The following is a 103,362-nucleotide window of genomic DNA, read 5'->3' on the forward strand; positions in this document are numbered from 1 at the left end:
TCCATCCCGCAAAATTTCAAACTCAATAATATCTCCCTTGATAACACGCAGCTTGAATATAAATTGCGCGGTATTCAGATTTCGTCAGGGAATGCCACATCCTTCGTCGCATTGACTAACATCGAGATGAAGCGAGCGACGCTGGAGTTGCACAACCAGCCCCAGCATCTCTTTCTGCGCAATATCAAGGTGATGCAGGAGTCGGCAACCGGCCCGGCGCTGAAGATGCACTTTGACCTGCGTAAAGATGTGCGCGGTAAGTTCATGGCGAAAGACGACACGCTGCTGTCGCTGGCAAATGTACACGCGGTGAATGAGAAAGGGCAAAGTTCAGTGGATATCGACCGGATTAACCATCATGTGGTGAATGTGGATGCGATCAACTTCCGGTTACCGGAGGGGAGGGGGTGAATTTGCGACCATTCCTGGCGAAACTGGCCCATACTTAAGATTATGGCTACTGCAATTTATCAGTGACCGGCGTAGCATCAATGACAAAGCAGCGATGATTTCCTCTGACTAATTCATGCTGGCTAAAACGAGTCAAAAGGCTATAATTCAGCAACCATTTTACAGGTGGATGAAATAATGAGTAATTTGAAAGCAGTTATACCGGTAGCGGGCCTGGGTATGCACATGTTGCCTGCCACTAAGGCCATTCCCAAAGAGATGCTGCCGATCGTCGACAAACCAATGATTCAATATATCGTTGACGAAATCGTAGCTGCAGGGATCAAAGAAATCCTCCTGGTCACTCACGCCTCTAAAAACGCCGTTGAGAACCATTTCGACACCTCTTATGAACTAGAGTCACTCCTTGAGCAGCGCGTGAAGCGTCAACTGCTGGCGGAAGTGCAGTCCATTTGTCCTCCGGGCGTGACCATTATGAACGTGCGCCAGGCGCAGCCGCTGGGGCTGGGTCACTCCATTCTTTGCGCGCGCCCGGCGATTGGCGATAACCCTTTTGTGGTGGTATTGCCTGATATCGTTATTGATACCGCCAGTGCCGATCCGCTGCGTTATAACCTTGCCGCGATGGTTGCACGTTTTGAAGAAACCGGCCGTAGCCAGGTGCTGGCGAAACGTATGCCGGGCGACCTTTCCGAGTACTCCGTCATCCAGACGAAAGATCCACTGGATAATGAAGGCAAGGTGAGCCGCATCGTCGAGTTTATTGAGAAACCGGATCAGCCGCAGACGCTAGATTCTGATCTCATGGCGGTAGGGCGTTATGTCCTCTCAGCGGATATCTGGGCCGAACTGGAAAGAACCGAACCGGGTGCCTGGGGCCGTATCCAGTTGACCGATGCGATTGCAGAACTGGCGAAAAAACAATCTGTTGACGCCATGCTGATGACCGGTGAAAGCTACGATTGCGGTAAGAAATTGGGCTACATGCAGGCGTTTGTGAAGTACGGATTGCGCAACCTGAAAGAGGGGGCAAAGTTCCGTAAAGGCATTGAGAAGTTGCTTAGCGAGTAAGTTTAAAAAATATACGTCCTGACTGACGTAAAAAATAACGGTAGTTAACATTCTGCGCGGCGACGCAAGTATGCCTGGAATGTTGCTACCGTTTTTTCATTTTCGAAAAAGATTTGTGATTTCATTGGGTTAACTACAAAATTTTGGACCGCTTTTTATAAGATTTCTTCTTGTTTCTGACATCAATTGGTAAGACAATTAGTGTTCGAGTTTAGGAGCTTTGCTGCAGAGAAAGCAGAGCTTAACACATCTGTGAGAGTACGCAGTGCACTGGTAGCTGTAAAGCCAGGGGCGGTAGCGTGTCTAAAACCTTGTTATTAGTTGAACCCTACATCAGCATAATGAATGTTGATATTATCTAATATTCGGATTAATTAAGTGAAAATACTCGTTACTGGTGGCGCTGGGTTTATTGGATCTGCTGTCGTTCGCCATATAATAAATAATACCCAAGACAACGTAATTAATGTCGATAAATTAACGTACGCAGGTAACCTCGAGTCACTGACTGAAATAGCGAACAGCGAGCGCTATTCATTCGAACATGCAGATATTTGTGATTCAAACGCAATGATGCGTATTTTTGAAGCTCATCAACCCGATGTCGTTATGCATCTCGCTGCTGAGAGCCATGTGGATCGTTCTATCACGGGACCTGCTGCCTTTATTGAAACGAATATCGTGGGGACTTATGTTCTTTTAGAAACAGCCCGTCAGTACTGGTCTTCACTGGATAGTGTTAAAAAAAGGACATTCCGTTTTCATCATATCTCTACTGATGAAGTTTATGGAGACTTGCCACATCCGGATGAGGTTGAGCAGGGGGATATTCTTCCTCTCTTTACTGAACAAACCGCCTATGCGCCGAGTAGTCCTTATTCGGCTTCAAAAGCCTCCAGCGACCATCTTGTTCGTGCCTGGTTGCGCACATACGGTCTACCGACCATTGTGACCAACTGCTCGAATAACTATGGTCCATACCACTTCCCTGAAAAGTTGATTCCCTTGGTTATCCTCAATGCTCTCGAAGGGAAATCGTTGCCCATTTATGGTAAAGGCGATCAGATTCGTGACTGGCTCTATGTTGAAGATCATGCCCGTGCGTTATATACCGTCGTGACGAAAGGAACTCCTGGTGAGACCTACAACATCGGTGGGCATAATGAGAAGAAAAATCTCGATGTTGTGCATACCATTTGCGATCTGTTGGATGAGATCGTTCCCAAAGAAACGTCATATCGTGAACAAATTACTTATGTGACAGACCGACCGGGTCACGATCGTCGGTATGCCATCGATGCGGACAAAATCAGTCGTGAGCTGGGGTGGAAACCGCAAGAGACATTCGAAAGTGGAATTCGCAAAACCGTGGAATGGTATCTGGCAAACACCTTGTGGGTTGAAAATATCAAAAGTGGGGCGTACCAAACCTGGATTGAACAGAACTATGGGGAACGCCAATAATGAACATTCTTCTGTTTGGTAAAACAGGGCAGGTAGGGTGGGAATTACAACGCTCGCTTGCACCGCTTGGCAATGTGATAGCGCTGGATGTCCATTCAACAGATTACTGTGGAGATTTCAGCAATCCTCAGGGGGTTGCTGAAACTGTCCGTCGCATTCGTCCGGACGTTATCGTAAACGCGGCAGCCCATACGGCAGTGGACAAAGCTGAAACTGAAATTGAATTCGCGCAATTACTCAATGCGACCAGCGTCGAAGCGATCGCCAAAGCAGCCTCTGAAGTAGAGGCATGGGTTGTTCATTATTCAACAGATTACGTTTTCCCTGGGACAGGGACGACTGCCTGGCGAGAAACGGATGAGACTGCACCATTGAATGTCTACGGCGAGACTAAACTTGCTGGTGAAAAGGCACTACAGCAAAATTGTTCAAAACATCTGATATTCCGAACCAGCTGGGTTTATGCGGGTAAAGGAAATAACTTTGCGAAGACCATGCTGCGCATGGCAAAAGAGCGTGCAGAAATGTCCGTTATCAACGATCAGTATGGTGCGCCGACGGGCGCTGAGTTGCTTGCTGATTGTACGGCACATGCTATTCGTGTCGCGCTGAACAAACCTGATGTCGCTGGGCTCTATCACTTAGTCGCTGGCGGCACGACGACCTGGTATGACTACGCCTCTCTGGTTTTTGCTGAAGCCCAAAATGCAGGAATTGATTTAGCACTGACTGATCTTAAGGCTGTTCCTACCAGCGCTTACCCTACACCCGCGCGCCGTCCAGGCAACTCACGATTAAATACTGAAAAATTTCAGCGTAGCTTTGGTCTTGTCTTGCCGCAGTGGGAAAATGGCATCAAACGTATGTTAAATGAGTTGTTTACAACTACAGCTATCTGATTCTGGTTTTAATGCCCACAACAGGGCATTTTGTATTTAAGAGATAATGATATGAAAACGCGTAAAGGGATTATTCTGGCTGGCGGTTCCGGCACCCGTTTGTACCCTGTGACGATGGCGGTAAGTAAACAGTTACTGCCTATTTATGACAAGCCGATGATTTATTATCCGCTGTCGACACTGATGCTGGCGGGTATCCGGGATATTCTTATTATCAGCACTCCGCAGGATACACCGCGCTTTGAGCAGTTACTTGGTGACGGAGGCCAGTGGGGGCTTAATCTTCAATATAAAGTTCAACCAAGTCCGGATGGGTTAGCCCAGGCCTTTATTATTGGTGAAGACTTTATTGGTAAGGATGATTGTGCCTTAGTATTGGGTGACAATATCTTCTACGGTCATGATTTGCCAAAACTGATGGATTCCGCAGTTAATAAAGAAAGTGGCGCAACTGTTTTTGCATATCACGTTAATGATCCCGAACGTTATGGTGTTGTTGAATTTGACCAAGGGGGTACAGCGATATCTCTAGAAGAAAAGCCAGTTGAGCCTAAAAGCAATTATGCCGTAACGGGACTTTATTTCTATGACAACAGCGTTGTTGAAATGGCTAAGAATCTCAAGCCCTCTGCGCGTGGAGAACTTGAAATAACCGATATCAACCGTATGTATATGGAACAGGGAAGGCTTTCTGTCGCCATGATGGGCCGCGGATACGCATGGCTGGATACCGGTACACATCAGAGCTTGATTGAAGCCAGCAACTTTATCGCCACCATCGAAGAGCGACAGGGACTGAAGGTTTCTTGCCCAGAGGAAATTGCTTACCGTAAGGGATTTATTGATGCTGAGCAGGTCAAAAAACTCGCGGCACCGTTATCAAAAAATGCTTATGGGCAGTATTTGCTGAAGATGGTTAAAGGTTATTGATAAAATGAATGTAATCAAAACAGAAATCCCTGATGTACTCATTTTCGAACCAAAAGTTTTTGGCGATGATCGCGGTTTTTTCTTTGAGAGTTTCAGCCAAAAAGTTTTTGAGAATGCAATAGGTTATCGTGTGAATTTTGTACAGGATAATCATTCAAAGTCAAAACAAGGTGTTTTAAGAGGACTTCACTTCCAGATGCCTCCTCATGAGCAAGGCAAACTTGTTCGTTGCATTGCAGGAGAGGTATTTGATGTTGCGGTGGATATCAGGAAAAATTCTACAACTTTTGGCAAGTGGGTTAGTGCCCATCTTTCGGCGGAAAATAAGAGACAACTCTGGATTCCGGAAGGTTTTGCTCATGGTTTTCTGGTGTTGAGTGAAAATGCAGAGTTTCTTTATAAAACAACGAATTATTATGCACCGCAGTCGGAAGGTAGTATCATCTGGAATGACCCGGACTTGAATATTAAGTGGCCATTTGCAGGTCAACCAGATTTATCTCTAAAGGACAAAACTGCACCAACCTTGAACTTTGTTACATATTTTGAGTAAAACCATGTCTCATTTAATTCAAATATTTCCTTCCAATATCTCTTTCGAAGGTGATCAGGAAAATACTTTACTGGATTCTGCCCTGAATTCAGGAATTCATCTTGAACATAGTTGCAGGAATGGTAGTTGTGGAATATGTGAAGCTGAACTTATTGTTGGTGAAGTGGCTAATGAACAGGGAGACATCATCTCTGCAGGAAATAAAATTTTAACATGTAGTTGCCGACCTTGCGGCGATGTTACGTTAAACGCTACATATTATCCTGAGTTGGCTGGGCAGGTTAAAAAGATAATGCCCGCTAAAATCTCTTCTGCTGAGTTGGTTTCTTCTGATGTAATAAAACTTACGTTTCGCCTGCCACCATCTACTAGTTTTTCTTATTTGCCGGGACAGTATATTAATCTTCACTTTCAAGGTATTGTAAGAAGTTATTCAATTGCTAACGCCAATGAAAATGAAGGTATAGAATTGCATATACGTAATGTACCTGATGGTGCGATGAGTAAGCTTATTTTTAGAGATGAAATAATCCCTGTTAATACGCTAATGCGCATTGAAGGTCCTTGTGGAACGTTTTTTATCAGAAAAAGTTCAAGGCCAGTGATTTTCATTGCTGGTGGAACTGGGTTTGCACCAGTGAAATCAATGGTTGAACAATTAATTCAGCAACAATCAAAACGTGATATCTATGTATATTGGGGGGGGGCTAATAGCGATAGCTTTTACTCTCAGTTACCTGCCCGGTGGGCAGAAATATACTCCAATATTCATTTTGTCCCGGTTGTATCCGGGAACGAAGAAGCATGGAGTGGTCGTAAAGGCTTAGTACATAATGCAGTCATTGATGACTTTGCTAACTTAGAAGAATTTGATGTTTATGCTTGTGGTTCACCTCTGATGATAGACGCATGCAGAAAAGATTTTTCTTCATTAAACTTATCGGCTAAGAATTTTTATTCGGATGCCTTTACTGTATCAAAATAAATAGAGGATGATGTTATGAAGGCGGTAATCTTAGCCGGAGGTTTAGGCACTCGTTTAAGTGAAGAAACCGTTCTGAAACCGAAGCCCATGGTTGAAATTGGTGGGAAGCCAATTTTATGGCACATCATGAAGATGTATTCGGCCCATGGCATCCGTGACTTCATTATTTGTTGTGGTTATAAGGGCTATGTAATCAAAGAGTATTTTGCAAATTATTTTTTACATATGTCGGATGTAACGTTTCATATGGCTGAAAACCTTATGGAGGTACATCAGAAACGTGTTGAACCTTGGAATGTTACGCTTGTTGATACCGGTGAAGCATCGATGACCGGGGGACGCCTTAAACGCGTCTATGACTATGTGAAAGATGATGAAGCATTCTTGTTTACCTATGGAGATGGTGTCTCGGATGTGAACATTCAGGATACAATTGACTTCCATCGTGCACATGGGAAGAAGGCCACTTTGACTGCTACATTCCCACCAGGCCGCTTTGGTGCACTTGATATCCAGAATAAACAGGTTTGCTCTTTCAAAGAAAAACCAAAAGGTGATGGCGCTATGATTAATGGCGGGTTCTTTGTCCTTCACCCGTCGGTTATTCAATTAATTGAAAATGATGCAACAACCTGGGAACAGGAGCCTCTAATGCAGCTTGCAGAGCAGGGAGAGTTGATGGCTTTTGAGCATGCTGGTTTCTGGCAACCGATGGATACATTGCGTGATAAAATTTATCTGGAAGGACTTTGGGAGAAAGGAAAAGCCCCATGGAAAACATGGGAGTGATGACGATGATTGATGCTTCATTCTGGAAAAATAAGCGCGTATTTATCACCGGACATACAGGTTTTAAAGGTTCATGGTTGACATTATGGCTTGAATCAATGGGCGCTGTGTTAAAGGGGTATTCTTTGAATCCTCCAACCGAGCCATCTTTGTTTGATATTGCACATATTGATGACATTATTCAGTCTACGATTGGTGATATCAGAGATTTTGATAAGTTATACAACGCAATCTACGAGTTTAAACCCGAGATTGTTTTCCATATGGCTGCTCAACCTTTAGTTCGACTCTCTTACGATGAACCCATCGAAACGTATTCTACAAACGTCATGGGAACAGTTCATTTGCTTGAGGCTGTCAAGCGTGTAGGTGGGGTTAAGGCAGTTGTAAACATCACCAGCGATAAATGCTATGAGAACCGCGAATGGGTTTGGGGATATAGAGAAGACGAGGCAATGGGAGGGTATGATCCTTACTCTAACAGTAAAGGCTGTGCCGAGTTAGTTGCTTCCGCGTATCGAAATTCTTTTTTTAACAAAAATAACTATATTTCGCACGGTGTTGGGCTCGCATCTGTACGGGCCGGTAACGTAATCGGTGGAGGGGACTGGGCGAAAGATCGCTTGATTCCAGACATCTTAAGCTCGTTTGAAAAGCAACAAACTGTTATCATCCGGAACCCTCATGCTATTCGCCCATGGCAGCATGTACTTGAGCCGCTCTCAGGATACATATTGATTGCGCAACAGCTCTATAATAAAGGACCTGAGTTTGCAGAAGGCTGGAATTTTGGCCCTGGAGAAGATGATGCCAAGCCGGTCCAGTTTATTGTTGAAACAATGGTAAAAATTTGGGGGGAAGGCGCAGCATGGCAACTTGATGGGGATGAGCATCCTCACGAGGCACATTATCTGAAGCTCGATTGCTCAAAAGCCAGAATGCGTTTGAACTGGCAGCCGCGCTGGAATCTCGTTGAAACATTGAACAGAATTGTTAAATGGCATAAATCATGGACCGCTGGAGCGAATATGTTTGAGTTAACTCGCTCAGAAATCAGCGATTATATGAAAACCCCTTTAAAATAAAATAATCACAGGAAAGAAAGCAATGAGCGCACAAAATCTGCGTGAGCAAATCTCTCAACTAGTTGCCCAATATGCAAACGAAGCGCTGTCTCCAAAGCCGTTCGTTGCTGGCAACAGCGTAGTACCTCCCTCAGGCAAGGTCATTGGAGCTAAAGAGCTCCAGTTAATGGTTGAGGCGTCTCTTGATGGCTGGTTAACTACTGGTCGCTTCAATGAGGCATTTGAGAAGAAACTGGGTGAGTACATCGGCGTTCCATATGTACTGACGACCACCTCTGGTTCTTCAGCAAACTTACTGGCATTAACAGCATTAACATCCCCAAAATTAGGTAATCGTGCATTAAAGCCTGGTGATGAAGTAATTACTGTCGCTGCTGGTTTCCCTACAACCGTTAACCCAAGCATTCAAAATGGATTGGTTCCGGTATTTGTAGATGTCGATATTCCTACCTATAACGTTGATGCCTCATTAATCGAAGCTGCTGTTTCCGAAAAATCGAAAGCCATTATGATTGCTCATACGCTAGGGAATGCGTTCAATTTGGCAGAAGTCCGTCGGATTGCAGATAAATATAATCTCTGGCTCATTGAAGATTGCTGCGACGCACTGGGGACAACCTACGACGGTAAAATGGTCGGTACATTTGGTGACATCGGTACCGTCAGTTTTTATCCTGCTCACCATATCACGATGGGAGAAGGCGGTGCGGTATTTACTAAATCTGCTGAACTTAAAAAGCTCATTGAATCGTTCCGTGACTGGGGGCGTGATTGTTACTGTGCTCCTGGCTGTGATAACACATGTGGCAAGCGTTTTGGCCAACAACTTGGCTCACTTCCGTTTGGTTATGATCACAAATATACGTACTCACATTTGGGTTACAATCTCAAAATCACGGATATGCAGGCTGCATGTGGGCTAGCCCAATTGGAGCGTATTGAAACTTTTGTTGAGTATCGTAAGAATAACTTCGCCTATCTGAAACAAGGGCTGCAATCCTGTGCTGAATATCTGGAGTTGCCAGAGGCAACGGAGAATTGTGAACCATCATGGTTCGGATTCCCTATAACTCTTAAAGAAACAAGCGGTACCACTCGTATTGATCTTATCAAATTTTTGGATGAGGCAAAAATCGGTACTCGACTTCTTTTTGCCGGGAATTTAACTCGCCAGCCTTACTTTGCAAATGTTAAATATCGTGTCGTAGGTGAGTTAACAAATACAGATCGAATCATGAACCAGACTTTCTGGATTGGCATTTATCCAGGATTGACTGAAGAACACCTGGATTATGTTATTTCTAAATTTGAAGAGTTCTTTGGCCTGAACTTCTAACTTTATTTTACTAGGACTAAGAGAGCAAACGCTCTCTTAGCATTCTTATGAATATTACTGAACTTCATTTACCCGGTTGCTATTTAATTGAGTCTCCAACATTCAACGATGTCAGAGGGCAATTTGTAAAGACATTTCACAAAGACATTTTCAGCAAGAATGGCATTAACTTAGAATTTGCAGAAGAGTTTTATTCTTCTTCAAAAAAAAATGTGCTACGCGGAATGCATTTTCAGTTACCGCCTTCTGAACATGATAAATTAGTATATTGCATCAATGGTCGTGTTCTTGATGTTTTTCTGGATATTCGTAAAAATTCACCAACATTTGGGGAAGCAGTTGGTATTGAGTTAAGTGGTGAGAATGCCAGAAGCCTTTTCCTTCCAAAAGGTATAGCCCACGGATTTTTGGCACTAGAAGACGATAGTGTAATGATTTATAAAACAAGTACCGTCCATAATCCGATTAAAGATTGTGGGGTAGTATGGAATAGCTTTGGATTCAAATGGCCAGTCGAAAATCCGATTATTTCTGATCGTGATACCAAACATGTATCATTCGAAAATTTCAATAGTCCGTTTTGAGTAAGTTATGAAAATATTATTGACAGGCGTTACTGGATATATTGGACAGGCAGTGATGAACCATTTGTATAATTGTGGTCATGTGGTTCACGGGATAGTACGGAAAACTGTTAATAGTTCTAATACCGCGCTTCATTATCATATGCTGGAGAAGAACAATAGCAATTTGGTTGAGATTCTCCGTGATGTTAAACCCGATATTGTTATTCATATAGCTTCTTTATTTCTTGCTTCTCATACCTATGAAAAAATTGAAGAACTGGTTAAAAGTAATATCACTTTCCCAACTCAGTTGTTAGAAGCAATGGCTAGCACACATGTTAATTGCATGATTAATACGGGAACCTCTTGGCAGCATTATGAGTCCGAAGAGTATAATCCAGTAAATTTGTATGCCGCGACTAAACAAGCGTTTGATGATATAGTCAAATATTATACCGAAGCTAAATCGTTCAGATGTCTGACACTAAAAATTTATGATTCATATGGACCAAATGATCCAAGAGGCAAATTGATCTCGTTTCTTGATTCTTTAGCCAGCACCCAAGAAATATTGGATATGTCTCCAGGTGAGCAGGAAATTAATTTAGTACATATTTATGATATTTGCCGTGCTTTCGAAATTGCAATTCAACAAATCAAAGATGCCGAGCCAGGTTTTAATCAATCCTATGGCTTAATGTCAGAAAAATCGTTGAGTTTAAGGCAGTTGGTAAAATTTTACGAGGAAGCTAACGACTGTCACCTGAATATTAATTGGGGGGGGAGAGAATATCGTGAAAGAGAGGTCATGAAGCCAGCCAATAATCTGGTTAAATTACCTGGCTGGATAGCTGAATATCCTCTACATATTGGACTTGATAAGAAGAAGAGAAATATACAACAGTAGTATGAAGGTATAAATGATTAAAAGAGAAAGTCAGTTAATTGTTGGTTTATGCAACCAAGTAATAAATATTCTTTGCCCATTTCTAATCACTATTATTGGCTTGAAAAATACTAATGCAGAAATTGGAAGTATTTGGCTAATCTTTCTATCTATGGTTGTATTAGTCAATCTTTTTGACTTTGGCATGTCTCCAACAATAATAAGAAATGTAAGCTATGTTGTTGGAGGAGCAAGAGAGCTGGCTAAAGATGGGCTTGACGATGTAAAATTTAGTAATGGAACAGACTATAGCTTACTTAAACGTCTACTGTGTGATATCAAAAAGATATACAGAACGCTTACGGTTGTCGCTTTTTTTATTATACTAGTCGGCGGTGGTTTATATTTTTACCATATTTCACCTCCTGAAGAATACCAGGAGGTGATTCTGTCATGGGGGGCCTTTGCATTCGGTCTCTTAATGAGTCTCTATTATTTATATTATACGCCAATATTGTGCGGATTGGGCATTATTCAGAAGGCTTATCTGGCAAACATTATCGGTCGGTTGGCATGGTTAGTTTTAACATTAGTAGCAATGAAGTATTTCCCTGGATTAATATCATTATCCTTAGCATTTCTGATATCCGTTTTTATTAATAGATTAGTTATAAATATTTTTTACAAGAAAAATATTTATATTAAGGAATTAAGGAATGTTATTGCCAGCAAAGTATCGACGATTCCGGTGATTGCCCATAATGCAACAAAGCTTGGTGTGGTGAGTTTGGGCAGTTTTTTAATCAGCCGTGCTACAATTTTGATTGCGGGAGCTTCATTACCCCTTGCTGTTGCAGGCGAGTATACATTTTCGCTCCAGATTTTTATGGCTTTACTTGCTGTCGGTAATGTTTTTGTAACTGTCAAAGTGCCAGAACTTTCTCGGTTAGTCATGGTGAAAGAGACTGCAAAATTACGAATGCTCATAATTAAAATAATTACTGTTTCTTTATTTCTCTATATGGCCGGGTTTGTCTGTTTTTATTTTTTACAAGGTTTTATTATTGCTATATTCGGAGCAAAAGTCGGATTTTTGCAGAATGAGTATCTTATTTTATTGGCGGTTGTTTATTTGCTGGAGCTTAACCATACTATATGTGCAACTATATTAACAACAGCTAATAAGATACCATTTGTCAAACCTTCTCTTATTTCTGGTTTACTAATAGTCATATTTTCTATGCTAGTGGTGAAATATTCTTCATTGGCCATTTTGGGTTTAATTGGCGTTCAGTTAATTATTCAATTATTCTATAATAACTGGAAGTGGCCTGTCTGCGTATATAAAGGTTACATTAAATGATTACGGAACTTCAGGCTAAATGTATCTATAATACTTATGATGCCGAGAGGGATTTTATCTTAACTGTTGCTATTCCGACCTATAAACGCTATGACATGCTTCGTGAATCGCTTCAAAGCGTACTTCAATGCTCATTCGATTTTTCTATAGAGATCATTATCGTTGATAACGATCCGGATTTTTCAATCGCTACTGAAAAATTCATATCCGATTTTTCAGAACATAAATTTCGGTATTATAAAAATAGTGAAAATTATGGTATGGCAGGCAACTGGAACCAATGTCTAAGCCTGGCAAAAGGTGAATACGTAACGATACTTCATGATGATGATCTTCTTTTACCGCAATATGCAACAGTATTAAATAAAATTTATAATCAAAATGAATTTATTGAAAACGATTTACTAGGATTTAACATTGATATTCTTGATCAGCGTAAAGATGAGCTAAAGGTTAATCATTTAGGGATTCTTGAAAAAATAAAAAAAATATCAATAAGCAATAAAACCAAAAAAATCAGGGGCGTTGATATAAAGGATATATTTTACTCAAATCTATTTAGCGTCACATTCAGTGTTGTTATGCGCAGGAATATGGCAATTAAACTTGGTGGTTTTGATGGTGAAATGTATCCCATTTCTGATTACCATTTTTGGGCCAGATGGATTTTTAAATATGGAGAGGCTCAGATAAGACCTGAAGTAGTTGGTCTTTATAGAAAGCAAGAAAATGAAAGTCTTCGACCGGATGTTATGGCTGCATTCATAACAAAAAATAGACAAATGCGTGAGGAATTAGCCGGAGAATTCTTATGTTCACCGCTTTTTGAAATGAGCATTAAGCTCCGTAGTGAATTAGATAAATTAGATTGTGATTTCTTATGGGCGGGCAATCAAAGAAAATTTGGAGTGATTAAGTCGGCCTATTATATGATGCTCAAAGTAACGTTCGCAATTATTGTAAGAACGATTAAGCTTAAAAGAAAAAACAGCAAATGAAAAAAATATTTCAATTTATTTATCTCTTTCTATTGGTGATTTCAGCTTCGTCATATCTGGTTGGGTGGATTTCTTATCTATCAATAATTCTATTAGTAATAATAAATCTTACAATTTTTAAATTAGATACTATTCGCTATGGCATTATTGTTATCTTTATATTATTTGTTGTTTTTAACGTAATAAGCACTATGATAAAAGGATTGGACATTGATCTAGTAGTGATAAATTTTACGCTTCAACTAATTTTCCTTGTAACATTAAAATTTGACAGTAATATTCAGAGAAAATTAATCTTACGCTCATTAGTTTGGGTTGTAATCATTTCTTCAATATTATCTGTAGGCGGTTATGTAGTCGGTGACTATAGTACGTTCGTCGACGCTGGACATGCTAAAGGATTTGATGGTGTACTTGCAATGCGGGGAGTATTTGCGACGCCACAACTGATGGCATCGGTATGCCTTGCAATATTATTTCTCTCATCAAGGGACGAATTTAAAACAAGAGTTCAGTCGTTCTTAATTTATGTTTTGGCATTCGTTGTGCTACTGTTTACAGTCAATCGGGTAAACATTGCTGGTTTCTTCGTGTTAGGGCTGATTTGTTTCAATGACTCATTTAGAAATAATAAGCTATGGGTTACGCTAAAATTATTGTCTCCTTTAGTAATAATCAGCATTGTGGTTACAATCTTACATTTTATTTCTCTTAGTGATATTAATTTGCAGACCTTAGAAAGTAGAGCTTTGCTCGTTGATGGCGTTTTATCTAAGGTAGACATGAATTCGTTGTCTTCATTACTTTTTGGTGATTTTTCAGCAATTAATTTCTATATACCACAATATCAGGTTGATATAAATTATGTTGAAAATGGATTTTTATTTATAATAAAATACTTTGGCTTTTTAAGCTTAATGATTTATATTGTAGTTGCCGCTTATTGTTCTTTGTGTATGATAAATAAATCATTAATAAAAGCAGTTTATATTTTTTATTATTTCTTTATTGTTCAAAACTTTACAAATGAGTTTGTAAGTATTGTATTCCCACTAGTTGTCTTTATGTTATTCTCTTGTTTTAATCGCCAGAGTGTTAATGATACACGCCATGGACATTTTTCATAAAAGTTCGACAATTAATTTTAAATCTCCGGAGTTGTAAATGAAAAGGGTTGCTATTTTTCATCCTGTTGATGATAGATATGGCGCGAGTAACATTCTTGCTTATGTTTTAACCTTTCTTAATGAAAAGTATGTTTGTGATATCTATATTCCTATACTAACTGGTGAAATTAAAAAAACTTTTTCAGATAATGCAGTTAATATGGAACAAGTTAATTTCATTGAATTTAAAAAATTGCCAGTGGCCCACAGGAAAATGTATTCATTTAGAGGGTTATTAGCTTGGGTTTCACAAAACATTAATACCTTTGAGTTGATTCGCAAAAATAAAATAAAATATGATTTGTTTTATATCAATACTGTTGCCTTATTTAGTGTTAGTTTATTGTGTAAACTCTTGAGAGTGAAGAATATTGTTCATTGCCACGAATATCTTAAAGGCAGTTTTTATGGCAACGTTATCAGAAATGTTGTGTTGGCATGTGCAAATAAAGTGATTTGTGTCTCAAAGTGTGTTGCTAATTATATTGGCGAATCTGATAAGATTGAAGTTGTACATAATGGTATTCCCGATTTGAATCAGAATTTCGAGGTATCATCTGACCATCGTGACGTTCAATTGTTGCACATAGCGATGATTGGTAGAATAATGCCGGAAAAAGGACAGTGGTTTCTATGCGATGCAGTTAAGACAATACCAAGCAGATATCAGAAAAAAATTAAAATACATGTGTTTGGCGATGCACCGCCAACGAGAAAGTACTTATTTGATGAATTAAACTCATACATATTAGATAATTCTCTTGATCATGTTTTTGTTATGCATGGTTTTGACCCTATGGCTTCAAAAAAAGCGATGGAAATGGATGTGTTTATGATTCCTTCTATTATGGTTGATCCTTTCCCTACTACTGTTCTTGAAGGCCTGTCGGCAGGTAAGATCTTAGTGACTACGAACAATGGCGGTTCAACGGAAATTATTGATGATGGCATAAATGGATTTAAGGTAACACCTGGAGATACTTCAATGTTATCGGAAAAGATAATAAAAATAATCGACATGACATCAACCGAAAGACAGGTAATTCAAAAGGAAGCTCGGGCATCATATTTGAAATCTTTTACCTTGTCTAAGTTTAAAGATCGGTTTATGTCTGTATTAAGTAATACTTGATATTCTATTTATAACTCTGGGTTTATAATCATGATCCTGAAAGTCTTTAACACATTGTCTTATGATGGTGAGAAAATCAATCTTAGAATTATTTTTCGTGTAGCTGTAATGATGATGCGTGGATTATTGAAAACATGCTTTAGTAAAGGCTCATTTCATTACCCTATTTTTATTTCTAACAATGTGAAATTCATTGGTTCAAAGTCTAAATTAAAAATTGGACGAATGGTTAAGTTTGAATCTAACTCTGTTATTCAAACGGACAGTGAAAATGGTATCATCATCAATGATGGCTGCACTATCGGGAGCGGAACTAGTATTAGACCTTCTGGTTATTATGGGGGGCAAAAAGGTGCTGGTTTTGTATTAGGTCGAAATTCAGCTATTGGTGTAAATTCATATATAGGTTGCTCTGGATACATCTGCATAGGTGAAAATGTAATCATTGGTCCACACATCACATTGATCGCTGAAAACCATAATTTTTCGGATCCGACTATTCCGATCAAAGACCAGGGTGTGAAAATTGGTAATATCACCATCGAAGATAACGTATGGATTGGTTGTAATGTTACGATATTAAGTAATGTGACAATTGGATCGGGCTCGGTGATTGCCGCAGGTGCTGTCGTTAATAAATCATTTCCACCTAAGTCGCTTATAGCTGGAGTACCTGCAAAATTAATACGTGAGTTATAATTTTGCTAACCCCAGTTTTGTATATTTGAGGTCACTTTTAAAAAAATGAAAAAAATCGCTATAGTTGGAACAGCAGGCATTCCTGCCTGTTATGGTGGGTTTGAAACACTTGCGGAAAATTTAACGAGTTATTCATCTGTTGAGTGCGCTTATACTGTTTATTGTTCGGGTAAACTATATTCTGATAGGAAGACGCATCATAATGGTGCTTCTCTTGAGTATATTAACCTCAATGCGAATGGTAGTCAAAGTATTCCATATGACATTATTGCACTCTTCAAATCCCGTAAATTCGATGTCATCCTTGTTCTTGGTGTCTCAGGATGTATTTTTCTGCCATTCTTAAGGATGATAACTAAAGCGAAAATTGTTACCAATATCGATGGGCTGGAATGGAAAAGAGATAAATGGTCAAGTTTTATTCGTTCCTTCCTTAAATTTTCAGAAAAAATGGCAGTAAAATATTCTGATATTGTTATAGCAGATAATGAGCAAATAACAAAGTATGTTTATGAACAGTATAATATCGAAGCAAAAACTATTGCTTATGGTGGTGATCATGTACTACTGTCCAATGAAATAAATGGGAATGGTAATTATTTTCTAACTATTTGTCGTATTGAACCTGAAAATAACATTGAGATGATACTTGATGCATTTTCTCGGACAACATTGCCACTCAAATTTGTTGGTAATTGGCAGGCAAATAATTATGGGAAAGAGCTTTACGAAAAATACTCAACGTTTGAGAATGTTGAATTAATTAATCCCGTCTATAATCTAGAGACTCTTTTTGAATTACGTGCAAACTGTTGTGGCTATGTTCATGGTCATTCAGCTGGCGGCACGAATCCTTCACTTGTAGAAATCATGCATTTCTCTAAACCTATTTTTGCCTTCGATTGTTCCTTCAATCGTTATTCTACGGACAATAGTGGCTTTTATTTTAAAGATGCAAATGATCTACAAAATATACTTCTCCAAGTTAGTAACATGGCTACTGAATTAGAGCAATGTGCTTCTGCTATGCACTATTTAGCAAAGAAAAAATATTGTTGGAAGGACATTTCTTCTGCCTATGAACGCATTTTTTTGAATAAATAAACTTTATATAAGTTTTTATCTATTTGAATTTATATATTTTTTGATAATGAATATCATTTTTTTCAATTTTAACTGTCTTGAGTTAACATCTAAGGCACATTTCAAGCCGCGCATACGTCGCGTGGTGACCACACCTGACAGGAGTATGTAATGTCTAAGCAACAGATCGGCGTCGTCGGTATGGCAGTGATGGGGCGCAACCTGGCGCTCAATATTGAGAGCCGTGGTTATACCGTCTCCGTGTTCAACCGCTCCCGTGAAAAGACTGAAGAAGTGATTGCCGAGAACCCGGGCAAGAAACTGGTGCCTTACTACACGGTGAAAGAGTTTGTTGAATCCCTCGAAACGCCTCGTCGTATCCTGTTAATGGTGAAAGCAGGCGCGGGTACCGATGCTGCCATTGATTCTCTGAAACCGTATCTGGATAAAGGCGACATCATCATTGATGGCGGTAATACTTTCTTCCTGGATACCATTCGTCGTAACCGCGAACTGTCTGCTGAAGGTTTCAACTTCATCGGTACCGGTGTTTCCGGTGGTGAGGAAGGCGCGCTGAAAGGGCCGTCTATCATGCCTGGTGGGCAGAAAGAAGCCTATGAACTGGTAGCGCCGATTCTGACCAAGATCGCTGCAGTTGCTGAAGATGGCGAACCTTGTGTGACATATATCGGTGCTGATGGCGCAGGCCATTACGTGAAAATGGTTCACAACGGTATCGAATATGGCGATATGCAACTTATCGCTGAAGCCTATTCTCTACTGAAAGGCGGCCTGAATCTTTCTAATGAAGAGCTGGCCAGCACCTTTACTGAGTGGAACAATGGTGAGCTGAGCAGCTACCTGATTGATATCACCAAAGACATCTTCACTAAAAAAGATGAAGAGGGTAAATACCTCGTTGATGTCATTCTGGATGAAGCGGCTAACAAAGGTACCGGTAAGTGGACCAGCCAGAGCTCTCTGGATCTCGGCGAACCGCTGTCGCTGATTACTGAATCGGTCTTCGCGCGTTATATCTCCTCACTGAAAGATCAGCGCGTTGCGGCCTCTAAGGTTCTGACAGGTCCGAAAGCGCAACCTGCGGGTGATAAAGTTGAGTTTATTGAGAAAGTACGCCGTGCGCTGTACCTTGGTAAAATCGTTTCCTATGCACAGGGCTTCTCTCAGCTACGTGCGGCGTCTGACGAGTACAACTGGGATCTGAACTACGGTGAAATCGCGAAGATTTTCCGTGCAGGCTGCATTATTCGTGCGCAGTTCCTGCAGAAGATCACGGACGCCTACGCGAAGAATGCAGGCATTGCCAATCTACTGTTAGATCCGTACTTCAAGAACATCGCTGATGAATACCAGCAGGCGCTGCGTGATGTTGTTGCCTACGCTGTTCAGAATGGTATCCCGGTTCCGACCTTCTCTGCGGCTGTTGCCTATTACGACAGCTACCGTGCTGAAGTACTTCCAGCTAACCTGATCCAGGCACAACGTGATTACTTCGGTGCGCATACCTATAAGCGTACTGATAAAGAAGGCGTTTTCCATACCGAATGGATGGATTAATTACATTGTTTGTCAGAAGCCCGGTCTAAAGACCGGGCTTTTTTTTATCCTGATTCTTATTGCATAATTTTCATTGCTTAATATTAACTTAATATTGTCCATTTAGGATGATAAAGATAATCCTAATTGTATTAGGCTTCGTTGACACATTATTCGCTCAGACGCTAAAACAATAATAACGTGTCAGGATGTGAATACATCATGATGTCTAATTAAGTTAATTCTGAGAGCATGCAATGAAAATCACCATCTCCGGTACCGGGTATGTTGGGCTGTCCAACGGTCTGCTAATCGCACAGCATCATGATGTTGTTGCGCTAGACATCATCCCCTCTCGTGTTGAAATGTTGAATGATCGGATATCTCCGATTGTCGATAAAGAAATTCAGCAGTTCTTAACGTCGGAGAATATTAATTTCAAAGCCACGCTGGATAAGCATGACGCCTATCAAAACGCAGATTATGTTATTATTGCGACGCCGACCGATTATGATCCGAAGACCAATTACTTCAATACTTCAAGCGTAGAGTCCGTTATTCAGGATGTGATAGCGATTAATCCAAATGCGGTGATGATAATTAAATCTACCGTCCCGGTCGGGTTTACCGCCGCAATGGGTAAGAAATTTAAAACGCAAAATATTATTTTTTCCCCTGAATTTTTGCGTGAAGGTAAAGCGCTTTATGACAATTTGTATCCGTCGCGTATTGTCATCGGCGAGCGCTCTGAACGAGCCGAGCGGTTTGCCGCTTTGCTTCAGGAAGGGGCAGTGAAGCAAGATATCCCAACGCTGTTTACGGATTCTACCGAAGCAGAAGCGATCAAGCTTTTTGCCAACACCTATCTGGCGATGCGCGTGGCCTATTTTAACGAACTCGATAGCTACGCTGAAAGTCTAGGTTTAAATACCCGACAGATCATCGAGGGGGTTTGTCTGGATCCGCGAATTGGCAATCACTATAACAATCCCTCGTTTGGTTACGGCGGTTATTGTCTGCCAAAAGATACCAAGCAGCTTCTGGCTAATTATCACTCAGTCCCCAATAATATTATTTCCGCAATCGTTGATGCCAACCGCACTCGTAAAGACTTTATCGCTGATGCCATCCTCGCCAGAAAACCAAAAGTGGTGGGAATTTATCGTCTGATCATGAAAAGCGGCTCGGATAACTTTCGCGCATCCTCAATTCAGGGGATCATGAAACGCATTAAGGCCAAAGGGGTGGAAGTGGTGATTTATGAACCCGTAATGCAGGACGAGACGTTTTTCAACTCGCGAATCGAACGTGACCTGACGCAGTTTAAACAACAGGCTGACGTCATTATCTCAAACCGCATGGCTGAAGAGCTCAAAGATGTCGCTGAAAAAGTCTATACCCGCGATCTTTTTGGCAGTGATTGATTAGTCAACGGAGGGGAAGGGAGTCCCTGATAATGGGTTAAAGACCTACCAGAATTTTCGCAATCCTGCCAAATTTCCTATGGCATAAATTACGTTTCCCGATAAACTGTGGCGAGTTTAGAGCTTTCTTGTTTAGGGCAATGATGACAGTGGAAAATAACAACATGTCCGGGCGCAGCAACGAACCGGAACAGATTGATTTAATTGACTTAGTGATTCAGATTTGGCGCGGTAAAGTGACAATAATCATCTGCGTTATTGTGGCTATCGCTCTGGCTGTGGGTTACCTGGCGGTGGCGAAAGAAAAATGGACCTCAACGGCGATTATTACTCAACCGGATGCAGGGCAACTGGCGGGATATACTAACGCGATGAGCGTGTTGTATGGGAAAGATGCTCCAAAAATCGATGATGTACAAACTGGTGTTATCGGTCGTTTCAGTTCCGCTTTTTCCGCACTGACAGAGACACTTGATAATCAGGATAAACCTGAAAAACTGACGATTGACTCTTCTGTGAAAGGCCAACCCCTACCGTTGAAAGTTACCTATCAGGCGAGTACTGCAGAAACTGCGCAGAATACGCTGGCAAAATATATCCAGCAGGTTGACGAGTCAGTTTCTAAAGAGATCAATGCTGACCTGGCAATGAGCATCACGTCCCGAACGTCCGATTTAGAACAATCGCTTGAAGCGCAGGAAAAGGTAGCGAAAGAGCAAAAAGCACTGCGCATTGCCCAGATCAACCAGGCGCTTTCCGTCGCTAAACAAGCCAACATCAAGTTGCCGCAGGTCCAGCAGGCCGATCAGGTCTCCCAGGACACCATGTTTATGCTGGGTAGCGATGCGCTTTCATCGATGGTGAATAACGAAGCGACCCGGCCCTTAACGTTTTCGGATGACTACTACCAAACCCGTCAGAATCTGTTAGCCGTTAAGGCGCTGAAAGTGCAACCTGACAGTATTCACGCCTACCGCTACGTAATGAAGCCGACGTTGCCGATTCGTCGCGATAGCCCGAAAAAAGCGATTACCCTGGTACTGGCGGTACTGCTTGGCGGAATGATTGGTGCCGGCGTGGTGCTGGGACGTAACGCGCTGCGTAACTACAAACCCAAAGCGCAGTAATATTACCCCCTCAATAAAAAACCGGGCCAGTTATGAACTGACCCGGTTTTTTTACGCCTTACGATCACTGATGACGTTTGCGCAGATTCTCAATGACCGTTGTCAGGTCGAGATCCTGGTCCTGCAGCAGGACCAACAGGTGATACATCAAATCCGACGCCTCGTTAGTCAGTTCGAAGCGGTCATGCACCGTCGCGGCCAGTGCGGTTTCGACGCCTTCTTCACCCACTTTTTGGGCGATGCGCTTGGTGCCGCTGGCATACAGTTTCGCGGTATAGGAACTTGCCGGGTCAGCCGTTTTGCGCCCGGCCAACAGTTGCTCAAGCTGATACAGGAACAGCCACTGATGGCTGGTCTCACCGAAGCAGCTACTGGTGCCTTTGTGACAGGTGGGCCCGACAGGATCCACCAGTACCAGCAAGGTATCGTTATCACAGTCTGGGGCAATGCTGACGACGTTCAGAAAGTTGCCCGATGTCTCGCCTTTGGTCCACAGGCGCTGTTTGGTGCGTGAGAAGAAGGTGACTTTGCCGGTTGCAAGGGTTTTATCCAGCGCGTCTGGGTTCATATATCCCAGCATCAACACCTCACCGGACACCGCGTGTTGTACGACAGCTGGCATCAGTCCGTCGGTTTTTTCCCAGTCCAGTTGGCTGCGTTGTTGCTCTGTTAACATATCCTGATCTCCACGCCCTGCGTTGCCAGGTACGCTTTTAATTCACCAATATTGATTATCTGTTTGTGGAAGACGGAGGCGGCGAGCGCACCGTCGACATCGGCATCGCGGAAGGCCTCAAGGAAGTGTTCCATGGTGCCTGCGCCACCGGACGCAATCAGCGGTACGCGGCAAACGTCACGTACCTTTTTCAACTGTTCGAGGTCGTAACCGTTACGCACGCCGTCCTGGTTCATCATATTAAGGACGATTTCTCCGGCACCGCGCGTTTGCACTTCCTGTACCCAGTCGAGCGTTTCCCAGGTGGTGACGCGGGTGCGGCTTTCGTCGCCGGTATATTGATTGACATGATACTTGCCGGTTTCAACGTCATACCAGGTATCAATACCCACCACGATACACTGCACGCCGAAGCGGTCAGCCAGACGGGTAATCAGCGTCGGGTCAGCCAGCGCCGGCGAGTTGATGGAGATTTTATCTGCGCCAAACGAGAGAATTTTGGCCGCATCGTCTACCGACTTAATCCCGCCCGCCACGCAGAAAGGAATGTCGATCACTTCCGCGACGCGCGAAACCCAGCTTTTATCGACCACACGACCATCGCTGGACGCAGTGATATCGTAAAACACCAGTTCATCGGCGCCTTCATCGGCATAACGTTTTGCCAGCGGGACGATGTCACCGATAATCTCGTGATTACGAAACTGCACGCCTTTCACAACCTGACCATCGCGAACGTCGAGGCACGGGATTATACGTTTTGCCAGCATTGGATCGCCTCCTTAACGGTGAATTTGCCTTCCAGCAGCGCACGTCCGACGATCACGCCGCGCACGCCGGTTCCGCGCAGTGCGGCGACGTCGTTGATATCACCGATCCCGCCAGAGGACTGAAAGGCTACCTGCGGATATTTTTTGCACACCTCTTCATACAAAGAGACGTTTGAGCCCGCCAGCGTGCCGTCGCGAGAAATATCCGTACAGAGCACATGTTTCAGGCCCACCGGTAGATAGATTTCTACCAGTTCTTCGAGCGAAACGCCGGAGTTCTCCTGCCAGCCACTTACGGCTACCTGCTTGTTTCCCTGTTCATCAATACGTACATCCAGTGCGAGGACCAGCGCGTCGGCGCCAAAACGCGTGAACCAGCCTTGCACTATTTCCGGCGATTTTACCGCCGTGGAGCCGACCACCACGCGGGCGACACCCGCTGCCAGCAGGGCCGCAACGTCGTCTTCAGAGCGCACGCCGCCGCCGACCTGGACCGGCACGTTCACGCCCGCCACCAGGTTTTTGATTAGCGGGATCTGCCGTTTCGCCGGATCTTTCGCGCCGGTTAAGTCAACCAGGTGTAACACCTCGGCCCCCTGGGCGGCATAATCCTGCAGGCGTGGCAGCGGGTCGGTGCCGTAATCGCGCTGTTGCGCATAATCGCCCTGATGGAGACGCACGACGGTGCCGTCGATTAAATCTAAAGCCGGAATAATCATCACATCTCCAGAAAGTTTTTCAGCAACTGTGCGCCAGCGGCACCCGAACGCTCCGGGTGGAACTGCACGCCGAAGAAATTATCTTTTTGTACGGCGGCGGTGAACGGCTCGCCGTAGTGGCACTGGGCGATAGTCCACGGATTGACCGGCATCGCGTAGCTGTGCACAAAGTAGAAATACGCGCCGTCCGCAATGCCCTGAAAAAGACGATTTCCGGCCTGCGGATAAACGCGGTTCCAGCCCATGTGCGGCAATGGCAGACCAAAATCGGTCATCTTAGGCACATCTTGGTCGATAATACCCAACAGGTCGACGCCGTTCGTCTCCTCACTTCGCCGCCCCAGAATTTGCATTCCGAGACAGATACCGAGCACCGGTTGGGTGCAGGCTTTAATCAGTTCGATCAGTTCGCGCTCGCGCAGCTGGTCCATTGCCGCCTGTGCCGTGCCGACACCTGGCAGAAACAGTTTATCTGCGCGTAAGACCACATCCGGGTCGCGACTGACCACCGGATCATATCCGTGACGCGCCACGGCGGATTTCACCGAGTTCAGGTTGGCGCAGCCGGTGTCGAGGATCACCACGTTCATCACAGCACTCCTTTGGAGGAGGGAAGGGTATCACCCTCAACGCGAATGGCCTGGCGCAGCGTACGACCGAAGGCTTTAAACAGGCTCTCCACACGGTGATGATCGTTTTTGCCTTTGGTCTTCAGATGCAGCGTCACGCCCATGGTGTAGGAGAGTGAACGGAAGAAGTGTTCGATCATCTCGGTGCTCAGATCGCCGACGCGCTGATAGGTGAACTCGGCACGGTACTCGAGGTGCGGGCGCCCGGAGATATCCAGCGCACAGCGCGCCAGGCATTCGTCCATCGGCAGCACAAAGCCAAAACGGTTGATGCCACGTTTATCGCCGAGCGCCAGTTTTAACGCTTCACCCAGCGCCAGACCGGTGTCTTCCACGGTGTGGTGATCGTCGATATAGAGATCGCCTTTGACGGTAATCTCCATACGGAACCCGCCGTGTGTCGCAATCTGATCGAGCATATGATCGAAGAAGCCGACGCCGGTGTTAATTTTGCTGCCGCCTTCACGGTCCAGCCAGATTTTGACGTCAATCTGCGTCTCTTTGGTGACGCGCTCAACGTGGGCGTAGCGGTCGCGTTTCGTCAGTTGCTCGCCAATTGCCGCCCAGTTCAGCGTCTCACGATGGTAACGGAGCCCGGTAATCCCCATGTTTTCCGCCAACTGGATATCGGTAGCGCGATCGCCAATGACGTAGCTGTTGGCGCTGTCCATCGCCTGCTCCGCGAGATAGCGCTCGACCAGCTTCACTTTCGGCTTACGGCAGTCACACTCGTCGGCGGGCAGGTGCGGGCAGATCAGCACGTCATCAAACAGCACGCCCTGAGAGGTGAGGATTTGCATCATCAGATTGTGCGGGCCGTCGAAATCCGCCTGCGGGAAGCTCGACGTTCCCAGACCGTCCTGATTGGTAATCATCACCAGCTTAAAGCCCGCTTTTTGCAGCTTCAGCAGCACAGGCACAACGTCTGGCTCGAAGGCCAGTTTGTCAAAGCGATCCACCTGGAAATCGCTCGGTGGTTCGGAAATCAGGGTTCCATCACGATCGATAAAGAGATACTTCTGGCTCATACTTGCTCCGCACGTAAAGCGTCAATGACGCGCTGGCTTTCTTCGCGGGTACCAACAGTAATACGCAGACAGCCGCTTAAAGAAGGTTGTTTGTTCTGATCCCGTAAGATAATGCCCTGATCCCACAGAGATTTAAATACGCTACTGGAGGCGGTGAAGCGCGCCAGAATGTAGTTGGTTTCGGAGTCAAATACCTGTTCAACGCAGGCAATCTCTTTAAGCGCATTCACCAGGTACTGACGCTCAAGCAGGATCTGCGCCACGCGCTCACGCATCGCATTGATGCCCTGTGGGCTGAGCGCCTGTTCGGCAATGTCGGCAACAGGGGTAGAAAGCGGATAGGGGGCGATCACCTTCAGCAGCAGGTTAATCACCTCCTCATTGGCCAGCGTAAAGCCGCAGCGCAGACCGGCGAGAGCAAACGCCTTAGACAGCGTGCGCAGCACGACCAGGTTAGGGTACTCGGAAAGCCAGCCCGCCAGCGTAGCCTGTGGGCAAAACTCGATATAGGCCTCGTCGGCGACCACAATGGCTTTGCCGCGCGTCAGTTCCAGCAGCGTGCGCAGATCCTGCGGATTAATCAACTGTCCGGTGGGGTTGTTGGGGCTGCACACGTAAACAACCTTCACGCCATCCAGATGGTCAGAAATGGCCTGCATATCCAGTTGCCAGTCTGCCAGCGTCGGTACGGTACGACATTCCACGCCAATGGTTTCGGCGCTGACGCTGTACATCCCATAGGTGGGCGGACAGAAGAGAATCGCGTCTTTCCCCGGTTCGCAGAAGGCGCGGATAAGCAGCTCTATACCTTCATCAGCGCCACGACTGACCAGCACCTGTTCCGGTTTAACCCCGGCATACTGCGCATAATTTTCAATCACCGCTTTCGGCTGGCATTCCGGGTAACGGTTCAGCGTTTGCCGGGTGAGTTGGTATTCAACCGCCGTCGGGAATTCGTTGGCATTAAGCCAGACATCGCCGTTGCCGCCCAGACGACGAGCAGATTGATACGGGGTCAGATTGCGGACGTTTTCACGGGCTAAGTCGGTGACGCTGAACGTGTTTTCAGTGCTCATGCTTGCTCCTTCAGGGCGTTGACGCGTAGGGTGACGGCATTTTTGTGAGCGGTCAGGCGTTCAGCCGCCGCCAGTGTCTCAATGGTTGAAGCCAGCGCGGAGAATCCCGCTTTTGACAGTTCCTGAACCGTCATACGCTTCTGGAAATCCGCCAGTCCGAGACTGGAACAAGTGGACGTATAGCCGTAGGTCGGCAGCACGTGGTTCGTTCCGGAGGCGTAATCACCCGCCGATTCCGGCGACCAGTCGCCGAGGAACACCGAACCGGCACTGGTTACCTCATCAACCATGTCGCGGGCATTACGGGTCTGAATAATTAAGTGCTCAGGGCCATAGAGGTTAGAGATGGCAATGCACTGCGCCAAATCTTGCGTCACAATCAATCGACTGGCGCTCAGTGCCTGACGTGCGGTGTCCGCACGCGGGAGTTCAGCCAGTTGACGTTCAACGGCTTCGGCAACGCGACGGGCGATATCGGCATCCGGCGTCAGCAGAATCACCTGGGAATCCGGACCGTGTTCCGCTTGCGAAAGCAGATCGGAGGCGACGAAATCCGGCGTGGCGCAGCTGTCGGCAATCACCAATACTTCGGACGGTCCGGCTGGCATATCAATTGCCGCGCCGTCGAGACGCTGGCTGACCTGACGCTTCGCTTCGGTGACAAACGCGTTTCCAGGGCCAAAAATTTTGTCCACTTTCGGCACGGATTCGCTGCCAAACGCCAGGGCGGCAATGGCCTGTGCGCCGCCAACGTTAAAGATTTCCTGCACGCCGCACAGCTGCGCCGCGTAGAGAATTTCATCGGCAATCGGCGGCGGGGAACACAGCACCACCTTCTTGCAGCCCGCAATGCGCGCCGGCGTGGCGAGCATCAGTACGGTAGAAAAGAGCGGGGCGGATCCGCCGGGAATATACAAACCGACGGACGCCACCGGGCGCGTCACCTGCTGGCAGCGGACGCCTGGCTGGGTTTCCACATCAACAGGCGGTAATTTTTGCGCGTTGTGGAAGGTTTCGATGTTTTGCACCGCGACAGCCATCGCCTGCTTGAGATCGTCGCTCAGTCGTGCGCTGGCGGCGGCTATCTCTTCTGCGGTCACCTTCAGCGCCGCAACCTCGGTTTTATCAAACTTCGCGCTGTACTCGCGCAGGGCGTCGTCGCCACGGGCTTTGACGTTATCCAGAATTTCGCTCACGGTGCGGGTGATGCTGTCAGATGCGGAAATTGCCGGGCGCATCAGTAATTCACGCTGCTGCTTTGCGGAACAGGTGTTCCAGTTAATGATTGTGCTAAAGCTCATGTCACTTTCCTTTCTCTGCGGATGACGCTTTTCTTATCCGGCCTACAGGTCCAGTAAGCGAATGCGCCACCGGGCGCCGTCGCGTGCAATTATTCCATCATCTTCTCAATCGGCAGCACCAGAATCGAGCTGGCGCCGAGCGCTTTCAGTTTTTCCATCGTCTCCCAGAACAGGGTTTCGCTGCTGACCATGTGCATTGCCACACGCTGCTGATCGCCGGCCAGTGGCAATATGGTCGGGCGCTCGGCACCCGGCAGCAGGGCGATCACCTCTTCCAGACGTTCGCTTGGCGCGTGCATCATGATGTATTTCGATTCGCGCGCCTGGATAACGCCCTGAATGCGGGTCAATAGTTTATCGACCAGTTGCTGCTTGGCGTCGGTCATCTCGCCGTCACGCTGGATCAAACAGGCTTTAGAACGGTAAATCACTTCCACTTCGCGCAGACCGTTGGCTTCGAGAGTCGCACCGGTCGAAACCAGATCGCAGATGGCATCGGCGAGGCCTGCGCGCGGCGCCACTTCCACAGAGCCGTTCAGCAAGCAGGATTTAAAGGAGACGCCTTTCTGGTCGAGATAACGTTTGAGCAGGTGCGGATAAGAGGTGGCGATGCGTTTGCCATCCAGCGCGGCGGGGCCATCCCAGGCTTCATCCACCGGCGTTGCCAGAGAAAGACGACAACCGCCGAAATCGAGGCGACGCAGCGTAAAGTAGCGCGGATCTTCGCCCTGGGCGCGGCGATTCAGCAGTTCCTCTTCCAGAACGTTCTCGCCGATGATGCCCAGGTCAACGACGCCGTCCATCACCAGACCGGGGATATCGTCGTCACGCACACGCAGAATATCAATCGGCATGTTCTCTGCCATCGCAATCAGACGCTGGGTGTGTAAGTTAATTTTAATTCCGCAGCGGGCAAGTAATTCGCGTGAGTCATCGCTCAAACGACCTGATTTCTGAATAGCTATGCGTAAACGGGTGTTATCTAACATTCTCTTTTCCTCTTTATCCTGTCTGAACCTGTCTGAATTGCGCACCAAAAAAAAAGCCCCCGGAAGAAATCTTCCGGGGGCTTTCTCATACGTTCATGCACCACTGGAAGATCTGAATGTCTCCCAGCACACATCGCCTGAAAGACTAGTCAGGATGATGGTGATGATGGTGGTGTTTAAATTGAACGCGTGTCATAAAATTCTCGATGAATGCTTATTCATTTGATGCCTTTTAACCTAAACCACTTTAACGCCTTAACGCAAGCGCTTTTTTTAATTCCTATTTATAGTATGAATTGTCAGTCTTAAAACGCTGGCGTAGCCTTATAGACATAGTGCCGGAGTCAGGAGAAAACGGATGAAAAAGGTCGCAGTTGTCGGTTTAGGATGGTTAGGCATGCCGCTGGCGATGTCGCTCACTGCCAGAGGCTGGCAGGTGACGGGGAGCAAAACCACCCAGGATGGCGTGGAAGCGGCCAGAATGAGCGGGATCGAAGGATATCCGCTACGGCTCGAGCCTGAGTTGGTGTGTGAAACAGACGATCTGGATGCGCTGATGGATGTCGATGCGCTGGTGATTACCTTACCGGCGCGCCGCAGCGGTCCGGGAGAGGACTTCTATTTGCAGGCGATGCAGGAGCTGGTGGACAGCGCGCTGGCGTACCGTATTCCGCGCATTATCTTTACTAGTTCGACCTCCGTCTATGGCGATGTCCAGGGGACGGTGAAAGAGGGAACCCCGCGCAATCCGGTCACCGCCAGCGGTCGTGTGTTAAAAGAGCTGGAAGACTGGCTGCATAATTTACCGGGTACCTCGGTTGATATCCTGCGTCTGGCCGGTCTGGTGGGGCCAGGGCGTCATCCTGGACGTTTCTTCGCGGGTAAAACCGCGCCTGACGGCGAACATGGCGTCAATCTGGTGCATCTGGAAGATGTGATTGCCGCCATTACGCTGCTGTTACAGGCGCCGAAAGGGGGACACATCTATAATATATGTGCGCCTTCGCATCCTGCCCGCAATGTGTTTTATCCGCAGATGGCGCGTCTGCTGGGAATGGAGCCGCCGCAGTTCCGTGATTCCGCGGGTAACGGCAAAGGTAAAATTATCGATGGCAGCCGGATATGTAATGAGCTTGGGTTTGAATACCAGTATCCCGATCCGCTGGTGATGCCGTTGGAGTAATGCATACCGCCAGCAGTTAGTCGCCATACACCGCAAGGGGGCGTGTATGAAACCACTGCTGGACGTGCTCATCATTCTCGATGCCCTTGAGAAAGAGGGCAGCTTCGCGGCGGCGTCGGCCAAACTGTATAAGACGCCGTCTGCCCTCAGCTATACCGTCCACCGCCTGGAAAGCGACCTCAACATTCAGATCCTCGATCGCAGCGGTCATCGCGCCCGGTTCACGCGCACGGGGCAAATGCTGTTAGAAAAAGGGCGGGAAGTCCTGCATACCGTGCGGGAACTGGAAAAGCAGGCAATCAAACTCCATGAAGGCTGGGAAAATGAACTGGTGATCGGCGTGGACGATACCTTCCCTTTTTCTCTGCTTGCCCCCCTGATTGAATCCTTTTATCAGCATCACAGCGTCACGCGCCTAAAATTCATTAACGGCGTGTTGGGGGGATCGTGGGATGCGCTGATCCAGGGCAGGGCGGATATTATTGTCGGCGCGATGCATGAACCCCCGTCATCCAGCGACTTAAGCGTTGTACGGCTGGGTGAACTGGAACAGGTTTTTGCCGTTGCGCCACACCATCCGCTGGCTGAGGAAGCTGAGCCGCTGAGCCGAAGTACCATCAAACGCTATCGCGCGATTGTGGTCGGCGACAGCTCGCCTCTCGCAGCTGCAACGGCGACGCAATTGCTTGACGATCAGGAGGCGATCACCGTCTTCGATTTTAAAACCAAACTGGAACTGCAAATCAGCGGTCTGGGATGCGGTTATCTTCCGCGCTATCTGGCGCAGCGCTTTCTGGAAAGTGGGGCGTTAATCGAGAAAAAAGTGGCTGCGCAAATTCTCTTTGAACCCGTATGGATGGGGTGGAATGAGCAGACGGCGGGGCTCGCCAGCGCATGGTGGCGGGATGCGATTTTAGCAAATAGTGCTATTGCGGGGATCTATAAAAAAGACGATAGCGAAAAATCAAACATTTAAGAAAAAATAGTTCGCGACAAGCCACTCATTCTCTTGTCTTTTCGCCTCATTTTAGTGCACAATGCGCCGCTTGCAAAAAATGACATTAACCGACGTTTTAATACGCGTCGGTTATTTTTTTGCATCAAACCAATCATTCATACAAAGAGGCCGGGCTTCGTACCGGATAGATATTTACTAAAAACCGACAGTTGTTGTCGCTGAGGAATCCAGAAAATGGGGCAATTTATTGCTTACGCGACGGCATTCGCCGTAAAGGGGAATGACCATGTCGCATAACGCTACTCCAAAAACCTCTCGCGTGGAATTACGTAAAACGCTTACGTTGGTTCCGGTTGTCATGATGGGCCTTGCCTATATGCAGCCGATGACGCTGTTCGATACGTTTGGTATCGTTTCAGGCCTCACTGACGGTCACGTTGCAACGGCATATGCCTTTGCTCTGGTCGCTATTCTCTTTACTGCGTTGAGCTACGGTAAACTGGTTCGCCGTTTCCCGTCTGCTGGCTCGGCGTATACCTATGCCCAGAAATCCATTAGTCCGACCGTCGGCTTTATGGTCGGGTGGTCATCTCTGCTGGACTACCTGTTCATGCCGATGATCAACATTCTGCTGGCAAAAATTTACTTTGAAGCGCTGGTGCCGTCCGTACCGTCGTGGATCTTTGTTGTCGCGCTGGTGGCCTTTATGACCATCTCTAACCTGCGCAGCATCAAGACCGTGGCAAACTTCAATACCCTGATCGTTATTCTGCAAATGGGCATTGTGGCGGTGATTGTTGGCCTGATCATCTACGGCGTTTCGAACGGTGAAGGTGCCGGTACGCTGACCAGCACGCGTCCGTTCTGGTCGGAAGGTGCGCACGTCGTGCCTATGATTACCGGAGCAACGATTCTGTGCTTCTCGTTCCTGGGCTTTGACGGTATCTCTTCGCTGTCTGAAGAGACCAAAGATGCAGAGCGCGTGATCCCGAAGGCTATCTTCCTGACGGCGCTGATTGGCGGCCTGGTATTCATCGGCGCCTCTTACTTCCTGCAACTGTACTTCCCGGATATCTCTCGCTTCAAGGATCCGGATGCCTCTCAGCCTGAAATCATGCTGTACGTGGCGGGTAAAACCTTCCAGTGGGGCGTGCTGATTTTCTCCAGCGTGACCGTTCTGGCGTCCGGTATGGCGGCACACGCAGGCGTCTCTCGTCTGATGTATGTGATGGGCCGTGACGGCGTATTCCCGACGCGCTTTTTTGGTTACATTCATCCGAAGTGGCGTACCCCGGCATGGAACGTGCTGCTGGTGGGGGCAATTGCGCTGATGGCGATTAAATTTGACCTGGTGACGGCGACGGCGCTGATCAACTTCGGTGCGCTGGTGGCGTTTACCTTCGTGAACCTGTCTGTGATTTCACAGTTCTGGATCCGCGAAAAACGCAACAAGACGCTGAAAGACCACTTCAACTATCTGGTGCTGCCGGTATGTGGCGCGCTGACCGTTGGCGCGCTGTGGATCAACCTGGAAGAGAGCTCTATGGTTCTGGGTCTGATCTGGGCCGGTATTGGTCTGGTGTATCTGGCCTGTGTGACCAAAAGCTTCCGCAACCCGGTGCCGCAGTACGAAGATATCGCACAGTAATTCATAACGTTTGTAGGCCCGGTAAGCGAAGCGCCACCGGGCAGGAAGCCGGAGTTCACCACTCCGGCTTTTTTTATGTCTCTGGTTTATTTCCAGTCATTATTCATAACCATTCGTTCTAAATTAGAGAATTTGGTTATTGGTTCCATGCGGCCAGGTCAGGAATAATTTCCTGAATGATTTTCTTCAGGCTAATTAATTTATGGTTTCAATGATTTTAAGCGGACTGGTCTGCGGCGCGCTGCTCGGTTTTGTGATGCAACGCGGTCGCTTCTGCCTGACCGGCGGTTTTCGGGACATGTACATCGCCAAAAATAATCGTATGTTCTATGCGTTGTTGATTGCGATCTCCATCCAGAGTGTCGGGGCCTTTGCGCTGATTCAGGCAGGCGTCATCCGCTACGATGCTGGGACGTTTCCGTGGCTCGGCACCATCGCAGGTGGCTATATCTTTGGTATCGGCATTGTGTATGCAGGTGGTTGCGCCACTGGCACCTGGTATCGTGCGGGTGAGGGGCTAATCGGCAGTTGGATTGCACTGGCGACCTACATGGTGATGAGCGCGGTGATGCGTTCGCCTCATGCCAGCGGTTTAAACCAGACGCTAAAAACGTACAGCACGGAACACAATTCTATTGCTGACACGCTGAACCTCTCCGTCTGGCCGCTGATTGCCGTTCTGCTTGCCGTGACGCTCTGGGTGGTCAGCAAAGAGCTGAAAAAACCAAAGCTGAAAGTGGCCTCTTTGCCGCCGCGTCGTACCGGACTTGCTCATATTCTGTTTGAGAAGCGCTGGCATCCGTTCGTGACGGCGGTGTTGATTGGTCTTATCGCGCTGCTGGCCTGGCCACTGAGCGAAGCTACCGGGCGTATGTTTGGGCTCGGGATCACCTCGCCGACGGCTAACATTTTGCAGTTCCTGGTGGCAGGAGACAGCAAATTCCTCAACTGGGGCGTCTTTCTGGTGCTGGGGATTTTCCTTGGTTCATTCATCGCGGCGAAAGCCAGCCGTGAATTTCGCGTACGGGCCGCTGATGCGGCAACCACGCTGCGCAGCGGTTTCGGCGGGATCCTGATGGGATTTGGCGCCAGTATTGCCGGCGGCTGCTCTATCGGTAACGGTCTGGTCATGACGGCGATGATGACCTGGCAGGGCTGGATTGGCCTGGTATTTATGATCCTTGGCGTCTGGACCGCGTCGTGGATTGTGTTTGTTCGACCGCAGCGTAAAGCCCGTCTGGCAACCGCTGCGGCAAATTAAGCGTAAGGATTAATGATGGCGATTAAAAAACTGGACGTGGTCACACAGGTTTGCCCGTTCCCCCTGATTGAAGCAAAAGCCGCGCTGGCTGAAATGGCGAGCGGTGACGAACTGGTGATTGAGTTTGACTGCACCCAGGCGACCGAGGCGATCCCGCAGTGGGCTGCTGAAGAAGGGCATGCAATTACGGATTATCAGCAGGTTGGCGATGCCGCCTGGAGCATCACCGTACAGAAAGCGTGATAACAGCCCCTCCGCCATGGCGCGGAGGGCTAACTCAGACGATCTCTTCGGCGTACTGCCACAGCGCCTTCAGCAGCGCCTGCTTCTCTTTATCATCCGCATATTCCTGATACAACAACTGCAACTCATCGGCGTAGCGCTGCAAAAATTCCGGGGTAAGGACCTGGCGACGGTGCTCCAGCCAGCGTTGCTGTTCCGTTTCATCAAGCGTGCCGGGGAAGTTACGCGCCCGATAGTTGAATAACAGTTTCTCAATTCGCGGATCGACAAAGGTGATATCCAGCGCCGGCAGGTTCTGCGGATCGGTTTCCAGCACAATCTTCATGGCCGCCCGATCGGCATCGCTAAAGAAACCATTATAGAGTTGGGCATCGACGTTGTCGGAGGGGGCGAACGGTTCCGCTTGTGCAAAGACAGCGACCACTTTGTCACGCACCTGCGGATTTTCACGCAGGACTTTCAGATTATCGAGGCAGTGCTGGCGATTAATCCCCAGACGGTCAGCATCTTCCGGGCGGAGCGTGTTTGCTTGCGCCAGCACCGGGCATTTATTGATGTGCACCAGCTTCAGCGGCACGGCGGCGTTATCCCCCAGATCGGCTTTGGCGGTGTACAGGCGTTCTCGCAGGGTGTCGCTGTCCAGTTCCAGCAACGGCGAAATATCACCGGCCAGGTCAACCATAATGACCGCATTACGGTTATCCGGATGCCAGGCCAGCGGCGCAACCCAACTGGTATTGCCGCGCCATGCGCCAAACATACCGGAAACATGCACCAGCGGCTTCATTTGCGGTACGTCAATCAATGCGGCCAGCTTGTGCTTGTTGCGGTGCGTGTAGAGATACTCAAACAGGCGTGGCTGACGTGACTTCACCAGTTGCGCCATCGCAATGGTGGCATAGACGTCCGCCATCGCATCGTGCGCGTTGCTGTGCTCGATACCATTCGCTTTCGTCAGATGCTCCAGGCGAAAACTGGGGAGCCCGTCGTCATTTTCCGGCCAATTGATACCTTCCGGGCGCAGGGCGTAGCAGGCGCGCATGACGTCCAGCAGATCCCAGCGTGAATTATCATGCTGCCAGCTCCAGGCGTAGGGATCGTAGAAGTTGCGGTACAGCACGTTGCGCGTGACTTCGTCATCGAAGCGCACGTTGTTGTAGCCAATAATGCAGGTTTTCGGCACCGTAAACAGTGCGTGGATCCGCGCGGCAAACGCCGCTTCATTATCCCCTTTCTCCCGCGCTTCCTGAGGCGTGATCCCGGTGACCATCACGGCACCTGGCTGAGGCAAATAGTCATCCGCCGGTTTGCAGTAAAATACCTCGGGCTCACCGATGACGTTGAATTCGCTGTCGGTACGCAGAGCGGCAAATTGCGCAGGTCTGTCGAGCGCCGGATGAATACCAAAGGTTTCGTAATCGTGGAAGAGAAAGGTGGGTTGTTGCTTGCCGTCATTCATAAATAAGTGTGTTCCGTGACTTCGGGTTGCGCGCTGCCTGGACAGCACAGAGTACCAAAGTTCGGCGCGATAATCAGCCTGACTCGCCGCGACGCGCTAAAGAAACTCGCTATCGGGAACGCGCTCTGATCCACTAAAGAGAGAAAAATATGCTCTGAGTCACATTTTCTTGCAATTAATCCCTGTTTGTTTTGCCAGATTTCCGTAAAAAGAACGGCTCTTTTGGAACATCTGAGGATATGCTGTTGAAACCCCGTCTGTTTATTGCCGCTTCTTTACTCGCGATGCCTCTCTCTTTTGCGCTTGCTGCCGGTACGGCTGACTTTGCACCACCGCCACCGGACATTGAAGCCGGTTCATGGGTGCTTATGGATTACACCACGGGGCAACTTCTCACTGCGGGTAATGAGCATCAACAGCGCAACCCAGCCAGTCTGACCAAGCTGATGACCGGTTATGTGGTTGACCGCGCCATTGACAGTCATCGCATCACGCCGGACGACATGGTCACCGTAGGACGCGACGCGTGGGCGAAGGACAACCCGGTCTTCGTCGGTTCCTCGCTGATGTTCCTGAAAGAAGGTGATCGGGTATCCGTGCGCGATTTAAGCCGCGGGCTGATTGTTGATTCCGGTAACGACGCCTGCGTTGCACTGGCTGATTATATCGCTGGAGGGCAACCACAGTTTGTTGCCATGATGAATAATTACGTCAAGAAGCTCAATTTGCGGGATACCCATTTTGAGACGGTTCATGGGCTGGATGCCCCCGGTCAGCACAGCTCGGCTTACGATCTGGCGGTATTGTCCCGGGCCATCATTCATGGCGAGCCTGAGTTCTATCATATGTACAGTGAGAAAAGCCTCACCTGGAACGGTATTACCCAACAGAACCGTAACGGGCTGCTGTGGGATAAAACCATGAACGTGGATGGCCTGAAAACCGGGCACACTTCCGGGGCGGGTTTTAACCTGATTGCCTCTGCGGTGGACGGTCAACGCCGACTCATCGCGGTGGTGATGGGGGCGAACAGCCCAAAAGGGCGTGAGGAGCAGGCACGCAAACTGCTGCACTGGGGACAACAAAATTTCGACACGGTGCAAATCCTGCGCAGTGGTAAGCAGGTCGGAACGGAGCGTATCTGGTACGGTGATAAAGAGAATATCGCGCTGGGCACCGAACACGATTTCTGGATGGCGCTACCGAAGGCGGAAATCCCAAATATCAAAGCGAAATACATTCTGGATAAAAAGGAGCTGGTAGCGCCGATTGCCGCACACCAGCGGGTCGGGGAAATTGAGCTCTACGATCGCGACAAACTGGTCGCCCACTGGCCTCTGGTCACGCTGGAAGCCGTCGGTAAAGGGGGGCGTCTTCTCTCGTCTGAGTGATTATTTCCATCATAAAGTCTGAATCGTACTGACAGGAGACTGGCAGGATTTCGGCTCCGCTCACATAATAACCACAAAGTGCTTGTGACGTCTGTTGAGTGCTCGTTATGCTGTATATAAATACAGTGTAACGATGGAGGCAACATGAACTACGAGATCAGAAACGCTGATAAGCGCACCGTTGCAGGTTTCCACCTGGTGGGACCGTGGGAACAAACGGTGAAACAAGGCTTTGACCAGTTGATGATGTGGGTGGATGGCAAGCAGGTTGTGGCGCAGGAGTGGATCGCCGTTTACTTCGATAATCCGGATGAAGTGCCCGCCGAAAAACTGCGCTGTAGTACGGTCGTTTCGGTACCCGCTGATTTTGTCATACCGGAAAACAGCGAGGGCGTGACGCTCAGCGAAATCGACGGCGGTCAATATGCGACGGCAGTGGCACGCGTCGACAATAATGATTTTGCAACCCCGTGGTATCAGTTCTTCAATAGCCTGATGCAGGACAAGGCGTATGAGATGGCGTGCAAACCCTGCTTTGAAGTCTATCTGAATAACGGTTGCGAAGACGGTTACTGGGATATCGAGATGTATATCGCCGTCCAACCTGCCACGAAGTAAATATAAAACCAGGCGGACTGGTGCAGAGCGACTACGCTTAGCGAGATATCCTGTCCGCCGCGGTGACCTTCTGCGCGTTAAACAGGTATAATCTGTTTTTAATTCTTGCCTGACGGAGTGCATGAGTGCGTGCCGACAAGTCATTGAGTCCATTTGAAATCCGCCTGTATCGCCATTACCGCATTGTGCATGGTATTCGAATCGCCCTGGCTTTCATTCTGACCTTTTTACTTGTTCGTCTGTTTAACATACCGGAAGGAACATGGCCTTTGATTACGCTGGTGGTGATCATGGGGCCGATTTCGTTCTGGGGAAATGTGGTTCCCCGTGCGTATGAACGGATCGGCGGTACGATCCTCGGGTCAGTGCTGGGCCTGGTGGCGCTGCGCCTGGAGCTTTTCTCATTGCCGTTGATGCTGCTCTGGTGTGCGGCGGCGATGTACCTCTGCGGATGGCTCGCACTAGGAAAAAAACCGTATCAGGCGCTCTTAATTGGTATAACGCTCGCGGTCGTCGTGGGTGCGCCCGCTGGCGATATGGAGACTGCGCTCTGGCGTGGCGGCGATGTCATTCTGGGGTCCCTCCTCGCCATGTTGTTCACCGGAATCTGGCCGCAGCGCGCTTTCATTCACTGGCGTATTCAACTGGCGCAATGCGTAACGGCTTATAATCGGGTGTATCAGGCCGCGCTGTCGCCCAATCTGTTAGAACGTCCCCGGCTGGATAAACATCTGCAACAACTACTGGGTGACGTGGTAAAAATGCGTGGACTTATTACGCCTGCGAGCAAAGAGACGCGCATCCAGAAATCTATTTTTGAAGCCATTCAGACCGTCAATCGTAATCTGGTCTGCATGCTCGAATTGCAGATCAATGCCCTGTGGGCGACCCGTGAAAGCCATTTCGTCATGCTCAATGCCCATACGCTGCGGGAAACGCAGCAAATGACCCAGCAGTCGCTACTGACGATTGCCCATGCCCTGTTTGAAGGTAATCCGCAGCCAATTCTCGCCAACAGCGAGAAACTGAATGAAGCCGCCAATGAATTGCGTGCGCTGATCCGTCAATATGATGAGCACAATGTGGCCGAAACGCCGATTCATGGCTATGTCTGGTTAAGCCTCGAAACCGCCCGACAACTGGAACTACTGTCGCATCTCATCTGCCGCGCACTGCGCAAATAAAAAGCAACTAAGGGGAATGCTGCCGCGGCTGCTTCGATTCAGCAAGGAATAAGGGTATGATGGAAACCAGAATGAAGCCATTGTCATTTGTGGCTGCGAAAAGTAATGTTAGCCCTATCGTTTAAACGAATCCGACTCTCATATTATCAGGGGTGTAAAAATGGAAACTACCAAGCCATCTTTCCAGGACGTGCTGGAATTTGTCCGTCTGTTCCGTCGTAAAAACAAGCTGCAGCGTGAAATCCAGGACGTTGAGAAAAAGATCCGTGACAACCAGAAACGTGTTCTGCTGCTGGACAACCTGAGCGATTACATCAAGCCGGGTATGAGTGTTGAAGCAATTCAGGGCATTATTGCCAGCATGAAAAGCGATTATGAAGATCGTGTTGATGACTACATCATCAAAAATGCTGAGATCTCAAAAGAACGTCGCGACATCTCCAAAAAGCTGAAAGCGATGGGCGAAATGAAAAACGGCGACGCGAAAGCGGAGTAACGTTTTGCCAGCAGTGAGGATCCGTCAGGCGATCCTCACTGTCTTTTTACGCCACCGCTGACCATTCGCAATAAATGCTGTTCCGGCCAGTGTTCGGTCAGCCTGTTTCTTGTCAGTAACCACTTAACGTAATCCACATCGTGCCGTTGCCTGTCGAGCATCAGTCCGACGACGCTGCCGCTGTGCGCTACGTTCACGCCGTATAAATCACACTCTTCAACCAGCGACAATAGTGCATCAAAATCCGGTTTTGGCAACAGCATCTGGCTGGCGATGGCGCTCAGCGTCGCCGCTTCTCCCATCCGATAAGGGTTCTGTTGCGCACAGGCTTCCTGCACTTTTTCCCACGCCCGCTTCAGCGCCGGTGCGCCAGCATGTAAACCAGCCTGCCGCGGAATGCGGTGATAATCTGCGGTGCGTAAAGTTTGTGGGCTTTCCAGCACGAGGAGATCCAGCGCCGGTTGAGCGTCACAAGCGATTTGCGTCGATGCGTCGTTGTGGTCAAACAGCGTTAGTTGCTGAAAAACGGTGCTGTCCGTCGGTTCCAGCGAGACGCAAAGTTGCGCGAGGGTGGATTCGTCCAGTTGATGCCCCAGATGTTGCGCGGTAGCGACGGCGGTGGCGGCGATATCCGCCGTGCTGCTGGCCATGCCTTTGGCAATAGGGATGGTTGAATGAATCGACACTCGGATATCCTGGCTGAGGTGCGCAGGATAGTCCCAGTGTTCAAGGAGTCGATTGACCATCGCCCGTGAAAGAGGGCGCTCATCCGCTAAAGGGGAACCGGTGCTGACCTCAACGGTGCTGTACCAGTCAACCGGGCAGGAGACCAGTTTCTCGCTGCCCATAATCCAGCCCTGAATAAGTTCTCCGCACGATGCGGGGCACTGCGCAACAGCCACGTTATCACCTTTCTGCTCTGCAATCCTCGGCGCATAGTGTCATGGCGATTTCGCTATTACCATGATTTGCCGCAATTTGCGCGGCGCGAACTCAGGCCGACACGGCGAAACTTTCTGATTCTGCGAGAGCAATCCGCATCACGTCCTGGGCAATCATCAGCTCCTCGTTAGTGTTGATGACCGCCACCTTGACCATTGCATTTTCCGCCTGAATAAAGGTCGCATTCCGCTGATTCTTCTCTTCGTCTACGATCAGACCCAGGAAGTGCAGATTCTGACAGATTGCCGCTCTGGCGCGCGCTGAGTTTTCCCCGATACCTCCGGTGAACACCAGCGCATCCAGACCACCCATCTGCATGATATAGCTGCCAATTGTAGCGCGAATACGCTCCGCAAACAGTGACAGGGCAAGCGCGGCGCGGGGATTTCCGCCGTCAGCAGCCTGTTCAACGTCACGATAATCATGCGAAACGCCTGAAACACCAAGCAGACCGGATTCATTGTTTAGCAGGTGGTTGAGTTGCTGTGGCGTCTTGCCTTCACGCTGCGCAACCCACGGCAAAATGGACGGGTCGATATCCCCACTGCGGGTTCCCATCATCACGCCAGACTGCGGGGTAAAGCCCATCGATGTGTTAACCGACTTGCCGCCTTTAATCGCACAAATACTGCTGCCGTTGCCCAGATGACAACACACAACGCGCAGTGCGCTGAGCGGGACGCCAAGTTTTTCGGCGAGCGTCGCGCTGACGTACTTATGGCTGGTCCCGTGAAAACCGTAGCGGCGAATCCCAAACTCCGCGTAATACCGCCACGGAAGGGGATAGATATAGGCCGGTTCTTCCAGCGTCTGATGAAACGCGGTATCAAACACGGCAACCGAAGGCACGTCGGGCAGTAGCTGGCGAAACACGTTGATGCCGAGCAGGTTAACCGGATTATGCAATGGCGCAAGCTCGGCAAGGCGTTCGATTTCCGCCAGGGATTCATCGGTCACGCGTGCAGAATCTTTAAATGACTCCCCGCCATGCGCCACACGATGACCGACCCCTTCGATATCCTGCAAACTATTGATGATACCGTGGCTAATCAGCATTTCGAGAAGCAGGGTCACCGCCTCGCGATGATCGGCAACCGGTGTGGTCTGCTGCCATTTCTGATCCTGCGCTTTCAGGGTGATTCGGGCATCCGGTAGGCCGATACGCTCAATGAGTCCCTGACACAGCACATCGCCCTGCGGCATGTCCAGTAACTGAAATTTAAGGGACGAGCTGCCCGCGTTGATCGCCATTATTTTGTGAGACATGAAGATTCCTTTTGGTTCAGAAAGGCAAACAGTGCATCGAGTCCGGAATGGTTGACCGCGCTGGTCACGAACACTCGTTGTGCGCCAGCCTGTTCCAGCCAACCAGTGACCTGCGCAATTTTCTGCGAGTCCGCTAAATCTGATTTGGTGACAATGCCAAACGCTGGTCTGTTCATGGGTGCCGTAAAACCGGGAGAGAAAGGCGACCACTGCGCATCGCTATTGAGCACGAGCGCAATGACATCCGCCTCGCAGGCACTCGTCAGCAGCGCGCTGTACAGACAGCGGTTTTCCAGATATTCACCGGGTGTGTCGATGGTTTCGGCAGTCCAGACAATCGCCTGCGTTTTCTGATATTCGAGAGCCTCACCGCGCAGACATTGCGTCAGCGAGGTCTTACCACACTGGCTGGGCCCAATTAGCATCATGCGCAGCATCATGCTATGTCCGCGTGATGGAACAGGTGGTAAAGCGCATCATTTCGCCGAGCGTGCGCGTAACCTGCTTCAGGGCGTATTCCACTGCCGACACGTCGCCGGTTAACACCACCGCACCGGTGAAGCGGTCCAGAAAGCCGATCTCAACCGCGCCAGATTTCGTCGCGATATCACAGGCAATAATGGAGGCCTCACTTGGCGTGATGGTGAGAATGCCAATCGCCGAGATGTTGTCCTGCAATCCCAGTTTTTTGAACAGATCTTTGCCAGGGTTCGCAATCAGATGCGCCAGCGTGACCTGTTTGCCCGGTACGTATTCCTGGATCATTCGATCCGTGGTCGGTTGTCTTTCCATCATCCCTCCACCATCTGACGCCACATCGCTTCGTGCGGGCGTGGGATCACCGAACGATAAACCAGCAGGCCTTTTTCACCCGCGCTCTCACTGGCAACCGTGACCGCGTTGGTGACGTCGGAGACATCACCCGCCACCACCATGTAGCATTTGCCTCCGATACCGAACGCCATATGCACGCGCACGAGCGTAACGTTAGACGCCTTCACCGCCCGGTCAGCCGCGCTGATGCAGGCCGCTACGCTCCAGGTTTCAACGATCCCCACCGCCTGACGTTTGTCTACGCTGTTCAGTCCGCCGATCGCGGGAAGCACGCTGGCATGAATGTTAGGCAACACCAGACTGTCGACCAGCATCTCGCCCGCGAGCGCATTTCCGGTTTCAATCGCCTGTTGTACCGCACCAACGTCGCCGCCCAGCATGAGTAAAAATTTACCCGGGCAAATGGTTTTACTGACCAGCAGTTCCACATTGGCGCTTTTCAGCATGGCATCGCCGGCTTCCATCCCTTTGGCAATGCTGGTGAGTTCTAAAATACCTATGGCCTGAGACATGGTTAACCTCTTACAACGATAATGGCCTGATCTGTTACCTCACAGACAATGCCGTCAATACTGGCGTGAACAGGCGCGCCGAGCGCACCTTGCGAAATTTCAGCAACGCACTGGCCACGCGTGACGCGCTCGCCTTTCTGAACGCAGGGCACTGCGCTGGCGCCGATGTGCTGGCGCAGCAGCAGCGTCGTTTTCTCAACAACGGGCTCGCTGTCGACGAGCGGTGCTTCCCGATACCATGGCGTCAGTCCCAGTTTGGCGATGAGCCGTTTAACCGGCACCAGACGGTATTTCGTCATCTCATCCGCCGGGTTGAGCGGGCCTTCGTAGCGCTGATTCTGTGCACGCAGTTCGCGCTTCAGCATGCGGTTAATTCGCATGGGCGAAATGCCTACCGGGCAGGCCACGCTTTCGCAGACGTTACATTCAGAACAGGTGAGGGCGCTGAGCAATAGCTGCGGGGTGGCGGCCTGATGAAAATTGACCGCCCGCACCAGCAGATGAGGGGAGAGTTCGTGACCGATAAGATGCCTTGGGCAGAGATCGGTACACAGGCGGCACTGTTCGCAGACCGTTCTTGCCACCGAAAGCACGGTGCGCTCATCCTGCATACGCCGCTGAATCAACGGATGTGATTTCGGCAGAACCAGCAGTCCGCCGGTGGTCTTCGTGACCGGTGTGTCCAGGGATGTCACGAGACTTCCCATCATCGGTCCGCCATTGATAAATCCCGGATCGTCGATGGTCGCGCCGCCGGCCATCTCCAGCACGTCGCGCAAAGACATGCCGATGGGCACGGTCACCGTCTGTGGACGGGCAACGGCGCCATTGATGGTGAGCGTGCGGCGCGTTACGGGGTACTGCTGTTCGACCGCGCGGGCAATATTCAGTACGGTCTGTACGTTGTTGACCACGACGCCCACGCTGACCGGCAGCGCAGCGGGAGGAACGCGGCGGCCCGTCGCCATCCAGATAGTTAATACTTCATCGCCCGCCGGATAGACGTCGGGCAGGATGTGCAGTCTGATTGCCGGCGGCAAAACCGGCGTCAGGGCGGCAATCGCCGGCTGATACTTTTCTTTCAGCGCGATAATCCCTTCGCGGGCACCGGTGGCCTTCATCGCATACTGTACGCCGCGAATCAAACGCGCTGCCTGTTTCGCCATGAGTTGCTGATCCACTTTAAGCATCGGCTCACATTCGGCAGCATTGACGAGGAAAATCTCTACCTGCGCCTGCAGTTTGACATGCGTTGGAAAACCGGCACCGCCAGCGCCTACGACGCCTGCTGCGCGAACACGTTCAACGATGGTCGGTACATCCAGTGTACCTGGTTCAACATTCAGGGCGGTATTCATAACAATTCCTCAAGCAGTTCCTGAATGGCCCCGGCGTCTGCCGCTCTGGGATTGGTTTTCAGCGTCACGTCCGCCAGCGCGGCCTGAACCATTGCCGGAATACGCATTGACCAGTCCTGTCTTTGTTCTTTAAGCGCAACGGCGAGGGTTGGGATAGCGCACGCTTTTTTCAGCTGTTCAATGTGCTGCACCAGCGCATTCACACTCGCCGTTTCGTTGGCGCTGTCAGCACATAAATGACAGGCTCTCGCGAACCGGGCGTAGCGTTTGGCCGCCCGCGGATCATGCGCGTTGAAGCGGATCACCGACGCCAGCAGCAGGGCATTCGCCAGACCGTGTGGCAGATGGAACTGGCCGCCTAACTGGTGGGCGATGGCGTGGTTCAGCCCCAGCCCAGCCTGGCTGAATGCCATCCCTGCCAGCGTAGAGGCGTTGTGCATTTTGCCGCGCGTCGCGAGGCAGTCACCTTTACGGACCGCGACAGGCAGATACTGAAAGACGATCTGAGCGGCTTTTTCCGCGAGTGCGTCGGTAAAGTCACTGGCGTGTGTGGACACATAGGCTTCCAGCGCGTGCGTCAGAACATCCATTCCGGTATTGGCGGTAATGGCGGGTGGGACGCTGACGACCAGCATCGGATCAAGGATTGCCATATCCGGGTAGAGCGCGTTATTAAACAGCGGATATTTAATGCCTTTCTCCGGATCGCTTATCACGCAGGCGCTGGTCACTTCCGATCCGGTTCCGCTGGTGGTCGGGATCGCCACGCAGGTTTCAATATCAATATCAAACTGACGACTGAACCAGACAATGGCTTTCGCCGCATCCAGCGCGGAACCGCCGCCGAAACCAATCACCACGTCGGGGCGCAGGGACTGCATTTGTGCAATCCCCTGAACGACGGTTCCGATGGTCGGATCGGGCGTGATCTCACTGAAGACGCTGATTCGGTTATCTGCTGGTATTGCTTCGCGCAGCGTGTCAATCAACGGCGAACGGGCGAGAAAACCATCGCAGATAATCCAGATGTGCTTGTTCGTAAAACGACCAAGCACCTTCATGCTTCCTGGGCCGCTGTACAAACGGGTTTGTAGTGAAAAAGTATTCATCACAACCTCATTAGCGGATTGAGAAACCGTTAGTCAGCACGCAGCGACGTGAGCGGGCAAACGTGCGTGCCGATGTTGTCCCTTCGCCGGTCGGCGTGGCGATAGTAAAGGTGGTAAATCCTTCACCGCCGACACCAATTCCTGCATAGGAGGGGCCGTTTTTAACGAAAATAGAGGTTTGTAGCGTCCGCGCCGCAAGATTCAGGCGAGACACATTCTGCGAATGCATGATGGCGGTGTGGTGTAATCCTTCTTCCACTTTCAGCGCCAGCGACAACGCGGCGTCAAAATCTTTCACCTTCACCACTGGCAGCATCGGCATTAACTGCTCGCTGGTTACCCAACTGTCGTCTGCGTTGACGACGCCAATCAGCAGGCGTGGCGCTTTCGCCGGCAGCGGAATACCGGCGGCCTCAAGCATGGCGCAAGGGCTTTTACCGACCAGTTTTTTATTGGCTACACCCTCTGGTAGACAGACCGCACGCAGCTTCTCGGTATCGGCCTCGCTTAACAATAACGCGCCGAAATTTTGCATTTGTTGGATCAACGGTTGTGCAACCGACTCCACCACAATCAGACTCTTCTCCGCGATGCATGGCAGGTTGTAGTCGAACGATGCGCCGTTGATAATATCTTCCGCCGCTTTCACCAGATCGGCCGTCTCATCGACGATGCAAGGTGGATTCCCCGCGCCTGCGCCAATCACTTTTTTCCCGCTCTTCATGCCCATTGCCACAATACCCGGGCCGCCGGTAATCGCCAGCACGGCAATTTTCGGGTGCGCCATCATCTGCTGGGTGGCTTCGAACGTCGGTTCGGCAACGGTCACCACCAGGTTACGGATACCGCAGCGACGAAACGCAATATCTTCAATCATGGCGATAAGCTTCAGCGATACTGCCTTAGCACCTGGATGCGGGCTGAAATAGACGCTGTTACCCGCGGCCAGCATGCTGATGCTGTTGTTAATAATGGTTTCCGTTGGGTTAGTGCTGGGAGCGACGGAGCCAATCACGCCGAACGGTGAATATTCAAACAGCACCATGCCGCCGTCGCCGGTAAGCGCGGTGGTGGTCAGGTCTTCAATGCCCGGAGTATTGTCCAGCGCCGCTTTGTTTTTGAGGAATTTGTCCTCTTTGTTACCCATTCCGGTTTCCGCCGCGCTCTCCGCTGCCAGCGCAGCCAGTTGTGGCGCCAACTCTTCCCGGATAGCGCTGATAATGGCGCTGCGCGTTTTCAGTGGTGATTGCTGATAACGCAAGAACGCCTGGTGGGCAGCATCGACAGCTTCACCAACAGACTGAAAGATTCCGTTCCCTTTGGTTACAGTTTTTGCGGGAGCCAGTTGCTCGCTCAAAATAGTGCGGATGAGGGTTTCCAGTTCGGTAGTATTCATTGATGTGTTCTCACGTTTATTGCCGCAATGGCAGCCTGTGCAATGTCCATGTCCTGTTCAACGCTTCCCCCGCTGATACCAAGACCCCCAATAAGCAATCCATCACGCCATAGCGCGTAGCCGCCGCCAAAAGTGACGACTTTTCCCTGCATATGACTTTCCAGCCCGTACAGCGGCGCGCCGGGCTGAACTACCGACGCGAGTTCGTGCGTCGCGGTTTTCATCGCCACCGCGGTCCAGGCTTTTTTGGGCGCCAGTTCACTGCTGACCAGAAGGGCATCCGGCATCCGCCAGGTGACGGCTTCGGTGCCGTTGGCATCAACAATGCTGACGACCACCGGGACGTTCAAAGCTTGCGCCCGTTCGACCGCGGTGCGGGTTAACTGATGAAGATCGCCAAACGAGAGCGACATCGCAGATTCCTTTTTGACAGGGGCGTGACCGGTTGCCAGATAGCGTTTCGTCACTTCCCTAATAATTGTGTCCTGATGAGCGTCGTGATCTTCAGCACGCGCCAGCGCATACAAGCAGTCTGACAGGCGATTGATATAGCGCATCAGTACATGCCTGACGGCGACCTCGGCCGCGAGCTCCACCAGGCGGCGTTCGGCCCGGCGCGCCAGCGTGCGGGCAAAATGCAGGCGGCTTGCGGCTTCGCAGCGGCCAGGCAAAATGAAACTGTGCAAGGGCGCGACGCGTCCCATCGCGGTGTCGATAGCCGCTTCCAGCGCGGCAATTTCCTCAGAACTGATATAGCGCTGGTCCGCAGACGGTTGCTCGCTTTCGCTGGCAAGCTCAGCGCTAAACCAGAAAATTTGTAGCTGAATGGCTTCCAGCAACGCGCGATGTTGTGCGCTACGGGTGGCGCAGACGCACAGACTTAGCGCGGCGTTAAGCTCATCAAGCGTGCCGTACGCTTCCACGCGGGGGTGAGTTTTACTGACGCGCTGTCCGGTAAAGAGCGCGGTTGTGCCTGCGTCGCCTGTGCGGGTATAAATCGCCATAACTCCCCCTTATCCTTAACGAGAAAGCGTGTCGACAATGCCGACAACGGCCAGATCGATGGCCTCATTTGGTCCGGAAAAAACATGTCTGGCGCTGGAGCCGCTGCTCAGGAGCACCAGCTCGCCAACGCCAGCGCCGACGGAATCAACGGCAACTTCATCGCCCGCCGTCGGATTTGCCGGCAGTTCACCGTCGGCGCTCACACGGCGTACCAGCAGAAGTTTTTTTCCGACCAACGAGGGCGATTTTTGCGTGGATACCACCGCGCCTGTAACACGTGCCAGATGCATGGTTCACTCCTGCTTCAGCAATTGGATGTGGCGCGAGCTCGCGGTCTCGCGAGCCAGCGCGGTAACAACACATTTGCGATGTAGCACCAGCCACCCTGCAGGTAACGGGGCAACATCGGCATAACTTAACAGTCGGGTAGGGTGCAGCATGATCGGCTGCCCCTGTTCGTCGCAGAGAAACAGCGGCAGTCGGGCAAGCTTTTTTACCGGCACGGCGGGCAGTAACCGACGTTGCAACGAGAGTTGTACCCGAAGGCCCAATGCCAGCGCCTCGTGGATCATGACGGCGGCGGCATGCGATGAATCGTTGTCGGCGATCTGCTCAAGCAGGGGCAGATCGACCTGCAAAATATGCACCGAGGCATACTGAGAAAACAGAGTGCGGGGCGGTGTTTCCCGCAGTTGCGCGACGCTCAGCGTGACGGTGCTTTGCGCACGACGTTGCAAGCGGGAGACTACCTCCTCGACGATTCGCTGCAACAGATCGCCGTTCATCGCGGTGTTACCAGTGTAACGAAAGCATTAGCGTCATCTGCCCCGGCTGCATTAGCCTCGTCGGTATCAATATGCATTTCCAGACGCATGTCGGGGGAAACACGTACCGCGACGTTATCGAAGATCAGCCGACGATCAGTGCCTTCAATGGCGACACTGACGCTATCGCCGTGGGCAACGCGCAGGATCAGCGCGTCCAGCGGCGACATGTGAATGTGGCGCTGTGCGACGATCACCCCGGAGGGAAGGTCTAGTTCGCCAAAGGGGCTCACGAGGCGAATACCCGGCGTACCTTTGAGATTTCCGGACATCCGCAACGGCGCGGCGATACCCAGTGTTCTGGCATCCGTGCGCGAAATCTCCACCTGGCTGGTGCTACGCAGCGGTCCCAGCAGGCGGACATTTTTCAGTTGACCTTTTGGTCCCACTAACGTGACGGTCTGCTCAGCTGCATACTGCCCAGGTTGCAGGAGCCCTTTTTTCTCACTAATAGGATGTCCCGGAAAAAGACGGGCATAATCCTCAGCGCTAAGGTGGATATGACGATTGGAGACGCCCAAAGGAATAGGGCGATCCCGTAATTCATTCAGCACTTTGCTGACCGTCGTTTCCAGAAGTTGCTTGTCCATTACGCTTAACCTCGTTTACCTGAATGCAGGCAGAGCGACCGGGGTTCGCCTTTCTGGCGCTTGCAGGCCGGGTCCAGACACAAATTGCAGCTGATAATCCCGTCTTCAGGCGCCGTTTCCGGTGCTGACTCTTCTACAACGACTTCAGTTTCAGGTCCTTCGATGGGGGCTGGCTCTAACTCCGGTGCAGACACCGTTGCGGGTGCAGGCACAGGGGCCGGAGTGGCAGTCATCGCGCGGGAAAGAATGCCCTCGCCAGGTCTGGCGATCACTTTTTGCGCGACCAGGCCATCTTGCTGTTCAGCGAGATGAGCACCGGTGATGATGGCTGACTGTACTGATGCCACATCACCGGTGATCTTGATCACCGTCCAGCCTGAACCGTTGGTTTTTTCAAGGCCAACCAGCGTGATGGAAGCCGCTTTCGCCATGGCATCTGCGCAACAGATGGCTAATGCCAGACCACTAACTTCGAGTAATCCCAGTGATTGCTTCACGCTGTGCTCCTTTTCGCTAATGCTCAGGCAGATTTCGGTAAAATAGCCTCAACGTCGCTGTGCGGACGCGGGATAACGTGGCTGGATTTCACCTCACCCACGACGCTTGCTGCTGCGCAGCCTGCATCAACGGCGGCTTTTACGGCGCCGACGTCACCGCGAACCATGACGGTTACCAGACCGGAGCCGATTTTTTCGTAACCGACCAGTTGCACGTTGGCGGATTTCACCATGGCATCTGCGGCTTCAATCGCGCCGACCAACCCTTTTGTTTCAACCAGTCCCAGTGCGTTATTCATACTGCGATTCTCCTGTGGATTAAGCATTGAGATCCCGGAAGGGGATCCCTTTGACTAACCTTGCCGCGTTGTTTCCAGTACTTCGTCGGTCAAGGCTGTTTTGGCGATACGTCAGCGTAAAAAGCGGCGCTGAAGTGGGTAAATTCTTGTAGTGCACGACCAGGGTTTCTTCGTTGCAGGCGATGCCGACCAGCAGCGGAGACTGGCGGGCTGCCTGCCATGCGCTCTGAACGACTTCTCCCGCTGCCTGGTTTTGAATCACAAACGGGATGCCTTCTTCTTCAATGCCGAGCAGCACCTCTTTCCAGACAGAAAGGCAGTCGCCAATGGTCGAAATCACAATGGCAGGCGTGGAAACGCTACTGTCCATGGGCAAACTCCTTATGCCAGGAGAGAATGAGACCCGTAGCAACCGCGTTTCGTGGACCTTCGGTACCGCGAATATTTCCACGTCCGGCAACCAGGCGATAATGCGCCAGGGCGTCCGTCACCAGTTGCGGCACTTCAAAGTCCAGCGAGGAACCGCCCACCAGAACGACAAACGGAATATCGCGGATATTGCCTGTCGGGCTGACCTGTCGCAGTGCGCGCAGGGCGTTGGTGACAAATACGCGCTCTTTGGCGCTGCGGCGAATGGCGCGAACTTTCTCCAGCGCGAGATCGCCGGGCAGGGGCACCAGTTCATCCGGCTTGACCACGCAGACGCGGGCAAACACCGCAGGGGGAAGCGGTGTCGGAAAGAACTGCACGCTGCCGTCTTCGTGGCGCAGATGGAACAGGCTTTCGACCTTGGCTAACGGATACTTTTTGATCTCTTCTGCCAGATAGCGGTCATCAAGTCCCAGTTCCCGGGCGATGATCATGGTAACCATGTCACCAGCCCCGGCGAGGTGGGTGGCGATAATTTCGCCTTTAGGATTAATAATGGAGGCGTCGGTCGAGCCAGCGCCTAAGTCCAGAATTGCCAACGGACGCGTGGTACCGGGCGTGGTGAGCGCGCCCAGAATCGCCGCTTCGGCTTCCGCGCCGCCAACCTGCACGTCCACGTTTAGCTTTTCTTTGATTTCGCTGGCGATCATCGCCATCTGCAGACGGTCTGATTTCACCATTGAGGCGATACCGACGGCCTGTTCCAGAGAAAACTCACCGGCCAGTCCGCCGGTAACGCTGACCGGAACGGAGGTGTCGACAGCCAGCAAATCCTGGATGAAAATTTCGTTGCTTGGCTTGTTGGTCAGTTCCGCCATCGTCTGGCGCACGTGTTCCAGCATGCCACCAATATTGGTGCCAGCTTCACCGGTAACGTTGTCCAGTTTCGGGCATTCGCCGACCGCTTTCATAATGGCGTCGGCACCTGCAGCGACATCAACGCGTAGCGTACGTCCCTGTGACTGCAGTTCAATGTTTCCGGCAGGAATGGCGCGTGCTTTAACATCTCCCGACGGGGTTTTCACCACCACGGCGGAACGGTTGCCAATCAGCGCTCGCGCCATCGGGACAATGTTTTTAGTCTCGTCCGCATTGAGGTTAAACACCGTTGCGATGCCATAAGGGTTTGACAGCGTTTCGATGACTTTACCAGGCACGGCGACCTCAATGGCGGCCAGCATTCCCAACGGTATACGGTCGATGTACAGCACTTCATCAACGATGGGCAGCGGTTTATCCAGTCGGTTACTGACCAGAACGCCATCGTCCTGTTGCAAAATGACACCGGTTAACTGGTAACCGGCACGGACAGAGGCATTAATCATAGTGGCGACATCAGCGAAATCGAAGGCAGATGACACCACCAGAATTAACGGAGTATCCGCCGGTCGGGTAAGTAACTCTTCCGGCGTGATAGTGATCCCCACACCCAGACCGACACCGCCCGGTGTTTTCGGATTATGGCCGATCATGGTGGATTCGGTGATGATAGTTTCCGTGATGGTTTCCATCGCGACATCACCAATCACCGGAGTGGCTTCGTTGATACGGATAAGTGAGATATCGCTGACATTGATGCCTGCATTGTTGGCCGCAAGCGTGAGCGCCTCCTGAATCCCAAACACATTACGCAATGTGCCTTTTATTCCGGTGGTTTCCGCCAGTGCGCTACCGGTAATGGTGAGCGCACCCGTGCCATCCAGCGTCGCCAGCGCGACTTCTGTGGATGAGTTGCCGATATCAATGCCAGCTATATATCTCATGACCTTTCCTTAGTCGTCGCCTTTCAGTTTTTTACGCTCGACGTACAACACCGCAGCTTCACGAACAAACGCGGCGCAGATTTTGGCCTGATAGCGGTTTTCAAGATCGTCCGCAATCGCGAGCAGTTCTTCTTTCGTTGAACGGTAAGGACGCAGGGCGTTATAGATCTCAAGAATGCGATCGTCCGGTACCGCCGTCAGTTCTGCGGCACGCTCAAAGTTCATCGCCAGGCGATCGCGTCCGGCATCTTTGGCGATAGCCGCCTGAATGCGCAGCGTTTCCGGCGTGATACGCATATCCTGCGCGGTCACTTTGTTGCTCAGAACGTTTTCGAGGGTGAACTCATCCAGCGTTTTGTTAGTGGCCGTTTTGACCCACTCTGGGTGCTTACTGGCGAGCGGATAGTCGGTCACTTTTGCGGTCTGGGTCGTAGTGCTCGAAGCGGCTGCAGGGGCAGATGTGTCGCCCTGCAGGCTGTTCATGCGGCTCAACACATCCCGTACCATCGATTCAATTGCATCGGTATTCATAAAGGGATCCTTATTAAAGCGCCACGCGCAGTTCCTGCGGGTTTTTGCCCGTCACGACGTACTTCGTCTCTTTGATGTGCAAGATGGCGGATTTAGCCTGATATTTCGGGCGTGCCATCTGATCGTTCAGCGTCGGAACCGGCTGCGGTGACTCACGCTTGGCATAACGTGCCGCGTTTTTGCCAATCTGACGATAGGTTTCCAGCGTCAGCAGCGGGGCCTGCGGGAACAGCTCCAGGTTCGACAGCGGCGGCAATCCCTGTTGGTGGATAACCGTCGTGCCTTTTGACTGAATGCCGATAGAGATACCGGAGCCGCTCAGACGGTTCCCCTCAACGGCAACGAAGGCTACGTCGGACGATTTAAAGCAGCGAATCACACGCGCTTTGATGCCTTCTTCTTCAATCCCGGCTATCACTTCACGCAAAATGTTCTTATGCGGTAAACCGACAATGTTCACGGTCTGAGAAAGGCCAAACGCCGGACCGACAGCAATGATCACTTCATCCTGTTGCGTGCCCTGTTTCGCCTCGCCAATTTCCGTCAGAAAACTGTCGCCGGCCGGTGCAGCCGGCGCGGATGACGTACCCGGTGCGCGAAACGAGACGGGCTTATCGCTGGTCTGCATTTCGGACAGCACGTCTTCAATAATCTGGCGCAGCAATTTTTCATTAATTTCCATTGTTCACCCCTTAGCCAAGCTCGTTGGGATCAAGTGCGCCAGGGATGTTTTTAATTTCTTCCCAGCGTTCGCCTTGCAGCCGATAACCTGTTGCCGGACCGGCATAATCGTTGACGTCATTGACGGCAGAGAGCACTTGTCCATCGCCGACGATGATGGCAGAGGTATGCAGATAGTCCCCGGTTAACTTGGCTTTCTGGATGTTGAGCATGTCCTGCGCGACATCGGTAAAGCCGCCCTGAGCCAGCGCTTTCACCACTTCCAGACCGTTGCGGTTCTTGTTGATGATTTCCTGTGCAAACTTGATGTCCTCAACGATGTTACGTTCAGGCATATCTTTCGAACCGTGTGCGTAGGTTGCGGCTTCGACTTCTTCATCCGTAATTGGCGGCAGACCCATACCGGCAAAAACCGCCTGCAGAGCGCGGGCTGCTTTGTTACGAATGGCGATAACGTCCTCTTCACGCACCGGACGCAGACCACCGTCCACTTTCAGGTCGCGCTGAATAACGTTGTAGTCATCGAAGTCTTCCGCATCTTCGTTGGAGCCGGCGAACATGTTGTCGTAGTTCGGCACGGCGGAATAACCGGAAGAGATAAAGTCGGTGCCCGGCAGGAACTGCATCAGCAGACGTGCGGTACGACGCATATCGGAGTGGGTGAAGGTCTGGTCGTTACTGGAGGCGCATTCCAGATCCAGTGATGAACAGATCAGGTTTTCTGCCAGTACCGCTCGGATCCCCGATGGAACCGCAGACGGAACGCCGATGCAGCTCACCGAGCCGTTTTGCAGACCCTGTACACCCGCCGCTTTGGTGATGTAAATGCAGCGTGCTTCCAGATACAACATGGATTTGCCTTCGGCATAACCCATCTGTACTTCGGAACCTGAACCGGAGGTGAAGCGCATTTTCAAACCACGGGAGGCGTAAGAAGAGGCGAGGAAACCTTTTGACCACGGCGTATCATCACCGTCGGTAAAGACCGGTTCGGTACCGTATACGGAGATGGTTTCGGCATAGCAGGTATGACCCAGCATGCCGAGTTTCAGTTCGGTGGCTTCTTCCAGCGAGCATTGCGTCAATACGCCCGGACGACCCACCTGGGAACCGACCAACAGAGCAATAGCGTTGAACGGGGCATAACGCGCCACGGCCACGGTAGTTTCTTGCTCATCAAACCCACGCCATGCGCCTTCAGCGGCGTCGGCAGCAATCTGCACCGGGTTATCTTTGACGTTGGTGACGTGGGCCTGTTGAGATGGCGTACGACGTGCGCGCATCTTTTGCATCGCCATCATCATCTCAACCACGTTCATGTGCGACACCACTTCGACAATTTTTGCCGGGGTCATCGCCGTTGTCAGTGGCACGATGTCACGACGCTTCACGTTAGGATCGCACAGCATGTTGGCGAGCTTAACGGAGTCCATCGCCATCACTTCCTCTGCACGCGCCAGGTTGATGCCGTAGCGGGCAATGAAGTGGTCAATCAGGTCAAACTGGCTGACCGATTTGCCATCGAGTTCGGTGACGGCGCCGTTAACAATTTTAATCGACGGTTTAGGATCGTTCGGGCTTTCCATCGCAATGAAGCCTTCTTCGATCCATTCCTTAACGAATCCGTCCTGATTGACAGGGCGTTTCGCCAGTGCTTCAAATCTTTTCGATCTCATGAATGAGCCTCACGGATATCAGATGTATGACGGGCGATCGTTTTTCGGTTCTGAACCGAGGGTCGCAAGGACGGTTTTACCGATTTCTCGTGCTGAGATAACCGCCTGACGTACTGCGCCAGAATCGCCGGAGATCACCAGGATCGCTTCGTTACTGAAGCTGGTGCCATGCGCCGGAGAGCTGTAAGCCACGACTTCAACGTTCGCGGCTTTCAGGGCGGTATCCGCCATCAGCACACCAACGGAAGCCGGAGCACCCACAATCACACCGCAGGCACGGCCAACTGGCGCGCCAAACGCTTTTTCCAGCGCATAACTGGCGCGCGCGGTGTACTGCAGTTCGATGTGTCCGGCTTCGTTGCCATAAACATCACCGAAGGTACGGTCGAGTTCTTTCAGCGCCACTTCAATTCCGCGCTTCACATCGGAAACATCGTTACCGCCGATAATGATGAGCGAACCGTGACCCGCGCCGCCTTTGGTATCGCGAGGGAGTTCAATGCTTACTACTTCGGTATTCGTGGCTTTGACCGCTTCGTCAGCCGCCATAATGTGCGGACCCGCGCCGGTACGCGCGCCCAGGATGCCGATGGAGCGATAGCGCTTCTCAAGCTTCATTGCTTCCAACAAGGCACTGTCTACGTTTGCAATCACCAGACCTACGGTGTCGCCAATCGCGGTGCCAACAAATTCCGTTAAACTGCAGCTCTTCTCTGCCATAGCCGTCTCTCGTTTTGGATGGGTTTTATCAGGGATACCCGCTTGATCAGGCGTTGCCACACGGGCAATGACCTGCGCCATGATCTGTTCAACCAGTTCATTGCTGCTCATGGGTTAATTCCCTTCGGTAAGATTTTTTCTACATCGGTATGAGGGCGTGGAATGACGTGTACGGCTTTCACTTCTCCCACGTTGCGCGCAGCGGCAGCACCGGCATCGGTCGCCGCTTTTACGGCACCGACATCACCGCGAACGATGACGGTTACCAGCCCTGAGCCAATTTTTTCGTAGCCGACCAACATGACATTGGCTGACTTCACCATTGCATCTGCGGCCTCTATGGCTGCAGTTAAGCCTTTGGTTTCTACCATTCCTAATGCTTCTTGTTGCATAAAGACCTCGCCTGGGTTGTCCCGATATTCATGACTATAAAAAGAAGCGAGGAAAAAGAATGGCTGACTTGAATGTCTGGGTGAAAAATTAGTGGGCTGTGAATGTGATAAATTTGCCGTAATGTATTTTAAGGCATTGTTTTTATGGCATTTGTTAATTTTTACTAATGTGATATTTTGGTTTTTGCTATTCCATATTTACATTTTAGAGGGTGACGTGATTAATTTAATCTGCTATGCGGAAATACCAATTTGTGACATTGCTTGAAAAAGGGAAATCTTCAAATAACCAATTTTTGCTATCAAGAATCGTCCTGGTTAATTACATCCAGGCACTCTACACGCTGTCTTTGAATAAATTGGTGGCAAGAAATTGCTATAACAACACGATTTTTCCAGGTCTCCGAATGCTCAGTTTGCCAACAATTTTCAGTGACCTCTTCCTATAGTAGGAGTCGTTGTACTCTACGGCCAGCAAGGGTCCGCTGGTAAGGACACGAACGCTTCTAAGAAGGTGTCACAATGAATGATTCACTGAAAGCGCAATGCATTGCCGAGTTTTTGGGGACCGGATTGTTTTTGTTTTTTGGTATCGGCTGTCTTAGCGCACTGAAAGTTGCAGGTGCCAGTCTGGGCCTCTGGGAAATTTGTATTATTTGGGGTCTGGGCATTTCTCTTGCGGTTTATCTTACCGCGGGAATTTCCGGGGCGCACCTGAACCCGGCTATCACGGTCGCACTCTGGCTCTTTGCCTGCTTCCCGGGACGCAAAGTTTTGCCTTATACCATCGCGCAGGTTGCGGGGGCGTTTGGCGGTGCGGTGCTGGCCTACCTGCTTTACGGCAATTTATTCACCGAGTATGAAACTGCCCACAGCATGGTTCGCGGTAGTGCCGATAGCCTCTATCTGGCCAGTATTTTCAGTACGTACCCGGCAGCCGCGCTGAGCGTGTGGCAAGCAGCAGGGGTTGAAATCATTATCACCTCTATCCTGATGGGGCTGATTATGGCGCTGACCGATGATGGCAATGGTGTACCTAAAGGACCACTGGCGCCTCTGCTGATCGGTATTCTGGTGGCGGTGATTGGTGCATCCACAGGCCCGTTGACGGGGTTTGCCATGAACCCGGCGCGTGATTTTGGTCCTAAACTGTTTGCCTGGATGGCAGGCTGGGGTGATATTGCGATGACCGGTGGCCGTGATATTCCTTACTTTATTGTACCGATTATTGCGCCAGTGATTGGGGCATGCGCGGGAGCCGCTATCTACAAGTACCTCATCGGTAAAAATTTGCCCTGTAATGCCTGTAAAATTGAAGAGACGGACGCGTAATTCTGACACGCGTGGCTAATATCACGTCTTTAATTTCTATTTCGTGATCTGCTTTCACGAACTGACTAAAAAGTCTCCCCAGCCGGGGAGACTTTTGTTATTGTCCCTTGTACTTTCTGTCATTTACATACAAGGATAGGGGATGATAAAAAGTAAATGTAAAATAAATGTTTTCATTATAACAATGGATTAACTGAGGGATTTTATCATGATTTCTGCGAGTACCCTGAACTCAGAACTCATTAATAAAATCGCACAGGATTTTGCGCAAGCGACCAGCCTGGCTGTTGTGGTTGTCAATATTCACGGTGATGAGATATCTGAGCTGTTTAATTTCACGCCTTTTTGCCAACTGATGCGTCAGCATCCGCAACACAGTACCCGGTGTCGTATGAGCGATCGCTGTGGGGGGCTGGAAGCGTCAAAATCGGATCAACCCTGTATCTATCGCTGTCATGCCGGGCTTACCGATTTCTCTATTCCTCTCGTGATCGCAGGCCATCTTGTTGGGTTCGTCTTGTGCGGCCAGGTGCGTTTACGTAACGATGATAGTGCCGATCTGCTCGATATCATGAAGGTTGACGATCGCTGGCAAGCCGATCCTGAACTGCTCAATGAGTTCAGTAATGTCCCGGAAATGGACTATTCACGCGTGATGGCCTCAGCGGATCTGCTCAAACTCATTGTTGAAAACTGCCTCAAAAAGCAACTCAATTTTGTGGTGATAAAAGATAGCTCGCAGCCTGCTGAGCCTGCGCGTCCGGCCCGGGCCGCTAGCCCTCATGACAGCAAAATGAAGAAGGCGTTACGCTATATTGACGCGCATCTGTCAGACGATCTCCGCCTTGAAGATGTGGCATCACACGTCTATCTGAGCCCGTACTACTTCAGCAAGCTTTTCAAAAAATATCAGGGTATTGGTTTTAACGCGTGGGTTAATCAGCAGCGTATGGCCAGTGCCAGAGAACTGCTTTGTCACAGTGACTGGAGCATCGCCAGTATTGCCCGCAATTTAGGTTTTTCGCAAACCAGTTATTTTTGCAAAGTGTTCCGTCAGACTTATCAGGTTACGCCGCAGGCCTATCGGCAGAAAATAAATGAAAACTTGCCTGCTGAGTCGGCATGAATAGCAATATTTTGCTATTGCCGATTTTTGATATCCCGGCGTAATCCGGTCATTTATAATGCTTAAGTGTATTTAGTAGAGCAATAAATTGTCATAGCGCAATAAAATATCGCTCTTTGCGGAATAAACTTCACCAGTTTTTATTTCTGTGATGAGATACAGTGTCATTGTTAAGCGGTTTCATTATTCTCTTGCATGACATTTCATTTAGAATTGTTTTTTGCGGTATTTTTTTTGATAAAAAATGCGCAACGAATAAGTAACGGAAAAGTATTGCTGTGATGAGGAGAATTCATTCTGCTCATCATTTAATTCGACAGGTTTGACACAATTGTGTCTGGGAAGGGGGTGAAAATCCCCCGCAGCCCCCGCTGCTGTGATGCTGACAACCCCGTGAAGACCACTGATCGCAAGATTGGGAAGGACGGGCGAGGACGACGCTAAGCCAGAAGACCAGCCTGTCGGATACTACCAACAACTTCGGTGGGAAGTGGGTTGCTATGATGTATACAGTCGGAAGACTGGGATACCCGTCATACTTCACGCTGCAGGTGCGTTGGCTTTCCTCGCTCACCCAGTCACGTACTGATGTACGCTCCTGGGGAGCGCTGCGTCGCCGCCTTCCTGCAACTTGAATTATTTAGGGTATATGCATCTGAACCCTACCACCCTGAACAGGATCAGGGTCATGGCGGCAAAGCAGTACGCGTTTGTTCTGGCAGGTACCGGTAGCGGCTGTGGTAAAACCACGGTGACGCTGGGTTTGCTGAACGTGTTGAAACAACGTGGTTTACGCGTTCAGCCCTGCAAAGTCGGCCCTGACTATCTGGATACCGCGTGGCATACGGCCATCAGCGGTACTGCCTCCCGAAATCTCGACAGCTTCATGCTTCCCGAACCGATTCTTAATGCGTTGTTCTGCGAACAGATGCAGAACGCGGATATTGCGGTGATCGAAGGGGTGATGGGGCTGTACGACGGCTACGGCACAGATCCAAATTATTGCAGCACCGCTGCGATGGCAAAACAGTTGGGCTGTCCGGTGATCCTGCTGGTCGACGGGAAAGCCGTTTCTACCTCTATTGCCGCCACGGTGATGGGCTTTCAGCATTTTGACCCGACGCTGCACATTGCCGGCGTTATCGTTAACCGCGTCAACAGCGAGTCCCATTTCCAGTTGCTGAAAACCGCCATCGAGCACTACTGTGCAGTGCCGGTGCTGGGTTACGTCCCGCGTGTTGACGGCGTTGCGTTACCCGAACGGCATCTGGGACTGGTGACCGCGCGCGAATCCGTCGTCAATCAACAGTCGTGGCAGGATTTCGCCGCCCGGCTGGAAAGCACGCTGGATATCGATCGGTTGCTGGCGTTAAGTCACCTTCAGACATTACCGCAAGGCGAGTGGCCAGAGCGTCCCGCGCCTAACGCCGGGGAAGGACTGACGCTGGCAATGGCTGATGATGAAGCCTTTAATTTTTACTATCCCGATAACGTGGCGTTGCTGGCGCGTACCGGCGTCAACATCGTGCGTTTCAGTCCGATTCACGATCGCGGATTACCCGATTGTCAGATGGTCTGGCTGGGCGGCGGTTATCCGGAACTGCATGCGGCCGCGCTGGCGGCCAATACCACGATGCTGACAAGCCTGCGCGAGGCGCACCAGCGCGGCGTCGCCATTTATGCCGAGTGCGGCGGATTAATGTACCTCGGCAGCCTGCTGGAAGATGCCGACGGCGTCGAGCATCACATGGCCGATATCCTTCCCGGTCGCAGCAAAATGGGTAAACGGCTGACCCGCTTCGGTTATTGCGAAGCACAGGCTCTGCAACCTACGCTGCTGGCCGCTGAAGGTGACGTGCTGCGCGGTCATGAATTCCATTACTCCGATTTTTCCCCTGATACGCCCGCCGTGCTGGCATGCCGCAAAGTCCGTGACGGTCAGACGGTGCAGGCATGGTCCGGTGGCTGGCGCGCTGGCAACACCTTTGCCAGCTACCTGCACGTTCACTTTGCACAGCGTCCGTTAATGCTTAATCACTGGCTGAATGCCGCGCGGGAGGTGTTATGACGCTGCTGGCATGGTGCGTGGCCTGGCTTCTCGACGTCGTGATTGGCGATCCGCCAGACTGGCCGCATCCGGTTCGCTGGATAGGCAATTTGATCAATACCGTGCAGCGGATTATCCGCCGCTACTGCCACAGCGACCGGGCGTTACGCGTCGGTGGTGGAGTGATGTGGCTGGTAGTTGTGGGCTTGACGTGGGCGGCGGCCTGGGGCGTGTTACACCTGGCGACGCGGATCCATCCGTGGCTCGGTTGGATCGTTGAAGTCTGGATGATTTTCACCGTGCTGGCGGGGCGCTGTCTGGCAACGGCGGCGCAAGAGGTTGAACGTCCGCTACGCGAAGGTAACCTTGCGCAAAGCCGTGAAAAGCTCTCGTGGATTGTGGGTCGCGACACATCGCAACTTCAGCCGGAACAGATCAACCGGGCGGTGGTGGAAACCGTGGCGGAGAATACGGTTGACGGCATTATCGCGCCGCTGTTCTTCCTTTTAATCGGCGGTGCGCCGCTGGCGATGGCCTACAAAGCGGTGAACACCCTGGATTCCATGGTGGGTTATAAACACGAAAAATACCGGGCGATTGGCATGGTCAGCGCGCGCCTGGACGACGTCGCGAACTACCTTCCTGCTCGGCTGAGCTGGCTGCTGCTGAGTGCGGCAGCGGTGCTGTGTCGCCTTAACGGCTCCCGGGCGCTCTGCGTGGGATGGCGGGATCGCTATAACCACAGCAGCCCAAACTGCGCCTGGGCGGAGGCTTCCGTTGCCGGTGCGCTGGGCATTCGCCTGGGTGGCCCGAACGATTACTTTGGCGAGCGCGTTGAAAAGCCGTGGATCGGCGACGCGCAGCGCACGATTTCCGTAGACGACATTTCCCAAACGATTCGACTGATGTGGGTTGCCTCAACGCTGGCTCTGGCGCTGTTCCTCGTGACGCGCTGGCTGGTGGTGGGCGTGGCCTGAGGATAAATGACAATGCAATACATCCAGCAACCCCAGGCGATTGAAGCCAAAAGTTTTGACATCATTGGCGAGATCATCCATGAAACGCGCCCGGAGTACCAGTTTGCCAGTCCGCTACATGAAGCGATCATCAAACGGGTGATTCATACCACCGCTGACTTCGACTGGCTGGATATTCTCTGGTTTTCGAATGATGCGCTGGAACGACTTTGCGCGGCGCTGAGCCGCCCGACGGTTATCTATACCGACACCACCATGGCGCTTTCGGGAATCAACAAAACCCTGCTGGCGAAGACGGGGGGAGAGTGCCGCTGTTATATCAGCGATCCGCGCGTGGTAGCGCAAGCGAAAGCGCAGGGCATCACCCGTTCAATGGCAGCCGTTGATATCGCTGTAACGGAAGCGTGTGAAAAAGTGTTTGTTTTTGGCAACGCGCCCACCGCGCTGTTTCGCCTGCTGGAAAAAAATGTGGCGGTGAGCGGTGTGGTCGGCGTCCCGGTGGGGTTTGTCGGCGCGGCAGAATCCAAAGAGGCGCTAACGCAGACGTCGTTGCCTGCCATCGCCGCCCTCGGACGCAAAGGGGGCAGTAACGTTGCGGCGGCGATCGTTAACGCCATCCTGTATCACATGCAGGGGGCACGATGAGCGATCAGACATTCGATGCGCCCGTCTGGCATAACGGCAAAGCGCTGCGCAAAGGGTATACCACCGGGTCATGCGCCACTGCGGCGGCAAAAGTCGCCGCGCTGATGGTCTTGCGCCAACATTTGATCCACCAGGTATCGATTGTTACACCGTCTGGCGTCACGCTGTGTCTGAACGTGGAATCCCCGCACATTGAAGGACAACAAGCCATTGCCGCCATCCGCAAAGACGGTGGCGATGATGTCGACGCCACCCACGGGATGCTGATCTTCGCCCGCGTTACGCTGAACGACAGCGGTGAAATCGTCCTGCTTGGCGGTGAAGGCGTCGGAACCGTCACGCGTAAGGGAATTGGCCTGCCTGTCGGCAGTGCGGCGATTAATCGTACCCCGCGTCAAACCATTGAATCCGCCGTGCGTGAGGCGATAGGCCCGGCGCGTGGGGCGGTAATCGAAATTTTTGCCCCGGAAGGCGAAGCGCGGGCGCAAAAAACCTACAACTCACGTCTCGGTATTCTTGGCGGCATTTCTATTATTGGCACCACCGGCATCGTGACCCCCATGTCCGAAGAGAGCTGGAAGCGGTCGTTATCGCTGGAGCTGGAAATCAAACGTGCCGCCGGGTTGGAGCGGGTGGTGCTGGTTCCCGGAAACCACGGTGAGCGTTTTGTTCGCGAACAGATGGGCATCGACACCAACGTGGTGGTCACCATGAGCAACTTTGTTGGCTACATGATTGAAGAGGCGGTGCGGCTGGGATTTCGCCAGGTCGTGCTCGTCGGCCACCCTGGAAAGCTGATCAAAATTGCCGCCGGGATTTTCCACACCCACAGCCACATAGCCGATGCGCGGATGGAAACGCTGGTGGCGCATCTGGCGCTGCTCGGTGCGCCGCTGGAGTTGCTGACGCTGGTGAGTGATTGCGACACCACTGAAGCGGCAATGGAGCATATCGATGCGTACGGCTATCAGCACATCTACAGCCACCTTGCCGAACGCATCTGTCAGCGCGTGATGCAGAGGCTGCGCTTTACCAAAACGCCACCGACGTGTGACGCGATCATGTTCTCGTTTGATAACCAGGTGCTGGGCAGCAACCGCCCTGTCGAGGCCATCGCCCGGGAGATGCAATGCTGACGGTCGTAGGGATGGGGCCAGCCGGTCTGTTTCTAATGACGCCGGCGGCGCGCGCGGCGGTTGAAGAGGCCGATGTGCTGGTCGGCGGTAAGCGCCATTTGCAGCAGTTTCCGGACTTTCGCGGCGAGCAGTTTGCGCTGGGCGCCAACATTCCCGAACTGCTGGCGTGGATTGAGGCGCATCAGGATCAGCGGGTGGTGGTTCTGGCCTCCGGCGACCCGCTGTTTTACGGCATCGGTACGCGGATGGTGGCGCATTTTGGTGCTGCGCAGGTACGCATCATTCCTGGCATCAGCGCGGTGCAATATTTGTGCGCGCAGTCGGGAATCGACATGAATGACATGTGGCTGACCAGTAGCCACGGGCGCAGCGTCTGTTTCGATACGCTGGCGCAGCATCACAAAGTGGCAATGGTCACCGACGCTCAGTGTGGGCCGCGTGAAATTGCCGCCCAACTGGTTGCACGAGGAAAGGGCGATCGCTGGATGGTGATTGGCGAAAACCTGGCAATGGAAAACGAACGGATCCACTGGCTGCGCGTCAGCGAGGTCCATGCCGAATACGAAATGAATGCAGTGGTGATCCTTGATGAAAGATGAGCTTTTCCTGCGTGGTGAGAAAGTACCGATGACCAAAGAAGCGGTACGTGCGCTCGCTCTCGCAAAACTTGAACTGCACCGGGCCAGTCACCTGATTGATATCGGGGCGGGAACCGGCAGTGTGTCCATCGAAGCCGCGCTGCAGTTTCCGTCGCTGCACATTACGGCTATCGAGCGCAATCCGGCGGCGCTGCGTTTGCTGGACGAAAACCGTCAGCATTTCGCCTGCGCGAATATCGATATTCTGCCAGGCGTTGCGCCGATGATGATGACCGAGAAAGCCGATGCCGTCTTTATGGGCGGTAGTGGAGGGCATCTCACAGAACTGATCGACTGGTCTATGCGCCAGCTGCACGTTGGCGGGCGTCTGGTGATGACCTTCATCCTGCAGGAAAACCTCAACACCGCGCTGGCTCATTTGCAACAGATCGGTGTGCAGGAGGTGGACTGCCTGCAAATGCAGATTTCGTCACTGACCACGCTGGGTGCGGGTCACTATTTCAAACCGAATAATCCCGTTTTTGTCATCGCCTGTCAGAAGGAAGAACGCCATGTCTGAGACATTTGATCCCCGTTGTGTGTGGTTTGTCGGCGCAGGTCCTGGGGACCGGGAGCTGATTACCCTCAAGGGTTACCGGCTGTTGCAACAGGCGCAGGTGGTGATTTACGCCGGATCGCTTATCAACACCGAACTGCTGGAGTATTGCCCGGCGGGCGCGGAGTGCCACGACAGCGCAGAGCTGCACCTTGAGCAAATCCTCAACCTGATGGAAGAGGGCGTGAAGGCCGGAAAAACGGTGGTGCGCTTGCAAACCGGCGACGTATCGCTGTATGGCTCGGTACGCGAACAGGGTGAAGAGCTGACCAAACGCGGGATCCCCTGGCAAGTGGTGCCGGGCGTCAGCGCTTTCCTCGGCGCGGCGGCGGAGCTGGGCGTTGAATACACCGTGCCGGAAGTCTCGCAAAGCCTGATTATCACACGCCTCGAAGGCCGCACGCCAGTGCCGGAACGCGAACAACTGGAATCGTTCGCCAGCCACCAGACCTCAATGGCGATTTATCTCTCCGTCCAGCGTATCAACCGGGTTGCGGAACGGTTGATTGAGGGCGGTTACCCGGCGACCACGCCGGTGGCCGTGATCTACAAAGCGACCTGGCCGGAGAGTCAGACCGTGCGCGGCACGCTGGCGGACATCGCCGATAAAGTGCGCGACGCCGGGATCCGCAAAACGGCGCTCATCCTGGTCGGGAATTTCCTCGGAGATGAGTATCACTACTCCAGACTCTATGCCGCGGACTTTAGCCATGAATACCGTAAAGCCTGAATCAATCGCGCTGTTTTGCCTGACGCCCGGCGGTGTAACGCTGGCTAAACGGCTGGCCGCGATGTTACCGCTGACCTGTTTCACCAGTGAAAAGCTGCTGGAGGACGGTTTTTTACCGTTCGACGGCGGGTTCGCCCACACCGCGCGCGACGCGTTTTCGAACTATTCCGCGCTGATTTTCATCGGGGCGACCGGTATCGCGGTGCGCGTGTTGGCTCCGCTGGTGAATGACAAATTCAGCGATCCGGCGGTGGTGGTGATCGACGAGCGCGGCCAGCATGTGATCAGCCTGCTTTCCGGCCATGCGGGCGGTGCGAACGCGTTGACCCGTTATCTCGCCGGCATGCTGGGCGCCGATCCGGTGATTACCACGGCCACCGACGTCAACGAGATGGCGGCGCTGGACACGCTCGCGTTTCAGCTCAACGCCCGCATGACCGACTTTCGCGCAGCGGTAAAAGTGGTGAATCAGATGCTGGTGAGCAACCAGCGCGTGGGACTGTGGTGGGATGAAGAACTGGATGAGGACGTCCGCCACTGCGATCGCCGCGGGTTCATTACCGTTACCGATCTTCAGCAACTGCCTGAACTGGATGCGCTGGTGTGCGTCACGCTGCGTAACGAATTGCCAGATATTCCGGTTCAGCACTGGAAACTGGTGCCACAGCGGGTGGTCGCTGGCATTGGCTGTCGTCGCGATACGCCGTTCCCACTACTGGCAGCGCTGCTGGCGCGTCAGCTTGAAGCGCAGCGCTTTGATCCACTGGCGCTGAAAGCCATCGGCAGCGTGTCGCTCAAGAAAGACGAAGAGGGGCTGATCCAGCTTGCCTCCTGCTGGCGCGTGCCGTTTGAAACCTTTACCGCTGACGCGCTGCGTGAGCATGAACATCACTTTCCAGCTTCGCCGTTTGTTCGCCAGACGGTCGGCGTCGGAAGCGTCTCGGGTCCGGCAGCGTGGCTGCTGAGTCATGGGCAATTGACCGGCGAAACCCTGCGTGAGCAGGGCGTCACTATTACTTTGGGAGTTTCACACTGATGTTAACCGTAATCGGAATCGGCCCAGGCTCACAGGCCATGATGACCATGGAAGCCGTTGAAGCGCTGCAGGCGGCAGAGATTATTGTGGGATACAAAACCTACACCCACCTCGTCAAAGCGTTTACCGGCGACAAGCAGGTGATCAAAACCGGCATGTGCAAAGAGATCGAGCGCTGCCATGCGGCGATTGAACTGGCTCAGGCCGGGCATAACGTGGCGCTTATCAGCAGCGGTGACGCCGGTATTTACGGCATGGCGGGGCTGGTGTTGGAGCTGGTCAGCAAACAAAAACTGGATGTTGAAGTGCGCCTGATCCCAGGAATGACCGCCAGTATCGCTGCCGCATCGCTGCTCGGCGCGCCGCTGATGCACGATTTTTGTCATATCAGTTTGAGCGACTTGCTCACGCCGTGGCCGGTTATCGAAAAGCGCATTATCGCCGCCGGGGAAGCGGACTTCGTGATCTGCTTTTACAACCCGCGCAGTCGGGGTCGTGAGGGACATCTGGCACGCGCATTTGAACTGCTTTCCGCCAGCAAGAGCGGGCAAACGCCGGTAGGGGTGGTGAAATCGGCCGGGCGTAAAAAGCAAGAGAAATGGCTGACCACGCTGGGTGAAATGGATTTTGAACCGGTGGATATGACCAGTCTGGTGATCGTCGGTAACAAAGCGACCTATGTGCAGGACGGTCTGATGATCACGCCACGAGGTTATGTGTTGTGAGAGTTGGCGAGGTTCTGGTCATGGGCGGCACCAGCGATGCCCGCGCGCTGTGCCAGCAACTGGACGCCGCCAACGTGGCATACACCCTGTCGGTGGCGACGCCGACCGGGAAACAACTGGCCGGCGACATCAAGGGCCACGTGCGCTGCGGACGGCTCGAGCAGGATGAAATGGTGAACTGGCTGAAGGAGAACGGAACGCGATGGGTGATCGACGCTTCGCATCCGTATGCCGAAGTGGTGAGCCGTAACATTCAGCGCGCCTGCGAACGGGCAGGGGTGCTGCTCAGTCGCTACCAGCGCCCGGAACAGCTTAGTGAACTGACGCATCCGCTGCTCTTTGCCGTACAGAGCATTGATGAGGCGTGTGACGTTGCGCGACGTTTTGGCGAGCGTGTACTGCTGACCACGGGGAGTAAAGATCTGGCGACATGGCGCGCGGGTTTACCGGAAAAAACGCTACTCGCCCGTGTATTGCCTGTCCCCGAAGTGATTCAACAATGCGCCGATCTTGGCTTTGGCGTGGGCGAGACGTTCGCGCTGTGCGGACCGTTCAGCGCTGAGTTCAACGCCGCGTTTTATCGTCAGTGTCAGGCTGATGTCGTGATAACGAAGGCTTCTGGCGCAGAAGGCGGTTATCAGGAAAAGGTCCAACCCTGTCTGGATGCAGGCATTCCCTGCATCGTGATTACCCGCCCGGCACCGTTGGTGACGGGAGATGAGTTACTGGAAAGTCAGGCCGCATTTGCGCAGCGTTTGGCGCGCTGGCTGGCCGCTGCTTAAGGAGTCAGAAAATGAAAAAAGCGCTTCTGGTGGTTAGCTTTGGCACCAGCTATCACGATACCTGCGAGAAGAACATTGTGGCCTGCGAGCGCGATCTGGCCGCCAGCTGTCCTGACCGCGATCTGTTCCGTGCCTTTACCTCCGGAATGATTATTCGCAAGCTCAAACAGCGTGATGGTATTGAGATCGATACCCCGCTACAGGCGCTGAAAAAGCTTGCTGAGCAGGGATATCAGGATGTGGCGATTCAGTCGCTGCACATCATTAACGGCGACGAATACGAAAAGATTGTCCGGGAAGTGCAAACTCTGCGTCCGCTGTTTACCCGCCTGACGCTGGGCGTACCGCTGTTGAGCAGCCATGACGACTACGCGCAGTTAATGCAGGCCCTGCAACAGCAGATGCCTGTCCCTGCCGACAATGAAAAAGTCGTGTTCATGGGGCATGGCGCCAGTCATCACGCGTTTGCCGCCTATGCCTGCCTCGATCACATGATGATGGCGCAGGGCTTCCCGGCACGCGTCGGCGCGGTGGAGAGCTATCCGGAAGTCGATATCCTGATTGAGAGCCTGAGCAAAGAGGGGGTCAAAGCCGTCCATCTGATGCCGCTGATGCTGGTGGCAGGCGATCACGCCATCAACGATATGGCGTCCGACGAAGATGATTCATGGAAAACATTGTTTACCGCGGCGGGGATAACGGCAACGCCGTGGCTGAGCGGTCTTGGCGAAAATCCGGCGGTGCGGGCAATGTTCGTCGCTCATTTGCAACAGGCGTTGAGCGTGTCGATGGAGGAAGCGGCATGAGCGGCAAACTGTATGCCCTGAGCACCGGCCCGGGAGCGGCCGATCTGATTACCGTTCGCGCCTCACGTATTCTGGGGTCGCTGGATATTCTCTATGCTCCGGCGGGACGTAAGGGCGGCGACAGCCTGGCGCTTTCCATCGTGCGGGAGTACATCGGCGAAAACACCGACGTGCGCTGCTGTCATTTCCCCATGAGCGCGGACAGCGCGGAAAAAGAGGCGGTCTGGGATGAAGTGGCCGCCGCGCTGGTTAAAGAAGTGAAAGCGGGTAAACAGGTGGGATTTATTACCCTGGGTGACGCTATGTTGTTCAGCACCTGGGTCTTTTTGCTACAGCGCATCGGGTGTCCTGACTGGCTGGAAATTGTCCCTGGCGTGACGTCGTTTGCCGCCATTGCCGCACGATCCAAAACGCCGCTGGCGATGGAACAACAGTCGCTGGCGGTGATCTCCTGTACCGCGCCTGAAGCAGAAATCGCCCAGGCGCTGCGTCAACACGACAGTCTGGTGCTGATGAAGGTCTATGGTCGCTTTGCGCGTATTAAGGCGCTACTGGATCAGGCCGGATTACTGGGCTGCGCGCTGATGATGTCCGAAGCCACGCTCCCGGGTGAGCAGTGCTGGCGGCATCTCAACGAGGTCAGCGACGATCGGCCGTTGCCTTATTTCTCGACCATCCTGGTCAACAAACAGTGGGAGTATGCAGAATGAAACTCGAACAACAGCTGAAACAGCTGTCATTCAGTGGCCTGGCTGCGGCGCTATTGCTGATGATTGTGCCGGAGCAGGCGTTCGCTATGCACATCATGGAAGGGTTTTTACCACCGATGTGGGCGCTGGCCTGGTGGCTGCTGTTTTTACCGTGCCTGTGGTATGGACTGGTGCGCCTGCGACATATCGTGATGGATGACAGCCATCAAAAAGTCCTGCTGGCGCTGTGCGGGGCGTTTATTTTCGTGCTGTCGGCACTGAAGATCCCGTCGGTGACCGGTAGCTGCTCACATCCGACAGGGGTAGGGCTGGCAGTGATCCTGTTTGGCCCAGGCGTGGTGGCGGTTCTCGGCGCTATTGTACTGCTGTTCCAGGCATTGCTGCTGGCGCACGGCGGCTTAACGACCCTCGGCGCGAACGGCATGTCGATGGCGGTGATTGGGCCGGTGGTGGGCTACATGGTGTGGAAAATGGCCTGTCGCGCCGGTATTCGTCGTGATGTGGGCGTTTTCCTCTGCGCCATGCTGGCGGATCTGGTGACCTACTTTGTTACCTCGGTGCAGTTGGGGGTGGCCTTCCCGGATCCCGAAGCGGGTGCGACAGGGTCTGTTGTCAAGTTTATGGGGATTTTCTGCCTGACGCAGATCCCGATTGCTATCGCCGAAGGCTTGCTGACCGTGATGATCTACGACCAGCTGACAAAACGGCAACTGATTACCGCACAAGGACATTAACATGAAAAAGACGCTGATATTGTTAGCCATGGTGATTGCTTTGGTGATTCTGCCGTTTTTTATCGACCACGGCGGAGAGTTCGGTGGCTCAGACGGCGAGGCGGAAAGCCAGATTCAGGTGGTTGCTCCGCATTATGAGCCGTGGTTCCAGCCGCTGTACGAACCGGCGAGCGGCGAAATTGAAAGCCTGCTGTTTACGTTGCAGGGCTCGCTCGGCGCGGCGGTGATTTTCTATATTCTGGGCTATACCAAAGGCAGACAACGCCGTGATGACCGGGCTTGATCGACTGAGCTATCAGAGCCGCTGGTTTCACGTCGCGCCAGAGCGTAAGTTCCTGTTCTGGCTGCTGTTGATGATACTGGCGTTTACCCTGCCGACCTGGGGGCAGGGTATCGAGCTGGCGCTGATTGCCGGGCTGACCTGCTGGCTGCTGCGCATTTCCCTGCGCCGCTGGTGTCGCTGGATGGCGCTGCCGTTTGGCTTCCTGCTGATCGGCGTGGTGACGATCCTGTTCAGCGTCAGCCGCGACCCACAAACGCTGCTGGTCAGTTTTCCGCTTGGCAGTTACTGGCTGGGTGTGACGGCGTCCGGGCTTCACACCGCTAACGAGACATTCTGGCGCAGTCTGGCAGCGCTGGCCGCCACCTTCTGGCTGGTGCTTAACCTGCCGTTTCCGCAGCTGATTTTACTGCTCAAGCGGGCGCGAGTACCTCGACTGCTGACGGAACAGATCCTGCTGACCTGGCGTTTTATTTTTATTCTGTTAGATGAAGCGATGGCAATTCACCGCGCGCAGACGCTGCGTTTTGGCTATCGTAGTCTGCCGATTGGCTATCGCTCGCTGGCGATGCTGGTGGGTGTTTTGTTTACCCGCGTGCTGATTCGCTATCAGCAAATGGCGGCGACGTTAGATATCAAATTGTATCAGGGCGATTTTCACCTGTAAGGAAAAGCATGCTTGCCACCACCGAACTCTGGTTTCGTTATCAGGATGCGCAGGTACTTAAAGGGCTGACGCTGGATTTTTCTCAGCATGCCGTCACCGGACTGGTGGGCGCCAACGGCTGTGGGAAATCCACCCTGTTTATGAATCTGAGCGGTTTACTGCGGCCGCAGCAGGGCGCGGTACTGTGGCAGGGAAAACCACTGGACTACAGCAAGCGCGGCTTGCTGGCGTTGCGTCAGCAGGTTGCGACGGTGTTTCAGGATCCCGATCAGCAAATTTTCTACACCGATATCGACAGCGATATCGCCTTCAGCCTGCGCAATCTTGGCGTGGAGGAGGCAGACATAGCCCGACGCGTCGACGAGGCGTTAACGCTGGTGGATGCCCAGCATTTTCGCCAGCAGCCGATTCAGTGCTTAAGCCACGGACAGAAGAAACGGGTAGCCATCGCCGGCGCGCTGGTGTTACGGGCAAAATACCTGTTACTGGATGAACCCACGGCGGGGCTTGATCCTTCAGGGCGCAGTCAGATGATCGGCATTATCAAACGAATTGTGGCGCAGGGAAACCACGTGGTGATCTCCAGCCATGATATCGATCTGATTTATGAAGTCAGTAATGCCGTCTACGTTTTGCGTCAGGGTGAAGTGCTGGCGCACGGTGAACCCGGCGAGGTTTTTGCCCGGACGGAATTGATTGAAGAGGCCGGGTTAACGCAACCCTGGCTGGTGAAACTGCACGCAGAGCTAGGTATGCCGCTGTGCAAAAACGAAGATGAATTTTTCCGTTGTATGCGACAACGCGCAATCAAGGAGGCGTCATGACGCAGGCCATTATGTTGCAGGGGACGGCGTCTGACGTCGGTAAGAGCGTTCTGGTGGCGGGACTGTGCCGCATTTTTTATCAGGATGGTCGGCGAACCGCACCGTTTAAGTCGCAGAATATGGCGCTCAACTCCGGCATCACACCGGAGGGCAAAGAGATGGGCCGTGCGCAGATTTTCCAGGCTGAAGCCGCGGGTATTGTACCGGACGTGCGCATGAATCCGGTGCTGTTAAAACCAACCAGCGATCGCAAGGCGCAGGTGGTGCTGATGGGACAGGTGGCGACCGATATGGATGCCGTCAGCTATCACGAGTACAAACCGCGCCTGCGCGAGCAGATCCTTTCCGTTTACACCAGCCTGGCGCAGGAGTTTGATGTACTGGTGCTGGAAGGGGCGGGCAGTCCGGCAGAGATCAATCTGCGTGATCGGGACATCGTCAATATGGGGATGGCTGAGATGGCGCAATGTCCGGTGATCCTGGTCGCCGATATCGATCGCGGTGGGGTGTTCGCCTCCATTTACGGTACGCTGGCGCTGCTGCATGAACACGAGCGCGCACGGGTGAAAGGGGTGATCATCAACAAGTTCCGCGGAGACGTGGCGCTGCTTAATCCCGGTATCGAACAGATTGAAAGCCTGACCGGCGTTCCCGTACTGGGCGTGATGCCGTGGCTGGATGTTGATCTTGAGGACGAAGATGGTGTGGCGCTGCAAAAAGGAAAATACCGGCGCACGGAACAGCGCGATATCAACATTGCGGTAGTGCAGATCCCGCACATCTCCAATTTCACCGATTTCAACGCGCTGGCCGCGCAGCCCGATGTTCGCGTGCGTTATGTCCGCCATCCACAAGAACTGGCGGACGTTGATCTGGTGATCCTGCCGGGCAGTAAAAATACGCTCGGCGATCTGGTATGGCTACGTGAAAGCGGCATGGCCCACGCGGTCTTGCAGGCGCACCAGCAAAACATCCCCATCGTTGGGATCTGCGGCGGCTATCAGATGCTCGGCGAGACCATCATTGATGAGGTTGAATCGGGACTGGGAACGCTGCCGGGACTGGGGTTGCTTGATACTGTCACCCACTTTGCCCAGCGGAAAACCACCACCCAGGTGACGGCAATGATGTCGTCGACACTGCCGGACTGGCTGTCTGCGGCGTCCGGGTTGTCGGTACGCGGTTATGAAATACACATGGGTGAAACGACGCTGAACGGAGATTGTCAGCCGGTGATGCAACTGCAAAAGCACGGCGAAAACGTCGCGGATGGCGCCGTTACTGCTGACGGACGGACATTTGGCACCTATCTGCACGGTCTGTTCGACAGTGATGACTTTACGCGAGCGCTGGTCAATGGCCTGCGTGTGCGCAAAGGGCTGGCTCCCCTGGATCCCACCTTCCAATACGCGCAATATAAATCGCATCAGTTTGATCTGCTGGCGGATGCGATGCGGCAACACATCGATATTGAGAAAATTTATACCATCATGCAGCAACATCGGGAGTCCGTATGATGATTCTGGTCACTGGCGGCGCACGCAGCGGTAAGAGTCGTCATGCCGAAGCCCTGATCGCTGATTTTCCGCAGGTGCTGTACATCGCGACATCAGAGATTTTTGATGACGAGATGGCCGCACGTATTCAGCATCATCGTGATGGCCGTCCTGCGCACTGGCGTACCGCCGAGCGCTGGCAGCATCTTGATGCGCTGATCACCGTGGATAACGCGCCTGAAGAAGCCATTCTGCTGGAGTGCATTACCACCATGGTCACTAATCTGCTGTTTGCCTTGGGTGGTGACAGTGACCCGGATAGCTGGGATTACGCAACGCTGGAAACGGCGATTGAGGCGGAGATCCAGACGCTGATCGCGGCCTGTCAGCGATGTCCGGCGAGAGTGGTGCTGGTGACCAACGAAGTTGGGATGGGGATCGTGCCGGAAAACCGTCTGGCGCGGCACTTTCGGGATATCGCCGGGCGTGTGAATCAGCGTCTGGCGGCGGCTGCGGATGAGGTGTGGCTGGTGGTATCGGGTATTGGAGTCAAAATTAAATGAGTAAGTTGTTCTGGGCCATGCTCTCTTTTATTACGCGTTTACCCGTTCCGGGTCGCTGGTCGCAGGGACTGGAGTTCGATCAGTATTCACGCGGTATTGTGACCTTCCCGCTCATTGGCCTGCTGCTCGGCGCGCTGAGTGGGCTGGTGTTTATGCTTTTTCAGCCCTGGTGCGGTGCACCGCTGGCGGCACTTTTCACCGTGCTTGCGCTGGCGCTGATGACCGGCGGCTTTCATCTTGATGGGCTGGCCGACACCTGCGACGGCGTTTTCTCTGCCCGCAGCCGGGAGCGCATGCTGGAGATTATGCGTGACAGTCGGCTGGGAACTCACGGCGGCCTGGCGCTTATTTTTGTTCTGCTGGCGAAAGTACTGGTGGTCAGCGAACTGGCACTGCGCGGTACTCCCATGCTGGCGGCGCTGGCGGCCGCCTGTGCGGTGGGGCGCGGGACGGCAGTATTGTTGATGTATCGCCATCGATACGCCCGTGAAGAGGGGTTAGGCAATGTGTTTATCGGCCATGTCACCGGGACACAAACCTGCTTTACCCTGGGGCTGGCGACAATTTTGGCGGCGGTGTTGCTGCCTGGAATGCAGGGGGTGGCGGCGCTGGTCGTGACAATGGTCTCTGTCTTCCTGCTGGGACAACTGTTAAAACGGACGTTGGGTGGGCAAACCGGCGATACGCTGGGTGCGGCAATAGAACTTGGTGAGTTGATATTCCTGCTGGCTCTGCTGTGAGCCAGCCAACATAATGAGAACCCTTATGCAAACGTTAACCTCTTTACTCCGCGAAATTCCGCCAATAGATCGTGGTGCGATGACACGCGCTCAGCAACATATTGATGGCCTGCTTAAACCGCCTGGTAGTCTGGGGCGACTGGAGGCGCTGGCAGTGCAATTGGCGGGGATGCCGGGTTTGAACGGTGTACCGCATGTTGATGAGAAAGCGATACTGGTGATGTGTGCCGATCACGGTGTCTGGGATGAAGGGGTTGCTGTTTCACCGAAGGTGGTGACCGCAATTCAGGCGGCAAATATGACGCGCGGAACAACGGGTGTTTGTGTACTTGCCGCCCATGCCGGTGCAAAGATCCATGTGATTGACGTAGGGATTGATGCGGAGCTTATCCCTGGCGTGGTAAACATGCGCGTCGCACGAGGCTGTGGAAATATCGCCACCGGCCCGGCAATGAGCCGTACGCAGGCGGAAGAGCTGCTGCTGGAAGTCATTCGCTACACGCGAGAACAGGCGCAGCGCGGCGTGACGCTGTTTGGCGTTGGCGAGTTGGGGATGGCGAATACCACACCTGCCGCGGCGATAGTTAGCGTACTGACAGGGAGTGAGGCGGAAGCGGTGGTGGGGATTGGTGCCAACCTGCCGCTTTCCCGTGTAGGCAATAAAGTGGAGGTGGTTCGTCGGGCGATTGCCGTCAACCAGCCCAATCCGCATGATGGGGTGGACGTGCTGGCGAAAGTCGGTGGTTTTGATCTGGTGGGCATGGCGGGCGTTATCCTGGGCGCTGCGTCCTGCGGTTTGCCGGTGTTGCTGGATGGCTTCCTGTCCTATTCCGCTGCGCTGGCAGCCTGTCAGATTGCACCGGAGATCAAACCGTATCTGATCCCTTCGCATTTCTCTGCTGAAAAAGGCGCACGGATTGCGCTGGAGCACCTGGATCTCGAACCTTATCTCAACATGGGGATGCGCCTGGGGGAAGGGAGCGGTGCTGCACTGGCGATGCCAATCGTAGAGGCCGCCTGCGCAATGTACAACAATATGGGGCAACTGGCCGACAGCAATATCGTGCTGCCGAATGGTAAAGAAAGCGCCTGATGCGTTTCGGATCTGGCTTGCGTGACGTGCTGTTCGTCGGCCAGTTTCTGAAGACGGCAGAGGGAGTGGGTTTACGACCGCTAAAAAAGCTATAATTTCCCTACATCTGCCGCGACTGAGGAAAGGGAAATGTTACCTCGTGTAAAATTGTTTTGTTCATTATTTATGCTGCTCGCAAGCCAGAGCGCGCTGGCTGTCAGCTATCCACTGCCCCCTGAAGGAAGCCGTCTGGTCGGAAATCCACTGACGATTACCGTTCCCGACAAGAATACGCAACCGCTTGAGGCATTTGCCGCACAGTACGGACAAGGGCTGAGTAATATGCTGGAAGCGAATCCGGATGTCGATGTGTTCCTGCCGAAGTCGGGTTCTACGCTGGTTGTGCCACAGCAAATCATTCTGCCTGCTACTGTTCGTCAGGGCATTGTGGTGAACGTGGCGGAGATGCGTCTTTACTACTATCCAAACGGCAGTAATACGGTAGAGATTTTCCCCATTGGTATTGGCCAGGCAGGGCGAGAAACGCCGCGTAACTGGGTGACGAGAGTTGAGCGTAAGCAGGAAGCACCGAGCTGGACGCCAACGGCGAATACCCGTCGTGAATACGCAAGCAGGGGAGAAAGCCTGCCCGCCTTCGTTCCTGCCGGGCCCGATAATCCAATGGGGTTGTACGCCATCTATATCGGCAAGCTGTACGCTATTCATGGTACTAATGCGAATTTTGGCATTGGTCTGCGCGTCAGCCAGGGCTGTATCCGTTTACGCAACGACGATATCGAACATCTGTTCCAGAACGTGCCAGTCGGTACCCGCGTACAGATTATCGATCAGCCGGTGAAAACCACGACGGAACCGGACGGCAGTCGCTGGATAGAAGTGCATGAGCCACTGTCCCGCAACCGCGCGGAATATGAATCTGACAAAAAAGTCCCGCTGCCGATCACGCCTGTGATGCGTAGCTTTATGAGCGGTGAGGGTGTGGATGTGAACCGCGTCAGCGAAGCGCTCGAACGCCGTTCGGGGATGCCCGTCAATATCAGCCGCGGACAAACCAGCATTTAATGGCGTCGGAATGATTCTCTGAAAAGCAAAAAGCCCGCTAAAAAGCGGGCTTTTTAAATTTGGCTCCTCTGACTGGACTCGAACCAGTGACATACGGATTAACAGTCCGCCGTTCTACCGACTGAACTACAGAGGAATCGTTGTGGAGGCTTATCTTAGCGGCGAAAAATCTTTTGTCAAACCCCATTTCCGACATTCATGGTTAATTGGCGCTTCTCTCAACAATTTGTTGCAATTGCAGAGATTTAATCGGGAAAAAACTTTGCAGCTTTTCCGTTTCTCCCTCATCATTTGAAATGAGGTTTCAACTTTCTTCTCTAAGGTCCATTTTGAACGTCTCTGCTGCCCTACGCCAGGCCGTCACACGCACGCCCTGGTATGCCAAACGCAAGAGTTATAAGGTACTTTTCTGGCGCGAAATTACCCCACTTGCCGTGCCTATTTTTCTGGAGAATACCTGTGTTTTGCTGATGGGCGTACTCAGTACGTTTCTGGTCAGTTGGCTGGGGAAAGAAGCGATGGCGGGCGTCGGCCTGGCTGATAGCTTCAACATGGTAATTATGGCCTTTTTTGCCGCTATCGATCTGGGGACGACGGTCGTCGTGGCCTTTAGCCTCGGTAAACGTGACCGCAGACGCGCTCGTGCAGCGGCCCGGCAATCTCTGGTGATTATGACGCTGTTTGCCGTGATTCTGGCGGCGGTGATTCACTATTTTGGCGCGCAGATTATCAATGTGGTGGCAGGCGAAGCGACAGCGGAGGTGAAGGCGCTGGCGCTGACCTACCTGGAATTAACGGTCCTAAGTTATCCTGCTGCGGCGATTGCTCTGATTGGCAGCGGCGCGTTGCGCGGCGCGGGCAATACGAAAATTCCACTGCTGATAAATGGTGGGATGAATATCCTCAATATCATTATCAGTAGCATCCTGATTTACGGGGTTTTCTCCTGGCAAGGACTCGGCTTTGTCGGCGCCGGGCTGGGGCTAACCATTTCGCGCTATATCGGTGCGGTTGCCATTATCTGGGTGCTGATGATTGGCTTTAATCCGGCGCTGCGCATTCCGCTGAAAAGTTATTTTAAACCGCTGAACTTCGCCATTATCTGGGAAGTGATGGGGATCGGTATTCCGGCCAGCATTGAGTCGGTCCTGTTCAACGGCGGCAAGTTATTAACGCAGATGTTTGTCGCCGGGATGGGCACCAGCGTCATTGCGGGGAATTTCATCGCATTCTCCATCGCTGCGCTGATTAACCTGCCGGGGAACGCGCTGGGGTCGGCATCCACTATCATTACCGGAAGACGTCTGGGAAACGGACAGATTGCCCAGGCGGAGATTCAATTGCGTCACGTGTTCTGGCTTTCCACGATTGGCCTGACTGCTATCGCCTGGCTGAGCGCGCCGTTTGCCGGGCTGATGGCATCGTTTTACACCCGCGACCAGGAGGTAAAAGACGTTGTTGTTATACTGATTTGGCTCAACGCGGCGTTTATGCCGATCTGGGCTGCTTCCTGGGTTTTACCTTCAGGGTTTAAAGGCGCACGCGATGCGCGTTTCGCCATGTGGGTATCGATGCTGGGAATGTGGGGCTGTCGTGTCGTCGCTGGCTATACGCTGGGGATTGTTCTTGGCTGGGGTGTTGTCGGGGTCTGGATGGGGATGTTCTTCGACTGGGCGGTACGTGCAGTGCTGTTTTACTGGCGTATGGTTAGCGGACGTTGGTTGTGGAAATACCCGCGTCCGGAACATGAAAAGGTGACAAAATCACCCGTTGCGTCTGAATAAACGGCGAAATGAGGAATATTTCGACAAACAGTCGCGATAGCGCATTCAGGCTTTGACAACGGCAGTGGGCGTCGCTAATATGCGCCCCGTTCACACGATTCCTCTGTAGTTCAGTCGGTAGAACGGCGGACTGTTAATCCGTATGTCACTGGTTCGAGTCCAGTCAGAGGAGCCAAATTTAAGAAGCCCGCTTTTTAGCGGGCTTTTTGCTTTTCTGATACCACGCAATGTTCATATAAACCATCAGGTCAGAATGGTTTCCAGTCTGGCCAACACTTCATTTACGACAGAATCAGGTATACGTTCCAGACACTTGCCGCTTCGAGCGCTCATGTCAATAGTTCTGGGCTGATCGCAGCGAATGACGCCGGTGGTTTTTGTTCCCATTCCATCAAGGGAAACAGTGAAGCCTGCTGTACGGGCGAAGTTTCCTCCATTGGTGACGGGAACGACAACGGGTAATCGGGTGAACTGGTTAAATGATGCCGGAGAAATGATGAGTACCGGGCGCTTCCCACTTTGTTCATGTCCGGTTGTGGGATCCAGTGAAACGAGCCAGATTTCACCTCTGTCCATTTACAGGATCTCCTTACCCACCGCAGGCGCATCTATCCATTCACGATCCTCTTCGCTCATTTCTGTGCGCGGATCGCACTGCGCCAGCAGTTCCTGAAGCGAATAACGGGGGCGTTTCTGGGGTTCAATAATCAGACAGCCATTGTCAATGGTCATGCCCACCTCGCTGTCCGTCGACAGCTCCAGGGTTTTCAGCACGGCGGGAGGAACCGCCAGCATGATGGATCCGCCAACCTTTTTCAAACGAGTGGTATACATAGAACACCTCCGAATATTATATTTTAATATAACATCAGCGGTGGGGAGTGCGCAATTATTCATCAGAACCATTGTGTTTTCCTTAGCACAATAAAGCATGTAGAGGCAGTTGCTCTCTCCAACGGAGTATCAAAATTTAAGAAGCCCGCTTTTTAGCGGGCTTTTTGCTTTTCTGCCTTTCGTTCTTCTTAACGAAATGGCGGCTCGTTGAAGGTGCGCAGTTTGCGTGAGTGCAGACGGTCGCCTTCAGCACGCAGCAGGTCAATGGCGCGAATACCAATTTGCAGGTGTTCGGAAATTGCTCCCTCATAGAATCGGTTTGCCTGACCGGGCAGTTTTATCTCGCCGTGCAGCGGTTTATCAGAAACGCACAGCAAGGTGCCATAGGGCACACGGAAACGGTAACCCTGTGCGGCAATGGTCGCGCTTTCCATATCAATCGCCACCGCGCGGCTCAGGTTAAAACGCAGTGCCGAAGCGGAGTACCGCAATTCCCAGTTGCGATCGGAGGTGGTGACTACCGTTCCGGTACGCAGACGCTGTTTGACCTCTTCACCCGGCATACCGCTGACCATCTTCGTGGCGTCATACAGGGCGCGCTGAACCTCTGCAATGCTTGGGATTGGAATGTCCGGCGGCAGCACCGCATCGAGCACCTGATCGTCACGCAGATAGGCATGGGCAAGCACGTAATCACCAATCGCCTGGCTTTCACGCAAACCGCCGCAGTGACCAATCATCAACCAGACATCCGGGCGCAGGACTGCCAGGTGGTCGCAGATCGTTTTGGCGTTGGACGGGCCTACGCCAATATTCACCAGCGTGATCCCCTGACCGTCGGCCGTGATCAGATGCCAGGCCGGCATCTGGTGTTTCTTCCAGGCTAGATCGGAAATGGCTTCTTCGGGCGCTTCCGTTTCCGCGGTGATCCAGATACCTCCGGCGCAAGAAAGCGCAATATAGGGGCTGTCCGGATCCAGAATTTGGCTGCATCCCCAGCGCACGAACTCATCCACATAGCGGGTGTAGTTGGTGAACAATACGAACGGCTGAAAATGTTCTACAGGCGTACCGGTATAGTGACGTAGCCGGGCGAGTGAGAAATCGACCCGTCGTGCGTCAAAGTGCGACAGGGGAGAATACTCGACCGGATGATAGATGCCATCTGCGGTTTCATCGCCAATTTGCGCCAGTTCGGTGGTTGGGAAATGGCGGGTTAGCCCGGCGCTCATCGAGCGGTCAAGCGTGAGCTCAGAACCGTCAATCACGTAGGGATAGGGGATCTCATGCTGTGAGGGCTCGACGGTGATCTGTGCGTCATAATCCTGATACAACAGCGTGAGCTGTTCTTCCAGATAAGGGCGGAACAGTCCCGGACGGGTGATGGTCGTGGTATAACAGCCAGCATGGGTAAAGCGGCCATACGCGCGTGTTTTAGGTGGATTGGTGGCGTTGCCATTCCAGGTAACAGACAGCGATGGATAAACAAAAAGACCTTTACTGCGGGCGGTGAGGTCGGGAAGTTCTCCGGTTTCAATGTACTTGCCAATGGCACTACGAAGCGCCTGAACCGACTGCTCGTAGAGTGCGTCAAGTTTTTCCAGCGCTTGTGCAGGCGTCAGGCTGGAGCCCTTACTCTTCATCTGTGTCTCCTTGTTCTACAGGTGTACTGCTCACCCGATAGTATGTCACCGGAATGTGAAACAAAAGTCAGAGTTTTCGAGAAGAGGCGAGAGCCGAACGGCCCTCGCAGACAATTCAGGCGTGTTGCTTATCTTTCATCAACAATGCGGTGGCGGCCGAAATCAGGCAACCTGCCAGCAGATAGATAGCCACGCTGTGCCAGTCACCACCAGAGAACGTCACCAGAGCTGCCGCAATGAACGGGGTGAATCCGCCGCCGACGACGCTGGCGACCTGATAACCCACGCCCGCACCGCTGTAGCGGTATCCCGCGCCAAACATGCTGGTGAACATGGGCTGTTGCACACAAACCACCATGTCATGCGCGATATTCGCGAGCATGATCGAAAAGAACACAATCCAGAAAATCGACTGTGATTCGAGCGCCATAAAGAACGGAAATGCACTCAACATGCCAATCAGCGCGCCGGTAATATAGACGCGCCGACGGCCAAAGCGGTCTGCAAGCCAGGCAAAGCAGGGGATGGTCAGGCAGCTTAGCCCACCGACCAGCAGGCCGATATTCAGAAAGAGCTCACGCGGCAGGCCGAGGTTTTGTGTTGAATAGTTAAGTGCAAACGCCGTGACGATATACATCGTTAGCAGTTCACACAGGCGCAGCGCGATAATCTTTAAAAAGGCCCCCGGATGGCGTGCGAGCGCCTCCATTACCGGCAGACGCTTTTTCTCATCGGGTGCCTGTTGTTTCTGCTGTTCAAATTCTGCTGACTCTTCCATCCCGTTTCTCACCCATAGCGCGCCGAGCACCAGGACGATGCTGAACAGGAACGGAATACGCCAGCCCCAGCTCAGGAACTGCTCGTCGGTCGTCAGATAACTGATCGCTGATACAAGACCAGTCGAAAGTAGCAGGCCGACGCCGTAGCCCACCTGAACGCCGCTGCTATAGAACGCTTTTTTGTTCTCTGGCGCACTCTCAACAGACAGTAATGCGGCACCGCCCCATTCACCTCCGACAGCAAAGCCCTGAATCGCACGCAGTAGCACCAGTAAAACGGGTGCCCACCAGCCGATAGTGGCGAAAGATGGAAGAATACCAATCAATGCGGTGGCGATTCCCATCATCCAGACGGTGAGCATCAACATCCGCTTACGGCCCAGGCGATCGCCAAAGTGGCCAAAAATGACTCCACCCAACGGGCGGAACAGGAAACCGACGCCAAAGGTCGCGAAAGCGGCAAGCGTACCCATCGCCGGGCTGACCTGCGGGAAAAATTCACGGTTAAACACCAGTGCGGCGGTGATGCCATAAAGCAGAAAGTCGTACCAGTCGACGACGGCACCGGCAAAGCTGCCCAGCGCGGCGCGCCTGGCGCGATTTAGCGATGGCGTATCCTCTACTGAGGGAGTGGAGATAAGGGTGGAATCCATAGTCATCCTGTCTGTACTGATTTTATTATTAGTATGGGAATAAGCGTTACACACATTGCGGCCAACCTATAAGTGGCTGTTATGAGACTACCGCGACAGACAGGAAGAGAAAACGATTTTTAATCCGCTGAAGGCAGAACAGGAAGATATAGACCAGAACCTGACTGAGCCAGCAAAAAAGGCCAGTTTTACGCTGATCACGTTGTGGTCATCCGGTGGAAGCCACGTTCCGGGGCGGGAAATGTATTGCATGACGAAAGGGACGGCGTGATTATCACATTTTTCGTTTAAAGGGCATGGCCTTTAATACAATTTCGGATAATTTTATTCATACTTTATTGTCCAAAAATGGATGCTTGTGGTAATAATACGCAAATAAAATGCGTGTTTATATTAATTAAGCAAATACATTTTATTAACTCATAAGTCATAAATATATTCTGCGCGGCAAAGGATAGCTTTTGCCTGCGGACTTCGTTCGTGGATTTAACGCAATGAAAAAATTTAATACCTTCGTGTTATTCGCTGTCGCGATAGCGGGGCAGCAGCACTATGCTTTTGCCGCAAATGAATTTCAGGATAATTGTATTGCCGAGGATTGTGTACAAACGCATCAAACCGTGAATGAAACTTCACTGGAGAAAAGTATCGTTGCAGCAATCATGCAGAGTCCGGAACTGGCTGAAATTAAATCGGTATTAAACGTGGATAATGCACGCGTGGATGAACAAAAAGGCGCGTGGATGCCGCAGGTTTTTGTTAATGGCGCCAGTCGCGATCTTGCTTCAAATAATAATAGCGACAATGAATCCTATGGTATCAGCATTTCGCAACTGCTTTATGATTTTGGCAGAACGACGAATAGCATCAGCCAGGCGAAAAGCACGGTTGAAGGGGACAACTATAAGATTCAGTCTTCTTTAAACGACATTGCCGATAAAGTATCGACACTGTATGTGCGGGCGAAGCGTTATCAGACGCTTATCGATATCGCCAAAGACAATATTGTGTCATTGAAAAAAGTCGAAAATTTGGCCCAGTTACGTTCTGAAGCGGGTCTGAGCACGGCTTCAGACGTGCTACAGGCGCAGACGCGTTTGATTGCCATGCAAACCTCACTGGAAGATTTTCGTTACCAGTATTCTCTCGCGTTAAAGCAACTGGCTGTCTTAACGGGTATCCAGGCATCTGCGTTATCGTCGCTTCCGCGGGGAGCCAGCGAGCCGCTTTTGCCCTTTAACCGGCATGACTACGAGACGCTGCCAACGGTGCGGGCCGCAATGACTGAAAAGCAGTCCGCAGATTATGAAGTGAGTAAAGCCAAAGCGGGTTACATGCCAACCCTCTCCCTGCGGGCAGAGCGGGCCTATAGCCAAAACAATGGGACGTCTTCCGATCCCTCCTGGGATAATCACTTAACGGTGAACGTCAGCGTGCCGTTGTATCAGGGGGGAATTGTCTCCTCCAGAGTGGAGCAGGCTCAGGGGAATGTTGCCAGTGCGCAAGCGCGGATCCAGAAAGCAAAAATGGATGCGGAGCAACGCATCGACAGTTTTATGGAAGACTGGAAAGGGGCGCAGGCGAGGAAAGCAAACAGCGATCGGCAACTTCAGTCCGCGCGTAAAACGCGTGAGGTTTATCGTAATGAATACACTTTAAATAATCGAAGTCTTAATGATCTGCTTAGTGTTGAACAGGATGTTTTCCAGGCTCAGCAGGCACAAACGATGGCGGAATATGATTCCCTTCAGGCATCGCTTTCTTATGCCGCCAGTACTAATGCGTTACTAAAAAAACTGAACATCATGCCGTAATAACTGCATTTTCAGAACTATCACGCAAATTACACCATCACGATTGTTTAATGCCTGTTTCGTTAAGGGGGAGACAGGCGTTAGCGCCCCGTTAATTTATAAATTGATTATTCCGACATGTAATTTTCGATTTATATCATCAATGTCTTAGAAAGAGAAAGGTTAAGAAAATGAATAAAAGTAGCGAGGTGATTGACTCCTGGCTTTCAGCAATGGTGTATGTCGCAAGGCATTATCGCCTCGATTATTCTGAAGAGAATGTGCGTGTTGCGATGCAATGGGAAAATAGTACCGCCCTGGGCGCAACGTTACAAAATATGGCCCGCCAGCTCAGCCTCGCCATTCAACTTAAAAAGTTTAAAGCCAACCTGCTCGATCCGTGGCGGATGCCGCTGGTGGTTGAACTGTCTGGCGGCCAGATTGGCGTATTAACCAAAATGGATTCGCAAAATAACATCAGCGTGGTATTTCATAACGAGGATGGTTTAGAAAGCGTGTTCAGCAAGGAAGAGTTGATATCGCGTATAGAGCGTGTCGCGATACTGCGTCCACTGACGTCAATTCCGGATGCCCGCGTCGATAACTACATCAAGCCTTATCAACGTAACTGGTTCTGGAAGCTGGCGCTACGTGACTGGCCACGGTATTTCGATATTATTCTGGCGGCGTTCATCGCGAACGTGCTGGCCCTTTCCGGAACGCTTTTCTCGATGCAGGTTTACGACCGTGTGGTGCCCGCGCAGTCCGAGCCGACGTTATGGGTGTTGTTTGGCGGCGTGATGCTGGCTATCTTGTTTGAATTCTCAATGCGGCTGATCCGCGTGCATATCGCGGACGTGATTGGTAAACGGGCCGATCTGCGGATATCTGATCGGGTGTTTGGTCACGCGCTACGGATTAAGAATAGCGCCCGCTCCAAATCGACCGGCTCTTTCATTTCGCAGATTCGCGAGCTGGAATCCGTACGCGAATTGATCACATCCACGACCATCAGCGTGGTGTCCGATTTGCCGTTTTTCTTTGTCTTTTTTGCCATTCTGTGGAACATCGGCGGGCCGCTGGCTTATGTCGTGCTTACCGCGCTCCCGCTGCTGATCGTTCCTGGCATACTGATTCAATTCCCGCTGGCAAAGCTCTCTAACGAAGGGATGCGTGAATCGGCGATTCGTAATGCGGTGTTGGTTGAATCCGTTCAGTGCATTGAAGATATCAAGCTGTTACGCGCCGAACAGCGTTTCCAGAACCAGTGGAACCATTCTAATAACGTGTCATCTTCCATCGGGATGAAGCAACGTTTCCTGACGGGGTTTTTAATGACCTGGACGCAGGAAGTGCAGTCGATTGTTTACGCGGTGGTTCTGCTGGTGGGCTGTTTTCTCGTTATGAAAGGCGAACTGACTACTGGCGCGCTGGTAGGGACCTCCATCCTCGCATCACGCGCCATTGCACCCCTTGCGCAAATCTCAGGGGTACTGGCGCGCTGGCAGTCGGCAAAAGTCGCACGTAAAGGGCTGGATGAGCTAATGCGCCGTCCGGTCGACCAGGAAGAACGCCATAAATTTGTTCATAAGCCGGTGCTGACCGGTCAGTACCAGTTGCAGGGGGCGGTGTTTTACTACGACGAAGAGACCAAAACGCCGGATCTGGCGATCGGTAAACTGAATATTAACGTCGGAGAACGCGTCGCGATTCTGGGGCGTAACGGCGCAGGTAAATCCACACTGCTGCAGGTTCTGGCGGGAATGCAAACCATCCAGCAGGGCGAATTGCTGATGGATAACATCTCCATGCGCCACCTTGATCCCGCAGACGTACGCCGTGATGTCGCGTTTCTCAGTCAAAACTCGCGGCTATTTTTCGGCACGATTTTTGAAAACCTCACCATGGGCCGACAACAGGCGACTGACGAAGAAATCCATCACGCGTTGAAAGTCAGCGGCGCCCTGAGCTTTGTCCAGCAACAAAAAAATGGGCTCAACTATATGATCATGGAAGGCGGTTTCGGTTTGTCGGGTGGACAACGCCAGGCACTGTTGCTTGCCCGGACGATTCTGTGCCAGCCGGAAGTGTTACTGCTGGATGAACCCACCGCCGCAATGGATGAAGTCACCGAGCAGTATGTGATTGATGAGCTTAGCGGATGGCTCGGCCATCGTACGCTGGTGATTGCCACTCACCGACTGGCCATGCTGCGCCTTGTCGATCGTATTATTGTGATCGATAAGGGGCGGGTAATCATTGACGATGTGAAAGAGAAAGTGCTCAACCAGTCCCAACTCAGTCCTGCGCCGCAAACGAGTGCAGATATAGCGGAGGCAAAATAATGGCGAATCCCTCATTAGTGACACAGGATCTGATGTCGCAACCGAAGCTGGGGCGCTCGTCTCTGCTGGTATGGATGATCTTTTTACTGCTGGCAGGCTTTTTAGTCTGGGCGAAGTATTTTTCATTAGATGAAGTCAGCACGGGCGGCGGGAAAGTGGTTCCTTCGTCACGAGAACAGGTCGTTCAGTCGCTGGAAGGCGGAATTATCTACACTCTTCAGGTACACGAAGGGGACATCGTCCAGCGCGGACAGTTGCTGGCTGAACTGGATCGCACTAAAACGCAATCCAGCGTGGAAGAGAGTTCTTCCCGTTTGAAAGCGGGTCTGGCGCGTGCGGCGCGCCTGGAGGCGGAGGTTAACGATCATCCGATTAATTTTCCGGCCGAAGTCCTTCAGGAAAAAGATCTGATTAAGACTGAAACCGATCTCTATATTTCGCGTAAAACGAGTCTCGATCAGGGGCTGGTCGGGTTACAGCAGGGCATTAATCTTGTCCAGCAGCAGTTAAACATGACGCAGCCGCTGGTAAAGCAGGGCGCGGCCAGCGGTGTTGAGGTTTTGCGGTTGAAAACTCAGTTGAACGATCTGCAAAACAAAGCGGCAGACATGAAATCGCAATACTACGTGCGCGCGCGCGAAGAGCTCAACAAAACGAATGAGGATGTGGAAGCATTACGTTCAGTGATGCGTGGTCGGGAAGATTCACTGACACGACTGAAAATGTACTCGCCCGTTCGCGGTATCGTGAAAAATATCGAAGTGACGACGGTAGGGGGCGTGATACCGCCAAACGGGAAGCTACTGACCCTGGTGCCGATGAATGATGAAATGCTGATTGAAGCGCGCATTTCGCCTCGTGATGTGGCGTTTATTCATCCCGGACAGCCTGCGCTGGTGAAAATTACCGCGTATGATTATTCCATCTATGGCGGTTTGCCGGGGGAGGTCACGATGATTTCGCCGGACAGTATTCAGGACGACGTGAAACGCGATGTTTACTATTACCGGGTCTATATCCGTACCAAAACCAACTTTCTGGAAAATAAAAAGAAAGAGCGCTTTCCAATCTTCCCGGGAATGGTTGCGACGGTCGATATCAAAACAGGTAACCGTACCGTTCTCGACTACCTGATTAAACCGCTTAACAAAGTGAATGAAGCCTTGCGCGAGCGGTAATTGAGATCCTGACAAGATTAAGCATAAGCCTGGTCCACGGTGACCGGGCTTTTTTTTGCCTTACGCTTAAGAAAAGGGGGGCGAGGTATTGATTGACCGGACCGGCGATACCTGGCGGGAAGGCGGATTGAGGGGGCCGATGTCGAAATACCCGATGGCGTTAGCTTATCGCTCCTGGTCGCCGTGCAGAATCTCAGGCCGGGTAAGGCGTAGACGACAATGACAGAAACCGGCATCAGGCAGGCATAAAAAAGGGCCAGTTTCCTGGCCCTTTTTGCACGTCTCAGATCGATTACACTACGGTCAACTGGTGGTTTGCCAGCAGCGTCGCCAGATCGGTCTGCACGTTATTCAAGGTGGCGATAGTCGTGAAGTTATGCGCGTTGCCGCTGCCATCGCGGTCAATCTGGATCTCCACGTTATCGCCGTTTTGCACCACCTTCACGAAGTCGGCCAGATTGCCTGCCGCACTGTCCAGCGTCGCCTTGTTGTTGATGTAATGTGCGCTGCCGTTGCCGGTATAGCCGTTCAGCAGTTCATGAACATCAATACGAGACGTATTCGGCGTACTTTCCCATGCGCCTACCTTGAAGCCGGTAATCACGTCATGGCCCACGCCGCCATCATCTGCCACCGAGTTGTTGATCAGACGATACAACAGCGTGTCGTGTCCGCCCTGCGAGATATTAATGGCGTCATTGCCGCCGCGACCTTCAAACACGTTACCGGCGGTGGAGCCGCTTAAGGTATCCGCCGAGTTCGAGCCGTAGACCCCTTCGATATTGGTCAGGGTCACGGTGTTAAACCCGGTGTTCTGGGCGGTGGTTTTCGCCAAATCGACGGTCACGCCGGTATTTGCCAGCTTAAAGTCGATGACGTCGAGGCCGCCATCGGTCTGCCAGGTCGCCACATCGGAAACGAGAATGGTGCCGCCGCCGCCGTTGTAAGTGGCGCTGCCTTCTTTCGCCATCAGAATATCGTTATAGCCGGTGCCGGTGGTGGTACCGGAACCAGTGGTTCCTACGTTCAGGATATAACATTCATTGGCTTCGCCGGTGTGGATATCCCCCCAGGCGTCGCTGACCGTGGCGTTCATCTTCTTCGAGACGCCATTTTCCTGGTAAAGCAGTTCAATGCTGTAACTTTCGCTTGGATCTAACCCATAAAAACTGACGATCCCCGATGTGTTGCTACCGCTATAAGCAGCCCCATACTGTGGATTAAGAGTTTGAGTAGCGACCCGGTTGCCTTTTGAATCGTACAGATTAACGGTATTGCCGTAGTAAACGTTAAATCCTGCCTGATCCAGAATCCGAAAATGCAGTGCCGTACCTTTTTCAACGGTATTGGTATTATTGGTAATAAAAGGATAATTAGTACTACCAACGGTCAGAATATCCTCGTCGCCATCCCAGTCATAATCGAAAGCCACCAGAGCAAGTACTCCATCGGCAGTAGCTGCACTAGTTATTGTACTAACAGTAAAGTTTTTGCCATCGCCGCTGTTGGTTAAAAGCTGAAATTTATTAGAACTACTTGATTTAATAATGTCCATATAGCCGTCATGGTTCCAGTCGACCAGATAGGCTACGGTATTGGTATTTGCGCCGGTAATATTTACGCCTGTGGTTACCAGGGTTCCGTCACCATTATTTAAAAAGATTGCATTGGATGACCCCTTACTGCTCTGGGTATAGAGATCCATATAGCCATCATTATTAAAATCCGCCCAGAACAACCCTCGCGAAGAACTGGAACTGGTGGCCGTCGCACTGGTAGCAAAAAAGTCATCAATGGACTGCCCCCAGGTAAAGGTGCCATCCCCATTATTGATTAACGCGGAGTAGGCGTAGGCGTTGCCATTATAGGTTTGTGCCGCGATATCCACTTTACCGTCATTATCCAGATCCACCGCAGAGACATAGGTTCCCATAGTAATACTGGTGACCTGAGTATCCGTCGCGGCCTTCGCTGTCGAGCCGGTGCTGGTTGACAACGACAGTGTGCCGTTAGTGTTATTGATCCAGTAAGCACCACTGCTGTTACTGCTCTTGGTTGCCACGCCATCCAGATAACCATCGCCGTTTTTATCAAAAACCACCATAGCACCGCCATAGATTGCGGCAGATAAGTTTGTATATCCTGATATACTTTTTGACCAGCTCAGGCCACCAGGATTACCGCCCATATAAAGCAAATCTGTCACACCATTACGGTCAAAGTCAGCAAATATATTGATAGTGGTTTGATAGCCCGGCGGCGGCATGCTATAACCAGGTGCTTTTGTCGGGTCGGTGAATTTATACAGACAGCCAGTGTTAATATACCACGATCCGTCGCTGTTCAGGGTATATGAAAGCGCGGTAAGTCCAACTGAACCCAGTGTAAAAGTTGGCGTTACGAGATTTTGTTCCGTCACCGTCCCCGTTGCTATCGGACCCGTGGTATCTCCAATAATGGTTTTCACCGCAGTGGATACGGTATAGCCGCCTGTGGCGGCACTCGGGAACGCATCCGCATCCGGGATTTGCAGGTACCAGGTCTTGTTGGCGATATCCACGACTACCGTGCCATCCTTCGAGGTGTAGGTCTTGTTGTTGACCTTCACTTCCAGATAGAACGACGCTAAAAAATCACCGCCGGTAGTATCAAGGGTACCGGTAATCAGCGGCGTTTTATCCGTGGTGGTCTGGGCGGTGACAAGCGCTTTCACACCCGGAACCGGTTTGTAGACGATATTAAAATCGGTTGAGGCCACCCCCATATTCCCGGCATCATCCATTACCGTCGCTTTATAGTGATAAGTGTTGGCCGCCAGCATCGCCAGATCATCGCTAAAACTCCAACTGGTGCCGGTCACCGTGGCGTAACCGATCAGGACCCCGTCGCGTAAAATCCCCACCCGCTCACCCGCGGCCAGTACCTGGTTCAGCGTACCGTTTAACTTCGGCGTTGGGTCGTCGGTGGTTGTGCCAGTGCCATAGTTGCCCTTTGCTGTCCCCACATCGTCAGTATAGTTACTGACTGAAGCGGTTTTGGTCGGCGCGGTGGTGTCGACGGTCACTTTCTGCATTAACGCATTGCTGATATTACCCACATCATCCGTTATGCGGATTTTGTAGAAATAATCCCCATCGTCCAGGGTGCGCGGGTCGGCGTAATGCCAGTGGGTGTCATCGTCCATGGTGACCTTCACCCAACTGAATCCACCATCTACCGAGATTTCCGCCCATTCATTATCCGCCAGTACGCCACTCAGGGTGCCGTACATCGTAATCGATGTATCATTGGTGATGAAATCACTGTCGCTGATGCCGGTATCTTCATCAATGCCGGTGACAGCCGGCGTGACATCAGAAAGCTGGGTATCCACCACCACGGTGACGTCTTGGTCTGCGGTGGCGCTGATATTTCCCGCGAGATCGACAATCTGCACTTTATAAGTATGCGAGCCATCAGTCAGCGTCCGGCTGTCGATATAGCTCCAGTCAGTGTCCGTGCAGGCGACATTGACCCAGGTTGCGCCATCATCCATGCTGATTTGCAACAGCTCATCGCTGGCAAGCGCCCGGCTGAGCGTGCCATTGATCGTCAGTGAGGTATCTTTGGTTTTAAAATCGGCAGCGATACCGGTGTCATCAGAAATACTGGTGATGGCTACGGTGATATCATTGGGGGCCGCCGTATCCACGACGATCGTGCGAGCGTCATTGCCGCCCACGTTGCCAGCGGCATCGATAATGCGAACTTTGCAGTCAAAGCTGCTGGTTCTGGTGCCGCAGTCAAACTCCCAGTCCGTACCGGTCATCGTCAGCGCCTGCCAGGTTACGCCGCCGTCCAGCGAGATTTGCGCATATTCGCCTTCGCTTAGCGCATTACTGACGGTGCCGTGGACCGTCAGCGTGGTGTCGCTGGTAATAAAGTCATCATTGTAATAGCCCGTATCGGTGGTGATGCTGGCAACAGAAATGCTGGTAGTCGGCGCGGTGGTATCCACCACCACATCCTGCGCAGTCTGGCTACCGACGTTGCCGGCTTTGTCAATGACCCGTACCTGATAATGGTGGGTGCCTTCTTCCAGCGTTCTGGGATCGGAATAGCTCCAGTTAAGCCCGTCTACGGTGACCGTATTCCACGTGACGCCATTATCGAGGCTGATTTGCACCACATCATTCGACCCTAATGCCGCACTCAGGGAACCATTAATCACCAGCGAGGTATCGCTGGTTAAGAAGTCGCTGGTGCTGACGCCCCGGTCTTCGGTGATGGAATCAATAGAGACGATCTGTGTCGGCGCTACGGTATCGACAATAATCGTCTCCTTCACGGTTACGGTGTTGCCGATGCTGTTGGTGATGGAGGCGCTGATTTCATAGCTACCGTCAGTCAGCGCAGCAAGATCAATATCACTGACATCCACAGTCCAGATACCGTCCGACACGACTGCCGTGTAGGTTTTTCCGTTCAGCGTAATGGTCACCACGCTGTCGTCTTCCGCGTCGGTGGTGCCGCTGATGTGCTGCGTGGCGGCAAGTTCGGACGCGTTGACCCGGTTATCGCCGGTGAAAGGATCGATTTCCAGGGTAGCAGTAAGATCACTCACTCCGATCATCACGATGGCCGTATCAGATTTGTTGCCGGCTTTATCGCTGACGACGGCGGTGATGGGGTAATACCCGTCGCTCAGGTTAGTAAATTCAGACGCCGGGATATCCACCGCCCAGGTGCCGTCGGGTGACACAATGGCTGAATAGCTATTGCCATTGTTAAATTTCACCGTCACGGTTTGCCCCTCTTCAGCCGTGGTCACGCCGCCGACATGAATGCCGCTTACCTGCTCAGCCATGTTGACCACATTGTCATCGCCCGCCACGTTGGCGGCAAAAGCGATGGTGGGGGCGATCACGTCCATCGAGATAGCGCGCCCGGCGGAACCGTGGTTGCCGATCGCGTTATCCACCTTCGCGACGATACGGTAATTACCATCGGTAAAGGCGTTCAGGTCCGCGCCGGGAACGGTGACGCTCCATTTGCCATCGCTGGTGACGGTGGCGGTGTAGGTTTTCTCGAATTCCGTTCCTTCGCCGAGGATCACCATGACGGTTTTGCCGGCAGGCGCATCCGTGGTCCCGGAAATAATCTGCGATTTGTTATGCTCGGCTTTATTCACGAAATCATCACCCGTGAAGGCATCAATGGCGATGGCCGGTTTACTGTCATCCACCTTCACATTGCGGCTGCCGGTTCCTTCGTTACCGGCTTTATCGGTAATGGTGGCGGTGACGGTATAATCGCCACTCTCGATACTGGCGATATTGCCCTGAGGAATATTCAGCGACCATTTCCCGCTGGCGTCCAGCGTCGTGGTATAGCTTTGCGTAAACGTCCCGTTAGTGAAAACGACGGTCACGGTTTGTCCCGCTTCAGAGACCGATCCCGTTCCGGTGAGCGTCAAACCGTCTGTATCCGCCCGCTCGTCATCATTGATCACGTTATCCGTCGCGATGGTATCGACCGTGACGAGCGGTTTTGAGGTATCGACAATCACTTTGACCTGGGTGGCATGACCAATATTGCCATGCCCGTCGTCAATGGACGCATCCACCAACACCTCGCCATCGGCTAAGCCTTTCACCACGGCGGCGCTGACGGAAACCGACCAGGTGCCGTCCGCCTGTACGGTGGTTTTATAGCTGGCGCCATTAAAGACTAAGGTGATCTCCGCGCCTTCTTCGGCATCCAGCGTGCGACCGGTAATCACCAGATTTCCAGAACTCTTGTGTTCAACCGCGTTGATATAGTTATCTTCCGATACCGGATCGATAAAGACCTGCGGCGGCGCGATACGCACATTCACCTGCGGTATTGGATTGGTGACCCCCGGGTTGCCTGATTTATCGCTCACTTCGGCTTTCACGTCGTAGTAACCATTCGACAGTTCAGCGAGGTCCGCAACCGGGACGCTGACCGACCATGTTCCGTCTGTATTCACCGTGGCGGTGTAGGTGAGCTCATTAAAGGTCACCGTGATGGTTTGCCCGGCCGCATCCTGCGAAGCGGTACCGCTGATCACCAATGGCTGTCCCAGTTCGGTTGCGATCAGTACATTATCACCGGTGATCGGGTTGATCAGCACGGTTGGCGGCATCGGATCGTACGTAAACAGACGGGCGTCAATTGCCGTATTGCCGGATCCGCTGCTCAGTTCCACCGCAATGATATTGCTGTTACCTTCCTTCAGTCCGGTTAAATCTTCCTGCGGAATGGTGAAGGTCCAGTAACCATAGGCCTGGTTTTCTGGGTTGGATACGTTGGCGGTGTACTCTTTTCCGTTAAACGTGATGGTGACTGTGTCGCCATTCGCGGCATTATAGGTCGAGCCGGTGATTTTCAATCCCGCCGCGTCGGCGGCTTCGGCGGCGTTAACGATGTTATCAGCGGTTACCGGATCGATTGTAATTGCCACCTGGTTCAGGTTGACGACGGCGGTCGCCGTTTCAGCGTCCGACATGTTGCCGTAGGCATCTTTACCGGTAGCGGTAACCGTGATGGTGGCGTTGTTTTCCCACAGCGTGACGTCGGCCTGCGGAATTACCGCCATCCAGGTTTTACCGTCTTCCTGCACGGTGCCGTAGTAGGTTTTGCTGGTGGTACCGTCGCTGACTACAACGGTAATCACATCGCCGGAGGCCAGGTTCTGGGCGCTGCCGCTGATAATGAGCGACTGCGCATGTTCCAGTTTGTTCACCACGCCGTCGCCGGACAGCGTGTCCACCGTGATGATCGGCGTGCGGATCGCGACGCCGAAATCATGGGTGTAATTCTCGCTGATGTTGCCGTGGTTGTCCGTGACCGTCACGGTCACGGTATTTTTGCCGTTATTCAGATCGCCCAGATCGGCGCTGGGTACGTTGACCGACCAGGTCATATCGGCATTGACCGTGGTGGTGTACGTTTTCCCGTTCAGCGTGACCGTGATGGTATCGCCTGCCGCGCCGTTAATAACTTTGCCGTAAATCTGCTGATCGCTCGCTGCTTCGGTGCTATTGATAATGTTATCGCTGGTGACATTACTGATGACGACCACCGGGGTTTGCGTGTCCACCAGAATGGTTTTCGAGGTGGTCGACGTGTTGCCGCTGGCGTCTTTTGCAATGACATGCACGGTATAGCTGCCGTCCGCTAATGATGCCAGATCGCTTGCCGGGATCGTCAGCGACCAGGCGCCGCCGTTGGCTTCGGCATTGTAGGTTTTACCGTTCAGCGTCACGGTAATCACCGCGCCGTCTTCCAGATCGGTGGAGCCCTGAATAATGAACGGCGTCTGTTTTTCAACTTTATTGAGCACATCGTCGCTACCGGCGGATGTGGTTGAGATAGCGATAACCGGCGCAATGGTGTCTACTTTAATCGCATGCTCCGCCTGGGCCGCCGGGTTGCCCGCCGCGTCCATGGCATTCGCCGTAAAGGTGAAATCGCCGTTAGCCAGCGCCCGGATGGTTTTGGCATCCAGACCAATGGCCCAGTCGCCTACGTCATCCACGGAGGTGACAAAGGTTTTGCTGTAGCCGTTCGGTCCACTCAGCTTCACCACCACTACCGTGCCTTCCGCCAGACCCGTTGAGGTACCGGACACGACCTGCGCCAGTTCGTGTTCAGCGGTATTGATGATGTCGTCACTGAACAACCAGTCTTCAAAGGCGAGGGTCGGGGCCTGGGTGTCCACGGTGACTTTTGCCGTGTTCGTCCCAATGTTACCCGCATCATCACTGACGCTGGCTTTTATATTCTGAACACCATCGGTTAATGCGCTGACGTCGGCGGCGGGTATGGAGACAGTCCATTTACCCTGGGCATCGGTCAACGCCGTATAGGTTTTACCATTGAGTTCAATGGAAACCGTTTTGCCTTCGCCCACATCGGACGTACCAGAAATCACTACCGATGCGCTGTGTTCCGCCTGATTGATAATGTTATCGACGGCAATCGGGTCGATGGTAATCAGCGGCGCCTTGCTGTCTATAATGGCATCCTGGCTGGCGTCAGCCCGGTTGCCCGCTTTATTGACGACGCTCACCTCGACGGTGACGTTGCCGTCAAGCAGGGCGGTCATATCTGACGCGGAGACGTCGACCTTCCATGCGCCCGTCGCATCCACTTTAGTGGTGTAACTTTTACCACCGAACTTCACGACGACCGTACAGCCCGCTTCAACGCCGATGGTCGCCCCGGTCAGCGTTAATGTTGCCGCTTTTTCCGCCGCGTTGATGTAGTTGTCCTGGGCGATCGGATTAATGGTGATGGCCGGGCCGTCTAAATCGACGGTGATATCTTTGGCGACGGTGGTGGTGTTGCCCACTGCGTTATTCACCGACGCCGTGATTTCTACGCTGCCTGCGGGCCATTCGCTGACCTCATCCGCGGTAAAGGCCACCTGCCATTTGCCGTCTGCTTGCACCACGGCTTCGTGAGCTACGCCATCGATCGTAATGGTGACGATACTGCCAGCCGTGACATTGCTGCAGGTCCCCTGAATCACCACGGCGGCGTTGTGTTCCAGCGCGTTAATCACGTTATCGCCGGAAACGGTGCCAATCACCAGCTCCGGCAGACCGGCATCAATAATGATATTGAGCGATGCCGAGCCTGTATTTCCGGAAGCGGTTTGCACGTCGGCAGTAATGGTTTTTTCGCCATCGCCCAGCGACTGGATATCTTTCGCCGCAATGCTGACGCTCCAGCTCAGATCGCTTTGTACAACGGCTTCGTAAGTATGCGTGCCAACATGGATAACGAGGGTATCGCCCGCTTTGACATTCTGCGCGTGACCAGACAGCGTTTGATCCACCAGGGCTTCCGCCACATTGACAATGTTGTCGGTGGCGAAATTATCAAAGGTAATGACCGGCAGATTTTTATCCACCGTTACGGTATGGCTGGTGGCGTTACTGTTCTGATACTCGTCCTTCACGCTGGCGGTCACGGTGATTTCACCGCTTGCCAGGGCGTTAAGATCGATAACCGGTACCGTGACGCTCCATTTTCCGTCGGTCACCGTCGCGTTCCAGGTTTTACCGCCGATACTGACGACAACCGGCGAGCCATCTGCCGCGTTGCTGGTGCCGCTTATCACCACCGGTTTACCGGCTTCGGCGGCATTGATGATGTCATCTCCTGCCACGGTGTTGATGGTCACTTCCGGCAGTGTCGGAATAACATTAATGATTTTTTCCGTTGTGGCGCTGTTGCCTGCTTTATCAGCGATCGTCACCTTCAGGCTGTTTTCGCCTTCAGGCAGCGCGCTAATAACGCTGGCAGGTACACCGACGGTCCATTTACCCTCGGCGTCCACGGTGGTCGTGTATGTTTTCGCGCCAATTTGCAGGGTGACAAGATCGCCTTCGGTAGAGTCTTTACTGCTACCGCTAATAATCAGGTTGGTATGTTGCTCAATGGTGTTGATAACGTCATCGCCCGCCACGACGTCAAAGGTTGCCGTAGGTGCGACGAGATCAAAACTCAGTGTACTGGATGAGGTTCCTTTGTTGCCGTAGCGGTCATAAGCATTCACCGTCACCGTCTGGTCGCTATGGGTAAGCGCTTCAACATCGGCGGCAGGCACGGTCAGCGACCAGGTGCCATCCGCTTTCGCGGTGGTGGAATACGTTTTACCGTTTAACACCACTTCCACCTTACAACCCGCCGGTACACCCGTAGTACCGTTTATCACTAACGGTTGCGTACTTTCAGCAATATTAATAATGCTGTCGCCGCCCGCCATGGTGATGATTTGCACTGTCGGAAGGTCTGTCGCGACCAGGACCGCCCGTGAGGAGGAACAGTCTTCGCCTTTGGCATTTTTAGCCGTGGCGTCAACCATTACTACGCCGTTTTCCAGACTGATCATATCCGTTGCGCTGACGGTGATGCTCCAGGTGCCATCGGCTTTCACGACGGCCTGGTAAGCCTTGCCCGCAAAGGTGATATCCACTAACTGATTGGCTTCAATGCCCGTGGTTTTCCCGCTGATCACCAGCATCTCACCTTTTTCAGCAGCGTTAATCACGTTATCTGTAGCAATACGATTAATGACAATCGCCACCGCGCTGTTATCCACGGTGATGTTATGGGTGCCGGTTATCGTCTGGTTATCCGCGCTGACGGCGGTGACAATAATCTCCTCGGTGCCGGTCCACAGCGCCACGTCGGCGGCGGGCACGTCCACGGCCCACAGGTTACCTGCCTGAACCACGGCGGTATAGTCTTTACCGTTGATGCTCACGGTGATCTGCGTGCCAATGTCCAGACCGGTACAGGCGCCCGCAATGGCGACGTTTTCCTGCATCTCGATGGCGTTGATAACATCATCGCCCGTGACTTTCATGATGTAGATACCCGGCAGGCCCGCCTGAATGGAAATATCATGGGCGGCGGTTCCGGTGTTGCCCCTGGTGTTGGTGACTTCCACGGAAATGCTGTGCGGGCCCTCGCCGAGCTCTTTCAGGTCGGCTGCGCTGATCCTGACGCTCCACTTCAGGTCGGTCCCGACGGTGGCGGTGTAGTCATGGGTACCCACATGGATAATCACCGTATCACCGGCGCTGGCGCCGCTGACTTTACCGCTCAGCAGTTGGTCTTTGCCGATTTCGGTTTCATCAATAATGTTGTCGCCGCAGAACGTGTTAATCGTGATTACGGGCAGCCGGGTGTCAACGGTGAGCGTGTTGACCACGCGCGTTTCATTGCCGCTCTCATCCGTCACTGCTACCAGAACATTGCTTTTACCTTCCGGCAATGCCGCAACGGCGTCTGCAGGTAGCGTTACTGACCAGTTTCCTTCACTGTCCGCGACAGTCTGCCAGGTTGTGCCATTCAGCGTGATGCTGACCGTGGCGCCGGGCTGATCGCAGGTGCCGGTGATAACCGCGGTACCGTTTTTTTCCGTGGCGTTGATAATGTCATCGCCAGCGATTTTATTCATATCAAGCTCAGGCGGCGTTAAATCGACAGTCAATGTTTTCTCCGCCGTCGCGCTATTGCCTGCCTTATCGCTGATTTTTGCGCTGATACTGATGTCATTGGCTTGCGGAAGTGCGGCGATATCGTCCGCGCTGACGATGGTTTGCCAGTTGCCGTCAGCATCGGTCCACGCGAAGTACTCTTTGCCGTTCAGGGTGACGGTGACTTTCGTTCCTTCTTCTACACCGGTGGTTTTGCCGGTAATAATCTGTGTCGTGCTGTGCTCGTTGATATTCAAAATGTCGTCAACAGCGATATTTATGATCTCAATGGTGGGAGCCGTGGTGTCGACCGTGAGCGTGCGGCTACTTTCTCCTGTGTTGCCGTGTGAATTAGTCACTGACGCGTCAATCACCAGCGCGCCGTCAGCATAGTCAGCCAGATCCTCTGCAGCGATTGTGATTTCCCAGGTGAGGTCCGCTTTCACTTCCACGGGTTCGCCGTAAGCAACGCCATTAATGAATACCGTGACTTTATCGCCCGCTTTGGCGCCGCTCACCGTACCGCTAAGCGTCTGGTCGCTGCCTGTCTCTGCGGCGTTAAGCGTATCATCGCCTAACGGATGAATGGTGATGGCTGGGGTTGTGAAGTCAATGATGACTGAGCCTGCGATTTGCGTGGTGTTGCCTGCCGCATCGGTGGCGACGACTGTCGCCGTCATGGTCGAGGATGCGAGCTGGGCGATAACATCCGCCGGGACCGTCACTGCCCAGATGCCGTTTGCGCATTCCGCGGTATATTCCACGCCATTGAATGTCACCTTGACGGAGATCGTATCTGCATTACAGGTTCCGGAAATTTCCAGCGCACTGTTCTGCTCGCTGAGATTGATCACACCCTCAGAGATAGCATCAATCGTGACAACTGGCGCAACCGTATCAATCACCACTGGTTGTGTTTTCTCTGCGCTGTTTCCGGCTTTGTCCGTAACAGAGACCTTCACATCAACGGTGCCGTCACTCAGCAGCGCCAGATCGGCCGCGCTTATGCCCACACTCCAGAAATTGTCATCGTCCAGAGTGACGGTATACGTTTTATTGCCGAGCGTAATCGTCACTTTGTCGCCGGGCTCTGCGCCTGTCACGCTCCCTGAGACGATCTGCGCCTGACTGTATTCGGCGTTATTTAATGTGTTATCGCCTGCAATGGTATTGATGGTTATCACCGGTACGACAGTATCCACGTTGATCACCAGCGTGCTGTCGGTGTGGTTACCGGCAGGGGTGGTCGTCGCGCCTGCGGTAATGGTGATTTCGCCTTGCGCCAGCGCGGCCAGATCCTCAACCGGAAGGGAAATACTCCAGCTCAGATCTTCTTTAATTTCAACATCAGAATAGGTTTTATCTCCTACTTTGATTGTGATCGTATCGCCCGGTTGCAGGTTGGTGACATGACCGGAAAGGGTTTGCGCGGTTTGCGACTCGCTATAATTCAGTTGGTTATCCGTGGCAAAAGTATCAAAGGTGATCACCGGCAGTTTGGTGTCGACGGTCACTTCGTGCGTCGCCTGCGCGTGGTTCCTGTCACTGTCGATAACCATCGCCGTGATGGTCCACTCGCCATCTTCCAGCCCCTGTAGATCGATAACCGGCACCATCACTTCCCATGCGCCGTCTGCGGCAATGGCGGTATAGCTTTGGCCATCATGGAAACTGACGATAATCACGCTGCCATCAGCCGCATCGGTAGTGCCGCTAATGGTGAGAGGCTGCTTTGTCTCCTGGGCGTTGATGATGTCGTCTCCGGCCACCGTGGTTTCGATAGTGATGGAAGGCAGTGTGGTGTTGACAGTGAAAGTCCTGGTGGACGACGCACTGTTACCTGCTTTGTCGGTAATGGTGACAGTGACGTTCTGTTCTCCGTTAGCCAGCGTAATGATTACCGATGCCGGTACGCCATAGGACCAGGTGCCGTCGTCTTCGACATAGGTTTTCCAGGTATGTCCGTCAATTGTGATTTCCACTACGTCGCCAGGTGTGGCGTTTTTGCTAGAGCCGCTGATAACCTGCAACTCACTGTGCTCAGCGTTATTGATGACGTTATCATCCGTGACAGGGTCGATTGTCACTTCTGGCGCGACCCTATCAAACGACAGCGCGCTTTCCGTTGAGCCAGGGTTGCCGTAACGATCGGTCACCGAGACCTGCACGTTGTAGCTTTCCTCAGCACTGTCCAGCGCCTGAACATCTTCGGCGGGGACGGTGACTTGCCAGGTGCCATCTGCTTTGATAACGGTTTCGTAGTTTTGACCGTTCAGAGTGACAATGACTTTACATCCGGGCGTTGCGCTGCTGTCACCAGTGATGATCAGGCTTTGTTCATGTTCTGCAATGTTGACGACATTATCGCCGCCCGCCAGTGATGTGATATGGACATCTGGCGTGTTCAGGGAGATAAGATAGGCGCGGGCGGTGTGGCAGGTATCCCCGGCGACATTGCTGACGCTGGCGACAACGAGCGCTGCGCCGCTTTCAAGTCCTGATAACTCCTCGGGATCGATATTCACTGACCATTTACCGTCAGCGTCAACCTGGGCGTCAAAACTCTTTCCTGCAAAGCGGATGGTCACGAACTGACCGGCTTCAATGCCCGTCGTGGCGCCGCTGAGCGTTAAGGATTCGCCTTTTTCCTTCGCGTTAATCACGTTGTCTTCGGTGATTGGATCGATGACAATCGCCGCGCCGGACAAATCAACGGTAAAGTTATGGACTTCAGTGACTTTTTCACCCGCTGCATTGGTGGCGGTTGCCACAATGGTTTCCAGTCCGTCCCAGAGCGCGACATCCGCAGCCGGCACGGTAAGCGACCAGAGGCCGTCGGCTTCGACAGTGGCCGAATACGCTTGACCATTCACGGTGACGGAAACTGTGGTGCCGGCCTCGTAACCTGAGCAGGAGCCGGTAATATTAACTTCGCCGCTATGTTCAATGGCATTAACGACATTATCCCCGGTGACCGGGTTGACATGCAGACCCGGCAGACCCGCCTGGACAGAGACGTCGAGCTTTCCGCTGCCGGTATTGCCACAGGCATTGGTCACTTCGGCGGTAATAGTGGTTAACCCATCTCCCAGATCTTTGAGATCGGCGGAACTGATACTCACCTTCCAGGTGAGATCTGCCTGGACGGTGGCTGTATATTCGTGAGCGCCAATATGGAGCGTGACGATATCACCCGCTTTCGCATGCGTAACGGTTCCGCTCAGTTCATGGGCGGAGCCAATCTCCGTGGCATCAATGATATTGTCGGTGCAGAAGGTATCAATGGCGATTCCGGGTAATTGGGTATCCACAGTAATGGTGTGGGAGGCCGTACCTTCATTACCGTCAGCATCCGTCACGGAAGCGTTAAAGGTCATTGCACCGTCTGAGAGTGTATTCACCTTCTCTGCCGGCACCGTAACGCTCCATTTGCCGTCGGCGTCGGCGATAATATCGCTGTAGGTTTGCCCGTTCAGCGAAAGACTGATCGTTGCGCCGGGCTGATCGCAGGTTCCGCTAATGGTCAGGGGCTGGCCTTTTTCCGCAACGTTGATCACATCATCTGTGGATACGGTATCAATGGTAATGACGGGCAGGGTGGTATGAACCACAACATCCCGCGCGCTGCTTCCCTGGTTTTTCGCCGTGTCGGTCACCGTTGCTGTAACAGTGAAATCGTCGGTTAGTGCTTTGACTTCGGCTGGCGTTAACGCCACCTGCCATTTGCCATCAGTGCCTGCCACCGTTTCATAATTTTTGTCGCCAATAGTGACGGTAATTTTGTCACCCGCCAGAGCACCGGTGGTTGAGCCGGTTATAAAGAGCGCTTCGTTGTGCTCTTTTGCGTTGACGATGTCATCACCCGCCACTTTATCGATGGTGATCACCGGGGCGCTGGTGTCGACGGTGATATCCCGTGTCGCACTACCAGTGTTGCCGTTCGCGGCAGTCACTTCGGCCGTGAGGGTGGTTTTGCCTTCGGCAATGGCGGCGAGGTCGGCCGCCGGGACGGTGACGGACCAGGTGAGGTCTGCTGCTACCGTAGCAGTGTAGTCAGTGCTGTTGAGGGTGACTTTCACTGTGTCGCCTTCAGCAGCGTTGGTGACTTTGCCGGTAATGGTCTGGTCAGCGGCCACTTCAGCGGCGTTAAGCAGATCATCGCCAAGGGCGTTGATGGTGACCGTGGGCAGGTGTGTGCTGTCGGCGGCGACGCTGAAGTCACGGGTGACGGTGGTGGTGTTGCCGGTGGTGTCGGTGGCAAGTGCAGTGACCGTGGCGATGCCGTCGGCGAGTTTTGCCATATCGGCTTTGGGTACGGTCAGGGTCCAGGAGCCGTTCGTGACGGTGGCATCATACGTTTTGCCGTTCAGCGTCACCTTAACGGTGACAACGTCGCTGCCACAGGTGCCGGTGAGCGTCAGGTCGGCGCCTTTCTCGGCGGCGTTGATGATGTCATCAGCGGTGACCCTGTCGATAGCCACCGCCGGACCGGTAAGGTCGGTGGTGATGTCGCGGGTGACGCTGCCCTTGTTGCCGGCGGTGTCAGAGACCTCAGCTTTAATGGTGGCGGTGCCGGCTTCCAGCGCCGTCACATCGGCTGCCGGGACGCCCACGCTCCACTTGCCGTCTGCGTCAGTGGTGGTGGTGTACGTTTTACCGTTCAGCGTTACG

At 52.2% G+C, this 103,362-nt stretch carries 94 protein-coding genes, 2 tRNA genes, 1 pseudogene, 1 riboswitch and 1 other annotated feature (1 of these 99 running past the window's edge); of the genes and pseudogenes, 60 read left to right on the forward strand and 37 right to left on the reverse strand.

Going from position 1 to position 103,362, the window contains the following annotated elements; genetic code table 11:
* The 21 genes from wcaM to wzzB form a co-directional block, all read left to right on the forward strand.
* Window positions 1–411, forward strand: the end of a protein-coding gene (gene wcaM / locus KE671_RS20015; RefSeq protein ID WP_206164309.1) for a colanic acid biosynthesis protein WcaM. The gene continues 993 nt to the left of window position 1, outside the view; only the last 411 of its 1,404 coding nucleotides appear in the window; the start codon falls outside the window, past its left edge; it ends in the stop codon at window positions 409–411.
* 177 nt (window positions 412–588) lie between these two features.
* Window positions 589–1,482, forward strand: coding sequence for a GalU regulator GalF (gene galF / locus KE671_RS20020; RefSeq protein WP_206164310.1), 894 nt, complete (start codon window positions 589–591; stop codon window positions 1,480–1,482).
* A gap of 378 nt (window positions 1,483–1,860) precedes the next feature.
* The gene (rfbB, locus tag KE671_RS20025; protein WP_206164311.1) at window positions 1,861–2,946 is read left to right on the forward strand and encodes a dTDP-glucose 4,6-dehydratase; all 1,086 of its coding nucleotides are present in this window, start codon (window positions 1,861–1,863) and stop codon (window positions 2,944–2,946) included.
* Window positions 2,946–3,845: a dTDP-4-dehydrorhamnose reductase gene (gene rfbD / locus KE671_RS20030; protein ID WP_206164312.1), complete on the forward strand. Its 900-nt coding sequence runs from the start codon at window positions 2,946–2,948 to the stop codon at window positions 3,843–3,845. The genes rfbB and rfbD overlap by 1 nt, the downstream gene beginning before the upstream one ends.
* Before the next feature lie 51 nt (window positions 3,846–3,896).
* Window positions 3,897–4,775, forward strand: a complete 879-nt coding sequence (gene rfbA / locus KE671_RS20035) for a glucose-1-phosphate thymidylyltransferase RfbA (RefSeq protein ID WP_206164313.1) — start codon at window positions 3,897–3,899, stop codon at window positions 4,773–4,775.
* Window positions 4,776–4,779: 4 nt separating this feature from the next.
* Window positions 4,780–5,328 carry a dTDP-4-dehydrorhamnose 3,5-epimerase gene (rfbC, locus tag KE671_RS20040; RefSeq protein ID WP_206164314.1) on the forward strand — a complete coding sequence of 183 codons (549 nt, stop codon included), beginning with the start codon at window positions 4,780–4,782 and terminating at the stop codon, window positions 5,326–5,328.
* Between the two features lie 4 nt (window positions 5,329–5,332).
* A complete protein-coding gene (locus tag KE671_RS20045) occupies window positions 5,333–6,313 on the forward strand; it encodes an FAD-binding oxidoreductase (protein ID WP_206164315.1) in 981 nt (326 codons plus the stop codon).
* A gap of 15 nt (window positions 6,314–6,328) precedes the next feature.
* Window positions 6,329–7,102, forward strand: coding sequence for a glucose-1-phosphate cytidylyltransferase (gene rfbF / locus KE671_RS20050; protein WP_206164316.1), 774 nt, complete (start codon window positions 6,329–6,331; stop codon window positions 7,100–7,102).
* A gap of 5 nt (window positions 7,103–7,107) precedes the next feature.
* On the forward strand, window positions 7,108–8,187 hold the full coding sequence (gene rfbG / locus KE671_RS20055; RefSeq protein ID WP_206164391.1) for a CDP-glucose 4,6-dehydratase: 1,080 nt from the start codon (window positions 7,108–7,110) through the stop codon (window positions 8,185–8,187).
* 22 nt (window positions 8,188–8,209) lie between these two features.
* Complete coding sequence (gene rfbH / locus KE671_RS20060) at window positions 8,210–9,523, forward strand: lipopolysaccharide biosynthesis protein RfbH (protein WP_206164317.1); 1,314 nt, start codon at window positions 8,210–8,212, stop codon at window positions 9,521–9,523.
* 47 nt (window positions 9,524–9,570) lie between these two features.
* Window positions 9,571–10,107 (forward strand): dTDP-4-dehydrorhamnose 3,5-epimerase, encoded by a 537-nt coding sequence (gene rfbC / locus KE671_RS20065; protein ID WP_241029940.1) that lies wholly within the window; start codon window positions 9,571–9,573, stop codon window positions 10,105–10,107.
* Between the two features lie 7 nt (window positions 10,108–10,114).
* Complete coding sequence (locus KE671_RS20070; protein WP_206164318.1) at window positions 10,115–10,996, forward strand: NAD-dependent epimerase/dehydratase family protein; 882 nt, start codon at window positions 10,115–10,117, stop codon at window positions 10,994–10,996.
* Window positions 10,997–11,009: 13 nt separating this feature from the next.
* A complete protein-coding gene (wzx, locus tag KE671_RS20075; protein ID WP_206164319.1) occupies window positions 11,010–12,338 on the forward strand; it encodes an O-unit flippase-like protein in 1,329 nt (442 codons plus the stop codon).
* A complete protein-coding gene (locus KE671_RS20080) occupies window positions 12,335–13,336 on the forward strand; it encodes a glycosyltransferase family 2 protein (RefSeq protein ID WP_206164320.1) in 1,002 nt (333 codons plus the stop codon). Before wzx ends, KE671_RS20080 begins: the two co-directional genes overlap by 4 nt.
* Window positions 13,333–14,463, forward strand: coding sequence for a hypothetical protein (locus KE671_RS20085; protein WP_206164321.1), 1,131 nt, complete (start codon window positions 13,333–13,335; stop codon window positions 14,461–14,463). Before KE671_RS20080 ends, KE671_RS20085 begins: the two co-directional genes overlap by 4 nt.
* Window positions 14,464–14,500: 37 nt before the next feature.
* A complete protein-coding gene (locus KE671_RS20090) occupies window positions 14,501–15,634 on the forward strand; it encodes a glycosyltransferase family 4 protein (RefSeq protein WP_206164322.1) in 1,134 nt (377 codons plus the stop codon).
* 30 nt (window positions 15,635–15,664) lie between these two features.
* Window positions 15,665–16,333 carry an acyltransferase gene (locus KE671_RS20095; RefSeq protein ID WP_206164323.1) on the forward strand — a complete coding sequence of 223 codons (669 nt, stop codon included), beginning with the start codon at window positions 15,665–15,667 and terminating at the stop codon, window positions 16,331–16,333.
* A gap of 45 nt (window positions 16,334–16,378) precedes the next feature.
* On the forward strand, window positions 16,379–17,437 hold the full coding sequence (locus KE671_RS20100) for a DUF1972 domain-containing protein (RefSeq protein WP_206164324.1): 1,059 nt from the start codon (window positions 16,379–16,381) through the stop codon (window positions 17,435–17,437).
* 150 nt (window positions 17,438–17,587) lie between these two features.
* On the forward strand, window positions 17,588–18,994 hold the full coding sequence (gndA, locus tag KE671_RS20105; RefSeq protein ID WP_206164325.1) for an NADP-dependent phosphogluconate dehydrogenase: 1,407 nt from the start codon (window positions 17,588–17,590) through the stop codon (window positions 18,992–18,994).
* A gap of 236 nt (window positions 18,995–19,230) precedes the next feature.
* Window positions 19,231–20,397: a UDP-glucose 6-dehydrogenase gene (ugd, locus tag KE671_RS20110; protein ID WP_206164326.1), complete on the forward strand. Its 1,167-nt coding sequence runs from the start codon at window positions 19,231–19,233 to the stop codon at window positions 20,395–20,397.
* A gap of 143 nt (window positions 20,398–20,540) precedes the next feature.
* Window positions 20,541–21,524 carry an LPS O-antigen chain length determinant protein WzzB gene (gene wzzB, locus KE671_RS20115; protein ID WP_206164393.1) on the forward strand — a complete coding sequence of 328 codons (984 nt, stop codon included), beginning with the start codon at window positions 20,541–20,543 and terminating at the stop codon, window positions 21,522–21,524.
* A 64-nt stretch (window positions 21,525–21,588) separates the two neighbouring features.
* Here wzzB and hisIE read toward each other — a convergent pair whose 3' ends face one another.
* From hisIE to hisL, 9 genes are all read right to left on the reverse strand, one after another.
* A complete protein-coding gene (gene hisIE / locus KE671_RS20120; RefSeq protein ID WP_206164327.1) occupies window positions 21,589–22,200 on the reverse strand; it encodes a bifunctional phosphoribosyl-AMP cyclohydrolase/phosphoribosyl-ATP diphosphatase HisIE in 612 nt (203 codons plus the stop codon).
* Complete coding sequence (gene hisF / locus KE671_RS20125; RefSeq protein WP_206164328.1) at window positions 22,194–22,970, reverse strand: imidazole glycerol phosphate synthase subunit HisF; 777 nt, start codon at window positions 22,968–22,970, stop codon at window positions 22,194–22,196. The genes hisIE and hisF overlap by 7 nt, the downstream gene beginning before the upstream one ends.
* On the reverse strand, window positions 22,952–23,689 hold the full coding sequence (hisA, locus tag KE671_RS20130) for a 1-(5-phosphoribosyl)-5-[(5-phosphoribosylamino)methylideneamino]imidazole-4-carboxamide isomerase (RefSeq protein WP_206164329.1): 738 nt from the start codon (window positions 23,687–23,689) through the stop codon (window positions 22,952–22,954). Before hisA ends, hisF begins: the two co-directional genes overlap by 19 nt.
* Window positions 23,689–24,279 carry an imidazole glycerol phosphate synthase subunit HisH gene (hisH, locus tag KE671_RS20135; protein WP_150546977.1) on the reverse strand — a complete coding sequence of 197 codons (591 nt, stop codon included), beginning with the start codon at window positions 24,277–24,279 and terminating at the stop codon, window positions 23,689–23,691. Before hisH ends, hisA begins: the two co-directional genes overlap by 1 nt.
* Window positions 24,279–25,346 (reverse strand): bifunctional histidinol-phosphatase/imidazoleglycerol-phosphate dehydratase HisB, encoded by a 1,068-nt coding sequence (gene hisB, locus KE671_RS20140; RefSeq protein ID WP_206164330.1) that lies wholly within the window; start codon window positions 25,344–25,346, stop codon window positions 24,279–24,281. Before hisB ends, hisH begins: the two co-directional genes overlap by 1 nt.
* A complete protein-coding gene (gene hisC, locus KE671_RS20145; protein ID WP_206164331.1) occupies window positions 25,343–26,422 on the reverse strand; it encodes a histidinol-phosphate transaminase in 1,080 nt (359 codons plus the stop codon). The genes hisB and hisC overlap by 4 nt, the downstream gene beginning before the upstream one ends.
* Complete coding sequence (hisD, locus tag KE671_RS20150) at window positions 26,419–27,723, reverse strand: histidinol dehydrogenase (protein ID WP_206164332.1); 1,305 nt, start codon at window positions 27,721–27,723, stop codon at window positions 26,419–26,421. The genes hisC and hisD overlap by 4 nt, the downstream gene beginning before the upstream one ends.
* 89 nt (window positions 27,724–27,812) lie before the next feature.
* The gene (gene hisG / locus KE671_RS20155) at window positions 27,813–28,712 is read right to left on the reverse strand and encodes an ATP phosphoribosyltransferase (RefSeq protein WP_206164333.1); all 900 of its coding nucleotides are present in this window, start codon (window positions 28,710–28,712) and stop codon (window positions 27,813–27,815) included.
* 47 nt (window positions 28,713–28,759) lie between these two features.
* Window positions 28,760–28,882, reverse strand: a sequence feature (His leader region).
* On the reverse strand, window positions 28,858–28,908 hold the full coding sequence (hisL, locus tag KE671_RS20160; RefSeq protein WP_001364200.1) for a his operon leader peptide: 51 nt from the start codon (window positions 28,906–28,908) through the stop codon (window positions 28,858–28,860). (Overlaps the previous feature by 25 nt.)
* A gap of 162 nt (window positions 28,909–29,070) precedes the next feature.
* Here hisL and KE671_RS20165 point away from each other — a divergent pair, with 162 nt between their 5' ends.
* From KE671_RS20165 to tsuB, 6 genes are all read left to right on the forward strand, one after another.
* Entirely contained in the window at window positions 29,071–29,895 is an 825-nt protein-coding gene (locus KE671_RS20165) for an SDR family oxidoreductase (protein ID WP_206164334.1), read from the forward strand.
* A gap of 46 nt (window positions 29,896–29,941) precedes the next feature.
* Complete coding sequence (locus KE671_RS20170) at window positions 29,942–30,871, forward strand: LysR family transcriptional regulator (RefSeq protein ID WP_206164335.1); 930 nt, start codon at window positions 29,942–29,944, stop codon at window positions 30,869–30,871.
* 216 nt (window positions 30,872–31,087) lie between these two features.
* Window positions 31,088–31,150 carry a membrane protein YoeI gene (gene yoeI / locus KE671_RS23130; protein ID WP_206164394.1) on the forward strand — a complete coding sequence of 21 codons (63 nt, stop codon included), beginning with the start codon at window positions 31,088–31,090 and terminating at the stop codon, window positions 31,148–31,150.
* The gene (locus KE671_RS20180) at window positions 31,140–32,501 is read left to right on the forward strand and encodes an APC family permease (protein WP_206164336.1); all 1,362 of its coding nucleotides are present in this window, start codon (window positions 31,140–31,142) and stop codon (window positions 32,499–32,501) included. Before yoeI ends, KE671_RS20180 begins: the two co-directional genes overlap by 11 nt.
* A 202-nt stretch (window positions 32,502–32,703) precedes the next feature.
* Window positions 32,704–33,762 (forward strand): thiosulfate utilization transporter TsuA/YeeE, encoded by a 1,059-nt coding sequence (gene tsuA / locus KE671_RS20185; protein WP_206164337.1) that lies wholly within the window; start codon window positions 32,704–32,706, stop codon window positions 33,760–33,762.
* Window positions 33,763–33,777: 15 nt separating this feature from the next.
* Entirely contained in the window at window positions 33,778–34,005 is a 228-nt protein-coding gene (tsuB, locus tag KE671_RS20190) for a thiosulfate utilization sulfurtransferase TsuB/YeeD (RefSeq protein ID WP_000985275.1), read from the forward strand.
* A gap of 34 nt (window positions 34,006–34,039) precedes the next feature.
* Here the strand turns inward: tsuB and sbcB are convergent, their stop codons facing one another.
* Window positions 34,040–35,464, reverse strand: a complete 1,425-nt coding sequence (gene sbcB / locus KE671_RS20195) for an exodeoxyribonuclease I (protein WP_206164338.1) — start codon at window positions 35,462–35,464, stop codon at window positions 34,040–34,042.
* A gap of 239 nt (window positions 35,465–35,703) precedes the next feature.
* Between sbcB and dacD the strand changes: the two are divergent.
* The 4 genes and pseudogenes from dacD (at window position 35,704) to KE671_RS20215 (ending at window position 39,153) form a co-directional block, all read left to right on the forward strand.
* Window positions 35,704–36,877, forward strand: a pseudogene (dacD, locus tag KE671_RS20200) (serine-type D-Ala-D-Ala carboxypeptidase DacD).
* A gap of 122 nt (window positions 36,878–36,999) precedes the next feature.
* Complete coding sequence (gene sbmC / locus KE671_RS20205; RefSeq protein ID WP_043000221.1) at window positions 37,000–37,473, forward strand: DNA gyrase inhibitor SbmC; 474 nt, start codon at window positions 37,000–37,002, stop codon at window positions 37,471–37,473.
* Between the two features lie 125 nt (window positions 37,474–37,598).
* Window positions 37,599–38,657, forward strand: coding sequence for an FUSC family protein (locus tag KE671_RS20210; protein ID WP_206164339.1), 1,059 nt, complete (start codon window positions 37,599–37,601; stop codon window positions 38,655–38,657).
* Between the two features lie 160 nt (window positions 38,658–38,817).
* Window positions 38,818–39,153: a DUF496 family protein gene (locus KE671_RS20215; protein ID WP_042318175.1), complete on the forward strand. Its 336-nt coding sequence runs from the start codon at window positions 38,818–38,820 to the stop codon at window positions 39,151–39,153.
* Between the two features lie 35 nt (window positions 39,154–39,188).
* On the opposite strand, the gene KE671_RS20220 is transcribed toward KE671_RS20215, so the two are convergent.
* From KE671_RS20220 to pduA, 21 genes are all read right to left on the reverse strand, one after another.
* Window positions 39,189–40,055, reverse strand: a complete 867-nt coding sequence (locus KE671_RS20220) for an L-threonine kinase (protein ID WP_206164340.1) — start codon at window positions 40,053–40,055, stop codon at window positions 39,189–39,191.
* A 91-nt stretch (window positions 40,056–40,146) separates the two neighbouring features.
* A complete protein-coding gene (locus KE671_RS20225; RefSeq protein ID WP_206164341.1) occupies window positions 40,147–41,361 on the reverse strand; it encodes an acetate/propionate family kinase in 1,215 nt (404 codons plus the stop codon).
* A complete protein-coding gene (gene pduV / locus KE671_RS20230) occupies window positions 41,346–41,798 on the reverse strand; it encodes a EutP/PduV family microcompartment system protein (RefSeq protein WP_206164395.1) in 453 nt (150 codons plus the stop codon). Before pduV ends, KE671_RS20225 begins: the two co-directional genes overlap by 16 nt.
* Before the next feature lie 4 nt (window positions 41,799–41,802).
* Window positions 41,803–42,153, reverse strand: coding sequence for an ethanolamine utilization microcompartment protein EutS (pduU, locus tag KE671_RS20235; protein WP_206164396.1), 351 nt, complete (start codon window positions 42,151–42,153; stop codon window positions 41,803–41,805).
* Window positions 42,153–42,707 carry a BMC domain-containing protein gene (gene pduT, locus KE671_RS20240; RefSeq protein ID WP_206164342.1) on the reverse strand — a complete coding sequence of 185 codons (555 nt, stop codon included), beginning with the start codon at window positions 42,705–42,707 and terminating at the stop codon, window positions 42,153–42,155. Before pduT ends, pduU begins: the two co-directional genes overlap by 1 nt.
* Window positions 42,708–42,709: 2 nt before the next feature.
* Window positions 42,710–44,065 carry a 4Fe-4S dicluster domain-containing protein gene (locus KE671_RS20245; RefSeq protein WP_206164343.1) on the reverse strand — a complete coding sequence of 452 codons (1,356 nt, stop codon included), beginning with the start codon at window positions 44,063–44,065 and terminating at the stop codon, window positions 42,710–42,712.
* Window positions 44,062–45,174, reverse strand: a complete 1,113-nt coding sequence (locus KE671_RS20250) for a 1-propanol dehydrogenase PduQ (protein ID WP_206164344.1) — start codon at window positions 45,172–45,174, stop codon at window positions 44,062–44,064. The genes KE671_RS20245 and KE671_RS20250 overlap by 4 nt, the downstream gene beginning before the upstream one ends.
* Window positions 45,175–45,184: 10 nt before the next feature.
* Window positions 45,185–46,570, reverse strand: coding sequence for an aldehyde dehydrogenase family protein (gene pduP / locus KE671_RS20255; protein ID WP_206164345.1), 1,386 nt, complete (start codon window positions 46,568–46,570; stop codon window positions 45,185–45,187).
* Window positions 46,567–47,574 (reverse strand): cob(I)yrinic acid a,c-diamide adenosyltransferase, encoded by a 1,008-nt coding sequence (pduO, locus tag KE671_RS20260; RefSeq protein ID WP_206164346.1) that lies wholly within the window; start codon window positions 47,572–47,574, stop codon window positions 46,567–46,569. Before pduO ends, pduP begins: the two co-directional genes overlap by 4 nt.
* 15 nt (window positions 47,575–47,589) lie before the next feature.
* Window positions 47,590–47,865: a propanediol utilization microcompartment protein PduN gene (gene pduN / locus KE671_RS20265; protein ID WP_012906340.1), complete on the reverse strand. Its 276-nt coding sequence runs from the start codon at window positions 47,863–47,865 to the stop codon at window positions 47,590–47,592.
* A gap of 3 nt (window positions 47,866–47,868) precedes the next feature.
* The gene (pduM, locus tag KE671_RS20270) at window positions 47,869–48,360 is read right to left on the reverse strand and encodes a microcompartment protein PduM (RefSeq protein ID WP_206164347.1); all 492 of its coding nucleotides are present in this window, start codon (window positions 48,358–48,360) and stop codon (window positions 47,869–47,871) included.
* Entirely contained in the window at window positions 48,357–48,989 is a 633-nt protein-coding gene (locus KE671_RS20275; protein WP_206164348.1) for a phosphate propanoyltransferase, read from the reverse strand. Before KE671_RS20275 ends, pduM begins: the two co-directional genes overlap by 4 nt.
* A gap of 5 nt (window positions 48,990–48,994) precedes the next feature.
* Complete coding sequence (locus KE671_RS20280) at window positions 48,995–49,507, reverse strand: BMC domain-containing protein (RefSeq protein WP_206164397.1); 513 nt, start codon at window positions 49,505–49,507, stop codon at window positions 48,995–48,997.
* Window positions 49,508–49,509: 2 nt separating this feature from the next.
* Window positions 49,510–49,785: a propanediol utilization microcompartment protein PduJ gene (pduJ, locus tag KE671_RS20285; protein WP_042318188.1), complete on the reverse strand. Its 276-nt coding sequence runs from the start codon at window positions 49,783–49,785 to the stop codon at window positions 49,510–49,512.
* A 19-nt stretch (window positions 49,786–49,804) separates the two neighbouring features.
* Complete coding sequence (locus KE671_RS20290; protein ID WP_206164349.1) at window positions 49,805–50,155, reverse strand: glycerol dehydratase reactivase beta/small subunit family protein; 351 nt, start codon at window positions 50,153–50,155, stop codon at window positions 49,805–49,807.
* Entirely contained in the window at window positions 50,145–51,977 is a 1,833-nt protein-coding gene (locus KE671_RS20295) for a diol dehydratase reactivase subunit alpha (RefSeq protein ID WP_206164350.1), read from the reverse strand. Before KE671_RS20295 ends, KE671_RS20290 begins: the two co-directional genes overlap by 11 nt.
* A gap of 9 nt (window positions 51,978–51,986) precedes the next feature.
* The gene (gene pduE / locus KE671_RS20300; protein ID WP_061074601.1) at window positions 51,987–52,508 is read right to left on the reverse strand and encodes a propanediol dehydratase small subunit PduE; all 522 of its coding nucleotides are present in this window, start codon (window positions 52,506–52,508) and stop codon (window positions 51,987–51,989) included.
* A 13-nt stretch (window positions 52,509–52,521) separates the two neighbouring features.
* The gene (pduD, locus tag KE671_RS20305) at window positions 52,522–53,190 is read right to left on the reverse strand and encodes a propanediol/glycerol family dehydratase medium subunit (RefSeq protein WP_206164351.1); all 669 of its coding nucleotides are present in this window, start codon (window positions 53,188–53,190) and stop codon (window positions 52,522–52,524) included.
* Between the two features lie 10 nt (window positions 53,191–53,200).
* Window positions 53,201–54,865 (reverse strand): propanediol dehydratase large subunit PduC, encoded by a 1,665-nt coding sequence (gene pduC, locus KE671_RS20310; RefSeq protein WP_042318193.1) that lies wholly within the window; start codon window positions 54,863–54,865, stop codon window positions 53,201–53,203.
* Window positions 54,866–54,883: 18 nt separating this feature from the next.
* The gene (pduB, locus tag KE671_RS20315) at window positions 54,884–55,696 is read right to left on the reverse strand and encodes a propanediol utilization microcompartment protein PduB (protein WP_042318194.1); all 813 of its coding nucleotides are present in this window, start codon (window positions 55,694–55,696) and stop codon (window positions 54,884–54,886) included.
* On the reverse strand, window positions 55,693–55,977 hold the full coding sequence (gene pduA, locus KE671_RS20320; RefSeq protein ID WP_012906330.1) for a propanediol utilization microcompartment protein PduA: 285 nt from the start codon (window positions 55,975–55,977) through the stop codon (window positions 55,693–55,695). Before pduA ends, pduB begins: the two co-directional genes overlap by 4 nt.
* Before the next feature lie 522 nt (window positions 55,978–56,499).
* Here pduA and pduF point away from each other — a divergent pair.
* From pduF to ldtA, 23 genes are all read left to right on the forward strand, one after another.
* Window positions 56,500–57,309 (forward strand): MIP/aquaporin family protein, encoded by an 810-nt coding sequence (gene pduF / locus KE671_RS20325; protein ID WP_206164352.1) that lies wholly within the window; start codon window positions 56,500–56,502, stop codon window positions 57,307–57,309.
* A 208-nt stretch (window positions 57,310–57,517) separates the two neighbouring features.
* Window positions 57,518–58,435, forward strand: a complete 918-nt coding sequence (pocR, locus tag KE671_RS20330; RefSeq protein ID WP_206164353.1) for a transcriptional regulator PocR — start codon at window positions 57,518–57,520, stop codon at window positions 58,433–58,435.
* Between the two features lie 301 nt (window positions 58,436–58,736).
* Window positions 58,737–58,911: riboswitch (cobalamin riboswitch) on the forward strand.
* A 212-nt stretch (window positions 58,912–59,123) separates the two neighbouring features.
* The gene (locus KE671_RS20335; RefSeq protein WP_206164354.1) at window positions 59,124–60,503 is read left to right on the forward strand and encodes a cobyrinate a,c-diamide synthase; all 1,380 of its coding nucleotides are present in this window, start codon (window positions 59,124–59,126) and stop codon (window positions 60,501–60,503) included.
* Window positions 60,500–61,459 (forward strand): adenosylcobinamide-phosphate synthase CbiB, encoded by a 960-nt coding sequence (gene cbiB, locus KE671_RS20340; RefSeq protein ID WP_206164355.1) that lies wholly within the window; start codon window positions 60,500–60,502, stop codon window positions 61,457–61,459. Before KE671_RS20335 ends, cbiB begins: the two co-directional genes overlap by 4 nt.
* Window positions 61,460–61,471: 12 nt before the next feature.
* Window positions 61,472–62,104, forward strand: coding sequence for a cobalt-precorrin-8 methylmutase (locus KE671_RS20345; RefSeq protein WP_206164356.1), 633 nt, complete (start codon window positions 61,472–61,474; stop codon window positions 62,102–62,104).
* Window positions 62,101–63,240: a cobalt-precorrin-5B (C(1))-methyltransferase CbiD gene (gene cbiD / locus KE671_RS20350; RefSeq protein ID WP_206164357.1), complete on the forward strand. Its 1,140-nt coding sequence runs from the start codon at window positions 62,101–62,103 to the stop codon at window positions 63,238–63,240. Before KE671_RS20345 ends, cbiD begins: the two co-directional genes overlap by 4 nt.
* The gene (locus tag KE671_RS20355; RefSeq protein WP_206164358.1) at window positions 63,234–63,839 is read left to right on the forward strand and encodes a cobalt-precorrin-7 (C(5))-methyltransferase; all 606 of its coding nucleotides are present in this window, start codon (window positions 63,234–63,236) and stop codon (window positions 63,837–63,839) included. Before cbiD ends, KE671_RS20355 begins: the two co-directional genes overlap by 7 nt.
* On the forward strand, window positions 63,829–64,398 hold the full coding sequence (locus KE671_RS20360) for a decarboxylating cobalt-precorrin-6B (C(15))-methyltransferase (RefSeq protein ID WP_206164359.1): 570 nt from the start codon (window positions 63,829–63,831) through the stop codon (window positions 64,396–64,398). The genes KE671_RS20355 and KE671_RS20360 overlap by 11 nt, the downstream gene beginning before the upstream one ends.
* The gene (locus KE671_RS20365; RefSeq protein WP_206164360.1) at window positions 64,391–65,164 is read left to right on the forward strand and encodes a cobalt-precorrin-4 methyltransferase; all 774 of its coding nucleotides are present in this window, start codon (window positions 64,391–64,393) and stop codon (window positions 65,162–65,164) included. The genes KE671_RS20360 and KE671_RS20365 overlap by 8 nt, the downstream gene beginning before the upstream one ends.
* Window positions 65,145–66,200, forward strand: coding sequence for a cobalt-precorrin 5A hydrolase (cbiG, locus tag KE671_RS20370; protein ID WP_206164361.1), 1,056 nt, complete (start codon window positions 65,145–65,147; stop codon window positions 66,198–66,200). Before KE671_RS20365 ends, cbiG begins: the two co-directional genes overlap by 20 nt.
* Complete coding sequence (locus KE671_RS20375) at window positions 66,200–66,925, forward strand: precorrin-3B C(17)-methyltransferase (RefSeq protein WP_042318211.1); 726 nt, start codon at window positions 66,200–66,202, stop codon at window positions 66,923–66,925. Before cbiG ends, KE671_RS20375 begins: the two co-directional genes overlap by 1 nt.
* Complete coding sequence (locus KE671_RS20380; RefSeq protein ID WP_206164362.1) at window positions 66,922–67,707, forward strand: cobalt-precorrin-6A reductase; 786 nt, start codon at window positions 66,922–66,924, stop codon at window positions 67,705–67,707. Before KE671_RS20375 ends, KE671_RS20380 begins: the two co-directional genes overlap by 4 nt.
* An 11-nt stretch (window positions 67,708–67,718) precedes the next feature.
* Window positions 67,719–68,513 carry a sirohydrochlorin cobaltochelatase gene (gene cbiK / locus KE671_RS20385; protein WP_206164363.1) on the forward strand — a complete coding sequence of 265 codons (795 nt, stop codon included), beginning with the start codon at window positions 67,719–67,721 and terminating at the stop codon, window positions 68,511–68,513.
* Window positions 68,510–69,223 (forward strand): cobalt-factor II C(20)-methyltransferase, encoded by a 714-nt coding sequence (locus KE671_RS20390; protein ID WP_206164364.1) that lies wholly within the window; start codon window positions 68,510–68,512, stop codon window positions 69,221–69,223. Before cbiK ends, KE671_RS20390 begins: the two co-directional genes overlap by 4 nt.
* On the forward strand, window positions 69,220–69,957 hold the full coding sequence (gene cbiM / locus KE671_RS20395) for a cobalt ECF transporter S component CbiM (protein WP_042318216.1): 738 nt from the start codon (window positions 69,220–69,222) through the stop codon (window positions 69,955–69,957). The genes KE671_RS20390 and cbiM overlap by 4 nt, the downstream gene beginning before the upstream one ends.
* Before the next feature lies 1 nt (window position 69,958).
* Window positions 69,959–70,240 (forward strand): energy-coupling factor ABC transporter substrate-binding protein, encoded by a 282-nt coding sequence (locus KE671_RS20400; RefSeq protein WP_206164365.1) that lies wholly within the window; start codon window positions 69,959–69,961, stop codon window positions 70,238–70,240.
* Complete coding sequence (locus tag KE671_RS20405) at window positions 70,227–70,904, forward strand: energy-coupling factor ABC transporter transmembrane protein (protein ID WP_206164398.1); 678 nt, start codon at window positions 70,227–70,229, stop codon at window positions 70,902–70,904. The genes KE671_RS20400 and KE671_RS20405 overlap by 14 nt, the downstream gene beginning before the upstream one ends.
* Window positions 70,905–70,912: 8 nt before the next feature.
* The gene (locus tag KE671_RS20410; protein ID WP_206164366.1) at window positions 70,913–71,728 is read left to right on the forward strand and encodes an energy-coupling factor ABC transporter ATP-binding protein; all 816 of its coding nucleotides are present in this window, start codon (window positions 70,913–70,915) and stop codon (window positions 71,726–71,728) included.
* Entirely contained in the window at window positions 71,725–73,245 is a 1,521-nt protein-coding gene (locus tag KE671_RS20415) for a cobyric acid synthase (RefSeq protein WP_206164367.1), read from the forward strand. The genes KE671_RS20410 and KE671_RS20415 overlap by 4 nt, the downstream gene beginning before the upstream one ends.
* A complete protein-coding gene (gene cobU / locus KE671_RS20420) occupies window positions 73,242–73,787 on the forward strand; it encodes a bifunctional adenosylcobinamide kinase/adenosylcobinamide-phosphate guanylyltransferase (protein ID WP_206164368.1) in 546 nt (181 codons plus the stop codon). Before KE671_RS20415 ends, cobU begins: the two co-directional genes overlap by 4 nt.
* Window positions 73,784–74,527, forward strand: coding sequence for an adenosylcobinamide-GDP ribazoletransferase (gene cobS / locus KE671_RS20425; protein WP_206164369.1), 744 nt, complete (start codon window positions 73,784–73,786; stop codon window positions 74,525–74,527). Before cobU ends, cobS begins: the two co-directional genes overlap by 4 nt.
* 25 nt (window positions 74,528–74,552) lie before the next feature.
* Window positions 74,553–75,620, forward strand: a complete 1,068-nt coding sequence (gene cobT, locus KE671_RS20430; protein ID WP_206164370.1) for a nicotinate-nucleotide--dimethylbenzimidazole phosphoribosyltransferase — start codon at window positions 74,553–74,555, stop codon at window positions 75,618–75,620.
* A 129-nt stretch (window positions 75,621–75,749) separates the two neighbouring features.
* Window positions 75,750–76,682, forward strand: a complete 933-nt coding sequence (ldtA, locus tag KE671_RS20435; protein ID WP_206164371.1) for a L,D-transpeptidase — start codon at window positions 75,750–75,752, stop codon at window positions 76,680–76,682.
* Window positions 76,683–76,742: 60 nt separating this feature from the next.
* Here ldtA and KE671_RS20440 read toward each other — a convergent pair.
* Window positions 76,743–76,818: transfer RNA gene (locus KE671_RS20440), tRNA-Asn, on the reverse strand.
* A 6-nt stretch (window positions 76,819–76,824) separates the two neighbouring features.
* Here KE671_RS20440 and KE671_RS23135 point away from each other — a divergent pair.
* From KE671_RS23135 to KE671_RS20450, 3 genes are all read left to right on the forward strand, one after another.
* Window positions 76,825–76,977, forward strand: coding sequence for a DUF5951 family protein (locus tag KE671_RS23135; RefSeq protein WP_368668244.1), 153 nt, complete (start codon window positions 76,825–76,827; stop codon window positions 76,975–76,977).
* Window position 76,978: 1 nt separating this feature from the next.
* Window positions 76,979–78,466: an EmmdR/YeeO family multidrug/toxin efflux MATE transporter gene (locus KE671_RS20445; RefSeq protein ID WP_206164372.1), complete on the forward strand. Its 1,488-nt coding sequence runs from the start codon at window positions 76,979–76,981 to the stop codon at window positions 78,464–78,466.
* Between the two features lie 99 nt (window positions 78,467–78,565).
* A tRNA-Asn gene (locus tag KE671_RS20450) sits at window positions 78,566–78,641 on the forward strand.
* Window positions 78,642–78,709: 68 nt separating this feature from the next.
* Here KE671_RS20450 and KE671_RS20455 read toward each other — a convergent pair.
* From KE671_RS20455 to shiA, 4 genes are all read right to left on the reverse strand, one after another.
* Window positions 78,710–79,042 (reverse strand): type II toxin-antitoxin system PemK/MazF family toxin, encoded by a 333-nt coding sequence (locus KE671_RS20455; protein WP_206164373.1) that lies wholly within the window; start codon window positions 79,040–79,042, stop codon window positions 78,710–78,712.
* Entirely contained in the window at window positions 79,043–79,300 is a 258-nt protein-coding gene (locus tag KE671_RS20460; protein ID WP_206164374.1) for an AbrB/MazE/SpoVT family DNA-binding domain-containing protein, read from the reverse strand.
* Between the two features lie 188 nt (window positions 79,301–79,488).
* The gene (locus tag KE671_RS20465; protein ID WP_206164375.1) at window positions 79,489–80,943 is read right to left on the reverse strand and encodes an AMP nucleosidase; all 1,455 of its coding nucleotides are present in this window, start codon (window positions 80,941–80,943) and stop codon (window positions 79,489–79,491) included.
* Window positions 80,944–81,058: 115 nt separating this feature from the next.
* Window positions 81,059–82,375, reverse strand: a complete 1,317-nt coding sequence (gene shiA / locus KE671_RS20470) for a shikimate transporter (protein WP_206164376.1) — start codon at window positions 82,373–82,375, stop codon at window positions 81,059–81,061.
* Between the two features lie 494 nt (window positions 82,376–82,869).
* Here shiA and KE671_RS20475 point away from each other — a divergent pair, with 494 nt between their 5' ends.
* From KE671_RS20475 to KE671_RS20485, 3 genes are all read left to right on the forward strand, one after another.
* Entirely contained in the window at window positions 82,870–84,189 is a 1,320-nt protein-coding gene (locus KE671_RS20475) for a TolC family outer membrane protein (RefSeq protein ID WP_206164377.1), read from the forward strand.
* Window positions 84,190–84,359: 170 nt separating this feature from the next.
* On the forward strand, window positions 84,360–86,513 hold the full coding sequence (locus KE671_RS20480; protein ID WP_206164378.1) for a type I secretion system permease/ATPase: 2,154 nt from the start codon (window positions 84,360–84,362) through the stop codon (window positions 86,511–86,513).
* The gene (locus tag KE671_RS20485; protein WP_206164379.1) at window positions 86,513–87,691 is read left to right on the forward strand and encodes an HlyD family type I secretion periplasmic adaptor subunit; all 1,179 of its coding nucleotides are present in this window, start codon (window positions 86,513–86,515) and stop codon (window positions 87,689–87,691) included. Before KE671_RS20480 ends, KE671_RS20485 begins: the two co-directional genes overlap by 1 nt.
* 292 nt (window positions 87,692–87,983) lie before the next feature.
* On the opposite strand, the gene KE671_RS20490 is transcribed toward KE671_RS20485, so the two are convergent.
* Window positions 87,984–103,355: an Ig-like domain-containing protein gene (locus KE671_RS20490; RefSeq protein WP_241029959.1), complete on the reverse strand. Its 15,372-nt coding sequence runs from the start codon at window positions 103,353–103,355 to the stop codon at window positions 87,984–87,986.
* Window positions 103,356–103,362: the final 7 nt, after the last annotated feature.

The sequence above is a fragment of the Citrobacter amalonaticus genome (assembly GCF_018252635.1).
GTDB lineage: Bacteria > Pseudomonadota > Gammaproteobacteria > Enterobacterales > Enterobacteriaceae > Citrobacter_A > Citrobacter_A amalonaticus_E.

Bases quoted from the DNA above. Each gene is read 5' to 3' on its own strand.
- galF (WP_206164310.1), top strand. From the start codon at position 589: ATGAGTAATTTGAAAGCAGTTATACCGGTAGCGGGCCTGGGTATGCAC.
- rfbD (WP_206164312.1), top strand. From the start codon at position 2,946: ATGAACATTCTTCTGTTTGGTAAAACAGGGCAGGTAGGGTGGGAATTA.
- rfbA (WP_206164313.1), top strand. From the start codon at position 3,897: ATGAAAACGCGTAAAGGGATTATTCTGGCTGGCGGTTCCGGCACCCGT.
- rfbC (WP_206164314.1), top strand. From the start codon at position 4,780: ATGAATGTAATCAAAACAGAAATCCCTGATGTACTCATTTTCGAACCA.
- KE671_RS20045 (WP_206164315.1), top strand. From the start codon at position 5,333: ATGTCTCATTTAATTCAAATATTTCCTTCCAATATCTCTTTCGAAGGT.
- rfbF (WP_206164316.1), top strand. From the start codon at position 6,329: ATGAAGGCGGTAATCTTAGCCGGAGGTTTAGGCACTCGTTTAAGTGAA.
- rfbG (WP_206164391.1), top strand. From the start codon at position 7,108: ATGATTGATGCTTCATTCTGGAAAAATAAGCGCGTATTTATCACCGGA.
- rfbH (WP_206164317.1), top strand. From the start codon at position 8,210: ATGAGCGCACAAAATCTGCGTGAGCAAATCTCTCAACTAGTTGCCCAA.
- rfbC (WP_241029940.1), top strand. From the start codon at position 9,571: ATGAATATTACTGAACTTCATTTACCCGGTTGCTATTTAATTGAGTCT.
- KE671_RS20070 (WP_206164318.1), top strand. From the start codon at position 10,115: ATGAAAATATTATTGACAGGCGTTACTGGATATATTGGACAGGCAGTG.
- wzx (WP_206164319.1), top strand. From the start codon at position 11,010: ATGATTAAAAGAGAAAGTCAGTTAATTGTTGGTTTATGCAACCAAGTA.
- KE671_RS20080 (WP_206164320.1), top strand. From the start codon at position 12,335: ATGATTACGGAACTTCAGGCTAAATGTATCTATAATACTTATGATGCC.
- KE671_RS20085 (WP_206164321.1), top strand. From the start codon at position 13,333: ATGAAAAAAATATTTCAATTTATTTATCTCTTTCTATTGGTGATTTCA.
- KE671_RS20090 (WP_206164322.1), top strand. From the start codon at position 14,501: ATGAAAAGGGTTGCTATTTTTCATCCTGTTGATGATAGATATGGCGCG.
- KE671_RS20095 (WP_206164323.1), top strand. From the start codon at position 15,665: ATGATCCTGAAAGTCTTTAACACATTGTCTTATGATGGTGAGAAAATC.
- KE671_RS20100 (WP_206164324.1), top strand. From the start codon at position 16,379: ATGAAAAAAATCGCTATAGTTGGAACAGCAGGCATTCCTGCCTGTTAT.
- gndA (WP_206164325.1), top strand. From the start codon at position 17,588: ATGTCTAAGCAACAGATCGGCGTCGTCGGTATGGCAGTGATGGGGCGC.
- ugd (WP_206164326.1), top strand. From the start codon at position 19,231: ATGAAAATCACCATCTCCGGTACCGGGTATGTTGGGCTGTCCAACGGT.
- wzzB (WP_206164393.1), top strand. From the start codon at position 20,541: ATGACAGTGGAAAATAACAACATGTCCGGGCGCAGCAACGAACCGGAA.
- hisIE (WP_206164327.1), bottom strand. From the start codon at position 22,200: ATGTTAACAGAGCAACAACGCAGCCAACTGGACTGGGAAAAAACCGAC.
- hisF (WP_206164328.1), bottom strand. From the start codon at position 22,970: ATGCTGGCAAAACGTATAATCCCGTGCCTCGACGTTCGCGATGGTCAG.
- hisA (WP_206164329.1), bottom strand. From the start codon at position 23,689: ATGATTATTCCGGCTTTAGATTTAATCGACGGCACCGTCGTGCGTCTC.
- hisH (WP_150546977.1), bottom strand. From the start codon at position 24,279: ATGAACGTGGTGATCCTCGACACCGGCTGCGCCAACCTGAACTCGGTG.
- hisB (WP_206164330.1), bottom strand. From the start codon at position 25,346: ATGAGCCAGAAGTATCTCTTTATCGATCGTGATGGAACCCTGATTTCC.
- hisC (WP_206164331.1), bottom strand. From the start codon at position 26,422: ATGAGCACTGAAAACACGTTCAGCGTCACCGACTTAGCCCGTGAAAAC.
- hisD (WP_206164332.1), bottom strand. From the start codon at position 27,723: ATGAGCTTTAGCACAATCATTAACTGGAACACCTGTTCCGCAAAGCAG.
- hisG (WP_206164333.1), bottom strand. From the start codon at position 28,712: ATGTTAGATAACACCCGTTTACGCATAGCTATTCAGAAATCAGGTCGT.
- KE671_RS20165 (WP_206164334.1), top strand. From the start codon at position 29,071: ATGAAAAAGGTCGCAGTTGTCGGTTTAGGATGGTTAGGCATGCCGCTG.
- KE671_RS20170 (WP_206164335.1), top strand. From the start codon at position 29,942: ATGAAACCACTGCTGGACGTGCTCATCATTCTCGATGCCCTTGAGAAA.
- KE671_RS20180 (WP_206164336.1), top strand. From the start codon at position 31,140: ATGTCGCATAACGCTACTCCAAAAACCTCTCGCGTGGAATTACGTAAA.
- tsuA (WP_206164337.1), top strand. From the start codon at position 32,704: ATGGTTTCAATGATTTTAAGCGGACTGGTCTGCGGCGCGCTGCTCGGT.
- tsuB (WP_000985275.1), top strand. From the start codon at position 33,778: ATGGCGATTAAAAAACTGGACGTGGTCACACAGGTTTGCCCGTTCCCC.
- sbcB (WP_206164338.1), bottom strand. From the start codon at position 35,464: ATGAATGACGGCAAGCAACAACCCACCTTTCTCTTCCACGATTACGAA.
- sbmC (WP_043000221.1), top strand. From the start codon at position 37,000: ATGAACTACGAGATCAGAAACGCTGATAAGCGCACCGTTGCAGGTTTC.
- KE671_RS20215 (WP_042318175.1), top strand. From the start codon at position 38,818: ATGGAAACTACCAAGCCATCTTTCCAGGACGTGCTGGAATTTGTCCGT.
- KE671_RS20225 (WP_206164341.1), bottom strand. From the start codon at position 41,361: ATGTCTCACAAAATAATGGCGATCAACGCGGGCAGCTCGTCCCTTAAA.
- pduV (WP_206164395.1), bottom strand. From the start codon at position 41,798: ATGCTGCGCATGATGCTAATTGGGCCCAGCCAGTGTGGTAAGACCTCG.
- pduU (WP_206164396.1), bottom strand. From the start codon at position 42,153: ATGGAAAGACAACCGACCACGGATCGAATGATCCAGGAATACGTACCG.
- pduT (WP_206164342.1), bottom strand. From the start codon at position 42,707: ATGTCTCAGGCCATAGGTATTTTAGAACTCACCAGCATTGCCAAAGGG.
- KE671_RS20245 (WP_206164343.1), bottom strand. From the start codon at position 44,065: ATGAATACCGCCCTGAATGTTGAACCAGGTACACTGGATGTACCGACC.
- KE671_RS20250 (WP_206164344.1), bottom strand. From the start codon at position 45,174: ATGAATACTTTTTCACTACAAACCCGTTTGTACAGCGGCCCAGGAAGC.
- pduP (WP_206164345.1), bottom strand. From the start codon at position 46,570: ATGAATACTACCGAACTGGAAACCCTCATCCGCACTATTTTGAGCGAG.
- pduO (WP_206164346.1), bottom strand. From the start codon at position 47,574: ATGGCGATTTATACCCGCACAGGCGACGCAGGCACAACCGCGCTCTTT.
- pduN (WP_012906340.1), bottom strand. From the start codon at position 47,865: ATGCATCTGGCACGTGTTACAGGCGCGGTGGTATCCACGCAAAAATCG.
- pduM (WP_206164347.1), bottom strand. From the start codon at position 48,360: ATGAACGGCGATCTGTTGCAGCGAATCGTCGAGGAGGTAGTCTCCCGC.
- KE671_RS20275 (WP_206164348.1), bottom strand. From the start codon at position 48,989: ATGGACAAGCAACTTCTGGAAACGACGGTCAGCAAAGTGCTGAATGAA.
- pduJ (WP_042318188.1), bottom strand. From the start codon at position 49,785: ATGAATAACGCACTGGGACTGGTTGAAACAAAAGGGTTGGTCGGCGCG.
- KE671_RS20290 (WP_206164349.1), bottom strand. From the start codon at position 50,155: ATGGACAGTAGCGTTTCCACGCCTGCCATTGTGATTTCGACCATTGGC.
- KE671_RS20295 (WP_206164350.1), bottom strand. From the start codon at position 51,977: ATGAGATATATAGCTGGCATTGATATCGGCAACTCATCCACAGAAGTC.
- pduE (WP_061074601.1), bottom strand. From the start codon at position 52,508: ATGAATACCGATGCAATTGAATCGATGGTACGGGATGTGTTGAGCCGC.
- pduD (WP_206164351.1), bottom strand. From the start codon at position 53,190: ATGGAAATTAATGAAAAATTGCTGCGCCAGATTATTGAAGACGTGCTG.
- pduC (WP_042318193.1), bottom strand. From the start codon at position 54,865: ATGAGATCGAAAAGATTTGAAGCACTGGCGAAACGCCCTGTCAATCAG.
- pduB (WP_042318194.1), bottom strand. From the start codon at position 55,696: ATGAGCAGCAATGAACTGGTTGAACAGATCATGGCGCAGGTCATTGCC.
- pduA (WP_012906330.1), bottom strand. From the start codon at position 55,977: ATGCAACAAGAAGCATTAGGAATGGTAGAAACCAAAGGCTTAACTGCA.
- pduF (WP_206164352.1), top strand. From the start codon at position 56,500: ATGAATGATTCACTGAAAGCGCAATGCATTGCCGAGTTTTTGGGGACC.
- pocR (WP_206164353.1), top strand. From the start codon at position 57,518: ATGATTTCTGCGAGTACCCTGAACTCAGAACTCATTAATAAAATCGCA.
- KE671_RS20335 (WP_206164354.1), top strand. From the start codon at position 59,124: ATGGCGGCAAAGCAGTACGCGTTTGTTCTGGCAGGTACCGGTAGCGGC.
- cbiB (WP_206164355.1), top strand. From the start codon at position 60,500: ATGACGCTGCTGGCATGGTGCGTGGCCTGGCTTCTCGACGTCGTGATT.
- KE671_RS20345 (WP_206164356.1), top strand. From the start codon at position 61,472: ATGCAATACATCCAGCAACCCCAGGCGATTGAAGCCAAAAGTTTTGAC.
- cbiD (WP_206164357.1), top strand. From the start codon at position 62,101: ATGAGCGATCAGACATTCGATGCGCCCGTCTGGCATAACGGCAAAGCG.
- KE671_RS20355 (WP_206164358.1), top strand. From the start codon at position 63,234: ATGCTGACGGTCGTAGGGATGGGGCCAGCCGGTCTGTTTCTAATGACG.
- KE671_RS20360 (WP_206164359.1), top strand. From the start codon at position 63,829: ATGAAAGATGAGCTTTTCCTGCGTGGTGAGAAAGTACCGATGACCAAA.
- KE671_RS20365 (WP_206164360.1), top strand. From the start codon at position 64,391: ATGTCTGAGACATTTGATCCCCGTTGTGTGTGGTTTGTCGGCGCAGGT.
- cbiG (WP_206164361.1), top strand. From the start codon at position 65,145: ATGAATACCGTAAAGCCTGAATCAATCGCGCTGTTTTGCCTGACGCCC.
- KE671_RS20375 (WP_042318211.1), top strand. From the start codon at position 66,200: ATGTTAACCGTAATCGGAATCGGCCCAGGCTCACAGGCCATGATGACC.
- cbiK (WP_206164363.1), top strand. From the start codon at position 67,719: ATGAAAAAAGCGCTTCTGGTGGTTAGCTTTGGCACCAGCTATCACGAT.
- KE671_RS20390 (WP_206164364.1), top strand. From the start codon at position 68,510: ATGAGCGGCAAACTGTATGCCCTGAGCACCGGCCCGGGAGCGGCCGAT.
- cbiM (WP_042318216.1), top strand. From the start codon at position 69,220: ATGAAACTCGAACAACAGCTGAAACAGCTGTCATTCAGTGGCCTGGCT.
- KE671_RS20400 (WP_206164365.1), top strand. From the start codon at position 69,959: ATGAAAAAGACGCTGATATTGTTAGCCATGGTGATTGCTTTGGTGATT.
- KE671_RS20405 (WP_206164398.1), top strand. From the start codon at position 70,227: ATGACCGGGCTTGATCGACTGAGCTATCAGAGCCGCTGGTTTCACGTC.
- KE671_RS20410 (WP_206164366.1), top strand. From the start codon at position 70,913: ATGCTTGCCACCACCGAACTCTGGTTTCGTTATCAGGATGCGCAGGTA.
- KE671_RS20415 (WP_206164367.1), top strand. From the start codon at position 71,725: ATGACGCAGGCCATTATGTTGCAGGGGACGGCGTCTGACGTCGGTAAG.
- cobU (WP_206164368.1), top strand. From the start codon at position 73,242: ATGATGATTCTGGTCACTGGCGGCGCACGCAGCGGTAAGAGTCGTCAT.
- cobS (WP_206164369.1), top strand. From the start codon at position 73,784: ATGAGTAAGTTGTTCTGGGCCATGCTCTCTTTTATTACGCGTTTACCC.
- cobT (WP_206164370.1), top strand. From the start codon at position 74,553: ATGCAAACGTTAACCTCTTTACTCCGCGAAATTCCGCCAATAGATCGT.
- ldtA (WP_206164371.1), top strand. From the start codon at position 75,750: ATGTTACCTCGTGTAAAATTGTTTTGTTCATTATTTATGCTGCTCGCA.
- KE671_RS20445 (WP_206164372.1), top strand. From the start codon at position 76,979: ATGAGGTTTCAACTTTCTTCTCTAAGGTCCATTTTGAACGTCTCTGCT.
- KE671_RS20455 (WP_206164373.1), bottom strand. From the start codon at position 79,042: ATGGACAGAGGTGAAATCTGGCTCGTTTCACTGGATCCCACAACCGGA.
- KE671_RS20460 (WP_206164374.1), bottom strand. From the start codon at position 79,300: ATGTATACCACTCGTTTGAAAAAGGTTGGCGGATCCATCATGCTGGCG.
- KE671_RS20465 (WP_206164375.1), bottom strand. From the start codon at position 80,943: ATGAAGAGTAAGGGCTCCAGCCTGACGCCTGCACAAGCGCTGGAAAAA.
- shiA (WP_206164376.1), bottom strand. From the start codon at position 82,375: ATGGATTCCACCCTTATCTCCACTCCCTCAGTAGAGGATACGCCATCG.
- KE671_RS20475 (WP_206164377.1), top strand. From the start codon at position 82,870: ATGAAAAAATTTAATACCTTCGTGTTATTCGCTGTCGCGATAGCGGGG.
- KE671_RS20480 (WP_206164378.1), top strand. From the start codon at position 84,360: ATGAATAAAAGTAGCGAGGTGATTGACTCCTGGCTTTCAGCAATGGTG.
- KE671_RS20485 (WP_206164379.1), top strand. From the start codon at position 86,513: ATGGCGAATCCCTCATTAGTGACACAGGATCTGATGTCGCAACCGAAG.